The organism is Candidatus Poriferisodalis sp. (genome assembly GCF_965204195.1).
GTDB lineage: Bacteria > Actinomycetota > Acidimicrobiia > Acidimicrobiales > Poriferisodalaceae > Poriferisodalis.
This window is the reverse complement of record NZ_OZ241975.1, coordinates 1,378,625-1,493,967: the sequence shown is the minus strand read 5'-3', so window position 1 is coordinate 1,493,967 and position 115,343 is coordinate 1,378,625. Positions and strand designations below refer to the sequence as shown.

At 67.0% G+C, this 115,343-nt stretch carries 107 protein-coding genes (2 of these 107 running past the window's edge); 44 read left to right on the top strand and 63 right to left on the bottom strand.

Features of this window, described 5'->3' with window-relative positions; genetic code table 11:
- Both ACOGI8_RS06640 and ACOGI8_RS06635 read left to right on the top strand, forming a co-directional pair.
- Positions 1-1,309: the 3' portion of a glutamate synthase subunit beta gene (locus ACOGI8_RS06640; protein WP_419856088.1), read on the top strand. Its footprint begins 149 nt before the window's first position; 1,309 of the gene's 1,458 nt are visible here — the last part of the coding sequence; its start codon lies off the left edge, out of view; the stop codon is at positions 1,307-1,309.
- A gap of 18 nt (positions 1,310-1,327) precedes the next feature.
- On the top strand, positions 1,328-2,629 hold the full coding sequence (locus ACOGI8_RS06635) for a Zn-dependent hydrolase (RefSeq protein WP_419856087.1): 1,302 nt from the start codon (positions 1,328-1,330) through the stop codon (positions 2,627-2,629).
- Positions 2,630-2,659: 30 nt separating this feature from the next.
- On the opposite strand, the gene ACOGI8_RS06630 is transcribed toward ACOGI8_RS06635, so the two are convergent.
- Both ACOGI8_RS06630 and merB read right to left on the bottom strand, forming a co-directional pair.
- Positions 2,660-3,307, bottom strand: a complete 648-nt coding sequence (locus tag ACOGI8_RS06630) for a hypothetical protein (protein ID WP_419856086.1) — start codon at positions 3,305-3,307, stop codon at positions 2,660-2,662.
- A gap of 6 nt (positions 3,308-3,313) precedes the next feature.
- On the bottom strand, positions 3,314-3,805 hold the full coding sequence (gene merB / locus ACOGI8_RS06625) for an organomercurial lyase (RefSeq protein ID WP_419856085.1): 492 nt from the start codon (positions 3,803-3,805) through the stop codon (positions 3,314-3,316).
- 85 nt (positions 3,806-3,890) lie between these two features.
- On the opposite strand from merB, the gene ACOGI8_RS06620 reads away from it, so the two are divergent.
- A complete protein-coding gene (locus tag ACOGI8_RS06620) occupies positions 3,891-4,655 on the top strand; it encodes a nitroreductase family protein (protein ID WP_419856084.1) in 765 nt (254 codons plus the stop codon).
- Positions 4,656-4,699: 44 nt separating this feature from the next.
- On the opposite strand, the gene ACOGI8_RS06615 is transcribed toward ACOGI8_RS06620, so the two are convergent.
- Positions 4,700-5,356, bottom strand: coding sequence for a GOLPH3/VPS74 family protein (locus ACOGI8_RS06615; protein WP_419856083.1), 657 nt, complete (start codon positions 5,354-5,356; stop codon positions 4,700-4,702).
- A 125-nt stretch (positions 5,357-5,481) separates the two neighbouring features.
- Entirely contained in the window at positions 5,482-6,219 is a 738-nt protein-coding gene (locus tag ACOGI8_RS06610; protein ID WP_419856082.1) for a DUF192 domain-containing protein, read from the bottom strand.
- 82 nt (positions 6,220-6,301) lie between these two features.
- Here ACOGI8_RS06610 and ACOGI8_RS06605 point away from each other — a divergent pair, with 82 nt between their 5' ends.
- The 3 genes from ACOGI8_RS06605 to ACOGI8_RS06595 all read left to right on the top strand — a co-directional run bounded on the left by ACOGI8_RS06605 (position 6,302) and on the right by ACOGI8_RS06595 (position 11,285).
- Positions 6,302-9,367, top strand: coding sequence for a cytochrome P450 (locus ACOGI8_RS06605; RefSeq protein ID WP_419856081.1), 3,066 nt, complete (start codon positions 6,302-6,304; stop codon positions 9,365-9,367).
- A gap of 90 nt (positions 9,368-9,457) precedes the next feature.
- Positions 9,458-10,324, top strand: a complete 867-nt coding sequence (locus tag ACOGI8_RS06600; RefSeq protein ID WP_419856080.1) for an SDR family NAD(P)-dependent oxidoreductase — start codon at positions 9,458-9,460, stop codon at positions 10,322-10,324.
- A gap of 10 nt (positions 10,325-10,334) precedes the next feature.
- Positions 10,335-11,285, top strand: a complete 951-nt coding sequence (locus ACOGI8_RS06595) for a D-isomer specific 2-hydroxyacid dehydrogenase family protein (protein ID WP_419856079.1) — start codon at positions 10,335-10,337, stop codon at positions 11,283-11,285.
- A 48-nt stretch (positions 11,286-11,333) separates the two neighbouring features.
- Here the strand turns inward: ACOGI8_RS06595 and pheT are convergent, their stop codons facing one another.
- The 6 genes from pheT to infC form a co-directional block, all read right to left on the bottom strand.
- On the bottom strand, positions 11,334-13,787 hold the full coding sequence (gene pheT / locus ACOGI8_RS06590; protein WP_419856078.1) for a phenylalanine--tRNA ligase subunit beta: 2,454 nt from the start codon (positions 13,785-13,787) through the stop codon (positions 11,334-11,336).
- Positions 13,788-13,824: 37 nt separating this feature from the next.
- On the bottom strand, positions 13,825-14,877 hold the full coding sequence (pheS, locus tag ACOGI8_RS06585) for a phenylalanine--tRNA ligase subunit alpha (RefSeq protein WP_419856374.1): 1,053 nt from the start codon (positions 14,875-14,877) through the stop codon (positions 13,825-13,827).
- A gap of 106 nt (positions 14,878-14,983) precedes the next feature.
- On the bottom strand, positions 14,984-15,760 hold the full coding sequence (locus ACOGI8_RS06580; protein WP_419856077.1) for a TrmH family RNA methyltransferase: 777 nt from the start codon (positions 15,758-15,760) through the stop codon (positions 14,984-14,986).
- Positions 15,761-15,804: 44 nt separating this feature from the next.
- Complete coding sequence (rplT, locus tag ACOGI8_RS06575) at positions 15,805-16,173, bottom strand: 50S ribosomal protein L20 (protein WP_419856076.1); 369 nt, start codon at positions 16,171-16,173, stop codon at positions 15,805-15,807.
- Between the two features lie 78 nt (positions 16,174-16,251).
- Positions 16,252-16,446, bottom strand: coding sequence for a 50S ribosomal protein L35 (gene rpmI, locus ACOGI8_RS06570; protein WP_419856075.1), 195 nt, complete (start codon positions 16,444-16,446; stop codon positions 16,252-16,254).
- 152 nt (positions 16,447-16,598) lie between these two features.
- The gene (gene infC, locus ACOGI8_RS06565) at positions 16,599-17,207 is read right to left on the bottom strand and encodes a translation initiation factor IF-3 (RefSeq protein WP_419856074.1); all 609 of its coding nucleotides are present in this window, start codon (positions 17,205-17,207) and stop codon (positions 16,599-16,601) included.
- Positions 17,208-17,344: 137 nt separating this feature from the next.
- Between infC and ACOGI8_RS06560 the strand changes: the two genes are divergently transcribed.
- The 4 genes from ACOGI8_RS06560 (at position 17,345) to ACOGI8_RS06545 (ending at position 20,693) form a co-directional block, all read left to right on the top strand.
- Positions 17,345-17,824 (top strand): hypothetical protein, encoded by a 480-nt coding sequence (locus ACOGI8_RS06560; protein WP_419856073.1) that lies wholly within the window; start codon positions 17,345-17,347, stop codon positions 17,822-17,824.
- Positions 17,825-17,929: 105 nt separating this feature from the next.
- Positions 17,930-18,805, top strand: a complete 876-nt coding sequence (gene hisG, locus ACOGI8_RS06555; protein ID WP_419856072.1) for an ATP phosphoribosyltransferase — start codon at positions 17,930-17,932, stop codon at positions 18,803-18,805.
- Positions 18,806-18,944: 139 nt separating this feature from the next.
- Entirely contained in the window at positions 18,945-19,874 is a 930-nt protein-coding gene (locus tag ACOGI8_RS06550; RefSeq protein WP_419856071.1) for a tyrosine-type recombinase/integrase, read from the top strand.
- A 12-nt stretch (positions 19,875-19,886) separates the two neighbouring features.
- Positions 19,887-20,693 carry a class I SAM-dependent methyltransferase gene (locus tag ACOGI8_RS06545; protein ID WP_419856070.1) on the top strand — a complete coding sequence of 269 codons (807 nt, stop codon included), beginning with the start codon at positions 19,887-19,889 and terminating at the stop codon, positions 20,691-20,693.
- On the opposite strand, the gene ACOGI8_RS06540 is transcribed toward ACOGI8_RS06545, so the two are convergent.
- The 12 genes from ACOGI8_RS06540 to ACOGI8_RS06485 form a co-directional block, all read right to left on the bottom strand.
- The gene (locus tag ACOGI8_RS06540) at positions 20,654-21,442 is read right to left on the bottom strand and encodes a hypothetical protein (RefSeq protein ID WP_419856069.1); all 789 of its coding nucleotides are present in this window, start codon (positions 21,440-21,442) and stop codon (positions 20,654-20,656) included. The genes ACOGI8_RS06545 and ACOGI8_RS06540 overlap by 40 nt on opposite strands.
- 152 nt (positions 21,443-21,594) lie before the next feature.
- Positions 21,595-22,896: an ATP-binding protein gene (locus ACOGI8_RS06535; RefSeq protein WP_419856068.1), complete on the bottom strand. Its 1,302-nt coding sequence runs from the start codon at positions 22,894-22,896 to the stop codon at positions 21,595-21,597.
- Between the two features lie 206 nt (positions 22,897-23,102).
- Positions 23,103-23,414, bottom strand: coding sequence for a hypothetical protein (locus tag ACOGI8_RS06530; RefSeq protein WP_419856067.1), 312 nt, complete (start codon positions 23,412-23,414; stop codon positions 23,103-23,105).
- Between the two features lie 115 nt (positions 23,415-23,529).
- Positions 23,530-25,041: a hypothetical protein gene (locus ACOGI8_RS06525; protein WP_419856066.1), complete on the bottom strand. Its 1,512-nt coding sequence runs from the start codon at positions 25,039-25,041 to the stop codon at positions 23,530-23,532.
- A gap of 17 nt (positions 25,042-25,058) precedes the next feature.
- The gene (locus ACOGI8_RS06520; protein WP_419856065.1) at positions 25,059-28,370 is read right to left on the bottom strand and encodes a hypothetical protein; all 3,312 of its coding nucleotides are present in this window, start codon (positions 28,368-28,370) and stop codon (positions 25,059-25,061) included.
- Positions 28,367-29,656, bottom strand: coding sequence for an IS256 family transposase (locus ACOGI8_RS06515; protein WP_419855237.1), 1,290 nt, complete (start codon positions 29,654-29,656; stop codon positions 28,367-28,369). The genes ACOGI8_RS06520 and ACOGI8_RS06515 overlap by 4 nt, the downstream gene beginning before the upstream one ends.
- A gap of 36 nt (positions 29,657-29,692) precedes the next feature.
- Complete coding sequence (locus ACOGI8_RS06510) at positions 29,693-30,958, bottom strand: hypothetical protein (protein WP_419856064.1); 1,266 nt, start codon at positions 30,956-30,958, stop codon at positions 29,693-29,695.
- A 15-nt stretch (positions 30,959-30,973) separates the two neighbouring features.
- The gene (locus tag ACOGI8_RS06505) at positions 30,974-32,311 is read right to left on the bottom strand and encodes a hypothetical protein (RefSeq protein WP_419856063.1); all 1,338 of its coding nucleotides are present in this window, start codon (positions 32,309-32,311) and stop codon (positions 30,974-30,976) included.
- A 9-nt stretch (positions 32,312-32,320) separates the two neighbouring features.
- Positions 32,321-35,488 (bottom strand): hypothetical protein, encoded by a 3,168-nt coding sequence (locus tag ACOGI8_RS06500; RefSeq protein ID WP_419856062.1) that lies wholly within the window; start codon positions 35,486-35,488, stop codon positions 32,321-32,323.
- On the bottom strand, positions 35,485-36,774 hold the full coding sequence (locus tag ACOGI8_RS06495; protein WP_419855237.1) for an IS256 family transposase: 1,290 nt from the start codon (positions 36,772-36,774) through the stop codon (positions 35,485-35,487). Before ACOGI8_RS06495 ends, ACOGI8_RS06500 begins: the two co-directional genes overlap by 4 nt.
- A 145-nt stretch (positions 36,775-36,919) precedes the next feature.
- Positions 36,920-37,606, bottom strand: a complete 687-nt coding sequence (locus ACOGI8_RS06490) for a ubiquinone/menaquinone biosynthesis methyltransferase (RefSeq protein ID WP_419856061.1) — start codon at positions 37,604-37,606, stop codon at positions 36,920-36,922.
- The gene (locus ACOGI8_RS06485; RefSeq protein ID WP_419856060.1) at positions 37,603-38,049 is read right to left on the bottom strand and encodes a hypothetical protein; all 447 of its coding nucleotides are present in this window, start codon (positions 38,047-38,049) and stop codon (positions 37,603-37,605) included. Before ACOGI8_RS06485 ends, ACOGI8_RS06490 begins: the two co-directional genes overlap by 4 nt.
- Positions 38,050-38,143: 94 nt before the next feature.
- On the opposite strand from ACOGI8_RS06485, the gene mshD reads away from it, so the two are divergent.
- Genes mshD through ACOGI8_RS06465 form a run of 4 tightly spaced genes read left to right on the top strand, consistent with a single transcriptional unit; the run spans position 38,144 to position 41,736 of the window.
- Positions 38,144-38,902, top strand: a complete 759-nt coding sequence (mshD, locus tag ACOGI8_RS06480) for a mycothiol synthase (RefSeq protein ID WP_419856059.1) — start codon at positions 38,144-38,146, stop codon at positions 38,900-38,902.
- Between the two features lie 14 nt (positions 38,903-38,916).
- Positions 38,917-40,113: a radical SAM protein gene (locus ACOGI8_RS06475; RefSeq protein WP_419856058.1), complete on the top strand. Its 1,197-nt coding sequence runs from the start codon at positions 38,917-38,919 to the stop codon at positions 40,111-40,113.
- 9 nt (positions 40,114-40,122) lie between these two features.
- Positions 40,123-40,764, top strand: a complete 642-nt coding sequence (gene nth, locus ACOGI8_RS06470; protein ID WP_419856057.1) for an endonuclease III — start codon at positions 40,123-40,125, stop codon at positions 40,762-40,764.
- A gap of 54 nt (positions 40,765-40,818) precedes the next feature.
- Complete coding sequence (locus tag ACOGI8_RS06465) at positions 40,819-41,736, top strand: HpcH/HpaI aldolase/citrate lyase family protein (protein ID WP_419856056.1); 918 nt, start codon at positions 40,819-40,821, stop codon at positions 41,734-41,736.
- 42 nt (positions 41,737-41,778) lie between these two features.
- Here ACOGI8_RS06465 and ACOGI8_RS06460 read toward each other — a convergent pair whose 3' ends face one another.
- Positions 41,779-41,985 (bottom strand): hypothetical protein, encoded by a 207-nt coding sequence (locus tag ACOGI8_RS06460; protein ID WP_419856055.1) that lies wholly within the window; start codon positions 41,983-41,985, stop codon positions 41,779-41,781.
- 110 nt (positions 41,986-42,095) lie between these two features.
- Between ACOGI8_RS06460 and ACOGI8_RS06455 the strand changes: the two genes are divergently transcribed.
- The gene (locus tag ACOGI8_RS06455) at positions 42,096-42,497 is read left to right on the top strand and encodes a hypothetical protein (protein WP_419856054.1); all 402 of its coding nucleotides are present in this window, start codon (positions 42,096-42,098) and stop codon (positions 42,495-42,497) included.
- Positions 42,498-42,571: 74 nt separating this feature from the next.
- Here ACOGI8_RS06455 and ACOGI8_RS06450 read toward each other — a convergent pair whose 3' ends face one another.
- The 4 genes from ACOGI8_RS06450 to ACOGI8_RS06435 all read right to left on the bottom strand — a co-directional run bounded on the left by ACOGI8_RS06450 (position 42,572) and on the right by ACOGI8_RS06435 (position 45,493).
- Positions 42,572-42,937 carry a hypothetical protein gene (locus tag ACOGI8_RS06450; protein WP_419856053.1) on the bottom strand — a complete coding sequence of 122 codons (366 nt, stop codon included), beginning with the start codon at positions 42,935-42,937 and terminating at the stop codon, positions 42,572-42,574.
- A gap of 316 nt (positions 42,938-43,253) precedes the next feature.
- Positions 43,254-43,739, bottom strand: a complete 486-nt coding sequence (locus tag ACOGI8_RS06445) for a prepilin peptidase (RefSeq protein ID WP_419856052.1) — start codon at positions 43,737-43,739, stop codon at positions 43,254-43,256.
- On the bottom strand, positions 43,736-44,722 hold the full coding sequence (locus ACOGI8_RS06440; protein ID WP_419856051.1) for a hypothetical protein: 987 nt from the start codon (positions 44,720-44,722) through the stop codon (positions 43,736-43,738). The genes ACOGI8_RS06445 and ACOGI8_RS06440 overlap by 4 nt, the downstream gene beginning before the upstream one ends.
- A gap of 12 nt (positions 44,723-44,734) precedes the next feature.
- A complete protein-coding gene (locus ACOGI8_RS06435; RefSeq protein ID WP_419856050.1) occupies positions 44,735-45,493 on the bottom strand; it encodes a hypothetical protein in 759 nt (252 codons plus the stop codon).
- 60 nt (positions 45,494-45,553) lie between these two features.
- Here ACOGI8_RS06435 and ACOGI8_RS06430 point away from each other — a divergent pair, with 60 nt between their 5' ends.
- Positions 45,554-46,138 carry a hypothetical protein gene (locus tag ACOGI8_RS06430; RefSeq protein WP_419856049.1) on the top strand — a complete coding sequence of 195 codons (585 nt, stop codon included), beginning with the start codon at positions 45,554-45,556 and terminating at the stop codon, positions 46,136-46,138.
- 46 nt (positions 46,139-46,184) lie between these two features.
- Here ACOGI8_RS06430 and ACOGI8_RS06425 read toward each other — a convergent pair whose 3' ends face one another.
- From ACOGI8_RS06425 to ACOGI8_RS06400, 6 genes are all read right to left on the bottom strand, one after another.
- Positions 46,185-46,616: a hypothetical protein gene (locus ACOGI8_RS06425; protein WP_419856048.1), complete on the bottom strand. Its 432-nt coding sequence runs from the start codon at positions 46,614-46,616 to the stop codon at positions 46,185-46,187.
- 3 nt (positions 46,617-46,619) lie between these two features.
- Positions 46,620-47,435 (bottom strand): hypothetical protein, encoded by an 816-nt coding sequence (locus ACOGI8_RS06420; protein ID WP_419856047.1) that lies wholly within the window; start codon positions 47,433-47,435, stop codon positions 46,620-46,622.
- Entirely contained in the window at positions 47,432-48,109 is a 678-nt protein-coding gene (locus ACOGI8_RS06415) for a type II secretion system F family protein (RefSeq protein WP_419856046.1), read from the bottom strand. The genes ACOGI8_RS06420 and ACOGI8_RS06415 overlap by 4 nt, the downstream gene beginning before the upstream one ends.
- Before the next feature lie 222 nt (positions 48,110-48,331).
- Positions 48,332-49,609: a CpaF family protein gene (locus tag ACOGI8_RS06410; protein WP_419856045.1), complete on the bottom strand. Its 1,278-nt coding sequence runs from the start codon at positions 49,607-49,609 to the stop codon at positions 48,332-48,334.
- A 22-nt stretch (positions 49,610-49,631) separates the two neighbouring features.
- Positions 49,632-50,498: a hypothetical protein gene (locus ACOGI8_RS06405; protein ID WP_419856044.1), complete on the bottom strand. Its 867-nt coding sequence runs from the start codon at positions 50,496-50,498 to the stop codon at positions 49,632-49,634.
- A 7-nt stretch (positions 50,499-50,505) separates the two neighbouring features.
- Positions 50,506-51,636 carry an SAF domain-containing protein gene (locus ACOGI8_RS06400; protein ID WP_419856043.1) on the bottom strand — a complete coding sequence of 377 codons (1,131 nt, stop codon included), beginning with the start codon at positions 51,634-51,636 and terminating at the stop codon, positions 50,506-50,508.
- A gap of 96 nt (positions 51,637-51,732) precedes the next feature.
- On the opposite strand from ACOGI8_RS06400, the gene ACOGI8_RS06395 reads away from it, so the two are divergent.
- The 4 genes from ACOGI8_RS06395 to ACOGI8_RS06380 all read left to right on the top strand — a co-directional run bounded on the left by ACOGI8_RS06395 (position 51,733) and on the right by ACOGI8_RS06380 (position 57,731).
- The gene (locus ACOGI8_RS06395) at positions 51,733-53,022 is read left to right on the top strand and encodes an IS256 family transposase (RefSeq protein WP_419855237.1); all 1,290 of its coding nucleotides are present in this window, start codon (positions 51,733-51,735) and stop codon (positions 53,020-53,022) included.
- 422 nt (positions 53,023-53,444) lie between these two features.
- Entirely contained in the window at positions 53,445-54,434 is a 990-nt protein-coding gene (locus ACOGI8_RS06390) for a hypothetical protein (RefSeq protein ID WP_419856042.1), read from the top strand.
- Between the two features lie 403 nt (positions 54,435-54,837).
- Positions 54,838-55,926 carry a hypothetical protein gene (locus ACOGI8_RS06385; RefSeq protein ID WP_419856041.1) on the top strand — a complete coding sequence of 363 codons (1,089 nt, stop codon included), beginning with the start codon at positions 54,838-54,840 and terminating at the stop codon, positions 55,924-55,926.
- A 266-nt stretch (positions 55,927-56,192) separates the two neighbouring features.
- Positions 56,193-57,731, top strand: coding sequence for a hypothetical protein (locus ACOGI8_RS06380; protein WP_419856040.1), 1,539 nt, complete (start codon positions 56,193-56,195; stop codon positions 57,729-57,731).
- 12 nt (positions 57,732-57,743) lie between these two features.
- Here the strand turns inward: ACOGI8_RS06380 and ACOGI8_RS06375 are convergent, their stop codons facing one another.
- The 6 genes from ACOGI8_RS06375 to ACOGI8_RS06350 form a co-directional block, all read right to left on the bottom strand.
- A complete protein-coding gene (locus tag ACOGI8_RS06375; protein ID WP_419856039.1) occupies positions 57,744-58,247 on the bottom strand; it encodes a YbaK/EbsC family protein in 504 nt (167 codons plus the stop codon).
- Positions 58,248-58,307: 60 nt separating this feature from the next.
- A complete protein-coding gene (locus ACOGI8_RS06370; RefSeq protein WP_419856038.1) occupies positions 58,308-59,186 on the bottom strand; it encodes a 1,4-dihydroxy-2-naphthoate polyprenyltransferase in 879 nt (292 codons plus the stop codon).
- The gene (locus ACOGI8_RS06365; RefSeq protein ID WP_419856037.1) at positions 59,183-60,034 is read right to left on the bottom strand and encodes an acyl-CoA thioesterase; all 852 of its coding nucleotides are present in this window, start codon (positions 60,032-60,034) and stop codon (positions 59,183-59,185) included. Before ACOGI8_RS06365 ends, ACOGI8_RS06370 begins: the two co-directional genes overlap by 4 nt.
- A gap of 11 nt (positions 60,035-60,045) precedes the next feature.
- Positions 60,046-60,906, bottom strand: coding sequence for an acyl-CoA thioesterase (locus ACOGI8_RS06360; RefSeq protein WP_419856036.1), 861 nt, complete (start codon positions 60,904-60,906; stop codon positions 60,046-60,048).
- A gap of 63 nt (positions 60,907-60,969) precedes the next feature.
- A complete protein-coding gene (locus tag ACOGI8_RS06355; protein WP_419856035.1) occupies positions 60,970-61,293 on the bottom strand; it encodes a carboxymuconolactone decarboxylase family protein in 324 nt (107 codons plus the stop codon).
- 6 nt (positions 61,294-61,299) lie between these two features.
- A complete protein-coding gene (locus ACOGI8_RS06350; RefSeq protein WP_323673011.1) occupies positions 61,300-61,566 on the bottom strand; it encodes a hypothetical protein in 267 nt (88 codons plus the stop codon).
- A 179-nt stretch (positions 61,567-61,745) separates the two neighbouring features.
- Between ACOGI8_RS06350 and ACOGI8_RS06345 the strand changes: the two genes are divergently transcribed.
- The 3 genes from ACOGI8_RS06345 (at position 61,746) to ACOGI8_RS06335 (ending at position 67,143) form a co-directional block, all read left to right on the top strand.
- A complete protein-coding gene (locus ACOGI8_RS06345; RefSeq protein ID WP_419856034.1) occupies positions 61,746-62,837 on the top strand; it encodes a Zn-dependent alcohol dehydrogenase in 1,092 nt (363 codons plus the stop codon).
- Between the two features lie 527 nt (positions 62,838-63,364).
- Entirely contained in the window at positions 63,365-64,003 is a 639-nt protein-coding gene (locus ACOGI8_RS06340) for a DUF418 domain-containing protein (RefSeq protein WP_419856033.1), read from the top strand.
- A gap of 83 nt (positions 64,004-64,086) precedes the next feature.
- Positions 64,087-67,143, top strand: a complete 3,057-nt coding sequence (locus tag ACOGI8_RS06335; protein ID WP_419856032.1) for an N-6 DNA methylase — start codon at positions 64,087-64,089, stop codon at positions 67,141-67,143.
- A 10-nt stretch (positions 67,144-67,153) separates the two neighbouring features.
- Here the strand turns inward: ACOGI8_RS06335 and ACOGI8_RS06330 are convergent, their stop codons facing one another.
- The gene (locus tag ACOGI8_RS06330) at positions 67,154-68,065 is read right to left on the bottom strand and encodes an MBL fold metallo-hydrolase (protein WP_419856031.1); all 912 of its coding nucleotides are present in this window, start codon (positions 68,063-68,065) and stop codon (positions 67,154-67,156) included.
- A 10-nt stretch (positions 68,066-68,075) separates the two neighbouring features.
- Entirely contained in the window at positions 68,076-68,339 is a 264-nt protein-coding gene (locus tag ACOGI8_RS06325) for a hypothetical protein (protein WP_419856030.1), read from the bottom strand.
- 80 nt (positions 68,340-68,419) lie between these two features.
- Between ACOGI8_RS06325 and modA the strand changes: the two genes are divergently transcribed.
- From modA to ACOGI8_RS06310, 3 genes are read left to right on the top strand one after another with little or no spacing between them, the layout of a single operon-like run.
- Positions 68,420-69,274 (top strand): molybdate ABC transporter substrate-binding protein, encoded by an 855-nt coding sequence (modA, locus tag ACOGI8_RS06320; RefSeq protein ID WP_419856029.1) that lies wholly within the window; start codon positions 68,420-68,422, stop codon positions 69,272-69,274.
- The gene (modB, locus tag ACOGI8_RS06315) at positions 69,271-70,110 is read left to right on the top strand and encodes a molybdate ABC transporter permease subunit (protein ID WP_419856028.1); all 840 of its coding nucleotides are present in this window, start codon (positions 69,271-69,273) and stop codon (positions 70,108-70,110) included. The genes modA and modB overlap by 4 nt, the downstream gene beginning before the upstream one ends.
- On the top strand, positions 70,095-71,285 hold the full coding sequence (locus ACOGI8_RS06310) for a sulfate/molybdate ABC transporter ATP-binding protein (protein WP_419856027.1): 1,191 nt from the start codon (positions 70,095-70,097) through the stop codon (positions 71,283-71,285). Before modB ends, ACOGI8_RS06310 begins: the two co-directional genes overlap by 16 nt.
- A 60-nt stretch (positions 71,286-71,345) precedes the next feature.
- Here the strand turns inward: ACOGI8_RS06310 and ACOGI8_RS06305 are convergent, their stop codons facing one another.
- Entirely contained in the window at positions 71,346-72,500 is a 1,155-nt protein-coding gene (locus ACOGI8_RS06305) for an epimerase (RefSeq protein WP_419856026.1), read from the bottom strand.
- Positions 72,501-72,593: 93 nt separating this feature from the next.
- On the opposite strand from ACOGI8_RS06305, the gene ACOGI8_RS06300 reads away from it, so the two are divergent.
- Positions 72,594-73,310, top strand: coding sequence for a hypothetical protein (locus ACOGI8_RS06300; RefSeq protein WP_419856025.1), 717 nt, complete (start codon positions 72,594-72,596; stop codon positions 73,308-73,310).
- Positions 73,311-73,331: 21 nt separating this feature from the next.
- Here ACOGI8_RS06300 and ACOGI8_RS06295 read toward each other — a convergent pair whose 3' ends face one another.
- Both ACOGI8_RS06295 and ACOGI8_RS06290 read right to left on the bottom strand, forming a co-directional pair.
- On the bottom strand, positions 73,332-75,626 hold the full coding sequence (locus tag ACOGI8_RS06295) for a N,N-dimethylformamidase beta subunit family domain-containing protein (RefSeq protein WP_419856024.1): 2,295 nt from the start codon (positions 75,624-75,626) through the stop codon (positions 73,332-73,334).
- Positions 75,619-76,071, bottom strand: a complete 453-nt coding sequence (locus ACOGI8_RS06290; RefSeq protein ID WP_419856023.1) for a rhodanese-like domain-containing protein — start codon at positions 76,069-76,071, stop codon at positions 75,619-75,621. The genes ACOGI8_RS06295 and ACOGI8_RS06290 overlap by 8 nt, the downstream gene beginning before the upstream one ends.
- 164 nt (positions 76,072-76,235) lie before the next feature.
- On the opposite strand from ACOGI8_RS06290, the gene ACOGI8_RS06285 reads away from it, so the two are divergent.
- Positions 76,236-78,623, top strand: a complete 2,388-nt coding sequence (locus ACOGI8_RS06285) for a hydantoinase/oxoprolinase N-terminal domain-containing protein (protein WP_419856022.1) — start codon at positions 76,236-76,238, stop codon at positions 78,621-78,623.
- Between the two features lie 20 nt (positions 78,624-78,643).
- On the opposite strand, the gene ACOGI8_RS06280 is transcribed toward ACOGI8_RS06285, so the two are convergent.
- A complete protein-coding gene (locus ACOGI8_RS06280) occupies positions 78,644-80,167 on the bottom strand; it encodes an amidase (protein WP_419856021.1) in 1,524 nt (507 codons plus the stop codon).
- A 66-nt stretch (positions 80,168-80,233) separates the two neighbouring features.
- Here ACOGI8_RS06280 and ACOGI8_RS06275 point away from each other — a divergent pair, with 66 nt between their 5' ends.
- The 9 genes from ACOGI8_RS06275 to ACOGI8_RS06235 all read left to right on the top strand — a co-directional run bounded on the left by ACOGI8_RS06275 (position 80,234) and on the right by ACOGI8_RS06235 (position 88,313).
- On the top strand, positions 80,234-81,859 hold the full coding sequence (locus ACOGI8_RS06275; protein ID WP_419856020.1) for a flavin-containing monooxygenase: 1,626 nt from the start codon (positions 80,234-80,236) through the stop codon (positions 81,857-81,859).
- A gap of 28 nt (positions 81,860-81,887) precedes the next feature.
- Positions 81,888-83,039 carry an acyl-CoA dehydrogenase family protein gene (locus ACOGI8_RS06270; RefSeq protein ID WP_419856019.1) on the top strand — a complete coding sequence of 384 codons (1,152 nt, stop codon included), beginning with the start codon at positions 81,888-81,890 and terminating at the stop codon, positions 83,037-83,039.
- Positions 83,036-84,157 (top strand): acyl-CoA dehydrogenase family protein, encoded by a 1,122-nt coding sequence (locus ACOGI8_RS06265; RefSeq protein WP_419856018.1) that lies wholly within the window; start codon positions 83,036-83,038, stop codon positions 84,155-84,157. Before ACOGI8_RS06270 ends, ACOGI8_RS06265 begins: the two co-directional genes overlap by 4 nt.
- A gap of 79 nt (positions 84,158-84,236) precedes the next feature.
- Positions 84,237-84,572: a type II toxin-antitoxin system RelE/ParE family toxin gene (locus ACOGI8_RS06260; RefSeq protein ID WP_419856017.1), complete on the top strand. Its 336-nt coding sequence runs from the start codon at positions 84,237-84,239 to the stop codon at positions 84,570-84,572.
- A complete protein-coding gene (locus ACOGI8_RS06255; RefSeq protein ID WP_419856016.1) occupies positions 84,569-84,892 on the top strand; it encodes a helix-turn-helix domain-containing protein in 324 nt (107 codons plus the stop codon). The genes ACOGI8_RS06260 and ACOGI8_RS06255 overlap by 4 nt, the downstream gene beginning before the upstream one ends.
- Positions 84,893-84,937: 45 nt before the next feature.
- A complete protein-coding gene (locus tag ACOGI8_RS06250; RefSeq protein ID WP_419856015.1) occupies positions 84,938-85,207 on the top strand; it encodes a type II toxin-antitoxin system HicB family antitoxin in 270 nt (89 codons plus the stop codon).
- 139 nt (positions 85,208-85,346) lie between these two features.
- Positions 85,347-86,165, top strand: coding sequence for an enoyl-CoA hydratase-related protein (locus tag ACOGI8_RS06245; RefSeq protein ID WP_419856014.1), 819 nt, complete (start codon positions 85,347-85,349; stop codon positions 86,163-86,165).
- Positions 86,166-86,241: 76 nt separating this feature from the next.
- Positions 86,242-87,489: an acyl-CoA dehydrogenase family protein gene (locus ACOGI8_RS06240; RefSeq protein ID WP_419856013.1), complete on the top strand. Its 1,248-nt coding sequence runs from the start codon at positions 86,242-86,244 to the stop codon at positions 87,487-87,489.
- On the top strand, positions 87,486-88,313 hold the full coding sequence (locus ACOGI8_RS06235) for an acyl-CoA thioesterase (protein WP_419856012.1): 828 nt from the start codon (positions 87,486-87,488) through the stop codon (positions 88,311-88,313). Before ACOGI8_RS06240 ends, ACOGI8_RS06235 begins: the two co-directional genes overlap by 4 nt.
- Before the next feature lie 15 nt (positions 88,314-88,328).
- Here the strand turns inward: ACOGI8_RS06235 and ACOGI8_RS06230 are convergent, their stop codons facing one another.
- Positions 88,329-88,772 carry an ArsI/CadI family heavy metal resistance metalloenzyme gene (locus ACOGI8_RS06230; protein WP_419856011.1) on the bottom strand — a complete coding sequence of 148 codons (444 nt, stop codon included), beginning with the start codon at positions 88,770-88,772 and terminating at the stop codon, positions 88,329-88,331.
- 89 nt (positions 88,773-88,861) lie between these two features.
- On the opposite strand from ACOGI8_RS06230, the gene ACOGI8_RS06225 reads away from it, so the two are divergent.
- The 3 genes from ACOGI8_RS06225 (at position 88,862) to ACOGI8_RS06215 (ending at position 92,169) form a co-directional block, all read left to right on the top strand.
- Entirely contained in the window at positions 88,862-89,641 is a 780-nt protein-coding gene (locus tag ACOGI8_RS06225; protein ID WP_419856010.1) for a 2-keto-4-pentenoate hydratase, read from the top strand.
- Positions 89,638-90,663 (top strand): D-2-hydroxyacid dehydrogenase, encoded by a 1,026-nt coding sequence (locus ACOGI8_RS06220; protein WP_419856009.1) that lies wholly within the window; start codon positions 89,638-89,640, stop codon positions 90,661-90,663. Before ACOGI8_RS06225 ends, ACOGI8_RS06220 begins: the two co-directional genes overlap by 4 nt.
- Positions 90,664-90,834: 171 nt before the next feature.
- Positions 90,835-92,169, top strand: coding sequence for a bifunctional o-acetylhomoserine/o-acetylserine sulfhydrylase (locus ACOGI8_RS06215; protein ID WP_419856008.1), 1,335 nt, complete (start codon positions 90,835-90,837; stop codon positions 92,167-92,169).
- A 111-nt stretch (positions 92,170-92,280) separates the two neighbouring features.
- Here the strand turns inward: ACOGI8_RS06215 and ACOGI8_RS06210 are convergent, their stop codons facing one another.
- From ACOGI8_RS06210 to ACOGI8_RS06195, 4 genes are all read right to left on the bottom strand, one after another.
- A complete protein-coding gene (locus ACOGI8_RS06210; RefSeq protein ID WP_419856007.1) occupies positions 92,281-93,489 on the bottom strand; it encodes a CaiB/BaiF CoA transferase family protein in 1,209 nt (402 codons plus the stop codon).
- Positions 93,490-93,578: 89 nt separating this feature from the next.
- Positions 93,579-95,294, bottom strand: a complete 1,716-nt coding sequence (locus tag ACOGI8_RS06205; RefSeq protein ID WP_419856006.1) for an N-acyl-D-amino-acid deacylase family protein — start codon at positions 95,292-95,294, stop codon at positions 93,579-93,581.
- A gap of 72 nt (positions 95,295-95,366) precedes the next feature.
- On the bottom strand, positions 95,367-96,407 hold the full coding sequence (locus ACOGI8_RS06200; protein WP_419856005.1) for a glycosyltransferase family 2 protein: 1,041 nt from the start codon (positions 96,405-96,407) through the stop codon (positions 95,367-95,369).
- Positions 96,404-97,804 carry a sugar transferase gene (locus ACOGI8_RS06195; protein ID WP_419856004.1) on the bottom strand — a complete coding sequence of 467 codons (1,401 nt, stop codon included), beginning with the start codon at positions 97,802-97,804 and terminating at the stop codon, positions 96,404-96,406. The genes ACOGI8_RS06200 and ACOGI8_RS06195 overlap by 4 nt, the downstream gene beginning before the upstream one ends.
- A 94-nt stretch (positions 97,805-97,898) precedes the next feature.
- Here ACOGI8_RS06195 and ACOGI8_RS06190 point away from each other — a divergent pair, with 94 nt between their 5' ends.
- Complete coding sequence (locus tag ACOGI8_RS06190) at positions 97,899-99,491, top strand: hypothetical protein (protein WP_419856003.1); 1,593 nt, start codon at positions 97,899-97,901, stop codon at positions 99,489-99,491.
- Between the two features lie 28 nt (positions 99,492-99,519).
- Here ACOGI8_RS06190 and galE read toward each other — a convergent pair whose 3' ends face one another.
- Complete coding sequence (gene galE / locus ACOGI8_RS06185) at positions 99,520-100,527, bottom strand: UDP-glucose 4-epimerase GalE (protein WP_419856002.1); 1,008 nt, start codon at positions 100,525-100,527, stop codon at positions 99,520-99,522.
- A gap of 99 nt (positions 100,528-100,626) precedes the next feature.
- Here galE and ACOGI8_RS06180 point away from each other — a divergent pair, with 99 nt between their 5' ends.
- The gene (locus tag ACOGI8_RS06180; RefSeq protein ID WP_419856001.1) at positions 100,627-101,841 is read left to right on the top strand and encodes a DUF3048 domain-containing protein; all 1,215 of its coding nucleotides are present in this window, start codon (positions 100,627-100,629) and stop codon (positions 101,839-101,841) included.
- A gap of 22 nt (positions 101,842-101,863) precedes the next feature.
- Here ACOGI8_RS06180 and rsfS read toward each other — a convergent pair whose 3' ends face one another.
- Together rsfS and ACOGI8_RS06170 are read right to left on the bottom strand one after the other, a co-directional pair.
- Entirely contained in the window at positions 101,864-102,220 is a 357-nt protein-coding gene (rsfS, locus tag ACOGI8_RS06175) for a ribosome silencing factor (RefSeq protein WP_419856000.1), read from the bottom strand.
- Positions 102,221-102,285: 65 nt separating this feature from the next.
- Positions 102,286-102,879 carry a nicotinate-nicotinamide nucleotide adenylyltransferase gene (locus ACOGI8_RS06170; RefSeq protein WP_419855999.1) on the bottom strand — a complete coding sequence of 198 codons (594 nt, stop codon included), beginning with the start codon at positions 102,877-102,879 and terminating at the stop codon, positions 102,286-102,288.
- Between the two features lie 353 nt (positions 102,880-103,232).
- On the opposite strand from ACOGI8_RS06170, the gene ACOGI8_RS06165 reads away from it, so the two are divergent.
- Positions 103,233-104,099 carry a sigma-70 family RNA polymerase sigma factor gene (locus ACOGI8_RS06165; RefSeq protein WP_419855998.1) on the top strand — a complete coding sequence of 289 codons (867 nt, stop codon included), beginning with the start codon at positions 103,233-103,235 and terminating at the stop codon, positions 104,097-104,099.
- The gene (locus ACOGI8_RS06160; protein ID WP_419855997.1) at positions 104,077-105,498 is read left to right on the top strand and encodes a class II 3-deoxy-7-phosphoheptulonate synthase; all 1,422 of its coding nucleotides are present in this window, start codon (positions 104,077-104,079) and stop codon (positions 105,496-105,498) included. The genes ACOGI8_RS06165 and ACOGI8_RS06160 overlap by 23 nt, the downstream gene beginning before the upstream one ends.
- Positions 105,499-105,503: 5 nt before the next feature.
- Here the strand turns inward: ACOGI8_RS06160 and ACOGI8_RS06155 are convergent, their stop codons facing one another.
- From ACOGI8_RS06155 to ACOGI8_RS06110, 10 genes are all read right to left on the bottom strand, one after another.
- Positions 105,504-106,940 (bottom strand): vWA domain-containing protein, encoded by a 1,437-nt coding sequence (locus ACOGI8_RS06155; RefSeq protein WP_323673528.1) that lies wholly within the window; start codon positions 106,938-106,940, stop codon positions 105,504-105,506.
- A gap of 39 nt (positions 106,941-106,979) precedes the next feature.
- The gene (locus tag ACOGI8_RS06150) at positions 106,980-107,900 is read right to left on the bottom strand and encodes an AAA family ATPase (RefSeq protein ID WP_419856373.1); all 921 of its coding nucleotides are present in this window, start codon (positions 107,898-107,900) and stop codon (positions 106,980-106,982) included.
- A gap of 58 nt (positions 107,901-107,958) precedes the next feature.
- Positions 107,959-109,191 carry a glutamate-5-semialdehyde dehydrogenase gene (locus tag ACOGI8_RS06145; RefSeq protein WP_419856372.1) on the bottom strand — a complete coding sequence of 411 codons (1,233 nt, stop codon included), beginning with the start codon at positions 109,189-109,191 and terminating at the stop codon, positions 107,959-107,961.
- Positions 109,192-109,338: 147 nt separating this feature from the next.
- Positions 109,339-110,433: a glutamate 5-kinase gene (gene proB / locus ACOGI8_RS06140; protein WP_419855996.1), complete on the bottom strand. Its 1,095-nt coding sequence runs from the start codon at positions 110,431-110,433 to the stop codon at positions 109,339-109,341.
- Positions 110,434-110,479: 46 nt separating this feature from the next.
- Complete coding sequence (gene obgE, locus ACOGI8_RS06135) at positions 110,480-111,736, bottom strand: GTPase ObgE (protein WP_419855995.1); 1,257 nt, start codon at positions 111,734-111,736, stop codon at positions 110,480-110,482.
- 48 nt (positions 111,737-111,784) lie between these two features.
- Entirely contained in the window at positions 111,785-112,036 is a 252-nt protein-coding gene (rpmA, locus tag ACOGI8_RS06130; protein ID WP_419855994.1) for a 50S ribosomal protein L27, read from the bottom strand.
- Positions 112,037-112,081: 45 nt separating this feature from the next.
- Complete coding sequence (rplU, locus tag ACOGI8_RS06125) at positions 112,082-112,393, bottom strand: 50S ribosomal protein L21 (RefSeq protein ID WP_419855993.1); 312 nt, start codon at positions 112,391-112,393, stop codon at positions 112,082-112,084.
- A gap of 66 nt (positions 112,394-112,459) precedes the next feature.
- Positions 112,460-114,283, bottom strand: coding sequence for an Rne/Rng family ribonuclease (locus tag ACOGI8_RS06120; RefSeq protein WP_419855992.1), 1,824 nt, complete (start codon positions 114,281-114,283; stop codon positions 112,460-112,462).
- Entirely contained in the window at positions 114,276-115,100 is an 825-nt protein-coding gene (locus ACOGI8_RS06115) for a TIGR03936 family radical SAM-associated protein (protein WP_419855991.1), read from the bottom strand. Before ACOGI8_RS06115 ends, ACOGI8_RS06120 begins: the two co-directional genes overlap by 8 nt.
- A 61-nt stretch (positions 115,101-115,161) precedes the next feature.
- Positions 115,162-115,343, bottom strand: partial view of a TIGR03960 family B12-binding radical SAM protein gene (locus ACOGI8_RS06110; protein WP_419855990.1) — the final stretch only. The gene runs 1,837 nt beyond the window's last position; only the last 182 of its 2,019 coding nucleotides appear in the window; its start codon lies off the right edge, out of view; the stop codon is at positions 115,162-115,164.

Here is a 115,343-nt window from a genome sequence, read left to right as displayed (position 1 = left end):
CGTGCCGTTCTGCAATTCGGGCTGCCCGCTGGGCAACATCATCCCCGACTGGAACGATCTCGTGTACCGCGACCGCTGGCAGGACGCCATCGAGCGACTGCACGCCACCAACAATTTCCCTGAGTTCACCGGTCGGCTGTGCCCGGCGCCGTGCGAGGGTGCGTGCGTGCTGGGCATCAACGCCGACCCGGTCACGATCAAGCAGGTCGAGGTCGCGATCATCGACAAGGCCTTCGAGATGGGTTGGGTCCGCCCCGAACTGCCCGCCGTGCGCACGGGCCGCAGCGTGGCAGTGGTGGGTTCGGGGCCCGCTGGGCTGGCAGCGGCGCAGCAGCTGACCCGTGCCGGCCACGACGTCACGGTGTTCGAGCGGGCCGATCGGCTCGGCGGCCTGCTCCGGTACGGCATTCCCGAGTTCAAGATGGAAAAGCGCCACATCGAACGTCGGCTCGACCAAATGAGCGCCGAGGGCACGAAGTTCCGCACCGGCGTCGAGGTCGGTGTGGACATTCCGGTAGCGGATCTGCAGGCCGATTTCGACGCACTCGTGCTGGCCGGCGGCGCGACAGCATGGCGCGATCTGCCGATCCCCGGCCGAGAGCTCGACGGCATACACCAGGCGATGGAGTACCTGCCGTGGGCCAACAAGGCCCAGGAAGGAGACCTCGACCCGGCCGACGTGCCGATCAACGCCGCCGGCAAGCGCGTGGTGATCATCGGCGGCGGCGATACCGGCGCCGACTGCCTGGGCACCGCACACCGCCAGGGTGCCGCCTCAGTGCACCAATTCGAGATCCTGCCGCGGCCGCCCGACGAGCGGGATTCCGCCAACCCTTGGCCTACCTATCCGATGGTCTACCGGGTCTCCTCGGCACATGAGGAAGGCGGCGACCGCGTCTACTCGGTGAACACGCAAGAGTTCTTGAATGACGGCGCAGGTTCGGTGCGGGCATTGCGGGCGCACGAGGTCGTGTTCAGCGACGGCCGGTTCGCCAAGGTGGACGGCACCGAATTCGAACTCGAATGCGAGCTCGTGCTGCTGGCCATGGGATTCCTCGGGCCGCAGCAGGAGGGCTTGCTGGCTCAGCTCGGTGTGGAGATCGATGCGCGCTCCAACGTGGTGCGCGACGACGAGTACCGCACAAGCGTCGACGGTGTGTGGGTGTGCGGTGACATGGGTCGCGGGCAGAGCCTGATCGTGTGGGCCATTGCCGAAGGCCGGGCCTGTGCGGCTGCGGTTGACGAGGCCCTCATGGGCCATACGGCGCTCCCGTACCCGATACCTCCCTCCGCGCGCCCGCTCAACTGAAGGCGAGAGGTCACAGCGGTGAACACGAGCCCGTACCCGGTGGACGGCGAGCGTCTGTGGGCCACGCTCCACACCCTGGCGGAGATCGGCGCAACGCCTGCGGGCGGCGTGGCGCGGGTGGCGCTGACCGACGAGGACCGCGCAGGGCGAGATCAGTTCGTCGCGTGGGTGCAGGAGCTGGGCTGCACCGTCCATGTCGACCAGATGGGGAACATGTTCGCCCGCCGGGAGGGCACCGATCCGCAGCGGGCACCGGTGGTGGTCGGCAGCCATCTCGACAGCCAGCCCACCGGCGGCAAGTACGACGGCGCCTACGGCGTGATGGTGGGCCTCGAAGTGCTGCGGGTGCTTCACGACCAGGACATCAGCACCGCAGCACCCGTCGAGGTCGTGTCGTGGACCAACGAGGAAGGAGCGCGGTTCCCGCCGGCAATGATCGGCTCCGGCGTCTACGCCGGAGCGTTCAGCCTGGACGAGGGGCTCGCTGCGCCAGGAGTGGACGGCACAACCCTCGGCGACGAACTTGCCCGCATCGGGTATGCCGGGGCCGACCCTTGCGGCGCTCCTGACGGTGCCGGTCGCCGGCTGATCGGGCACTACATCGAGCCGCACATCGAGCAGGGCCCGATCCTGGAGGCCGCCGAAGTGACGCTCGGCACGGTGACCGGAGTGCAGGGCATCCGCTGGTACGACGTGTCGATCGAGGGGCAGTCGGCCCATGCCGGCAGCACACCGATGGAGCACCGCGCAGATGCCATGGTGGCCGCTGCGCACCTGGTGTGCGAGGCCGACGAGATCGCCGCTCGCCGCGCACCGGAGGGACGCGCCACCGTCGGCACGCTGTCAGTCGGCACCGGCTCACGAAACACCGTCGCCGGCTCAGTCTCGCTGACTGTCGACCTGCGCCATCCCGACGCCGCAGAGCTGGAAACCATGCATGAAGAACTGCTGGCCTTCGCCGACAGTCCCGCGTTCGGCCCCCAGCCCAGCGCCGCATCGAGCGGCGACAGCCAGCCCAGGGAGCGGTCGATCCCTCGTCCGCAGATCACCCCGATCTGGTACTCGCCACCGATCGTGTTCGACCCTGCAGTCGTCAGTGCGGTACGCAACGGCGCCTCCGCGGCGGGTTTCGAGCCCGTTGACATCACATCAGGGGCCGGCCACGACGCCTGCTACGTGTCCATGGTTGCGCCCACCGGGATGTTGTTCATTCCTTGCGCCGATGGGCTGTCACACAACGAGGCCGAGTCGATCCTGCCTGAGCACGCCATAGCTGGCGCGCAGGCCACGCTCAACGCCGTGCTCGCGCTTGCCGGCTGACGCTCACCGCTGCAGCTGCCGGTTCAGTCGCTAGGCCAGGTCTCGCAGCGCTTGGCACTTGAGGATCGCTCGGGCGGATTGTTCCATGGCCGTCCAGGCAGGCTGCTCGGCCGTATCTCCCTGCCAGCCCATCTGGCGCAGCCGCTCGGCCATGCGCGCGTCTCCGGCGGCGAGGTCTGCCCGAGCGAGCCAGCCGGTGGCGGCCTGCACATCGCGCACCGCCGACCTCCGGGTGTCAATCCACGCCTGCGGGTCGGCATCAGGCAACGGATCGGCGGGAATCGCCACGATCATCGCCTTCGCGGCGTCGCGCCAATGTCGAGCGATCCCGACGGGCACCGTGGCAGGCCATGCGCCCATGAGCTGCTGCTCGACGCTGCGGTCATGCGGCGAGGCGCCTTCGAGCACCGACAGGTCCACCCGCACCAGCGCGGCGACGGCAGCAGTGGTTGCCTGTACATCCGCTCGTGGCGGCGCCATCCGTTCGCGCAGCTCGGCGAAGGTGCCGGCGGCATCGGGGCCCGTGACCCATGAGATGAAGTCGCTCCGGCCACGCTCCCGGAACATCGGCGCTGAGAACGTGTCGGCCCACCATTCGACGGGTCGCACCAAGTGCGCCATGGCGGGGTCGTATTCCTCCCAGTTGCGGGCGTCCTCTTCCGACCGGAAGAGATTCATGCCCGCTCAGCGGAAGGGTCGGGTGGCGACATCGCCGCCGACCACGCTGCGGGTGTAGCCGACCATCTCGGGCGGGTCCATCGAGAGGATCTCTTCGTCTCGCATCTCGATGCGCAAGGGATCGCCGCCCAACAGGCACGGCGCATCCACCGTGACGGTCTGGCCCGGAACAAGCCAGCGGATCGCCAGCGCTTCGAAGGCGCACTGCGCGAACCAGCGCTGCTCGCCGTCGACGCTTACTCGGTACTGGGTGGGCTGATTGTTGAACGGCGGGAACGACGCGATGTAGTCGGTGCCCGGGTGCAGCCAGCCCGGAGTGAGATCGATGACCCGCCTCACGAGTGCCTTGGCACGCACCGGCTCGATGCCCAGCGTGCGAGCAAGTTCCGCATAGTGAGGCGCCACCCCAGTCGCCACTGTCTCGCGCATGATCGCCGCATATGCGGCGTCGAGCTCTTCGACCGGAAGCTGCTCCGGTTCAATCGGGTCTGCCGCCATATCGCGACTCTAGAAGGGGCACATCCACGCGCCGTTCACGGCCGGCAACGGCGGTGCGCATCGGGCCCGCAAGTAGGTTGCGGGCATGGCGGAGGATGTGCCGAGCAATGACGACCTGACGGCTCCGCGCTTCGATGCGCTCATGGAGGTCTTGCGGCTGCGCCGGTCGGTGCGCAGCTTCGAGCCGCCGCCTGAGCCGCTGCCCACCGAGGTCCTGCGTGGCATCTGCGAGGCCGGGCGCTGGGCGCCGTCGGGCGCGAATACGCAGCCGTGGCACTTCGTGGTCGCCGCGGATCGGGCCGACATGCTCGCTGTGTCTGACGTGTTCGTGCGACAGGCCGACCGGTTGGTCGCGCACTGCCGGGGATTCCCGCACGTGCACAAGAAGCACTGGCTGCACAACTCGCTGGCCATCGTGCTGCTGTTCTGCGATCCCCGCTGGGTCGACTCGTACCCGGTCAGCGACCACGACAGCTGGCGCGACGAGTACGCCGCCAACAACGAGAAGATCCTGCTGGCATCCGTGGGCGCCGCCGCGCAGAACATGCACTTGGCAGCTGCCGCGTACGGCTTGACGACAGCGTGGCTGAGCGGCGGCGGCGAGGACACCACTGCTCGGGAGTTGCGCGAGCTGCTCGGCGTGCCAGAGCCGCTGGTGCCGATCGCCACCATTCCCATCGGCTGGCCGCACCGGCGTGCAGAGTCTCGCTACCGCCACCCGCTCGAGCAGCTCATCCACTGGGGGCGCTGGGACCCGGAGCGCACGCCCGCGGACGATGCCGTGCAGACCTACATCAGCGGCGTCCGCCGGCAGGCCATGTACCGCGGCAGCGAAACCCTCGAGGACTGAGCGACCGATCTGGCTCCCGCATCAAGCGGGCGGCGCGGATCCGCTCAGAGCATGAAGCGGCTGACCGTGGAACTGGCCAGCCACATCTCGATGTCGCGGATGGCTTGCGTCATGGCTTGCCCGATCAGGTCCAGCTTGCGCACCTGCTCGATGCGGGGCGTGGCCTGCTCGAGCTCGGCCTTGGAGAGCAGTTCGCCGAAAATGCCGCACGCATCTACCAGCGCGATGATCACGATGTCACGCGGACTGGGGATCTCGTCGCTGAACAGCACGCCCATGATGCGCAGCTTCACTTCGCGCTCGGCCTTGCCGTCGACCATCGGGTAGCGGCGAGACCGGAATACCCACAGGTGGCGGTCGTCCTTGCGTTCAAGGATGCCCTTGTCGACGAGACGGGCGAATGCCTCTTCGCGGATGCCTTCGGCCCGCGAGGCCACGAACTCCACCCAGTAGCGCGAATCGCTCTCGGCCTGCTGAGCGGCGATCTGGGCCAGCGTGGGATCGAGCAGGCCGTCGCCGATCGGCGTGGAGTCGATCAGCATGAGCTTCTCGAGGTCGGTGTCGATCCGGTTCTCCATCGCCAGATCCATGAGCACTGAGCCGGCAATCACCCGGTCGAGCGTCCGCTCGGGCACATGGATCAGCTTGCCGTCGTCGTCTCGCAGCAGCAGGAGCAGAATTTCCTCGGCAAATCTCAGCATGGTCCTGGCTCAACTCCTGTTGTGACAGCGTCGCGGCGCCGCTTCGAGCGGCTGCGGCCCGAAGCGTAGTTGGCAGCGGTGCAATGCAGCTTCCTTGCTCTGCGCCGCCGGCACGCGCAGCGGCACTACTCGACGGTCACCTCGACGAATTCGGCGGCAGCGAGGCCGATGTCGAAGGCAATGCCGAGCGGGTGCTCAATCGCGATGCGGTACGGCCCGTCGGGGTGATAGCGCTCGCAGTCGCCCGAGGGCGTCGGCGGCAGGCACGGCACCATGTCGCTGGCCGAAACCACAGAACCGCTTGCGCCGACGAATGTGATTCGCAGCGGCAGCGGTGTGTCGCGCATCCAGAATGCACCCGAGGTGTCCCCTTCGAAGATGAACACCATTGCGGCATAGCCCCCGAGCGCTGCGAAGTCGGTCACGCCCATGAGCCCGCGCTGGCGGGATTGCGGGGTGTCCGCGATGATGACCGGCCATAGCTGCGTGCCTCCCGGACCGGTCACGCCCAGCAGGCCTTCGCCGAATCCCGCTGGCGGATCGGCCGAGGCGAGCACCTTTTGAGCGCCCGCAGCCGGATCGGGTTCAGTCGGCAAAACAAGCGTCTCGGGCGCGACGACGGCAGGGGCGCTGGTCTCAGTGCTCTGCTCAGCCGCTGGCTCGGCGGGCCCCGAGGCCGACACGGCGGGCTCGCCAGTCGGCTGGCCAGCCACTGTCGCGACCGTCGGCGCAGGCGACGCAGCGGTCACGGCGGGGCCGGTTGGAGCGATGAGACCGCCGCTGCGGGTGGATTCCTGCACCGAGCAACCCACCAAGACCACCGCAACGACGCTCAGCGCCATCAAGCGGCGGAATTGCTGCACGGCGTCAGTCTGTCGTGACGGCCGGCCAGCGCCGACGCAGTCCGCGGTGGAACGCGGCGGCGTGCGTGATGAGATAGGGGTTGTGAGCAGCACTGCGACAGCGCCCGGATCGCAGCGAGCATCGGCGCGCTCGGTCGACGACGAAGGAGCCGTTCCCTTCGCCGACTTCGCGATCGGCGAGTTTGCCGATCTGGTGGCAATGAGCCGGGAACTCAGCCGCACCGGCGACTGGGTCGTGCGCACTCCGTTCGGGTTGTTCGTCCATGGCTACGACGAGGCCCGAACGATCCTGCGCGATCCCGCGTGGATCTCGATGCTCGCGGGCGTCGCCATGCTCGACGGCACTGGGCTCGACGGCGGAGGATCCGACGGCATAGGGCGTGGCAGCGGCGGGGCGGACAGCGCGCGGCGCACGACGGTGAACTTCAACGCGCTGATGGCTCGCGCTCGCCGGGACGCGCCTGTGAGCACCGGCGGCGAGGCCATGCGCGCCCGGCCCAATGTGCTGTCGCTCGAAGGCGACGATCACCGCCGCCTGAGACGGCTCTTCGGTCGTGCCTTCACGCCTGCCGCTGCAGACCGGCTGCGACCCTTCATGGCCACGCACGCGACGAGACTGCTCGAACCGCTGTTGGCCGGCGGCGGGGGCGAGATCGTCTCGGAGCTGTGCGACCCCTATCCGGTGCCGGTCATCTGCCGCCTGCTGGGCGTGACCGACGACGACTGGGGCCGGTTCGGCCGATGGGCCGAGACCATCTTCGGGCTCTTCGACGGCGACGCCGAGGCCGTCGTGAGCAGGCTCGGCGACATCGCGACAGCCCAGGCCGAACTCGGCGCATACGTGGTCGACCTGATCGAGCGCCGGCGGGCCGAGCCGGCCGACGATCTGCTCACTGAGCTGATTGGCGTGTCTGACGAGGGCGACCGCCTGAGCGAAGACGAGCTCATCGGCATGGTCGAGGCATTGCTCATCGCTGGCACCGACACCACGCGCAACCAACTCGGTGCCACCTTGGCGGTGCTGACCGACCGGCCGGAGCAGTACGCAGCGCTGCGTGCCGATCCGGATCGGATCCCGGCCTACGTGGAGGAATCGCTGCGCTACATCGGGGCTGTGCGCACGGCGATGCGGATCGCCACCACCGATGTCGTCGTGAACGATCTGCTGTTCCCCGCGGGCACCGTCGTGATGATCGGCCTGCACGCCGCCAGCCTCAGCGGCGGTTGTCCGGCTCATGCGGCAACCGATGCCGCGGCGTCGTCGCGCAACGGTGAGGAAGTCGCACACGAAGGTCACCCAGACGGACACGGCTTCGACCCGTATGACTTCGATGCGACGCTCCCGCGAGAGCATCCGCATCTCGCATTCGGCAGCGGCGCACACCACTGCTTGGGAGCATTCCTGGCGCGGGCGGAGTTGCAGGAAGCGCTGCGCATCTTCGTCGAGCATGTCGAGAGCTTCGAGCTCAGCGAGCCCGTGCAGTGGAAGCCGCTCTCGTTGGGCATCTGGGGACCGTCTCGCATGCACCTGCGATTGAATGCGCCACCGCTGGCCGAACGCGTTCCGGCCGGGACGCTGCCGCCCGCCGATGCCCGGACAGATCTCGGAACATCCGCTGAGCGCGACCGCTATCTCGCATCGATTGCCCCGATTCGCCGGGCGATCCACGACAGCGTGCCCGAACTGATCGCGCGCCCGAAGTTCCCGCCTGTATTTCGCCTCGCAGTCACGGCGGCTCGTATCGGCTGGGCCGTCTACGCCGGACGACTGCTGGACCGGCGACTCGATTCCGACGAGCGACGGGAGCGGATCTACCGGCGGCTGCGGCTGGCGGCCACCAAGCTCGGCCCTGCGTACATCAAGCTGGCACAGCTGATCGCGGCCGGCGAGGGGGTCTTCCCCGATGCACTGGTGGCCGAGTGCCGCCTGTGCCGCGACCAAGTACCTGCCGAGCCATGGACCGCGATCCGCGACGTCGTCGGAGCGGAGCTCGGCGATATCGATTCGCGGTTCTCCGAATTCGACACCGAGGCGACGGCTGCCGCATCGATAGCGCAGGTGCACGCGGCGCGGCTGCCGGAAGGCACACCAGTCATGGTGAAGGTGCAGCGGCCTGGTATCCGACGGCGCGTCGAGCGCGACCTGGCAGTACTGGCGTGGATCGCGCCCAAGCTGGTGGGCCGCATCCCGATCGCTGCACTGGCCAACCCGCCGGCGCTCGTGGAGCTGTTCGCAGAGACCATCACCGAAGAGCTCGATTTCCGAGTCGAGGTGGCAAACCTCTTCGAAGTCGACAGGGCGCTGCGAGCCACCACCAGCGGCCGCTGGCAGGTGCCCGAGCCGGTGCTCGACGGTGTGACCGAGCGAGTGATCGTGATGAGCCCGGTAGCAGGCCGGCCGCTGAGCGAGTTGCGTTCGGATGACCTGGCCGACGGCGAAGCTGCTGCCATCTTCCGCCAGATGAACGATGCCCTGCTGCACGGTGCGTGCATGACCGGCGTTTTCCACGGCGACTTTCACGCCGGCAACGTGTTCATCGACACCGAAGGCACGCCGCCGGGCCAGCCGCCGGTGATCGGGCTGGTCGACTTCGGCATCACAGGCCGGCTCGAAGGACCCAAGCGGGTTGCATTCCTGCGCTATGTGGTCGGACTGCTGACGGGCGACCTGCAGTCGCAGATCGCCGGCATGATCGATCTGGGTGCCTTTGGACCTGGCAGCAACCCCGAGCGAGTCATCGAAGATCTGCGCCTCGACCGACCCGGTTTCGACCCCCTCGAGCTCACCGAGGACGAGTTCACCGCCGAGTTCCGGGCCCTCATCTCGGGACTGCTGGCGAACGGTGCGCGCATTCCCAAGGAACTGATGCTGTTCATCAAGAATTTCGCCTACCTGTGCTCGGTGACCGGCGAACTCGAGCCCGAGATGGAGGTGCTGGCCCAATTCGAGCGCATCGCGTCGTCGTTCTTTGCCCGCAACGGGGTCCGGATGGCCACCGAGATCGGATTCTCCCCGGCACCTGATGATGTCGACGAACGCATCATCCGCCAGGCCATGGGCATCTCGCCGAAGCATGAGCGGGTCACGTGGCGGCTCATCCGCGGGCGGCGCGAGAACCTGAAGGCCCGGGTCAGCAAACCGGGTTGATCAACAGCTTCAACCGACTCGAGCCGCACCTGTGGGGCATGATCTTGCACGGTCAGCGTTGCTGATCACTCGAGTGCACGCGGAGGGGCTATGACATCAGGAAGCACAGCACCGCATGGAGCGGCGTCAAGCGACACAGCGGGTCGGATGGCGGGCAAGGTGGCGGTGATCACCGGCGGGGCGTCGGGCATCGGGCGAGCCTGCGGGCTGCGCTTTGCGTCCGAGGGGGCGTCGATCGTGGTGGCCGATCTGAACCCCGACCGGGCGGCAAACGTCGTCGAGGAGATCAACGCGCTCGGCCGCGATGCCATCGCCGTGCGGGTGGACACTTCGCAGCAGGAGCAGAACGACGCGATGGCTGATGCGGCCGTCGATGCATTCGGACGCATCGACGCGTGCGTGGCAGCAGCAGGGATCTCTCACTCGGGCTATGTGAGCCGCGAGATCGAAGACCAGGCTGGACATGACCGCTTCGATCGCGGCGACATGTTCTTCATCGACAAGTCACTGGAATCATGGCAGCGCGTGCTCGATGTGAACCTGACCGGCGTGATGCTCACGAACCAGGCCGTGGCTCGCAAGATGCGCGACAACGGCGGGGGCGCCATCGTCAACATCTCGTCGATTGCCGGCACCAATGTGCTCAAGGGCAGTTCGGACTACTGCGTGTCAAAGGCTGGCGTCTGGATGCTCACTCGCTGCGCTGCCCTCGAGCTCAGTCGGTACAACATCCGCGTCAACGCCGTGGGTCCCGGATACATCCAGACATCCATGAGCGGCGCTGTGCTGGGCAACGAGCGGTGGGTGCAGGCGCGCGAGCGCGAGACGCCGCTCGGGCGGCTCGGCGAACCCGATGACATCGCCAACGCCTGCCTGTACCTGTGCAGCGACGACGCCAGCTTCGTGACCGGCGAGATCATCTTCCCCGACGGCGGCGTCATGGCCGCCGGCCGCTGAGCGCTCGCCGATGAGCGTGCTGGTAGCCGTCGAGCCCGACTGCTGGAGGCGCCCCGTGCTGGCCGAAGCGGTGGTGCGGGGCGGGGGCACGGTCAGCACACCGGACGGCGCATCGGCGCTCGTGTGGGCCGAGCCCACCCAGGCCCACCTGATCGGGGAACTGGTCGATGCCAATCCCGCCATTGAGTGGGTGCAGCTGCCCTACGCGGGCATCGAACCGGTCGTCGACATCGTGACCGCCCGGCCTGCCGTCGAGTGGTATTGCGGCAAGGGCGTGTACGCGGAGCCCGTCGCCGAGCACGCGCTGATGCTGGCACTGGCCGGCATACGGGGCATGGCCACCTACGCCCGCGCGACAGATTGGACAGCCCCCGAGGGCCGCAACCTGCTCGGCGCGTCGGTGACCGTGCTGGGCGGCGGCGGCATCACCGACTCGCTGCTGCGCCTGCTCGCACCGTTCGGCTGCGAGGTGACCGTGGTACGCAACCGCCCCATGCTCTCAGCGCCGCACGGAGCGGCGTCAAGCGACACAGCGGGAGCCGCACGCGTCGTCGGACCGGATGAGTTGACACAGGTACTGCCGGGAACCGATGTGCTGTTCCTCGCACTGGCGCTGACGCCCGACACTGCAGGCATCATCGGCGCGGCCGAGCTGGCGGCGCTGCCCGATCACGCCTGGATCGTGAACGTGGCCCGCGGCGGGCACATTGTCACGGAAGATCTCGTCGAAGCGCTGCGGGCCGGCCAGATCGGAGGCGCCGCTCTGGATGTCACCGACCCCGAACCACTCCCTGACGGCCACCCGCTGTGGAGCCTGCCGAACTGCCTCATCACGCCCCATATCGGCAACACGCCCGAGATGGGCCTCGTGCTGCTGGCCGAGCGGGTCACCGCCAACGTGGCACTGCGGGCTGCGGGCGAGCCACTGATCGGCCCCGTGTACCTCGACCTGGGCTATTGAGGCCGATCCGTCAACACTCGACGGGAGCGATCCGGTGCATTCGATGCCTCAGCGCAGCACTGCGCTGTGGGCGTGCTCCACGGCGTCGATGCAGCGCTGGCGGATGTCGGCTACCTGCTCGTCGGTGAGCGTGCGATCGTCGGCCTGCAGCCGCAGGCGATAGGCCAGCGAGCGCGTGCCTGGGTCCATCTGATCGCCTCGGTAGATGTCGAAGAGGTCGACCGAGCGCAGTTCGTCGCCGCCTGAAGCGAGCAGCGTGCTGCGCACCTGTGAGGCTTGGACGCCGTCCGGTACGGCGAATGCCAAATCGATGTCGCTGGACGGGTAGGTGGAGACCAGTCGGTAGGGCCGCTCGGCGGCGGCGGATGCCGCCGCGAGCAGGGGCTCCACGTTCACCTGGAGCCAGGCGCAGCGTTGCAAGAAACCGTGGCGTTCGCAGACCACCGGGTCGACCTCGCCTACAACGCCGACAGCCTGCCCGTCCAGCAACACCTGAGCGGCGCGCACAGGGTGCATGCCGTCAAGGTCGTTCGCGTTCGTGAGCGAGAGGCGGAGACCGAATGCCGTCGCGATGAGCTCGGTCAGATGCACTGCGTCGGCCGCTTCGCCGTCCGCCCAGATGGCGCCGAGGTGTTCTGTCTCGGTGGGCAGCACCGCTGCGGCAGACGTGTCTGCAGCGGCTGTGTCGGCGTCTCCCGCCGGCGGGGGGCCGAACACCACACCGATCTCGAACAGCGACACGGAGTCGTTGCGATGGGAGGAGTTGTACGCAGCTGCGGCAATCAGGCCCGGGAGCAGCGACGGTCGAAGGACGGATTCCTCGGTCGCGAGCGGGTTCAGGAGTCGTACTGGATCTGCGCCGTCGATCCCGGCCCGGCGCACGGCATCGGGAGCCAGGAACGGGTTAGGCATGGCTTCGGACAGGCCCGCCCCCACCAGCACACGCCGCAGGTCGCGACGCAATCGTTGGGCCGGCGTCAGTCGACCCGGCTCGGGTGAACGCGGGACGGTGCGGCCCAGTCGCTGGTACCCATAGTGGCGGGCAACCTCCTCGGCTACGTCAGTCTCAGTGACCACGTCCGGTCGGAAACTGGGAATGGTCACTTCCAGCGCCCCGTCATCGGGCTCAGCGCCGCGTGGAGCGGCGTCATCAGACTCAGTGCACTGCAGACCGATGGGATCGAGCAGGCCACGCAGCTCATCGGAGCTGAATCGCCGCCCCAGCAGGTGGCTCATGCGGGCCGGGCGCACACGGACGCGGGTGGTCGGGGGCAGATCGCCGCGGCCGTCAAGCCGGCCGCTGCACACCGACACGCCGCCGGGGGTCACCCGGTCCAGCAGTTCGCAGAACCGGTCCAATGCGATCGGTACGAGCTCATGGTCGGTGCCGCGCTCGAAGCGCATCGAGGCTTCTGAACGCAGGCCAAGCCGCTGGGAGGTGCGGCTGATGGACAGGCGATCCCACCATGCGAGCTCGAGCAGCACCGCCGTGGTGCTGTCGCCGATCTCGGTGTTCTCGCCGCCCATCACACCCGAGATGCCGATGGGCCGGTCGTCGCGGTCGACGATCAGGCCATCGCCCCGGAGCATCTCGCGTTCGCTGCCGTCGAGCGTGACGAGACGCTCTCCACCCGCCGAGCGCCTCGTCCCCAGGTGACCGCCGGGCACAAGCGCCAGGTCGTACGTGTGGTTCGGCGTGCCCAGCTCCAGCATCACGTAGTTCGAGACGTCCACCACGGAGTTGATCGGACGCATCCCGCACAGCGTCAGCCGGGCCTGCATCCACAGCGGCGACTGGCCGATCGACACGTCCCGGATGACGCGCACACCGAACCGACCGCAAAGATCAGCGTCGATGATCTCCACCGATGCCACTGTCGAGACGTCCTCGCCGGTCTCGCTGACGACCGGCACAGGAATCCGGAAGGGCACGTCGAGCCGCGCGGCCAGGTCACGGGCCACGCCGGCCACCGACATTGCGTCAGGACGGTTCGGGTTCACCTCCAGGTCGTACAGCACGTCACCGGCGAGGCCGAGCTGCGACATGAGCGGAGCGCCGAGTTCAAATTCGCTAGGCAGGATCATGATGCCCTCGGCATCGGCTCCCAGCTCAAGTTCCGCGGCGGAGCAGCACATGCCCTGAGAGAGCTGACCGCGCATGCGGCGCTCACCGATGACGAGGCCGCCCGGCATGGTCGTGCCGACGGTGGCGAACGGCACCAAGTCGCCGACCGACATGTTGAACGCGCCGCAGCACACCTGCAGCGCGCCGCCCGTTCCCTCACCCGCGGCACCGGGCAACTCGATGTCCACCAGCTGGATGCGGTCGGCCTCCGGGTGAGGCCGCAAGCCGGCCACGCGGGCAACGACGACACCGTCGAGCGACGGCAGCATGCGCATCTCCTCGACAGCCATGCCGAGGTCGCTCAAGTGATCGGCCAGCTCAGCGGGGTCGCCCTCGATGGGCGCGAACTCGCGCAGCCAGCTCAGCAGCACCTTCATCGGGGCTGTCCCCCTCGCCCAAGCAGGTCTGCGGGCATCAGAACTGGCTGAGGAAGCGGATGTCGTTGGTGTACATGTCGCGCAGGTCGTCGATGCCGTGGCGCATCAACGCGAGACGGTCGATGCCGAAGCCGAAGGCAAAGCCCGTCCATTCCTCGAAATCGATGCCGCAGTTCGCGAGCACATTGGGATGCACCATGCCGCAACCGCCCAGCTCGATCCAGCCCGTGCGCTGGCAGGTCTGGCAGCCGGCGCCCTCGCAGATCACGCAGGTGATGTCGAACTCCGCGGACGGCTCGGTGAACGGGAAGTACGAAGGGCGCAGCCGCGACGAGATCGCCTTGCCGAAATAGGCCGAGGTGAACTCTTCGAGCGTGCCCGCAAGGTCAGCGAACGCGATGCCTCGATCCACCACGAGACCCTCGATCTGGTGGAAGACCGGCATATGGCTGGCATCCGCGGTGTCGCGCCGGAACACGCGCCCTGGGCAGATCGTGTAGATCGGCGGCGGCTGCACTTCCATCACCCGGATCTGCACTGGCGAGGTGTGCGTGCGCAGCACCACGTTGGACGCTTCGCCGCCCTCGCCGTCGCCGAGCTCGGTGCGCTCGCCGAGGTCCAGGTAGAGCGTGTCCCACATGGAACGCGCAGGGTGCGCCGCAGGCAGGTTGAGCGCCTCGAAGTTGTACCAGTCGGTCTCGGCTTGGGGGCCTTCGGAAACCGTGAAGCCCATGCCGACGAACACGTCCTCGAGGCGTTCGGTGGTCTGGGTGACCAGGTGCAGGTGGCCGCGCTCAGGCCCCGGCGGCGTCTCGGTGAGGTCGAGCCACTCGCGCTGCAACTGCTCACGGCGTGCCGAGGCGGCCAGCTCATCGGCGGCCTCCGCGTGCGCCGCTCGCAGGTCCTGCTGCGCTTCGTTGAGCGCTCGCCCGACCGCGGCTCGCTGTTCCGGCGGCAGCGAACCCAAGCCTTGCTTGATCTGCCCGAGCGCAGCTTTGCGCCCGAACAGCGTTGATTCGACTTGTGCCAGCTCGTCGCTGGTTTCTGCGGCAGCGACCGCGGCCAATCCCTGGCCGCGCGCAGCGTCGATGCTGGCGAGCAGCGCTTCGGACGATACGTCGGCGGGGGTGCTGGCGGGGGTGTCGGTGGCCGGGCCGTTCACGGCAGGCAGGGTACGACGCAACCGGGCCGAATGGTCAGGAATTACCGGCCGCTTCTCTCATCGTGTACATCAGCACGGCAGCGGCCACGGCAACGTTGAGCGAGTCAACCGGGCGTTGCATGGGAATGGAGACAGCCACGTCGGTGCCGCCGACCGCCTCAGCCGACGGCCCATGTGCCTCGTTGCCCACCACGAGCGTCATCCGTTCAGCGCTCGGCAGCCGGTCCACACCGACGTCGCCGTCGGGCGTCGCTCGCACGCGCACGTGGCCGGCATCGGACAGCGCGCTGAGCACCTCGGCGGTCGAGTGCCCGCGGCACACCAGCGGCCCAAACGTGAGCCCCGCTGCACCGCGCAGCGCTTTCGGGCTCCACAGATCGGTCGAACCGTGCGTGGTGATGACCGCGCCGAACCCGGCAGCGACAGCGCTTCGCACGACGGCGCCAGCGTTGCCAGGGTCACGGACTGCTTCGAGCACAACTACCCGCTCTGCAGTCGCCGCCTCATCGAGAGGTGCGTCGGCGAAGCGCGCTATGGCAAGCACACCTTGGGGATTCATGGCATCGGCGAGCGGGTCGAGCACGTCTGCGGGCACCGAATGGATCGCTCCGATCCGCTGCCGGTAACCGGCGCCCAAGCGCAGGGCATCGGGATGATCATCGGGCGCACCTTCCGGCGCGTAGCGGCCGACGAACTCCGGGCGGACGAACACAGCTTCGAGCGTTGCCCCGCTGGCCAGCGCTCCGTCCACCGCCCGAGGCCCTTCCACGACAGCCAGGCCAGAGGCATCCCGCTGGCGCCGGTCGCGCACCAGCCGCGACAGCCGCGCCAGCGCTGCTTTTGAGGGCGGTGCGCTCAGGCTGCTGCTTCAGTCAGGGCGGCCTCGGCGCGCTCAGCGATCGCAGCGAATGCTGCGGGATCGCTCACGGCGAGATCTGCCAGGTTCTTGCGGTCGACGGCGACGCCCGCAACATCCAGCCCATGGATGAGGCGGCTGTAGGTGGTGCCGTTCTGGCGGGCAGCAGCGTTGATGCGCTGGATCCAGAGGCGCCGGAACTCGCCCTTGCGGGCCCTGCGGTCGCGGAACGCGTATTGCCCGCTGTGCATGACCTGCTCATTGGCGGCCCGAAATGACCTGCTCTTGTTGCCGTAGTAGCCCTTCGCCTTGCCGAGCGTCGCCTTGCGACGGGTGCGGCTGGCTACGGATCGCTTGACTCGTGCCACGTTGATCTGTCCTTGCTTGTCTGCGGATCGTGTGTCCGCGGATGATTCGTCTGCGAATCGGGTCTGCGAAGCTTCTGCTCAGCGGCCGAGCATCCGGTTGACCCGCTTGGCGTCTGCCGCCGACACTTCGCCTTCGAGTGCCAAGCGTCGCTTGCGCGCCGACGACTTCTTCTCCAACAGGTGATTCCGCATGCGCTTGCGGCGCACGAGCTTGCCCGAGCCGGTGGTCTTGAAGCGCTTCTTGGCACCGCTGTGGGATTTCATCTTGGGCATGGTGTTGCTGCCTTGCTAGTGGTGACTCGATCTGTGTGGCCCGACACATCTGAAATTGCCGGGTTGTCGGTGTGGTCTCGGGCGGCACGGCAGACGCAGCCCCTCGGGCCGCACGCGACGCCCGAATTGCCGCGTCCCCGTATTGCCGTGCGTTAGTCGTTGGGCGGATCTGCGGCTTTGCGACGCTGGCGTGAAACGCGGTCGGGGCTCAGCAACATGGTCATGTTGCGCCCGTCGAGGCGGGGAAACTGGTCGACCTTGCCGACATCGGCAACCGCCTCGGCAACCCGTTCGAGGATCTGGCCGCCGAGTTCGGGATGGAAGACCTCACGTCCCCGGAACATGACGGTGACCTTGACCTTGTGGCCGTCCTCGAGGAACTTGCAGACCTTGGCCGTCTTGGTGCCGAAGTCGCCGGTGCCGATCTTGGGCCGGTACTTCATCTCCTTCAGCCCGGCATGAGTCGCCTTGCGTCGCGATTCCTTCGCCCGCTGGGCCGCCTCGTACTTGTACTTGCCGTAATCCATGATCCGGCAGACCGGCGGGGCGGCGTTGGGCGCCACCTCGACGAGGTCCAAGTCCATGTTGCGGGCGATTTGCAGCGCTTCGGGAACCGACTTGATGCCGATCTGCTCGCCGTCGGGTGCGACCAAGCGGACCTCGCGGACCCTGATGTCCTCGTTGATCCGGGCGTCACCGTCACTTGCGCGTGCTATGGCCGTACTCGCTTGTCCAAAGGACGCTCCTCGTCCACGCGGCATCCTGTGCGAGCCCGGTACCAGAACGCGCCCTCGGGCGGTCCGGTGGGGGTCAGACCCCGCTTGTTCCTGTTGTAGGGGCCGTAGGGTAACAGCGCTGGGGAGAGCCAGCACAGCCGCACGAGCGGGGAAGTTTGCCGATGAGCACGTTGTGGACACCCGAGGGTGAGCACCGGGTACCTCGCGAGAGCGCCGAGGAGCCAATGAGCGCGCCCACTTCCCCGGCCGACGACGAAGGAGAGGGCGGAGCCTTTGCCGGCGAACTCGACATCGACCCCGAGACCGGGCTCCCGATCGATCCGCGCACTGGCGAGCCGTTCGATCCTGAAGAGCTGGCCGCGATGCAGGAGCAGCTGCGCGAGGCCCAGGAACAGCTCGTCTCGGTACCCGCGGCCGAGATCGTGCAGAACCACATGATGGGGCTGTTCGAGCTGGCGGCATTGCATCTGCGGCGTGACCCTCCTGATCTTGCCGAGGCACGGCTCCCAATCGACGCGCTGGGCCTGCTGGTGGACAACCTCGCCGACCAGCTGCCGGCCGGCGACACGCTGCAAGGCGCGCTGCAGCAGATCCGCCTCGCCTACGTCGAGATCCACAAGCGCCAGACCACAGCCGAATAGACGCGGCGCTTGGGGCACCGCGGCCTCGGGGCTCGGGCGGGTTGCCATCAGGCGCGAGAAAAATCAGCAGGGCGCAGTGAACCGCCGCGGGTACCGTTACCGCCCGTGCTCAAGCTCGTGCTCCCCAAAGGCTCGCTGGAGGCGGCGACCCTGCAGCTGTTTGAAGATGCGGACCTGCCGGTGCGGCGGGGCTCGACGGTGGACTACCGCGCCAGCATCGACGACCCGCGCATCGACGACGTGCGCATCCTGCGACCCCAGGAGATCCCGTCCTATGTCGCTGACGGGCTGTTCGACTTGGGCATCGCCGGGCGCGACTGGATCGAGGAAACAAACAGCGACGTGGTTTCGCTCGGCGAGCTGCGTTACTCGAAGGCCACTTCACGGCCGGTGCGCATCGTGGTGGCGGTGCCCGACGACAGCAAGTTTCAGGCGCTCACCGACCTGCCAGACGGGGTACGGGTGTCGAGCGAGTATCCCGAGTTGACCCGACGGTTCTTCGCTGAACGTGGTGTGGATGCGGACGTACGACTGAGCTATGGCGCTACCGAAGCAAAGGCTCCCGAGATCGTCGACGCCGTGGTCGACCTCACCGAGACCGGCCGGGCCCTGCACGCTGCGGGCCTGCGGATCATCGACGAGATCCTCACGAGTTACACCGAGATCTTCACCAACCAGGCTGCCTACGCCGACCCGGACAAGCGGCGAGCGATGACGCAGATCAAGACGCTGCTCGACGGTGTGCTGGATGCGCGCGGCAAGGTGCTGGTGAAACTGAACGTCGGCCGTGAGCACCTCGACGCTGTGGTGGATGTGCTGCCGTCGATGAAGGCCCCGACCGTGAACGAGCTGTGGGGCGGCGAGGCCTACGCGGTCGAGACGGTGGCCCCGAAGCAGACGATCAACGTGCTCATCCCCGAACTGATCGAACGCGGCGCAACCGACATCGTCGAGATGCCGATCTCCAAAATCGTCCCCTGAGCACGCTCCCTGCTCCCGCGGGGCGGCCTCAAGATGCGAGCTTGTCCAGCTTGCAGGCGGAAGAGCGCCCGACAGTCCCGCGTTTGATCTGGCCTCGCGTCGCTGCTGGAGTCCTGCGCCCGTTGACAGGAGGTACTCCATGCGGTTGCAAGATGCGATTCCCGGCTTCGCCGAGACGCTGCGCTCAGGCGACGACCTGTCGCCCCACAGCGTCCGGGCGTACGTGGCTGACGTGCGCGCCCTCGACCGATTTCTGGGTCCCGGCGCGTCGGCAACCGACCTCAACCCGGACGCGCTCAACCGCTTCGCGCAACACCTGCTGACATGCGGCATCAAGCGCAGCTCGGCTCGGCGACGCATCGCCGGGGTGCGCAAGCTGTGTTCATGGCTGGCCGCTGAAGGATGGCTCGGCACCAACCCGGCCGACGGCTGCAAGATCAAGCCCGCCCGAGAACGCACGCTGCCCAAGGCACTGTCACGACACGACACGTCCGTGCTGCTGAATCATCTCGAGGCCCAGAGCATGCGCTCCCGCCGACGGGCCGACGGTTGGCGCAGCCCCGCCGCCACCACTTATCTCGCAGCGGCGCTGATGGTGGCTACCGGCATGCGAGGAGGCGAACTCGTCTCGCTCACCATCGGCAGCGTCGATCCCGCGCTGGGATCGATCCGCGTGCTCGGCAAGGGGCGCCGCGAACGTGTGGTCTACCTGCCTCCGGGCCGCGTCCAGGCAAGTCTCGACAGCTATCTAACCGAGCGCGGTGCCCGCATCTGCGAACCGCTACTGGTCGACCGGGCCGGCCGCAGACTCACCACTGCCGCGCTGCGCGACCGAATCAGCCGCGCAGCCCGCAACGCAGGAATCGAGCGAACAGTCTCACCCCACATGCTGCGCCACACCTGCGCCACCCACCTGCTCGACGCCGGAGTTGACATACGCCTCGTCCAACGCCTCCTCGGCCACGCCAGCATCGCCACCACCGAGGTCTACACCCACGTCTCGGACGTATCCCTCCAACGTGCCGTCTGTCGAGCAGATGTCGTCGGAAGCATCCAAATGCCGCGATAACTGAGGATTATCGTGGCTTCCGATCGTGCATGGCGGAACAGCACGGGGCGACCCCTGAGCGATCCTCACTGGCTCAAGGTGCATCATCTCGCCAAGGAGCAAGAACGGGCAGCATTCGCGCGGCGACTGGCCGCATATCGCCCCAAGCGTGTTGTCGACCTCGGTTGCGGCGCCGGAGATTGGCTGTCGAGCCTCAACAAAGTGCTGCCTGAAGACTGTGAATTAGTCGGTGTGGACTCTGATAAAGACTCGCTGGCAAGGGTCCACGAGAGGTCGCTGAAATGGAATCGACAGACGCGCACAGTTCACTGTGACTTCGTGGCCCAGCTCGATTGCATTCCAGACGCAGACCTGATTCTCTTGTTCAACATGGCATCGTTTGTCGCCGGCCCGTTGGAGTTGTTGAGTAGTATCCGGCACCAAAGTCCGTCAGCCTTGCTGGCGATCCGGCAATACGATGGAGCGACCATAAGGTACGGGCCCATGGCGGAATCACAACGCTCTTCTCTGGAGAATGCCCTTCGGGCCTCACTAATGGCAAGCGGACAGTTCGATCATTACTCCATGGACCGTACGTTACGAGCCATCCACGAGAGTCCCTTTGCCAACAAGAGCGTCGAATTCGAACTGTATTGGCGGCTGGCCCCATTTTCGGATGCCGAGGCCGAGTACTACGAATTGAGTCTCGACTGGTTGCACGACCACATTTCAGAGGATCTACAGCGCGAACTCACCCTCTGGCGGCAGCGTGAGGCTGCTATCTCAGGGAACTCGCCTGCCTATATGTGCGAAGTTGAACTTGTCGCGCTGATGTCGTGATCTGGGCTCGCTTTGCGCCATAACAGCTCGAAGTGCATCGAAAACAGTTTGACAATAACTTCGTCACGAGAGAGCAATACCTTGGGGTCTTGACCAATGTCACGATAGTCCCAGTTAAACAGCAACTCAACATCACCGTTCTCGAAAGTCAGGATACTGAAGTTCATTTGAGGCAGATCGGACTTGATCACCCGATACCGATACTTGTGGCCGTGTCGCTTTCCCGCCTGCGCATCAGCAGTGGTCAGTATTCTGCGAAGGCGCTTCGCTGTGTCTGGGTCGCCGATATCGCGCCAGCGGAGTCCGCGCGCCGTAGCCGGCGCAATAGCAGATTCGAAGTCGGCGTATTGCGGCGAGTCATAGAGCCTGTCGTCGGCCGTCTCGCCCTCGCCCTCGTAATTGAGCATCGTGCCACGAACTTCCGACAGGCTCGGCAATCGGCTAGTTATGTACTCAAGAGCTTGCGTTGCGCTTCCGACACGCGTTACATGCAGGTAGTTCTTGATCGCCTCACTCAAGCGATCGGAGAGTCCCGTTGCAGCAGCTAGTTGAACTCTACTTGAAATCGTATGTCCAACTAGAAGGACGAAAATGGCAGTCAATGATGTCAGTACAACGCTATACAGCTTGTCCTCGGCGATACCGAAGAAATCGGTGAGGAGTCCCACCATCAGCAACGCTAGCGATGAGAACTCCGGAATGAACGGGAACTTATAGAGCCGACGTATGCCGCCGATTGCAAGATCCATCTGATAATCCTCAGTTATCGCGGTGTTGAGTTGCCATGAATCTGCACGCTATCGCCACGTAGCACTCATATCGGGTGGGATGTGGGTTTCCGACTGGCGTGGGTCTGATTCAGCGTTTGGTGTTTCCTGGGACGCTTGCGCAATCTGGGGGGCTAGGTGTCGCTGAGACGGTCGGTCGTCCACAGGCGCGAGACGGGCAGGGCGAGGATGCGGTCGTCGAGGCGGTAGGCGCGTGCGCCGGTGTGCAGCACCACGCCGCACACGAAGTCGTCGGGGGCCTTGTCCTGCAGCCAGAGGAGATGTCGGGCGTCGTGACGGTCTGCTTGGGGGGCGGACTTGACCTCGACAGCGACGAATCGGCCGTCGAGGGATTCGGCGACGATGTCCACTTCAGGGCCGCCGCGTTCGCGCAGGTGGTGCAGGCGCACTTCGTCGGTGAGCCAAGACGCCTGCCGATGCAATTCGTTGACGACGAACGACTCGAGGAGCTGTCCCCGCGCTGTGTCGGTGGGTCGGGCCAGTGAGCGGGGGTCGCGGCCGAGCAAGTGTGCGGCAAGCCCGCTGTCGGTGAGGTGCGCCTTGGGCCGGCGGATGATTTTGGCCGACAGGTTGCGCGACCAAGCGGGAACGAGCAGCACCAGGTAGGTCATCTGGAGGTAGCCCAGATAGGCCTCCATGGTGTCCCGGCTGCCCAGGTCGCTGGCGCGCAGCAGGCTCGCCGTGACCAGTTCGCCTGATGTGCGCGCAGCCAGCAGCGCGAGCAGCTTGGGCAGTTCGCGCACGCGGCGCGCGCCGGTCAGATCCTTGATGTCGCGCTGGGTGACGGTGCGCACATAGTCGCGAAACCACGCTCCGCGCATCCGCGGCGCCATCAGCGCCGGTTCGGGGAAGCCGCCCGCGCAGATGCGCTCGAGGTAGTCCGCTAGGCCCAGCGATGACGGCTCGGCATCGAGCAGCAGGTCCGGGTCGGCGAACGCCGCTTCGAGAAAGCCGTCCGGCGCCCCTCCAAGCTCGCCTTGGGTGAACGGCCACAGCTCCAACAGAGCCGCTCGCCCAGCCAGCGACTCCGAGATGCTCGGCACGGTCAGAAAATCGGCCGACCCGTTGAGCAGGAACTGCCCACGGCCGGCGTCGTCGTCGACGATGCTCTTGATCGCGCGTATCAGCGGCTCCCCCGCCCGCTGCACCTCGTCGATAGCCCGCGGGGTGTCCCCGAACGCCGCGAAGCCCGCCGGGTCTTCCAAGGCAGCCCGCAGGGTCGCCTCGTGGTCCAAGCGGGCGAACGTGCCCGCACCGTCGAGCGTCCGCCGCACCAGCGTGGTCTTGCCCGCCTGGCGCGCACCGCTGACCACCACCACCCGGAAGCTCGACAGCGCCTGCCGAATGACCGGCTCAAGGCGCCGCGGCAACTCGTCCATACCGGAGAACTCGCCTTCCCGGCCCCTTACTTGCATATTCGTCGAAACGTTATCAGTAATTTCGTCTTAGCATTACAACAATTTTTGTTGCTACTTTGTTAGCAGTTTTGTCCACTGCATCCCCATACATCCATCGAATCGTTCTCAATCGAACTGATCGAACAGGGCGCGACGGACATCGTCGAGATGCCGATCTCCAAAATCGTCCCCCTGAGCGCCTTCCCTGCTCCCGCGGGGCGGCCTCAAGATGCGAGCTTGTCCAGCTTGCTGGCGATTCCCTCCAAGAGCGCGCTGTGGCCGCTCAGCGTTTCGCTGACGCCACGCTGCGACCGCTCCAGCTCCCTCTGCGAGTCCTCAAGCCGGCCCAGACGCTCATTCGTCTCGCGCTGCGAGTCCTCAAGCCGGCCCAAACGCTCATTCGTCTCGCCCTGCGACCGCTCCAGCTCTTTCTGCGAGTCCTCGATGCGCTGCAGCGACCTTCGCTGAACCGCAAAGGTCTCGTCGAGCATCTCGCCCACCGAGGGCATTCCCTGCGGCGCCGGTTCATCGCTCATGACCCCAGCGTAACCACCACCGGCCATGCCTCTGCAAGCGATTTTCGGATCATCCGGTCGCGATGCGCCATACGGCGCGGTTCACGACCGATGCCGATGACGACTTGAGCGGCGCTCACTCAGCAGCCCGGGCCGGGTCTGCGGTGCCGATCCACAATATGAACCCGCCCTCGACCAAGCCATCCGCCTCGTGTCCGTCTCGTTCGTAGAAGTCGGCTCTGGTCCTGTAGGTGCCCTGCGCGCCTTCGGCGAACCTGGTGTCGGTCGCGACGTCGGCGTGCACATCGAAGCGCACAGACATCGTCGATGTCGTGAGGTCCTCCGAGCCCGACAGAGCACGTATGTCGGTGGGCGATACGTCAGGGAAGAACATTTCGTCGAAGGGGCCCCATGCGGGAGTGTCGAGGATCGCTGCTGGGCCTACCTCGATCACCCGGCCGAAACCGTCGTACACCACGCCGTAGGCACGCAGATCCGGCACTGCGAGGCGCTCGAGATCGTCGGCCAGGCTCCGGTGCGACCCGGGCGGCTCGATCGGCGCGACGGTCCACGACACCGTGCCCACCGACACCGAGCCGGGATCTGTGTCGGCGACAACGTGCCGATAGCGGTCGCGGACCGCGTCCGGCATCGCACGCCGCGCGAGCTCCCCAACCCACAGCTTCAATTGGCCGCCGGACATTTCGGCGAACGCCCGCGACGGGTCCGCGTGCCACGACATGTCCGCGGTGACGGCGATGTCGATCGCCTCCGGGTCCCCCGAACCGGCCCAGCCCGCGATCTCGAACGGGACAACCTCGCCGGGCTGGATCGACAGCGGCCATCTGAACTCCCGGCCGCCCGCGGCAATCGTCACCTCGTAGGCCCACAGCCGACGCGACCGGTTGCGCACCAGACCCCGCAGCACACCCTCACGCACCGCAACCGTCTCGGGCAGCACCTGCACCTCATCGGCCGGTAGGTGCGCAGGAGCAGACTCCAACCTCGGCCCCGGATAGCCGTGCAGCTCGCTGTCAACGAAGCCCATCACGTACGCGAACTCCGGCGGGCCGCCCTTGCGCCGCAGCGCCGCCTCACGCGTGCGCCGGTCCGCCACCCAAGACTCAGCAGCCGGCCGCTGCGCGAAGTACTCACGCGCTCTTTCTGTCCACGCTCCTCGCGCCACCGCCAAGAACCGACCCGCAGTGCAGCCTTGGTGCCATCGCCGCGCGGTGTCGTACCCGTACCAGTACGCCAACGACGAGAAATCAGCCCCGTCATGAAACGAAGCCTCGGTCCTCCCGCACATGTCGAACACCCGAAACAAACCCACCCCGCCGTGCGGCAAATCCAGCAGCGGCCCGGGCAAGTCGCCAGCGCCGAGACTTCGCTGCAAACCCGTCGGCAGCGGACCGGCGCCGATCCACAGATCCTCGTCGCCGAAGGGCCCGCCTGCGTTCGCCGTGCGCGATGGACCGGTGGGCGCAGAGCCGCCGTCCTCTCCGCTGCTCGACGCTGATCGGCGCGCGGAGCCAGCATCCGAGGTCGACGGTGAACTCGGCCCCGAAGAGGTCGCCGACGCATCGGCCTGCGGGTCGCCCGGCGCAGCACTGCACCCCGTTGCCAACGCCAGCAGCACTACGACCACGGCTCCGCAGACGCGCCTCACAGCACACCGCCGGGCTGGGGCACGCCGCTGAACCCCATCTGGCTCGCGAACCTCACCTCGTCCACACCCAACCACCGGCACGATCCACGGGCCCCGGTCGCGAGCACCCACTCCGGCTCGTCGCAAACCCGCACTTCCAGCACCCAATCGTCGCTGGCCTGTTCAGGAGTCATCGCCCGGTCGAGACCACCGGCGGACCACAATCCCGCCCCCGCCTTCTTCTCGTTGCGCACGTTGACGTCTTGGGGAACCTCCTTGATCCATGTCTCGAACGCCCCCGATGTCGAATGGCGCGCCGGCTTCAGCACCGTCATGACCGGACCGGGGAACACTGCGAACCGCTTCACGTCATGGGTGAACGCCACGAAAGGTGCCGCCAGCGGGGACCTGAGCTCGTCTTCGTCCGCGACAAGCTCCTCTCGGTTCGGGAGATACGACCACGGATTCGACAGGCCCGCGCCGCCCTGAGGCCGCGTCGTGTCATACCAGAAGCAACCGAACGTGCTGACTAGCCCATGCAGCGCCGTCGCCGAATTCGCCCAACGACAACTGTGCTCAGTGACACCGCCGTCGGTGCTGTACTGGCCGACGTTACGGGCGACCGTCACATGCAGGTCATCCGAACCATCGATGTAGAGGTTGTCATAGGTATCAGCGCACTCGCTCGGTCGGCAGGCGAACCACTTCTGCGACATGTAGCGCTTCGCCTTCGCGAGGTTCGACGGGCAGAACTCCGTCACGAACTTCTCCGCGATTACCTCGCCACCCGAGTCCTGGTCCTGGCTGTCATATTCTCCGTTGAGGCCCAAGCCGGTGTCGGCGCGTTGCCCGTGGTTGAGCCTCCTCCAGTCAAGATCTCCTTCGTCGTCGAGCTGCCACCAGCCCACGCCGGGGTGGAAGAAGGCGCGTCGAGGTTCCCCCAACACGGTGTCATTCACATAGTTGTACAGATTGTCATCGCGCAGCTTGAAGGTGTCCTTGCGCCCGAGGACCATCGGCGACGGAGCCGCTGTGCCTGCCCTGCCAGCACCAACCTCATGGAAGCCGATGGACAGCATGAACGCAGCCAGCTTGTTCGCCGACAAACCGCAGGACGGCCTGCGAGCCACCGCAGCTTCGGCGGTTGCGAGGATGCCGTTGAGTGTGCCCGGGGTTACTCGATAGGCGCTTCCGCTCTTGTCCTTCTGGGTGACGGTGTTGGGTAGGCACAGCACGTTGTTGTTGATGCTGGGCGTCTCTCCTGATGGGCATTGGGCGGTGAGGGTGACGGGCCCGAGGAGCTGTTCGGTGGCGGTGTTGTGGCGGACGCGGACCCAGAGGTCCTCGTGGGTGTGGACGAGCTTCGGTGTGAGGGTGATGGTGGCGGTGCCGTAGGTGCTGCCCGCTCTGGCGACGATGGCGGGTTGCAGTTCTTCGTTCGCGGCGGATTTGACGGCGATCTGCGCCCCGGGCGGCCAATAATGGAAGGTGATGGGCTTCGCCGTTCCGACGGTGGCGGTGTAGCTGTCTTGCAGTCCTGATACGACCGCTTCGACGTCGAGGTTGTAGCTGCCGGCGGTTCGGGGTGTTTTGGTGGTGGCTTCGATGGTGTAGCGGCCGGGCTGGAGGAAGATGCCAGTCAGGCGGGCGTTCTTGTCGCGTCTGGTGCGGTCGTCGTTGCGCTCGATCGGGGTGCCGGTGTTGTTGTCATCCTTGAGCAGCACGAGGTAGGTGTCGAGCGCCTCGGCGTTGGCGGGGGCGTTGCCGAGGCTGATGGTGACCCAGCCGGGCGTGTCGAGGGTGAAGGTGTGCCGTTTGGCCCAGTGGGGTGCTTGGCGGGCGTAGAACACGCTGGTGATGGACCGCTTGCGGGCCTTGGCGACGCAGCCGTCGTCCGCGATATTGCCGCTGCTTGTGATGGTGCCGGTGGCCAGTGTGCCGAGGTGGGTCGAGCACGGCCGGCGGGCGGTCAAGGCGACCTGGCGTACGGCGTCCGCGTAGCCGGTGGCTTTACAGGTGACGGTGACTTCCAGGGTGGCGGGCACCGCGACCCGGCCGCTGAGCGTGCGGGCGTCGCCGATGCCTTTGGTGACCCTGGCTGTGGCGGGGTCGGCGGTGCATTTGGCGGTCGACGGCGTAACGGTGAAGCCGCGGGTGACCGGGACGGTGCCGGTGCCTTCGGCCGAGGTGTCTTCGAGGCCGGTGATCTGGACGGCGTCGGCGCAGACCACGGTCAGCCGGGCGGTCTTCTTCGCGGTGGTGCCTGCCAGCGTGGCTTTGGCGGTGGCGGTGCCGTTGGCGGTGCAGGCCAGATCGACGGTTGCGGTGCGCTTCCATGCGGCGATGCTGTTGTCGGGCCCGAAGGTCGGCGTCGCAGCACCCAGCCGGTGGCCTGTGGCGGTGATGGCGCCGGTGGTGCCCCAGGCGACCTCGACGCCGGGACCGGTGGCGGTGGCGTCGGCGGCGATGGTGACGGTGTTGCCGCGCCCGATCCTGCACCGATAAGCGGCATCGATGCCGCGGCGGGTCCTTGCGGTCTCGCATTCGCCGCCGCTGGTGGCGGTGCGCGCCGTGATGGAGGTGAGCGCGCCGGCGTGGGTGAGGGTGGCCTGCTGGCGGGCGGGCCCGCGGCCCGCAGCGCTGCAGGTGACCGTCACCGCAACCGGCCCGGGGGCGTCGAGGGTCGCGGACACAGTGCGCCGCCTGCCGCTACCCGCCGCGACCGACGCCGCGTCGGGTGTCGCTGTGCAGGCGGCGGTCGACGGCGACACCGTGAACGGCTCGGACACCGTCACCGCGCCCGTTCCCGCCCCGGAGGCGTCGGTGAGGCCGCTGATGCGCACCGGGGAGCTGTACAGGGCGCGCACCCCCAGCCGGTAGCCGCCCACGGCCTCCGCTGCGGCGGTGGTGGCCTCGATCGTGTAGTCGCCCGCCCCCAGACGCAGGTTCCTCAGGCGGCTGTCGCTGCCGGGCCCTGAGTCGTCGTCGCTGTGCAGCACCGCGGCCGCTGCGGCGTCGTGGCCGCGGTACAGCACGACATAGGCATCCAGCGGCGCCGCGTCCGACGCAGCGGCAAGATCGACGCTGACCCGCGCCGCGGCGTCGAGCGTGAACGTGTGCCGACGCGCATAGAACGTGCCGCTCAGGCCGCGACCCGCCGACGTGCATCCCGCATCCGCGGCGACAGCGCCGTCGCGGGTGACGGTGACGCCGTGCACGAGACTGCCCAGCGAATCGTCGCAGTCCGCCGCCACGCCCGACAGCACCGCCGAGGCCGTCCCGTTGGGGACTGTCAGATTTTTTGTGTAACCGGCCGTGATGGTGTTCATCGGATGTGGTCGGCGATCCGGTCGCCGTAGTGGACGGTCAGGGTGTTCAGGATGGTCTTCCAGCCGTTGGTCTTTCCGGTCAGGTTGCTGCGGTTTTTGCGTCTGGCGTTGGCGACAAGGTAGAGGACCTTCATCGCGGCCTGCTCGTTGGGGAAGTGGCCTCGATGGCGCACGGCCCGTCGGAATCTGGCGTTGAGGCTCTCGATGGCGTTGGTGGTGTAGACGACTCTGCGCAGCTCAGCGGGGAACTCCAGGAACGGCACGAATTCGTCCCAGGCCTGCCGCCAGGAGCCGATCATGGCGGGGTAGGTGTGCTCCCAGTCCTCGGCGAAGCTCTCGAAGCGTGCCTCGGCGGCCTCGGCGGTGGGCGACGTGTAGATCTCCCGCATTGCCTTGGTGATCGGCCCCCAGTGCCGTTTGGAGGCGTAGCGGAGGCTGTTGCGGACCATGTGCACCACGCAGGTCTGCACCGTGGCCTGGGGCCAGGTCGCCCGGATCGACTCGGGCAGGCCCCGCAGCCCGTCGCAGCACACGATCAACGCGTCAGCGAGGCCTCGGTTTCTCAGCTCGGTCAGCATCGCTGCCCACTGCTTGGCGCCCTCGCCGCCTGCGGGGCCCAGCCACAGGCCCAGCACGTCGCGCTCGCCGGCGAGATCGACGCCGATGGCGACATAGACGGGCCGGTTGGCGACCTGGGAGTCGCGGACCTTGATGACGATCGCGTCGATCAGCAGCACGGCGTAGACCGGCTCAAGGGGCCGGTTCTGCCACACCGCCATGTCGGCGACGATCTCGTCGGTGATCTTCGAGATCGTCTCCCGGCTCACCGAGGTGTCGTAGATCTCTGCTAGATGGTCCTGGATCTCCCCGGTGGTGAGCCCCTTCGCATAGAGGCTGATCACGTTGCCCGACAGCCCGTCGAGACGGCGCCGGTGCTTGGGCACCGTGGTCGGCTCGAAGGTGCCCGCCCGGTCACGCGGCACCGCCAGGTCGACCTCGCCGATCTCGGTCGTCACCCGCTTGGGCGTCGACCCGTTGCGCGAGTTCGGGGTGCCGCGGCCCTCAGGAGCGTGACGCTCATAGCCCAGATGCTCGGTCATCTCGACCTCGAGACCGGTCTGGAGCACCTGGCGCACCAGCCCGGTCAACAGGCCACCGTCACCGGTCAGCTCCACGCCCTCAGCGCGGGCCTGGGCCACCAGCTGCTCGGCCCAGTCGGCCATCGCCGCCTCGCCGGCAGCCTCGCTCGCCGGCACAGCCGGCATGTCATGATCAGTCACAGACATGATCCTCTCCAGCCCACAGCCCCCGGCTGCGGACCCTCAGATCACGCCCGATACACAAAATTCCTGACAGGCCCTAGTCAACGCGATTGTGTGACGGTCTGGTGCCGTGATTGACGGCGCGAGCACCGACACTCCATTCGTTGCCCGAAACGCAAACGCGAGGTCTTCTGATCGTGCGTCGATTCTGGCGTTGGTGGGCCAGTAGGTGAAGTTGATGGTGGTTTGCTCGTCGACGGTGGCGTTGATGGTTTGGGGGAGGCCGTGGATGGGGATGGTGACGGTGAGGGTGTATGCCCCGGTGCTGGTGGTGCCGGTGGGTGTGGCGGCGGTGGTTTCGATGGTGTAGGTGCCGGCTTCGAGATACCGGCCTTGTATGTGTGCTGTGTTGCCGGTGCCGCTGTTGTCGTCTTGCTCGATGGTGGTGGGTGTGCCGTTGTCGGCGCCGATGAGCGCCAGGTAGGGGTCCAGGGGGCTGCCGGTTGTTTTGGCGAGGTCGATGTCGACCCAGGCGGGGGCGTCGAGGGTGAAGGTGTGCCAGCGCGCCCCGGGTCGGCCTGTGGGGGTGCCGCGGCGTGTGGACACGCAGGTGTCGGTGATGGTGCCGGTGCGTGTGTAGCGGCCCGCGGCCAGCGTGCCTAGGTCGTCGGTGCATGCCGCGGACGCGGCCGCTGTGGTGACCTGGAGCCGGTAGTTGCCGGTGCGGCGTTTGTTGGCGGTGGTGACCTCGATGGTGTAGTCGCCTGCGGGCAGCACCAGTGCGGCCAGGCGGGCGTCGCGGCGGGGCCCTGAGTTGTTGTCGCGGCCTGCCACGGTGCCGGTGCCGTCGCTGCTGTGGCCTTCCAGCAGCACCACATAGGCGTCGAGGCCGCGTCGTGTCGGCGAGCCGGCGTCGATGGTGATCTTCGTCGGGGCGGCCAGCGTGAAGGTGTGACGGCGCGCCCAGTACCGCTTGGCGTCGCCGCCGTCGCGCACACGCTGAGGCGAGGTGCACGCCGTATCGGCGGCGATCGTGCCGCTGCGCGTCACGCTGCCGACGCTCAGCGTTCCCAGCGGATCCCCGCAGCCGCCTGCTGCGGCGGCCGCGAACGTCGCTGTCGCCGTGGCGGGGTCGTGGCCGCTGTGGGTGCACGTGACCGTCACCACAGCAGACGCCCCCACACCGACACTCAACTGCACAGCGCGCACCCCGCCCACACCAGCCGACACGACCGGCGTGCCGCCTCCGGTGCGGCTCAGCGCGGCCACGCCAGCCCGGTGCTGTACGACAGCGTCGATCTGCCGACGCAAGTGCAGACTGCCCATCGACCTACCACAGACTCACTCGTGGATGCCGCCGATCCACAGCAGGTAGCCATCAAGGAAGGGGTCGCGTGGGTCCGCCGCAAACGCGAGGTTGACGGTGCCAGCATGGACGGCTCTGGAGTAGAGGTGGACCTCGAAGGGACGTATCCTCGAGTGGCCATCCGAATCGACGAAATCGTCGTATTCAGAGAGAATGAGCTGGTCGATATCAGCGATGCTGCCGTCGCTGCGAACCCAAGCGACATATGCCGCTACCGGAAACGTCTCCAAGTTCCTTGTTGGTTCCGCGAGGCTTGGGTGCGATGAGGCGACTACATCGTTCGCGGTCAGGAACGTGGCTACCTCGGTCTCGGCTGGGAACTCGGCGATCACGCTGCGCGGCAAGTAGGTCGCGAAATCCTGCCTCGCTATGACACCGCGCTGCCACATCTCGTGGAACTGGAATTGCCGCGACAGGTCCACGTCAGTCGACATCTCCGCAGAGACGACGAGTTCTGTCATCTGTGGAATCTCGTCGGATCTCCACCCCTGAATCTCGAAAGGTGCCAGTTCGCCAGGTTGCACCGACAACGGCCACTCCCACGCTAGGTCACCAACAGCAACCTCAACCCGATACGCGAAGTGGGTTGCCGACCGGTTGCGGACTAAGCCACGCAAGACTCCTGCGTTGGCGCTCACCGATCCGGGGATAACGCGCAGATCTTCTGCACCCGCCGTTACGCCGGTGCCGTAGCTTGCCGTTCCCATGGTTCCGCTGTGGAACCCCAACGGCGAGCCAATCGACGGATTCTCGTGCCAACCGACGCCTAGGCGGCGTTGAAGATCCTCGCCATAGATGACGGCCTGGTGCCGACTCTCGAAGAACTGAAGCTCCCCGCCGAACGGCGGGACATATGCGTAGCGGCCCTTCATCACGACCGGGCCAGAGCCACGGCAGCCCAAGGCGTATTGAGTCTCTGTGACGACTTGGACGATGTCGGACTCCGCAGGCATATCGCGGGCACCCGAGAAGGCCGCAACGGCATCTTCCGTGACGCACAGGTCGAGGATCTCGCCGATGGCCTCGCTGAGCACCGTGAAGGTCGTTGCCCTGAGGGGCCCGGTAGCGTCTGTCCATGCGATCCCTGCTCTCGTGCCGTCGATTTCTCCCGGTGCAAGCGAACCGGTACTTGGCGTCAGCCGCCACCGACTTCGGTCATCGAAGATCATTGAGGGCAGATCAGTCTTGATGGGAGCTGAATCTGGCGTCTCGACCGTCTTAGCACGAGGCACGACAAACCATAAGCACAGCCCGCCCGCCACGACCGTGGCCGCGGCAACGACGGACAGGAAGGAACGCCGACGAAAGAACATGTGGCAGCCTCAGCGGCCTCTTTGGGGAGCGATACGTGTGCCAAAACTGCCACCCACCGATCCTGAGTCGGCATTGACACTGACCCAATCGCACAACGGGAAATAGGAACGCGCACGACGGATACAGATCAGCATCTCCAGTTGGAGCCCGTCGAAATGATCGTTCTCGTGCCATGTCGTGTGCGTTATTCGGCGAACTTGGAACATCTTCTCCGTCGTAGCATCTCTGCCAGGACGAGGGTTCAGGGGAACCCGCTTGATCAGCGTTTTGGTTGAACCCGGCAGCAACGACTTCGGAAAAACGGCAAACCTACCCTTTTGGTAATTCAGAGAAACAAACGGTGCCGCATACGGACTGCTCTTGTCCATCCAGTCCTCACGGGCCGCTTTGGACTTATGCCCGTATGGCAAGCTGTTATGCACGGCTCCTTCCGGATGTGCCGTGTCGTAGAAGTAGCACGCAAGAGGGGCAGTAGGCGACCGACCGTCTTGGGTATTCCATCTGCAATTCCGGGCTAAGGCACCGCCGATGGTGCTGTCATCGTCCGCATTGGCGCTGACCCGCACGAACAGATCATCGTTGTGGAGCATCAGGTTCTTCTTCGTTATCCAGCAGAGGTTCTCCTCACCGAGGTGCCTACACGCGTGCCACTGTTTGGACATCAGATTGGTCAACTCCTTGAGCGAAGGCTCCGGGAGCGGCGCTGATGACGGCCCGCAATACGCGTTGAGTAACACTTGGGCGACCCGGAGAGCCCCGAACCGAGTGGATGCCCGCTGGCCGTGATTCAGGTCTGTCGAACTGAACTTATCGATCTGCCACATTCCCACACCGGGGTGCCAGAACGCCCGCGATGGGCCATCGGTAAGCGAGTCGTTCGAGTACAGCCGCGAATTGTCTTCACCTGCGCCGACAGGCGTCCATTTGTGGTCTTTGCGCGACAGCGTCATCAGCGATCTCGCGTCGTAACGGGCGTTCTCACGTTCGAACTCCTTGCCGTTGTCGTCGACCGGGCCGTCGTCATCGCCGTTCTCATTCGTGTCAACCCAGACCTTGTTGGGTATTTCCCGGAATCCGATACCCAAAAGAAGCGCCGTCAGCTCATGTACGGTGATGCCGCAAGTCGTGCCGTACGGATTGAGCGCCCGCGCAGATGCGTGGCTGATACCTCTAAGGGCACCCGGCGTCACTAGGTACGGACCCCGGTATTTGACACCGCTGCTTGGATCGGGCACCACCTCATGAAGCTTCGCTGGCAGCGGTTGAGTCCTAGGATTCACGCACAGGATCCCATTGACCTCACTCAGTACTTTGCCATCCGGACAGCCAGCGCCAAGTCCTGAAGGGAACACCCTGGTGGACGTCGCCGAAGGCGAGGAACTGCGCTGATAAAACCTAGAAGAAGTTTCGCCGTTCGCAGCCGAACTGGTGGTCAACAACACCGAGACCGAGTGCTGTTTCACGACCGTCGGCGTAGCGGTGACCGATCCCTTTCCATTTCGTCCCGCTGGTTCTGTCAGTAGTTCCGCCGACTGTGCGTCGATTCTTGCGTTGGTGGGCCAGTAGGTGAAGTTGATGGTGGTTTGCTCGTCGACGGTGGCGTCGTATGACTGGGCGAGGCCGTGGATGGGCACGGTGACGGTGAGGGTGTAGTCGCCGGCGGCGGTGGTGCCGGTCGCAGCTGTGCCGGTGGTTTCGATGGTGTAGGTGCCGGCTTCGAGATACCGGCCTTGTATGTGTGCTGTGTTGCCGGTGCCGCTGTTGTCGTCTTGTTCGATGGTGGTGGGTGTGCCGTTGTCGGTGCCGATGAGCGCCAGGTAGGGGTCCAGGGGGCTGCCGGTTGTTTTGGCGAGGTCGATGTCGACCCAGGCGGGGGCGTCGAGGGTGAAGGTGTGCCAGCGCGCCCCGGGTCGGCCTGTGGGGGTGCCGCGGCGTGTGGACACGCAGGTGTCGGTGATGGTGCCGGTGCGTGTGTAGCGGCCCGCGGCCAGCGTGCCTAGGTCGTCGGTGCATGCCGCGGACGCGGCCGCTGTGGTGACCTGGAGCCGGTAGTTGCCGGTGCGGCGTTTGTTGGCGGTGGTGACCTCGATGGTGTAGTCGCCTGCGGGCAGCACCAGTGCGGCCAGGCGGGCGTCGCGGCGGGGCCCTGAGTTGTTGTCGCGGCCTGCCACGGTGCCGGTGCCGTCGCTGCTGTGGCCTTCCAGCAGCACCACATAGGCGTCGAGGCCGCGTCGTGTCGGCGAGCCGGCGTCGATGGTGATCTTCGTCGGGGCGGCCAGCGTGAAGGTGTGACGGCGCGCCCAGTACCGCTTGGCGTCGCCGCCGTCGCGCACACGCTGAGGCGAGGTGCACGCCGTATCGGCGGCGATCGTGCCGCTGCGCGTCACGCTGCCGACGCTCAGCGTTCCCAGCGGATCCCCGCAGCCGCCTGCTGCGGCGGCCGCGAACGTCGCTGTCGCCGTGGCGGGGTCGTGGCCGCTGTGGGTGCACGTGACCGTCACCACAGCAGACGCCCCCACACCGACACTCAACTGCACAGCGCGCACCCCGCCCACACCAGCCGACACGACCGGCGTGCCCGCGGTGGCTGTCGCGGTGCACTGCGCGGCGGCGGGCGTGACCGCGAACGTGTCCGACACGGCCACCGTCGCAGTGCCCGCAGCAACCGTGTCGTCGAGACCGCCGATGCGCACCTGCTGCCCGCAGGCGACATCGAGACGGGTCACATAGTCGGCCGCGCCCGGCAGGGCTGTCGTGACCGTCGCAGCGCCGCCGGCGGTGCAGCTCAGCGTCGCGGTGCCGGTGCGCCGCCAGCCGTTCAGCGATCCTCCCGGCGCGATCAGCGGAACAGTACGCCGGGCTTGTGCGCTGTGCACAACGCGCACCGCGCCGCTGGCGTCCCATCCCAGCGACGGCCCGTTGACGTTTGCGTCCGCCGCGACCGACACCACCAGATCGGCGCCGCGCGTCGCCGTGCACCCGTACGCCGCGTCCGCGCCCGCAGGCAGCGGCGACGACGACACGGCACACGACCCGCCCGAGGTCGCGGTGACCGTCACCGAGGTCACCCGCGGCACCACCACGGCCAGATCGACTTCTTCGGTTCCGTCGGCGCGCCCGTCCGCGGTGCAGGGGACTGTCAGATTTTTTGTGTAACCGGCCGTGATGGTGTTCATCGGATGTGGTCGGCGATCCGGTCGCCGTAGTGGACGGTCAGGGTGTTCAGGATGGTCTTCCAGCCGTTGGTCTTTCCGGTCAGGTTGCTGCGGTTTTTGCGTCTGGCGTTGGCGACAAGGTAGAGGACCTTCATCGCGGCCTGCTCGTTGGGGAAGTGGCCTCGATGGCGCACGGCCCGTCGGAATCTGGCGTTGAGGCTCTCGATGGCGTTGGTGGTGTAGACGACTCTGCGCAGCTCAGCGGGGAACTCCAGGAACGGCACGAATTCGTCCCAGGCCTGCCGCCAGGAGCCGATCATGGCGGGGTAGGTGTGCTCCCAGTCCTCGGCGAAGCTCTCGAAGCGTGCCTCGGCGGCCTCGGCGGTGGGCGACGTGTAGATCTCCCGCATTGCCTTGGTGATCGGCCCCCAGTGCCGTTTGGAGGCGTAGCGGAGGCTGTTGCGGACCATGTGCACCACGCAGGTCTGCACCGTGGCCTGGGGCCAGGTCGCCCGGATCGACTCGGGCAGGCCCCGCAGCCCGTCGCAGCACACGATCAACGCGTCAGCGAGGCCTCGGTTTCTCAGCTCGGTCAGCATCGCTGCCCACTGCTTGGCGCCCTCGCCGCCTGCGGGGCCCAGCCACAGGCCCAGCACGTCGCGCTCGCCGGCGAGATCGACGCCGATGGCGACATAGACGGGCCGGTTGGCGACCTGGGAGTCGCGGACCTTGATGACGATCGCGTCGATCAGCAGCACGGCGTAGACCGGCTCAAGGGGCCGGTTCTGCCACACCGCCATGTCGGCGACGATCTCGTCGGTGATCTTCGAGATCGTCTCCCGGCTCACCGAGGTGTCGTAGATCTCTGCTAGATGGTCCTGGATCTCCCCGGTGGTGAGCCCCTTCGCATAGAGGCTGATCACGTTGCCCGACAGCCCGTCGAGACGGCGCCGGTGCTTGGGCACCGTGGTCGGCTCGAAGGTGCCCGCCCGGTCACGCGGCACCGCCAGGTCGACCTCGCCGATCTCGGTCGTCACCCGCTTGGGCGTCGACCCGTTGCGCGAGTTCGGGGTGCCGCGGCCCTCAGGAGCGTGACGCTCATAGCCCAGATGCTCGGTCATCTCGACCTCGAGACCGGTCTGGAGCACCTGGCGCACCAGCCCGGTCAACAGGCCACCGTCACCGGTCAGCTCCACGCCCTCAGCGCGGGCCTGGGCCACCAGCTGCTCGGCCCAGTCGGCCATCGCCGCCTCGCCGGCAGCCTCGCTCGCCGGCACAGCCGGCATGTCATGATCAGTCACAGACATGATCCTCTCCAGCCCACAGCCCCCGGCTGCGGACCCTCAGATCACGCCCGATACACAAAATTCCTGACAGGCCCCCCACCCGACGCCTGCCCAGCCGAAGCCGTCACCACGCCGACTGTCTTTGTTGTCGCGACGTGCCCTGCGATTAACCCGCTCGCGTGGCCGTGATCAGTTGGGCGATACCGCCGCTGAGCAGCGTCCGGTCGACGTCGCGGAATCCGGCGTCGGCGAGCTGGGTCAGCAGCACCGGCACCTCCGGCAGGTACGCCACCGACTCGGGCAGGTACCGGTAGGCAGATCGGCTGGAGAGCAGGCTGCCCACCGCCGGCACCACCTTGCCGAAGTACACCCGGTGACCGGCCCGCAGCAGCGGATTGGCCGGCTCGGCCACCTCGAGCAGTGCCACCCGGGCACCGGGCCGGAGCACCCGGGCCAGCTCAGCGAAGAATGGATCGAGGCTCGTGAAGTTCCGCAGTGCGAATCCGCACGTCGCGCCGTCGAGCGACGCGTCGCGCACGCCGAGCCTGAGCGCATCGGAGCGCAGCAGGGGAGCAGCCGTGCTGGCGGCCGCGAGCATTCCCGCGGAGAAGTCGACGCCCACGGGCCGCAGTCCGGCCGATGCGAGCTCATTGCACAGGTCGCCGGTTCCGCAGGCCACGTCGATCACGGTTTCGCCCGGCTGCAAGCCGAGTGCGGCAACCGTGCGGCGACGCCAGCGAGTATCGAGGCGGAAGGTCAGCAACCGGTTCAGCAGGTCGTAGCGAGGTGCGATCTCGTCGAACATCTCCTCGACGGCTTGGGCTTTGTTCTCGGGGCTGGGCAGCCGAGTCACGTGAACCAGGCGCGGCGGTGGCTGCGGCTCATCGGGTGAAACAGCAGCACCAGCAGCAGTGCGTCGAACATGAGACGCATGATCATGCCCAGCCCGAAGCTCACGCGGGCACCCCACCACAGCGTCGCTATGGCCGCGTAGATCGCGGCCGTGGAGCACAGCCAATGACCCCAACGACGCTCATTGGCAGTGCCGGCGCCGCCTGCGATGTACCCGCCGGCGAGCAGAACGGTGACAGCCGGCGGAACAATGCTGTCGCCGAGATCGGCTGCTGTGCGGTCGCTGGCAAACAGCGAGACGATGCCCTTGAAGATGTCGTACGCCAGTTGCGAGTCGACGCGGGTTCCGAACAGGAACAGCAGCCCCGCGGAGAAGTAGCAGAGCAGCACTGCGCTGAGCAGCGTTTGTGGCTGGCTGCGGTTGAGCCACCGCATCTGGTTCACCGGGCAAGTGTGGCACCTGGGCCTGCACGATCCCATCCGCGCGAGGGCAGGCCACTCGACAGGGGTGCAGCCAAGCAGCATTAGCCTGCCCCGAGTGAGTGGTGCAGCGAGTGCCGACCCGATCATTTCGATCGGTGCCGATCAGCACGGCGCCGTGGTGGAGGCCAATGCCGCACATTGGCCGCCGGGCGCGCTGCTCGCGGCACTGCGCCTGCAACTCCGCGACATCTCTGGGCCCGTGTCGGTCTGGATCGACCACCCGGACCACGGCGAAACAGACGGAGGCGACCTTGCGCCGAACGAGACCGAGTTCGGGCGAGGGCTCGCCGAGCTCGGCCTGACGTTCGAGCGCGACCTCTACCGCATGGAGCGATCGCTGCCGATGGATCAGCCCAGCGGCATCGACACCCGTTCGTTCGTGGTCGGCCAGGACGAGCAGGCGTGGGTGAAGGTCAACAACCGGGCATTCTCGTGGCACCGCGAGCAGGGCGGCTGGACGCTGGAACAGGTAGCCGAGCGCCAGGCGGAGCCATGGTTCGACGCCGACGGCTTCCGGGTGTACGACATCGACGGCGATATCGCCGCCTACTGCTGGACCAAGGTGCACGCCGATGAGGACCCGCCGATCGGCGAGGTGTACGTCATCGCGGTCGACCCGCAGTATCACGGCCGCGGCCTGGGCCGGGCTCTCACGCTGGCCGGCTATGAGCATCTCACCGATGCAGGTCTGACACGGGCGATGCTGTACGTCGACGCCGACAACACGCCCGCCGTCACGCTCTACCTCGACCTCGGCCTCGAGGTGGCCGTGGTGCGGCGTCTGTTCACCGGCACCGGCCCGCTGAACTCGTAGCAGGCTGAGCGGCCGTGACAGCCCCCGGCGCCGATCCTTCGCTCGGCGATCTGAGCCGGGCGGAACTCGGGGAACTGCTCGACGGCGAGCCCACATACCGGCTGGACCAGGTGTGGAACGGCCTGTACCGCCAGCGCCGTCCGCTGTCTGAGCTCACCAATGTGCCCAAGAGCCTGCGACAGGCCATCGGCGAGCTGCTGCCGCCTGCGCTGGCGCTCGTCCGCACCCAGTCCGCAGACCGGGGCACCACCACGAAGCACTTGTGGTCGCTGCGTGATGGTCACCTGGTGGAGTCGGTGTTGATGCGCTACCGGAACCGGACGACGCTGTGCATCAGCAGCCAGGCCGGCTGCGCGATGGCGTGCAGTTTCTGCGCCACCGGCCAAGTGGGATTCGACCGCAACCTGAGCGTGGGCGAGATCGTCGAGCAAGTGCTGAGCACGCTGCAGGAGGCAGGCCCAGACGAACGAGCCATCGACAGCGAAGCCGCCCCCGGCCGAGCCATCAACATCGAAGCCGCCCCCGGCCGAGCCATCAACATCGAAGCCGCCCCCGGCCGAGCCATCAACAGCGAAGCCGCCCCCGGCAGAGCCATCAATATCGTGTTCATGGGCATGGGCGAGCCGCTCGCCAACTATGACGCGGTGTGGGCAGCGGTGGAGCGGTTCCACGGCGACATGGGCATCGGTGCCAGGCACATCACGGTGTCGACCGTCGGAGTCATTCCCGGCATCACGCGCCTTGCAGCGGAGGCGCTGCCGGTCAACCTGGCAGTGTCGCTGCATGCCGCCAACGACCGACTGCGCAACCGGATTGCGCCCATCAATCGCACGTACCCGCTGCGCGACCTGGCGCGCTCGCTGGCCGACTATCGCCGCGCCAAGCGACGGCGCATCAGCCTCGAGTGGGCGATGATCGACGGCATCAACGACACCGACCGCGACGCTGCCGAGCTTGCTGCGTATGCGCGTCCGCTGGCGGCCCACGTCAACCTCATTCCGCTGAATCCCACACCGGGATACGGCCACCAGCCCTCGCCGGCCGGGCGGATCGAGCATTTCGCAGCCGAGCTGTCGTCCCTTGGCGTGAACGCCACCGTGCGCCAGAACCGCGGCACGTCGATCGACGCCGCGTGCGGCCAGTTGCGCGCCGACAAGCTCGTCTCGGTTCGCAGGGACGGTCGCGGCGCACGCGCTCGGGCGGAGCGCTAGACACTCGCCATGGCCAAGCCGCGATCGCCGAAGGGGCGCGCCCAGCGCACCCACGAGCGACTCAAGGACGAATACGAAGCCGTCTGCGAACTGGAGCATCGCAACCCGTTCGAGCTGCTGGTGGCCACGATCCTGTCTGCACAGTGCACCGATGCACGTGTCAATGCCACTGTTCCGGCGGTGTTCGCGAAGTATCCCGACGCCGAGGCTCTGGCTTCCGCCGATCTCGGCGATCTCGAGGAATTGGTGCATCCCACTGGCTTCTTCCGCAGCAAGGCGCGCAATCTGCAGGGGATGGCCCGCCGGCTGCTGGCCGACTATGGCGGCGAGGTGCCGACGAGCCTCAAAGACCTCGTGAAGCTGCCCGGCGTCGGCCGCAAGACCGCCAACGTCATCCGTTCGGTGGCGTTCGACCTGCCGGGGCTGCCAGTGGACACCCATGTCGGCCGCTTGGTGCGGCGCCTCGGCATCACCGCCGAGGAGGATCCGGTGAAGGTGGAGCTGGCCTTGAACCCGATGATCCCCCAGTACGAGCGAGGCGATTTCAGCCTGCGGCTGATCCTGCACGGCAGGCGCGTCTGCTCGGCTCGCAAGCCCGCGTGCGACGACTGCGTGCTCAACGACTTCTGCCCGAGCGCCTTCGCGGCCTGAACCGGCACCGACGCCGGCTTCGGCGCGAATGCGAGACACAGGAGGTTTGACTGAATGGACGAGTCACCGAGCCCCGCCGGCGGGACCGTGCGGAGGTCATCGCATTTCGTGCCCGGTGCGAACGAGCGCATGCTGGAGAAATCGATCGCAACCGATGCCGACAGCCTCGTGCTCGATCTCGAGGACGCCGTCACCCCCGACAACAAGGACAGCGCCCGCGCCACGGTTGCGGGCTGGCTGGCCGATGTCGACTTCGGCGCCAAGGAGCGGGTAGTGCGCATCAATCCGCTCGACACGCCGTGGTGCGCTGCCGATGTCGCCGAGACGATGGTCTCGCCGCCCGACGCCTACCTGGTGCCGAAGGTGAACAATGCAGCAGAGGTCGCCGAGCTGGACAGCATGATCACCCGCTGGGAGCTGGAGCACGGCCACTCGCCCGGCGGCGTGGTGATGCTGGTGCTGGGAACCGAGACCCCGCAGGGGCTGCTGAACATCGGCGAACTCGCCCGCCACGACCGGGTTGATGCGCTGAGCTGGGGTGCCGAGGACCTCTCTGCGGCCATGGGCTCGAAGGCCAACCGGGACGCCACAGGCGCCTATCTGCCCGTCTTCGAGTACGCCCGGGTGATGTGCCTGGTGGGTGCCACGGCATGGGGCAAGCAGCCGCTCGACACGGTGTTCGTGGATTTCCGCGACGACGAGGGGCTGGCTGCCGAGTGCGCCACGTCGGCCGCTATGGGCTTCACCGGCAAGATCACCATCCATCCTGCCCAGATCGACATCGTCAACGCAGCGTTCACGCCGAGCGATGCCGAGTTGGCCGACGCCCGTGAGCTGCTGGAAGCGTTCGCCGAGGCCGAGGCCGCTGGCCTCATGGCATTCGCCCACAAGGGTCAGATGGTGGATGTGCCGCACTTGACGCGGGCGCGCAAGATCGTCGCGACCGCAGAAGCCATCGCCGAGCGGCGCTGACCGTCTCCGCGCCGTAGCTGCTTCTGGAGCGGCTCGCAGGCCTCAGCGCAGCGCTTCGGTGGCCTGAGCCAAGCGGCGGCGCGCCATCCGCAACGAGCGCTCCACCTCATAGAGCTCCACGCCGACATCCTCATGCGGCGTGCCCATCAGCTCGTCGGCGGCTTGCGCGACGCGGTTGCCGAGTTCGCCCACCGCTGTCTCGATCGACGACAGCTCCGCCGCGCTGATCACCCGCGGCACGTTAGCCACGCCGCCCGGTGCTCCATGCTGTTCACGGTTGAGGTGCTGTGCTTGCGGCGGCCGGTACGGTGCGCTGCGTGGCCCATCTGTCGCTACGTCGTCGTAGATGCGAGGCTGGCATGACGACGCTGGAGTGGCTGCTGGTGACTGCAGCGGTCGCGGTGCTCGTGGGGTCGGCGGTGGTTGTCGTCCAAGCGACAGTTCGGGACATCGGCATCGACGCCGGCAGGCACCAAGCGCGGTATCGCACGGCCGAGATAGCGGCGGACGCGCTGACGCGTGAGTGGCGGGCGCAATCGCCCGAGACCGAGTTCGAGGTCGAGCAGATCAACCGGCGCTACGGCGAACGCTGCGCTCGATTGGGCATCACCTACGCCGACAGTGAGGCACGCCCGTATTGGAAAGACGGCTTGCTGGCATCGGGCGGTGGCTGGCGCGAGCGTCACAAGGTGCCGGTCTGCTATCTGCGTGATGTGCGGGGCGAGCGGGAGCGATTCGGCACATTCGAACCCGGCGAATAGGCGCGCCGGGGCGAGCCAGCATGGACACGAAAGCCTTCGTCAACCGCGTGGCAGGCGCAGAGGGCGCAAGGCAGCTAAGACGTAGGCGTCGCCCGCTGACAGCTTGCCTGGGGTTTAGTCGGCGTCGGAACGCCACTGTGGGCTGCGTTGAGTAGCTCAGCGGTAGGTTCGTCACCGTCGCCGTTCGCCCCACTGCTTATTCGACGGAAGTTCGCATCCACGTCGAGGTTGGTGTCGCTGTAGAGGATCTCAAGTCGTTCGCAGCGAGCGGTGAAGTACAGCTCCCACTTCTGCCATGTGTTGAAGCGAGCGTCGCTTGGTTGCGCTGTCTTCGCCTCGCGGACGACGGTGTCCGCGGCGACATTGGCGGCGGTCTCCGCGGGCGCTGGCGCCACCGAGCTGTTCAGCGGTGTCGTCCACGACGTTTTGGACGAGTACAACGGCCAACGCTGCCAAGCCCGCTACCGCTGCGACGATGAGCAGCCATTCCAGCGTCGTCAGCCCACGCTCATCCTCCCGCCTGCGCGCGATGCGCAGCGCCGATAGGCGCTCACGGCGTGCGCACGTGCTGGTGGTGTTCGCGTGTGTTCGCATGCTGGCGTTCCTGTCGTTCGGCGGGTCAAATGTGCGCTGCTCGATTGGCGTCCGAGACAGATCGTGAAGAAGTGTGCACGTGAAGTGTGCCGCGTGAATGCTCGCATTTCACACATGCTCAGCCACACTTCGCTTCGGCGGCCGATCTGCGTGCGCCGAATATCAGCCGAGCGGCCCAACAGCGGCGACGCGCCACGCCACCACAGCACCGGTTCCGATGGCGAGACCCGGTGCCCACTTCACCCGACCGTGTCGCCCCTCGCGTGCCGCCGAAAGCGCTGCGGCGGGCCAAGCTGCGACGGCACCGGCCAGCAGCGCCCACCACGGCCACGCCGGGCCCCACCACGCCGCAAGCAAGCTGTTGACGATGATCAGCCGTACGTCGCCGTAGCCCAGCTTGTCGGGCTGCCACCGGTAAACAACTTCGAGCAGCAGTGCCACGGCCGCGGCGCCCGCCAGAGTCCACAGCCACCTGAGCGGGTCGCCCAGCAGTGCGCCAGCGCTAGCGAGCAGCACTGCGATCGCAACACCAGCTGCCCAACATGTGCGTCGCGAGATCCTCGCCGCGCGCAGATCGGTGTAGCCGGCGTGCGCGCTGAGACACGCCCATGCCCCGATTGCGGTCCACACCAGTATCTCCGCCGTCATTGATCGGGCTGCACCGGGCAATCAGCTTGGTCGGTGATCGTGGCAATGGCGGTGAATCGGATGCCATCGACAGCATCCATCGACGGTGGCAGAGTCGGGCCGTTAGCGCTGACAATCAGGGCGAGCGTCTCATCGCCTTCGCAGACTTGGTCGTCTCGGGTTGTGATGCGCATCTCCGCGGTCGTCTCACCGGCCGGGATCGTCGCGAGAAGACCGAGGTCTTCGGGTATGGCATCGAAGTCCAGATCGGTCGGTTCCGGTGACTCGGCGTTGGATGTGGCTGTGCGGTCCTCTGTGAAATACGCCAACTCGATGTCGTCAGTCGTAGCTTCGTTGAGCTTGGCGACCAAGACAATCTCGTCTCCCTCCATGACTGTCACCGGCGCGATGGTGAGCCTGGGCCCATCGGCAAAGACCGTCAGTTCTGATGCGCGACCGCGCATCGTCACTGTGGGGAACAGGCCTCGCAACGGTGCGACAGCTCCGTCGGTTTCGCAGACGAAGTGCACCTCGATCACGCGTGCGCTGTGGGCAAACCCTGTCGGCGCGGGAGCACCGGCGAAGCTGGCATCGGTCTCGGTGACGAATCCGCGGTCGCCTTCAGGCCGTGGTCCGCCGAGGCACAGGTAGTCCAGGCCGGGACGGGAGGCCACTACTGCCTCGGCCATGTACTCGCGCTGCAAGGAGGCATCCGGGCTGCCGGCGCCTGCCGGCGGTCCGGCATCGTCGCAGCACAGTGCTGCGGCGATGGCGGCCTCCTCTGCTGCAAGGTCAGCGACGAGCCCCGCTCGGGCGCTGTTGCCGGTCCACAGCACGAAGAGCACCAGCAAGGCGAGCAGCGGCGTCAACGCGAGCAATTCGAGCGACGCCGTCGCTCCGGCCTCGTCACGCGCCCGGCTGCAGCGGCGCATCCGAGGCGGCTCGGCCATCGTCTGAGCGACGGGCAGCTCGGAAGAGGGGTCGGCGAGCGCGGTGGTGTTCATCGTGGCGCCAGATCATCCCGCAAAGGGGATTCGTGCCGGTACGGCCTCAGCGAGCTCTCGCGCGCCTGATTGGCCTTCCTGACCAGCCGAGCGAAGGCGATGGGGCACCAAGCTGAGCAGGGAGCCACATGGCGGCAGTGCCGTGTCGCCGCTGTCGGTGCGCACGACATGTCCGACGGCTTCGGCACCCATCGGGATCCCATCAGGCATTGCTTGTGCGGCAGCCCAGCCCGGACCTTCCCAGTGCGCGACGACGCCGGCGTGCACAGCGTTGGTGACCACGGTGCCATTGCCGGTACTGCAGGGCAGGCTCCAACCTGCGGGCGCACCGGTGGCGGTTGCGTACGAGCCGCTGTAGAAGCCCCGCAATGTGCTGGGGTCGAAGCCGTGCTCGCCCAGGTCGCGAAGCACTGCCTCGCTCATGGCTTCGCAGAGGTTTCTCAGCCTGCCGGTGAAATCCTCCGGAATGTCCGTGCGCTGGCTGACACCTGTCAGCGCCACATCGGCGCAGTCACCGGGGAAGGTATCGAGCGGTGCGTCATCGCGGCCTTGCGCATCACGCCAAGCCGCAGCCATCGTGGCCAAATCAGCGGCTGTGTCCTCCAGCGACGATTCGGCGGCTAGACGCTGCGGCACCGCCATCGCGACGACGGCCGCGAATGCCGCTACGGGCACCATCAGGATCACGACCAGGCTGACTGCCCCGCCCGCGTGGTCGGTCGAGCGAGCCGTCCGGTGCTCGGCGTGCCATGACAGCCGTGGGAACCTCACAGCTAGGGTTCGCGCTCGTGGGGACTGCGAGCGTGACTTGTGCCCCGTCATCGTGAGCCAGTGCTGAAATCGGCGTGCGGACGGGAGCGCGACGAGCGCGCGGAGGTGCTCCCCTTCTTGATCCTGTGGCCAGCGCTGATTGTCCTCATGTTGCTGCTGGTGGTGCACGCGTTCATCGTCACGGGCGCACGGTCCCAAGCCGAGGCCGCTGCTTCTGCTGGGCTGCGCGCTGCGTGGCACGCCATTGGCACCTCGGGTCTGGCGTATGCAGACGATGGCACCGAGCACACAGGTCTCGATCCACCGCCGCGCACGCAGCAGATGGTCGCCGCCGCGCACGATGCCGTCGCACGCAGCGCAGCCGCAGGCGACGGCTGGCGTTGGTGGACGCCAGGTGCAGCAACCGTGCGCAGCGACTGGTGCCACAGCGGCGCTTCGTCAGATCTGCGGCCAGCAGCGGGTGAGCACGGGTGGGTTCGCGTGGAGGTGACCGGGGAGGTCTTCGGGCCGTTCAGTGCCTTGTGGCCTGGGCGTCTCGACCGGGTCCACGCCGCTGCAGCGGGTCCGGCGGTACTCACACAACAAGCCGCGTCGGTCAGCAACGAGCCGGTTCCAGCCGTGCCAGTCGAGCTCCCGGAGTGCTGAACGCACACCGGACGACACGTGCCAGCGACACGACATGCCGGGTTCGTCATGCCGACCGGGCAGTCAGCCGACATGTCCATGCTGCTGTCGCGTCTGCCATCGGCACTTGAGTCCACTCTGCAGACCTGACTGCGCCTCCGTAGTCCGAGGCAATCTGCTCGCACTGGTTGCGAAGCCTGGTGAGCACCGTCCCGGCAGGATCTAGCTCGCCGTCACGCGCCGCAGCAGCGGCTTCGCTGGAGAGTTCTGCGGCCAGCACAGTGGCTTCGAGCAGGCGCACCGACTGATCAGGATTGACTTCGGCAGCATCATCCAAGAGCCGCTGCACCGCCACCACCATGACGGCTGCGAGGCCGCCGACAGCAGCGATGATCAGGAGCCACTCCAGCGACGCGAGCCCGCTGCTGGAACGACACTGCCGCGGCGCGGCGCACGGCCGAACTCGTCGTCGGGCGGGCCGCGGCGAGCTGGGGGCCATGCCTCAGGGCCCGCCGGCGATGATGCCGCCGGTGAGCGATACGAACGGCGGGTACACCAGGATCGCCGCGAGCGCCAGCGCGACGCCAGTCGCGGGCAGCACGATGATCTGGTTGCGCCGCTCGGCCGCTTCGCGTTCGCGCTGAAGGTTGTCGCGCCACAGCGTCTCGGCCGCGACCAACACGGCATCGGAGATGCGAGTACCCCGCTCGGCCGCCAGCCCGAACGCGGCCACAGCCGGCGCGTGGTTGTGAAGCCCGTAGCGCTCGACGAGGTCGACGAGCCCTTCCCAGGCCGGACGTCGTTCGTTCTGGGCCGTCAGCAGGTGGCGGTGCAGCAGGCGCCAGGTGGGCCGTGTGCCGGCTTCAGCGGCAGTGAGCATCGCAGACGCGGGCTCGACGCCGGCGCTGACCTGCTGGGCGACCAGCACGATCCAGAGGCGAATGACATGATCGAGCTCGGATCGCACCTTGCGGGCCGTATCGCGAGCTCCCTGCCGGGGCAGTTGCCAGCCTGCGAAGCCCAGCAGTGCTGCGAGTCCGAGCGTGGCAGCGAGGTCGTCGAGCCACAGCGCAGCTATTGCCGTGCCGGCAACAATGCCCACGAATAGGCCCGCGAGTCTTTGCACGGCATAGTGCTGGGCCACTGTGCCTGCGAGACGCAGGTCTGCGATGTCGCTGTCCTTGACGCCCGGCAGTCTCGTGGCGGACAGCCTCGCACCCGTTCCTGTCTGCCGTCTCAAGCGCGGCCCAACAGCGGCAACGACCAGCAGAGCGATTCCGCTGAAGAAGAGCAGTCCCGCAGCAATGACGGCGCTCATAGCGGGTCCTTCCCGCGCCGACGCTTCGGCGACGGTGCGAGCACCGAGGGCTGCGCTCGCACCACCGAGTGGTACACCAAGAACACCGTCGAACCGAGCAGCACCATCGCAATCAGCGTCAGCACGAGTTGGCCGGTGGGTGTGCGGTAGGGCTCGAAGTACGCCGGGTTGTTGCGGTACATCAGCAGTACGACCCCGCCGGCGAGGCTCAGCAGTGCAATGGTTTGCGTCCACAGTTGCACCACTGCCTCTGTGCGGGCGCGGTGCAGGCTGACAACATCGCCGATGCGGTTGCACAGCTCCAGCAGCGGGCCGGTCAATGGCCCACCCGAGTTCGCGGCAATGCGCAGCCCGACGGCAACTTCAGGTTCCCAGACGACGCCGGCAGCAGCGAGCTCGTCGAGTGCAGGCCCGATGCCGCGCAGTTCGGCCGTGGAGGCGACTCGCTTGATGATTTCCTGAAGCCGTTCTGGGGCATGTTCGGTGCTGCTTTTGAGCGCGTCTGTCAAGCCTGCGCCGGAGCGGGTGAGTTCGGCAAGCTGCCGAGTCCACAGTTGCCATGCCAATGCCTCACGGGTCTGCTGGCGCCGTCGGCGGGGCGCTGCCACGAAGGGCGGCAGCAGCGCACCCAGCCCGCCAAGCAACAGCGCCAGACCCCACAGCCCCGTCGCCACGAAACCCAGTGCGGCACCCCCGCCGCCAGCTACGGTTTGGATGAGCAGCTGTGTGTCGGTTGCGGGTCCTCGGGATCGGGCAGGCCGACGTTCCGACTGCGCCGGGCGCGCCCGCCGACGCCGCGAGCGGCCCTGTGCTGGCGCCCGTATCGCCGACGCTGTGATCAGAGCCAACCCGAGAGCGAACGTCGTCCCGAACGAAATCAGCCCGAACATCGCCGCTCAAGCTCCCGCAGGCCAGCCGGAGACGTCCAAGCCACCCTCGGCGAGCCGCTCTATGACATCGGGGTTGCGCGGCCGGCCGAGCAGCGTCAATGGCTGGCCTCGCTGGCGACGACCGAAGATGTCATGCACCTCGAACCGATCGCCGGGCGAGCCCAGCACCTCCGAAATCGTGCGCACACCACGGAACCCGGTTCGTGGGTCGCTGTGCATGTGCACGACGAGGTGAATGACCTCCGCGGCCTCTTGGATGAGCGCAGACTGCGCACCGGCAAGCCCGGAGGCCAAGCAATACCTCACGAGCCGGCTCAGTGCCTGACGCGGTGACGATGCGTGAATCGTGGCCATCGATCCGTCCGAGCCCGTGCCGCATGCGGACAGAAACGTGGCAGCCTCGGGCCCGCGCAGCTCGCCGACGATGACTCGATCCGCGCCCGACCGCAGCGAACGCTTGGCGAGCTCTTCCATGGTGATCTCGCCTTCGCCGTCGCTGTTGGCCTCGCGGGTCTCCACAGCAAACGTGTGGGGATGCGATTCGTCCAGGAACAGCTCGAAGGTCTGTTCGAGCGTGCAGACGATCTCCTGCTCGCCGACCTCGGTGAGCAGCGCCCGCAGCAAGGTGGTCTTGCCCGAGCCCAGCGCTCCGCACACCAGCACATTGGCCGGCGCCGGCGGCCGCACTGCAGCACGCAGCAGGTCGCCCGCCTGCTCCGACAGCGAACCGTTGGCGATGAGATCCTCCATGCGGATCAGACGATGACGGTGGCAGCGCACGGTCAGGTACGGCGTGCCGCACACGGCCATCGCAGCGAAGATGCGTTCGCCGGTGCGCAGACGCAGGTCCAGCAGCGGCGCCGAGTGATCGAAGCGGCGGCCGGTCTGCCCGTGCGTCGTCGCCAGGTGCGACACGTAGCGGATCATCTCGTCCTCGTTGGCAAACAGCGGCTCTTCGATGTGCTCTTGGCGGCCTCCGGTCAACCCCAGCACGGCACGATGCGGCCCGAACACGTAGATGTTCTCGACATCGGGGCGCCTCAGGTAGCGCTCGACCGGGCCGGCACCCAACAGTGCATCAAGCTGCTCGTCGATCCACTCCAGATCGGCGTCGGACAACCCGAGACCAACAGAATCGAGCGACTCGGCCTCGCGGGTCCCGGTGACCTCGCGTGCAATCTGACGGCACCGCTCCACCACGATGTGCGGCTCGTCGGTGGCTCCCAGCCGGTAGTCCTGCACCTGCGGCAGCACCGCGTCCCAGATCTCCTCACGCAGCGTCATCGGCCGGCCGCACTCAATGTCCTCATGCCGCCCGGCCTTGCCCTTCGCAGGTGCCCTCTCTCGCCAGAAACGCGATGCGAGCAGCCAATTCTTCGACGAGTCGTGCAGTCTTGCCGTCTCGCCGCCGTCGCCGGTTCCGCAGCAGCACTCGCTCGGGCACTGCCTCGAGTTGGCCGGCCACATGCACGCCAGATGCGGTGCGGATTTCTTCGTAGCCGCGGTCGGCCGGCCCGTCGATCACCAAGCAGGGAGTGCAGCGCTCGGCCGCCGCGGTCAATGTGCCTCCGAGTGCACACAGCATCTCGAATCGTTCGTCGGTATCGGCCGGCGCCACGAGCACGACGGCCGAAGCCGCCCGGAGGAAGGCCTCTTGGCCGCGTGCAAGCGGATCTGACATCGACATGACCATGGTGCGGTCCGCAGTCGCGCCCAAGAGGCTGACGGCGCCGTCCGCCAGCCAGACCGCAGACAATGACGCGCCCGAATCGCTGGTCGGCCCGAGCAGCAATGAGACGGTTCCCTTCCCGGAGACATTGAGCCGCCAGCAGTGCTCGCTCAGGAGCCGGGCCGTGAGCGGCCGGCGTGCTGCCATGAGCGACGGCAGACCGCGCGTCGCGGGCGAGAAGTTCGCTCGGTTCGCCTGCTCGAGGCGGCGAGCGAGTGCCGATCCGGAAGCGTCCGCATCGACGAGCAGGACGTCGCGACCGTGCATTGCCCAGTTGCGAGCGATGGCCACCGCGACCGACCCGCTGTCGAGAGCGGCCTCATCGGATGCCACCACGACAACCAGGCGAGCCAAAGGGTCGTCCGCGTACAGGTCGGCGATGCCGTCCTTGTCGAGACGAGCGACGTTCCTCTTGTTGCGACGACGGCGCGCGCGCAGAGGCATTCTGCGCCTACTCCGCCGCACTGTTCGCACCGGCTTGCCGCCACTGCGACAGCCACTGCTCGTTCAGCCGTTCGGCGACATCACTTACGTCAGTCCCTGATGCCACGCGCAGCACCATCGGCGCCGCCCCGAGGCGCGCCGGCAGCGCATCCCACCACGCCCATTCCTCGGGCTCTGCCCAGATCCCCAGCACGCCCGGCTCGTAGTGCTCGAGCACCACGGCTCGCAGCACCGACCGAGGTCGCCCGCCAGTCGCGCCGGTGGCAGCGGCTCCTGGGTCCACCAACAGCACCAGATCGCCTCGGGCAACTCCCGAGGGCGCCAAGCTAGTGTCGATCGGCACCAGCACCTCGAGCTCGCCGGGTGTGCCCTCGTCCAGCCAGTCCTCGCCGAAGGGGTGCAGCGCAGCGGTTGCCTCGGCATGCTCGACAGCCCATAGCGCGTCGAGACGAGCCGTCAAATCGGCGGCATCGCCCCCCAAGGGCACGGGCAATGCCATCGGCGTCGCCCCCAGCGTGGCCGGCAGTGCACGCCACCACACCCACTCTTCAGGAGGCACGAACAGGCGCACGCTTGTGCCGTCGAAGCCCCGCAACTCCAGCAGTCGAATCACCGAACGAGGTCTGCCCTGCCCGTCGCCCGAAGGTGCCACGCCGGGGTCGATGAGCAGAGCGAGGTCGCCCTCGAATGCACCCGAAGGCGCAAGCGTCGTGTCGAGAGGTACTACCACTTCGAGTTCATCGCCGATCGGCTCGGACGACGCCGGCACCAGCATGTGCGGCCCGACGAGTCCTCCGGCCGGAATGTGGTCTGACACTGCGAAGCCCGAGAGCGCCGCGGGTGCATCGGCAGTCCACTCGATGTATGGGATTCCCCCCAGATGGGCTTCAGCGGATGTGAGATCTCTTGCCGACAGGATGTGGCCTTGGGCGATGGGCTCAGCCGCGACGACGACCCGTATGCGCTCGTCGAAAGCATCCGCCGTGAAGTAGAAGCCGGCAGTGCTTCCGGCCAGCAGCACAACGCCGAGCAGCGCTAGCAGCACCCTGCGAACAGTGGGTGACAGCCTGCGGCGTGAACGTCTCGGCTCGGCCGCCAGCGTCTCTGCTGGCGACGTCGGTGGGTCGATCGCGTCCACGTGGCGGGACTCCCTCAAGGTTGGGCCTGTCAGGAATTTTGTGTATCGGGCGTGATCTGAGGGTCCGCAGCCGGGGGCTGTGGGCTGGAGAGGATCATGTCTGTGACTGATCATGACATGCCGGCTGTGCCGGCGAGCGAGGCTGCCGGCGAGGCGGCGATGGCCGACTGGGCCGAGCAGCTGGTGGCCCAGGCCCGCGCTGAGGGCGTGGAGCTGACCGGTGACGGTGGCCTGTTGACCGGGCTGGTGCGCCAGGTGCTCCAGACCGGTCTCGAGGTCGAGATGACCGAGCATCTGGGCTATGAGCGTCACGCTCCTGAGGGCCGCGGCACCCCGAACTCGCGCAACGGGTCGACGCCCAAGCGGGTGACGACCGAGATCGGCGAGGTCGACCTGGCGGTGCCGCGTGACCGGGCGGGCACCTTCGAGCCGACCACGGTGCCCAAGCACCGGCGCCGTCTCGACGGGCTGTCGGGCAACGTGATCAGCCTCTATGCGAAGGGGCTCACCACCGGGGAGATCCAGGACCATCTAGCAGAGATCTACGACACCTCGGTGAGCCGGGAGACGATCTCGAAGATCACCGACGAGATCGTCGCCGACATGGCGGTGTGGCAGAACCGGCCCCTTGAGCCGGTCTACGCCGTGCTGCTGATCGACGCGATCGTCATCAAGGTCCGCGACTCCCAGGTCGCCAACCGGCCCGTCTATGTCGCCATCGGCGTCGATCTCGCCGGCGAGCGCGACGTGCTGGGCCTGTGGCTGGGCCCCGCAGGCGGCGAGGGCGCCAAGCAGTGGGCAGCGATGCTGACCGAGCTGAGAAACCGAGGCCTCGCTGACGCGTTGATCGTGTGCTGCGACGGGCTGCGGGGCCTGCCCGAGTCGATCCGGGCGACCTGGCCCCAGGCCACGGTGCAGACCTGCGTGGTGCACATGGTCCGCAACAGCCTCCGCTACGCCTCCAAACGGCACTGGGGGCCGATCACCAAGGCAATGCGGGAGATCTACACGTCGCCCACCGCCGAGGCCGCCGAGGCACGCTTCGAGAGCTTCGCCGAGGACTGGGAGCACACCTACCCCGCCATGATCGGCTCCTGGCGGCAGGCCTGGGACGAATTCGTGCCGTTCCTGGAGTTCCCCGCTGAGCTGCGCAGAGTCGTCTACACCACCAACGCCATCGAGAGCCTCAACGCCAGATTCCGACGGGCCGTGCGCCATCGAGGCCACTTCCCCAACGAGCAGGCCGCGATGAAGGTCCTCTACCTTGTCGCCAACGCCAGACGCAAAAACCGCAGCAACCTGACCGGAAAGACCAACGGCTGGAAGACCATCCTGAACACCCTGACCGTCCACTACGGCGACCGGATCGCCGACCACATCCGATGAACACCATCACGGCCGGTTACACAAAAAATCTGACAGTCCCGTTGACTATTGGCGTGGCATCTTCGCCGGCTCAAAGCGCGACTCACAGCGCGCGCCAATCCACCGGCAGTACCGGCACGCTAAGGAGCATCACATTAGGCGTTTATGCACGCTGCCCAGAGGGGCAAGTGAAGAGCCCAATCAATGGACTCTTGTGCGTGAAGCCATCGTCCCTGTCGCTCCCCGCCAAACTGGATGAGCTACCGATGTACGGAGTCCCATACCGGGGTCCGTATCGAGTGACACGGGGAGCTCTACTAGGCACTCGTGATGCTGCGGTCGAAGCTCTCTTGCCGTATGGGAACCGGTGCGGGATGTCAGTTCACCGCTTAACCGCGCTACTTCTAGCGATTGGATTCTGGGAGACCCAGAAACAACGGTACGTGGAGGAAAATGGCAACGGTCGTGATGACGGCCCGCTCGACGCTCATGGAGACTTGTTCGAGCGAGAGAATGGTCGAGTTCCCGCGCGTTCTCTAATGTCGCTTTCGCGGGCAGATCACCGTTGGACCAAGGTCGAAGCTGGCGATGTCAACTCTCGCCTCTATTCGTCCGACGACCACAACAGCGCTCCGCACCGCGCTTTCTGGCATCCCGGTGTTGGCATGTGGCAGATTGACAAACTTGATGGAGGAAAATTCAACCATGCCGAACGGGCCAGCACGGAAATTGGTGGGAAGTTCGTCGCTTCGAAATTGCTCGACGAGTACTGTGGTACTCCTCAGAACTTGAAAGCAGGCGTGGACCAAAAGGCACTGCGGGGCTATTTGGCTAGGAAATGGAATGCGTGCTTGGGCGACAGCGGCAAAGAGAATTGCTGGATCACGTTGGGGAACATGTATCTTGCTGAGCGCGACGATCTGTTCGTGGTCGCGAGTTACAACATCTCAGACCGCAGCACTTCAGGCGGAGTCATACGCATGAAGTGCCTTTGGTTCGGCAAAATGATCAGCGGGCAATTTGACTGCCACTTGTTCGATACCGAGCGGCCCGAGGGCTATGTGGTTGATGAGACGCCAAACGGCCAGATTATCGGCCAAGGCAGCAGTCGGAACATCAGTCCATATGCATCTCCATTCATATCGACAACCTACGGCGGGAATCGATTTGCCGCTTTTCCAGGCTCACTGCTTCCGGACTCCTTGCTCACCCCAATCAAGGCCGTGCCTATCGGAGCATTGGTCCGCAGCTATTCTGGTTCCACGTGGCACTCCGGCACGTTCAATGGCAACGAGCTTCGGGTTGTGAGATGCCATGTGGCAATGGTCCGAGGAAGACCCAATTGTGTCTCCAAGAATGTCGCGGATGTTGCTGGCGACATTGGTGGCAGTTTTGCAGACTGGATCTCTCCACAGCGTTCAAGCGGCGACTGAGATTGCTCTTCCGATGCGTTAGTATCGAGTTACGAGACTGATCAAGGACATTATGTCACCTAGTAGCAAAGACTACCTGCTTCTGTTGGTACTACTGCTCACGCTCGGGTATTCGTGCTCGACGACTGAACAAACTGAACAAGATGTCGCAACAACCGCCCAGAAAACAAGAACTGGCATACTCTCCCTTGACAGAACAGGTAACAACACGACACACGAAATGCAGGTCGTACAGGATCAACATCCAGTGAGTGACTTACCACGCGAGCGCGCCAAATCTATTGTAACGACTAGTTCAATGTGGCAGCCACTAGAGGCGTACGAGCCACTGGGTACCGCAGCGATTAGGGGCACGCGCATCGGCCTCGGGGAGAATGACAAGGTAGGAGCACTACGCTACGAGTTGGAACCGCCTCGTGATGGGGAACTGGTCGGCACGATTCTCGATACTTGCGAATTCGAAAATGCCTTAGCGGCCCTGTTCGGCCGCCATGGAACTCATGCAGATGAAAACACTGTCCGCCACATCGAGGAAATGTGGTCGGCGGCAGGATGTGACGGGGGGATCGCACATGACCTCAGTAGCAGGTACGCATATATAGGTCAACATCAAACGTACTATTTCGCGACACTGGAGCGGGCGCAAGCTTATCGCGATAGCGTCGAACTTGAATCAAGATTACGACACCCGACAGGGCTTCCTGCAGGATCAATCACTCTTGGCTTTCTCTCGATCAATGCTCCGTATGGGGTCGAGTTCTTACCTGCAGACTCCTCATTTGATACAGTTCATGTACTGCCTTCTTCCTTGAGCAGGCGCGGCAATGTGCTTCGAGGCCTCGTGAGAAACTGGTCTCGAGATAAGTTTGCATATGGACTTACAGTCGAGGCAAATGGGCTACACTGGTCATGGCCGCTGTCGGTACAGCCCGGCGAGGTCGCGCCCTTCGAGTTGCATGGCTGGAACGATGCCCTCCAGATTGAGGAAGCCGACTTCTTGGTTCGTGCCGAACTGTCTTCCGATGCGGATCTATCGAGAAGCTTCGCAATCGAGTCAACTTGGCAAGGTGAACCACTAGTCAGATCGAGATTCGGCGAGATGCTGCCGCCAGCAGTCATCGATCAATTCCCCGAGGGCGTCTCGCACGTAAATTGGATGTCGGCAGTGCTTAAGCGACCCTGGTCTGCGCAGCCTACGGCTGCCGAAGGTTGGAGGAGCGTGGCCGAGTTTGAAGTGCGGGCATTTGTGGCCTGGATTCTGAGCGACGGTAGCATTTCCCACGTTATGCCGATTATCCCGAGTCTTGCATACTATTTCGATGAAAACGAGCAACGGTTGCATGATCCGTTTGTTGTCACCCACCTTCCGGATCCGAGAGTACACAACGATTTTTCTCTGGCGTACACACCCCTGTTTGATCAGGCGCACATCGTCGGTCAACTCCTTTGGATCGGCGGTGCCCATGAACCATACGGCGCTGGCGGCAATTGATCTATCTTGAACAGTGTTGGTCCAAAGGAAACCGGGGAGTGAAGAAAGCCGTTTCAGAAGGATTCCCCAGTAGAGAGACGACGCCCGGGTCTCAAGCTCCATGTGAAGGCGTGCGGGACTCAGAAGCACCGGCCATTCAACTACCGGCGCGCATCGCCGTGGCCCAGCGTCAACAGCAGTCGGTTTCTCAGTGCGATCGACACGCTCCGATGGACCGGCCGCACCAAGGAGTTTCCGAACAATCCGCAGCCGCCGCCGGGCGAGCAATGAGGCGCACGCCCTGCTGCGTTGTGGGCTGGGTGATGTGTGCCGGCCTGCTGCTCGCGCAGGGATGCAGCGGCGCGGCCTTGCATGAGCTGCCAGCAGCGGACAGCGCGGCGCCGGCGATTCGGCCGGCGGCGACAGCGGCGGCGGCGGCATCAGCCACACCGACGACCGTCGACGGGCTGCTCGCTGCCGAGACGACACAGCCAAGCGTTGCGAGTGACCGCCCCGCTGCGGCTGATGCGACGGTCAGGTTGAGCCTCGCAGAGGGCGACCCGTTCTGGTTCACTGACATGTACGTGACGTTCGACTCCGATCGGTTGGCCGATCTTGAGGACATGCGGGTGCTTCCCGCTGAAGGTGAGCCGCTCGGCCCGCTGCGCGATGGTCCTTCCCGAGTCGGCCAGCATGCCCGTCAGCCGGTGCTGAACCGGGTATTCGACATGTGCGACCCGGACGATCTGCTCGCCGAGGCCCGTCTCGAAGGGCCGCGGTCGATGCCGACGCTGCTGTTCCGCGAGCGGATCCCGAGAATGATCCAGCAGCGGGGACTGATGGGATGCGACGATCCCGACGCGCAGCCCGGCGACTACGACCCGCGCTATGCGCTGTGGTCTGTGTACAACATCAGCTGGTACCACACGCCCGAACAGGCACGCGAAGCGATCGCGAGCAGAGAAGCAGCCGCCGAGGAACGCCTTGCTCATTCCCTGCCCGACGGTGAACTTCCGCTGGGCATCTACAGCCCGTTCCACAGCGATGTGGTGCTGCCCGTTGCCGAGCAGGCTGTGGAGGAGTTGCGGGTGGAGCCCGGCTCGGTGTCGGTCATCGACGGGGTGGTGCGCGGCCTGGTCCGCAACTGGTCACGCACCATGTGGGCGTACAGCGTCAGCGTCAGCGTCAGCGTCGGAACGTGGCACTGGCCGCTGTCGATCCAGCCCGGCGAGATCGCGCCTTTCGAGATCGAAGGCTGGACCGGCGAACCGCCAGAACCCGCCCAGTTCATCGTCGAGGCGGAGTTCTCACCCGAGATCGACGTCTCGCGCGCTTGGTTCGTCATAGCATCTCCGGGGTTGCGGTGGCACTGGCCCCACGGGCTTCGCAATAGCGGCTTCCCGGCCGAGATGTACGAGTCGTTCCCTCCCGAAGAGCAGGTCCTCATCCTGCACGGATACGCGCGTGCCCACTACAGCTTGCCGAACAAAGTGGCCCAAAGACTGAGCCATCCCAGCCTCGCCGATGTAGCACACCTCGTCGCCATCCCCGACCTGCGCGGCTACGCCGCGCTCGGCTCCTCAGACGAACCCGGCGCCATTGTCGACGTGATTCGTATCCCCCTGTACGGGGTCTACTACTTCCCCGACGGCACGCCCGACGTCGACCAGGTGCGCCGCATCGAAACAACCCGCTATCCCATTCCCGCTGTCGAGAACGCGACCCATTTCGGGGGTATCTTCCAAGTCGATTGGGCTGTCCACCGGCCCGAGGGCACAGGCGTACGCGGTGTTTGGGCCGGCGGCGCACATCCGCCATCGCCGTGAACTCAGCACCGTTTAGGCCGGCGGGATCGTCTTGGCCAGATCGGTGACGACCTCGGCCGTGGGAAGCTCGGCGAGCGAAGCCGGTGGACAGAGGATCTTGCAATCGCGGGAGCCGCCGCCCACGATGACTTCGGTGCAGTCCATCACCCGGCTGTCGATCCAGACCGGGATGGCCGGGGGAAGCCCGAACGGCGTCACGCCGCCGATCATCATCCCGGTGCGTGCGATGGTCTCGTCGGCATCGGCAAAGGACGCCTTGCGGGTGCCCAACCGCCGCCGCACCACGCCGTTCACATCGAGCCGCGTTGACGCCAGCACCAAGCAGCACGCCATCGGTCGCTCGGCCGACTTGCCCACCACGCAGATGGCGTTCGCCGACGCATCCATCGAATAGCCGTAGCGCTCGCAGAATTGCGCCGTGTCGGCGAAGTCGGGGTCGCACTCCACGACCTCGTAGGCCACGCCCAGCGCGGCGAGATGCTCCAGCACTGCCCCCGAACTTGCTTCTGTGCTCATCGGGACATCATTGCGGATCGCATGGGCACAGCCACGGGTGGCAGCAGGGTGTTGCCGATGTCATGGTCCGAGGGCGAGGCCGACGGTCAGCAGGGCGCCCACGACGATCTGCAGGCGACCGGTTGCTGCGAGCACCGTCACCAGCGCAGCACCGCTGGCGCCGCGGACCACCGCGCGAACGGGCGCAACAGCGAACGCGATGGCGGCGAGCCCCAGCATCGTCCACGGTCGCAGCAGCGACAGGTACATCGGCGAGAACACCATCAACACCACGACCACTGCGTACATGGCACGGGTCGGCCCGTCGCCCATCCGCACCGCCAGCGTGCGCTTGCCGGCCTGTGCGTCGGTCGGCAGGTCGCGCAGATTGTTCGATATGAGCAGGGCCACCGAGCCCAAGCCCACCGGGACCGAGGCAGCAATGCCCAGCATCGTGAGGCGGGCGTCCTGGACGAACGCCGATCCCGCCGTCGCCACCAGCCCGAAGAAGATGAACACGAACAGCTCGCCGAGGCCCCGGTAGCCGTATGGACGCCGACCGCCGGTGTAGTACCACGCTGCGAGCATCGACGCTCCGCCGGCCACGACGAGCCACCACGACACCGCGGCGGCCACCACGATGCCGAACACGGCAGCCACGCCGAAGGCTGCGAACGCCGCATTCCGCACCGCAGCCGGCGACGCCGCTCCCGAGGCCACCAAACGCTGCGGACCTACCCGGGCCACGTCGGTGCCTCTCACCCCATCGCTGTAGTCGTTGGCGTAGTTGACAGCAATCTGGATGCACAACGACACGAAGAGCGCGAAGGCGGCTCGCCACCACACGATGCCGCCGTCTGCCACGGCGTCGGACGCTGCAGTGCCCACGAACGGCGGCACCAGCGACGCCGGCCAGGTACGTGGCCGTGCTCCGGCCAGCCACGTGCGTGCGCCCGTCATTGCTGCGGCGAGCCCAGGGGACCAGTGATGCGGGTGATCGCGAACGACTGGGTGCCGGTCGCCAGCAGCCCCCCGTCGGAGGCATAGATGCGAACGATGCCGTTGCCGATGGCGTTGTGGACGGCGTCGGATTCGATGTCGAGGAGCACCCATTCGCTCTCGGCTTCGCCGGAGATCCGCACCGTGTTGTCGAGGCTGGATCCCCTGAATCCGGCATCGAGGCTGACGCGCATGCCGCTCGGCAGCAGGTCGGCCAGCGCCGTCAGGCCCGGCCCGGTCGATGCCAGCGTGTCGTCGAGGCGCGCCCAGTACCGGACGTGGCGCTCGCCCGGCTGCTGCCCGGCGAGCCTGATGTCTGCGTGGTCGGTGAACGAGCGGCCCTCGATCGACGTCGAGCCGCGGGGCTCGCACGAGTCCGGCGGCGGCACGTCGGGTGCGGTCGTCCACGTCTGGTCGATGCCTAGCTGCCGACCGCCGAGGGACACGAGCGCACGCAGAATGACCCGGCCGTCGGCGGCATCGGTGATCTCAGCGGAGGCTTGGGTCATCCGGTTGCCGCTGGCGCCGATGTCGAGAGCGACGGCCGCACAGCCGCCCACCGGCAGCCGCGCCAGGTATTGCGCCGATGCAGCGGCCATGGGCCGGCCGGTGACGCTCTCGAGAGCCGCCACGGCGGCCGCGAGCGCACACCCGCCATGCAACGTGCCGGTGGCACCAGCCACGTCGTAGGTCACCGGCAGCAGCCAACGCAGCTCTTCGGCCGTCGACTGGAGGCCGAACCACTCGATCACCTCGCCGACGTGCGGGTCCTGCGGCGCAGCGTCGCTTGTGGCAGCTTCGGCGCTCACGGAGCCGAAAGCTAGTGCTGACTACAGCCGGAAGCCCTCGAGGGGCCGGCCACCCGCGCCACGGCGAATGACTGATTCCCTGTCGCCAGCAAAGCGCCATGGGGGGCGAAGATCCGCACGACGCCGTGACCGACAGCGTTGTGGAAGCCGTCGGTCTCGATGTCGAGTAGCACCCATTCGCAGTCGGCGTCGCCTGCGATGCGCACAGTGTTGTCGAGGCTCGCGCCACGCCACTTGCGGCCGAGGCTCAGGTGCATCCCCGTTGCGAGCGTGTCCGCCAACGCAATCAGACCCTGGCGGGTGGACGCCAGCGTGCCAGCGAGTCGCGCCCAGCAGAGGATCCTGCGATCGCCGGCGCTGTAGGGCGCAAACCGGATGTCGGCCTCTGTGCTGAACGATGGAACGGCGTTGTCCGGCACAGAACGGCGCGCCAACTCCTCCGGCGCCGGAACATCCGGCGGCTGCACCCAGTCCTGGTCGATGCCGAGCCGCCGACCGCCCAGCGACAGCAGCGCTAGCATCAGCACGCTGCCGTCGGCTGCATCGACGACCCGCGCGAGCACCTGGGTCATCCGCTTGCCGGCCGACCCGATGTCAAACGTGATCTCTGCGCTGCCACCGAGAGGGACACGGGACATGAACTGCGCCGAAGCCGATGCAACCGGCCGTTCGCTCCATGTCTCGGCAGCGGCAGTGACCGACGCGAGCGCGCAGCCGCCGTGCATCACACCGAGATAGTTGGCAACGTTCGGCGAGATGGGCAGAAGCCAGCGCAACTCGTCGTCGGTGGCCTGCACGCCGAAGAACTCGACGACCTCTGCGAGCCGGCTGCCCGGCGACAGCGGTTCGGTGTCGGGTGCCTCTGGGGTCACCGCGCCGAAGCTAGACGAGTGCTGTCAAGCCTGATCTCGCGACGCGCCCCAGCGGGCCCGCGCTCAACCCGCTGCTGCGGCCCAAGGGGCAGATTGTTGGGCCTGGTAGTGGTCGGGCCGGATGCCGAATGCCTCGATCATGCGATGCCACCCGCTCGCAGACGCGAGCAATGCGCCCAAGCGCAGTATCTGCTGCTCGTTGAAGTGATCCCCCAGCCGTTCGTACAGCTCAGGTGGGATCACGCCCTTGTGCTCGTATCCCGAGAGCCGATCGCACAGCGCGAGGGCTGCCTTCCACGACTCGGGCAGGTCCGAAGCCTCGTAGTCGACGAGCTGGGCCACGACTTCGTCGGTCAGTCCGGTGCGCACCAACGATGCGCTGCGCACGAGGCTTCAGTGGAAGCACTCGTTCCGGTTGGCCATACGGATGCGGCACAGCTCGATCATGTGCCGGTCGAGTGCACCGGGATCCTCGTCGGGATGGCCGCCGTACACAGCACCGACCCAACCGAGGAACAGGTCGATGGTGGTCTCGTCGGCAGCCAGCGTCCGGAAGAGGTTGTCGTCGGTGTAGGCCTTCGCATACCAAGTGTCCAAGCGGCGTTGCTGCTTGTCGTCCAGCTCGGTCACCTTCGGCAAGTAGCCGTGCTCATTCGCCATGACTCCCCCTCGACGGCCGTGGCTCGCTGGGAACGACGCTACCGCACCCTCCACCTGGGCGGCCGATGGCAGCCCGGACGCGAAGGGCGTCGGCGGGCACGCACTTTCCGCTGCGCGCCTAATCTCGGCAATGTCAAGCGAAGCCACTGTCGTGGCCGTACAACGCGAGGGGGCGTCACATGAAGGCAGCTGTGCTCTGCGAACAGCCGGGCGATCTGGAGATCGAGGACCTGCGCATCGACGCGCCCGGACCGCAGGAAGTGCTCATCCAGACCGTGGGCGCTGGTCTGTGCCACAGCGACTTGCACTTCATGGAAGGCCTGTTCCGCACGCCTCTGCCCATGGTGATGGGCCACGAGTCGGCCGGCGTGGTGGAGGCCGTGGGCAGCGACGTGAGCTACGTGAAGCCCGGTGACCATGTGGTGGCGTGCCTGTCGATTTTCTGCGGCCAATGCCACCGCTGCCTGTCGGGCAACCCGCACCGCTGCACCAACATCCGGGCCACCTCGCGGGCCAAGGGCGCCGCAGCCCGACTGGAGCGTGACGACAGCACTGAGGTGGGCCAGATGGCTCGGCTCGGTGGCTTCGCCGAGCAGATGCTGGTGCATCAGAACGCCGTCGTGAAGGTGCGGCCCGACATGCCGCTCGACCGGGCATGCCTGATCGGTTGCGGCGTCACGACGGGCTTCGGTGCGGCGGTGAATACCGCAGGCGTCGGCGTGGGCAGCGTGGTGTGCGTGATCGGCTGCGGGGGCATCGGCCTGTCGGCCGTGCAAGGCGCCCGCGTGGCCGGCGCCGGTCGGATCATTGCAGTGGACATGACCGAGACGAAGCTTGAGACCGCCCGCCAGATGGGCGCCACCGACACCGTCAATGCCGCCGAGGTGGACGACGTGGTGACCGCCGTGAAGGACATGACCAAGGGCGGCGTGGAGTACAGCTTCGAAGCCATCGGCTTGGCCGAGACGGTGCAGCAGGCGTTCAACATGCTCGACATCGGCGGCACCGCCACCGTGATCGGCATGGTGCCCTCGAAAACCAAGGTCGAGCTGCGCGGCATCGACTTCCTGTCTGAGAAGAAGCTGCAGGGCTCGATGATGGGCTCGAACCAGTTCCGCAGCGACATCCCGATGATGATCGACCTGTACCTCGATGGCCGTCTCATGCTCGATGAGATGATCTCGGCACGCATCGACCTCGAACAGATCAACGAGGGCTACGGCTGGATGAAGGCCGGCGAATCCAACCGCACCGTCATCACCTTCGACTGAGGTCGCTGCCGGCCCGCGAGCCTGCAGTCCTCGCCCGACTGCCATGACGTCGGGTCCGCTGGCAACGCGGGCCGCTGAACGCATCACGACGCTCGACGCCGTGCGCGGCGTGGCCGTGCTCGGCATCTTGACGATGAATGCCGTGGCATTCGGCCTGCCCGCCGCCGCCTACGCCAACCTCGATGCCGGCGGCTCGCGGACGGCGCTGGACTGGGTTGTCGGCGGCGCCGGAGAGATCTTCGCCGACCAGAAGTTCATGGGCCTGTTCTCGATGCTGTTCGGCGCAGGCGTAGTGCTGTTCGCCGAGCGGGCCGCGGCGAAGGGCAGGCGCAGCGTGCTGCTGAGCCTGTGGCGCAACGCGCTGCTGCTGGGCATCGGCATCGTGCACCTGTCGTTCTGGGACGGCGACGTGCTGTTCGCCTACGCCTTGTGCGCGCCGGTCGTGCTCGCACTGCGACGCCTGCCCGCCAAGGTGCTCCTTGCGCTGGGCGGCACGTGCTACGTCGCAGTGGCAGTTATCGTGGGTCGTGCAGTCGTCGCTGCGCAGCTTCTCCAGCGTGCTGATCGACTTCTGGCACTACGGCGACTACTACGGCGTCATCGAGACGTGGTTCCTGGCCGACTACTTCGGTCGAGCCTTGGGCGCCATGCTCATCGGGGCGGCGCTCTACCGGACAGGTGTCATCAGCGGCAACCAGACGCCGTCGTTCTACTGCCGCATGGCCGCATGGGGCCTCGGCGTCGGCTTGCCGCTGTCGACTGCCGGGTTCGCACTGATGGCCGCCACGGGCTTCGATATCGACTGGGCCGTGGCGGGCACCATCCCCAACACGCTGGCGACTGTGCCGCTGTGCCTGGGCTACCTCAGCCTGATCGCCCTGTGGAACTCGGCGAGGGAGGGGGGCCTGCGACAGCGCATCCGCGCCGCGGGACGCATGGCGCTCACCAACTACCTCACCCAGACAGCATTCGGCCTGCTGGTGCTGGGCGTTCTGCTCGACGATCTGGATCTGAGCCGCAGCGGGATCGCCATGTTCGTGGTGGCCGTGTGGGCGGTGCAGCTGTGGTGGTCGAAGGCCTGGCTGGACCGATTCGCCTTCGGTCCCGTCGAATGGCTGTGGCGCTGCGCCACCTACCGCCGCTGGCAGCCAATACATGCTCGCTAGCGAACCGCTGAGCTACTGACGGGGACCCGTTAGTCGGCCGAATTGCAAGAGGGTCGCCGCAGTGCGCCGTTACAGTCGAACGAGTGAATCCAGAGGCCGCGGTCGACTTGGGGGCCGTCGTCGGCCGGCTCTGCGACCGCAGCGCTCCAGGCCGGACCGAGGCCACCGTCCAGTCGGACATCCGCCTCCTGCTGATCGCCTCGGGACTCAACATTTCCGACGACGACATCATCGATGTGACCTTGGAAGCCCCCCTCGGCGACCGCCGCAGGATTGACATCGAGATCGGTCGAACCGTTATCGAGGTCAAGAGATCGCTCGCCAGCGGTGCGTCGCTCGAAGATGCGACTGCGCAGTTGAGCGGCTACGTCGCCGAACGCGAGCGCCAACTCAGCCAGCGCTACGTCGGAATCGTGACGGACGGCCGCGACTGGCACCTCTTCCACCGCGTCGAAGACGGCCTCGGGCCGGTGGCCGTGCACGAGGTGGATCCCACATCCCCGGAACCCGAGCCACTGATCACGTGGCTCGCCGCCGTACTGGCCACGCAGCACGAGGTCATTCCGACCCGTGAGGCGCTCTCAAGTCGGCTCGGTGCCGACAGCCCCGGGCATGAACTCGAACGCGCTGCACTGCGCGGGATGTACGAAGCGAACCGAGACAATCCAGAAATCCAGATCAAGCGAGAACTTTGGGCAAAGCTCCTGACGACGGCGCTCGGTACGCAATTCGGCGACAACGAAGACGATCTCTTCGTCGAGCACACCCTGCTCGTTGCCACCGCCGAGTGCGTGGCACACGCAGTGCTCGGCTATCCGATCACCCAGCTCACGCCGGCCAGCCTGCTGCGGGGCGAGCTGTTCGGACAGCAGTCACAGATACACGGAGTCGTGGATCACGATTTCTTCGACTGGCCCCTCAACTGTGGCGAGCCTGGAACCGTGTGGGTCGCAGCTCTCGCGAGACGCCTGCAACAGTTCGATTGGTCGAACGTAACGCATGACGTCATGAAGACGATCTACGAGTCGGTCATCGGCGTTGACACCCGAAAGCGGCTCGGTGAGTACTACACGCCTGACTTTCTGGCCGAAGCGATGATCCAAGAAGTCGTCACCGACCCCATCCAGATGACGGTCTTGGATCCCAGCTGCGGGTCTGGCACGTTCCTCTTTCACGCAGTGCGCGGCTACCTGGCCGCTGCCGAGCGCGCGGGCATCGCGAACGGTGATGCTGTGGCAGGAGTTGCTCGGCGGGTCTTCGGCGTTGACGTGCATCCGGTGGCGGTGACTCTGGCCCGCGTCACCTATCTGCTCGCAATCGGCGCCGAGCGGCTGTCAGCGTCCGACAGAGGGCCGTTGAGAATTCCCGTGTTTCTCGGCGACGCGCTCCAATGGGGCCAACGCGGCGACATCTTTGCGTCAGAGACGCTCAACGTGACCACGAGTGACGGTGCACACCTGTTTGCCGACCAGCTTCGATTCCCTCAGGCCCTCCTGGCCGATGCCGATCGGTTCGACGCGCTCGTTTCTGACCTTGCGGAGACGGCCACGACACGCGAACCCAGCTCTCGTCCGACGGTCTTTGCTTCGATTGCGAATCGACATGGCCTCTCTGAAGCCGATGCCGTCACCGTGCGCGCCACCTTCGAGGCCATGTGCCGCCTTCACGATGAGCGCCGCGACCACATCTGGGGCTACTACGTCCGCAATCTGGCCCGCCCCGCTTGGCTGGCGCTGCCGGACAATCGTTGCGATGTCTTGATTGGCAATCCGCCGTGGCTGGCGTACCGGCACATGACAGAGTCCATGAAGATGATTTTTCGCGAAATGTCGACCACACGTGGTCTGTGGTCGGGCAGGCATGTCGCGACGCATCAGGACCTCGCCGACTTGTTCGTCGTCAGGGCTGTGGAGCAATACCTGCGAGTCGACGGGCACCTGGCGTTTGTCATGCCGGCCGGAGTGCGAACGAGGGCACAGTCCGACGGGCTTCGCGCAGGTCGGTACGCGGTCGGGAAGAGTGACAACGTGTGCATCAACTGGCGGATGCCTTGGGAGCTGTCGGACATCAGTCATACCTTTTTTCCTCGCACAGCGTGTGTCGTGTTCGGCACCAGATCTCGCGAAGCCCAGACGCTCACTCCCCAGTTCGAGCGGTGGACAGGCAAGCTGCACAACCCGAACGCCGATTGGGATTCCGTTCGCGCCGCGCTCTCGCGCACTGTTCAGGTTGACGAACCTGTCGAAGCAACCCAGCCGTCGTCGCCCTACAAGCCGATATTTCGAAACGGGGCCAACATTTACCCACGTCTCTTGACGACCGTCAAACCAGACGTGGCACCGCCGCTCGGCGTCGGGTCCGGCCGACGGGCCGTGCGTTCGGACCGTGGGATATATGCCAAGTATGCATGGAAGAAGCTGCCTGATCTACGCGGAGTAGTGGAGCAGGAGTTTGTGTTTCCTCTCCTGATGGGCGAGTCGGTCCTTCCATTCATGCAACGGCAGCCGATGGAAGCGCTGCTCCCATTCGACGGAAGAAAGATGCTGGACGACGCGGATATCGACGCTCATGAAGGCCTCGCACGATGGTGGCAGGCAGCGACATCTCTCTGGGATGAGCACGCCGTCTCATCACTGAGCTTGCAAGAGTCGTTGGACCATTACGGCAAGCTCTCGTCGCAATACCCCCTCTCGGGAACACGAGTCGTATGCGCTGTCTCGGGCATGCACGTCACAGCGTGCAGGGTGACTGCCCCATATGCGCTGGTCGAGCATCAACTCGACTGGGCACCGATGCGTTCAGTCGAAGAAGCCCAGTATCTGTGCGCTGTCCTGAACTGCGCGGCTGTCACCAAGGCCGTTGAGCCGTACATGGTTTCGGGAAAAGGAGGCGGCCGCCACATCGGGTCGCACCTCTGGAAGCTGCCGATACCGCTCTACGACAGTCTCGACCGCCTGCATCGCAATCTGGCATCTCTCGGCGCCGAAGCAGAGCGATTCGTGGCAGAACTCGAGATTCCGGAGATGAAGGCCCACGGCAGAATGCGCTCCCGGGTCAGAGAGAGCCTCGCGTCGAGCGATCTCGGCCCCAAGATCGAGCACGCCGTCGCGGAACTCTTGAAGATGCCGCTTCCTGCGTGAGCAGGCCGCTCTACGGGAGGATGGGCGTGGCTTCCATGTAGCCGGGTTCGAGGAACTCGACGTTCGGCGTGACCCGTGCCAGCTCGGCCGCTATGGACGTCGTGTCGGTCGGCACCGAGAAGCCCGGCAGCCAGTTGTCGTGGTGTCCGAGGATGACCTTGCGGGGCCGCAGCAGGTCGGCCTGGCGGCCGATGAACTGTGCCAGCGAGCCTTGGATGGGCTCGCCGTCGATGTTGCCGCGACCCGCCGCCGCGAGGATCGCCACGTCGGGGCGCAGGTCGCGCATCACGCCCGACCAGTGACCCGAGGTGTCCTGGAACAGCACCGAGCCGTCCGGCGCCTCGATCAGGAACAGCAGCGCTCCCCCGTCGCCCCGGTCGCTGTGGCCGGCGGCCGACGCAGCGATGTGCGCGCTGGTGTCGGCATCGACTTCCGTCGCCAAGTACTTCATCAGCTCGGCGAACTTCTGCTGCTGCTCCTGCCAGGTCACGCCGAGGTCGCCCAGGCAGACGTGGTCGGGCTGGTCCATCTGGGTGTGCGACCAGACGCAGGAGTGCTGGCTCGGATACACCGACACCCGCACGCCAGCTCCGCGGTCTCCCCGAGCGAGATCCACCGTCTCGCCGCCGGCCACGCAGATCATCCGCTCTTCGGGCACTCCGGCCTCGGCCATCACCCGCACCGACTCGTACGACGCGATCAGGGTGGCGTCGGTGTTGGCCACGATGCGCTCGGCCCCGTAGAGGTGGTCGAAGTGCGAATGGCCCACCAGCACCCAGTCCGCTTCGGTGACATCGTCAGCGGTCAGGCCCGGACCCACCGCGTTGTCAGCCCGGTCGATGTAGGCGTCGAGAAAGACCGTGAGGCCGGCCGTGCGCAGCCGGAACGTTGCGCACCCGTACCAGTCGAGCGTCGTAGCCATGCCGGGGACCCTATTCGTCCGCTGGTGGCGACTCCGTTGCTGGCCCCGATGAGTCACCGAGACGGGCGAAGAGGGCCTCCAAGCGCGCGACGCGTTCGCGCACCAGCACGATCTCCTCGGACTGATGGTCGATGCGACCGGCGAGATGGAACGTGATCGTCAAGCCCGTACCCAAGACCGTGACAAGCACGGTGACGACGATGCTTGCAGCTGCCACCAGCAGCACCCACGCGTCAACCACGATCGGAGTGGCGGCGAGGACGCCAGCGATCATGACTTCACCATAGAACGCTTGCTGCTGGACATCGCGCCGGATTTTCGACAACCACGAGCGTCGGGCACACTGGCGAAGCTATGGGCGGCATCCGCGCGGCGACGCACGACACGGAAGTCGCGCACCGTGCGGCGTGGACACGCCGCTGTGCGGCACTGACGCTGCTGGCAATGGCGCCGCTTGCAGCAGGCTGCGCGGCGTCTGAAGGAGACGCCGATGCGGCCGACCGCTCCAGCGCATCCGTCAGCGGCGCGACGCTCGAAGGCAGCCTGCATGTCCTGGTCGCCGCATCCTTGTTGCCGGTCACCGAAGCAATCGCCGCGAGCTTCGAGCGGCAGCATCCCGCAGTCGAGGTGCAGATCTCGGGCGCCGGCAGTTCGGCACTGCGCGAGCAGGTACTCGCCGGTGCGCCAGCAGATGTCTTCATCCCGGCGGACCCGAGTCATGTACGCACGATCCGCAACGGAGTCGGCATCGACGGCCAACCCGTCGTTGTGGCACGCAACTCGCTCGTGCTCGCCGTGCCCGTCGGCAACAATGCCGGCGTCGATTCGCTCGCCGACCTGTCCCGGCCCGATCTGTTGATCGGGCTGTGCGCGTCAGAGGTGCCGTGTGGTGCACATGCTCGAGCCGGGTTGTCGGGCATGCAGATTGAGCCTGCCCCAGACACCGAAGAGCCCAATGTCCGCGCGCTGGCCACCAAGCTGGGTGCAGGAGAACTCGACGCTGCAGTTGTGTACGCCAGCGATGTGATCGCCGAATCCGATCGCATCACGAGCCTGGGCTGGCCCAGCGGGCAACAGCCGGAGGTGACATATGAAGCGGCTGTTCTGGCAGATGCCCCCAACGGCGCGGCAGCCGGTGCGTTTATCGCTTACCTGCAGACGGACACAGCACGCGGCGCATTCGCCGATTTCGGATTCGCAACGCCATGACCGACGCATCGACCGCAACTCCTAGGAGCGACGACAGCGGCGCGCGGCGGACGGCGCGTGACCTGCCGCCTTGGCCGGTCGCGCTGCTCGCCTGTATCGGCGTCGTGCTGTTCGCACTGCCACTCGTGGGCCTTGTTGCGCGTGCGCCCTGGACAGGGCTGTGGACGCACCTGTCGAGCCGGTTCGTGGTGGATGCTGCCGTGCTCTCTGTGGTGTCCTCGATCGCGGCTGCTGCGGTGGCCGCGCTGGTCGGCGTGCCGCTGGCATGGGTGCTGGCGCGGGTGTCATTCCCGGGCCGCTCGGCGATACGGGCGCTGGTGACGCTGCCGATGGTGCTGCCGCCTGTCGTGGGCGGCGCCGCGCTGCTGTTCGCGCTCGGGCGTCGGGGCGTGGTCGGCGGGCCGCTGCATGACGCCACCGGCCTGCTGCTGCCGTACTCGATCGGGGGCGTCATCCTGGCGAACGCCTTTGTGGCCACCCCGCTTGTGATCCTGACGGTCGAGGGTGCCCTGAGGAATCTCGACCGTCGCTACGAGCACGCAGCCGCCACGCTGGGTGCCTCGCGGCTGCGGGTGCTGTGGCGGGTGACGCTGCCGATGATCGGGCCCGCGCTGGGCGTCGCGGTGGTGGTGGCGTGGGCGCGAGCGCTCGGCGAGTTCGGCGCGACCGTCACGTTTGCAGGCAGTCTCGGCGGGCGGACCCAGACGCTGCCGCTGGCGGTGTTTGTGGCGCTGGAGTCGAACCGGGATGCGGCGGTGGCTATCAGCCTGGTGCTTGTCGCACTGTCGCTGGGTTTGTTGATCGCCCTGCGGGACCGCTGGTGGCCGAGCCGATGAGCTTCGACGACACCGGCGCGGCAGTCAGCGGATTGCAGGCCGACATCCGGCTGCGGCGCGGCGAGTTCGAGCTGGACGTGTCGCTGAGCGTCGAAGCGGGCGAGACCGCTGCCCTGCTCGGACCCAACGGCGCCGGCAAGTCCACGATCGTGGCTGCGATTGCCGGGTTGTTGCCGCTGGACGGCGGCAGCGTCCGACTGGCAGGCAGCGTCCTCGACGATCCCGCCGCCGGTGTCTTCGTTCCGCCTGAAGGGCGCCGCATCGGCGTCGTGTTCCAAGACCAAGTGCTGTTCCGGCATCTCAACGCGCTCGACAACGTGGCGTTCGGGCTGACATCTCGCGGCATGCGTCGAGCCCTCGCTCGCGAGCGGGCACAGGACTGGCTGGATGCCATGGATCTCGGCGATCTGGGCCATCGACGGCCTCGTGCGCTGTCAGGCGGCCAGCGCCAACGGGTGGCGCTCGCCCGCGCTCTCGCCTGCGAGCCGGACCTGCTGGTTGCCGATGAGCCGCTGGGCTCGTTGGACGTCACCGCTCGCAACCGTCTGCGGCGCAACCTGGCCGCCCATCTCAGCAGCGGGCGCAACGGCGGCAGTGCGTCGCCCGCGGCGCCGCGCCACGGCGCGGGCGGTGTGCCGCGCCTGCTGATCACCCACGATCCCACCGACGCCTTCGTGCTGGCCGATCACGTGCACATCCTCGAGAACGGTCGCCTCACCCAATCGGGAACGCCGGACGAGCTGCGACGCGCGCCGGCTACCGCGTACGCCGCCGATCTGTCGGGCATCAACCTGGTGCGCGGCACCGCCCGCGACGGTGAGATCACCGTGGCGGACGACGACCCGACGCCGTCGCCGACCGGCCGTCGCCCGGCTGTGGTGCTGCACGCTGCGGACACATCGATGTTCGGGGCGGTCTTGGCCACGATCCACCCGCGGGCGATCGCCCTGCACCGGGAGCGACCCAGCGGCAGCCCCCGCAACGTCTGGCGCACCACCGCCGAAGCCGTCGAGCCGCTGGGCGACATCACCCGTGTGCTGCTCGGCTCTCCCCTGCCGCTCACGGCCGACATCACGCCGGGTGCTGCTCACGAGCTTCTGATCCGGCCCGGCACCACCTTGTGGGTCTCCGTCAAAGCCACCGAGGTCGATCTCGCCCCCGACAGCCGCGACTGATCAGCCGGAACGGCTGACTGTGCCCATCGCTCAGCCGGAGCGGCTGACTGTGCCCATCGCTCAGCCGGAGCGGCTGACGGAAGTCCACCCCTTGCCGGCGCCGGGCCGGTCGTCGAATTCGGCGGCGTAGCGATCGAAGAAACCCGGGTCGGCCGCAGCCGCAGCAGCGGCGATGTCGTCGCGGGCGATGGCGGCCTGCCAAGCGTCCATCAGCCGATCCTCGGCCTCGTAGTCGAAGCGATCCACGATCGAACGCTCCATGGCACCCCCGGGCTCTGGGTGGTTCTCTTCACGAGCGAGCCAACGTGCGGTGTCCGTCAACCCCTCCACCGGATCCACGACATCGCGATACCCGAGCTGGTAGATCGCCTTGTCGCAGTTGATGACGCGGTGGTGGGGCGTGCTGCGCTGCGTGAGATGGTGCGACACGGCTGCGTGCTCCCACGGGATCGACACGATCTCGAAGCTGTGGTCGAGCGCCGCAGCAATGATCTCCACCCACTGCAGCAGCGTGGGAGTCCACTCGTCAGACACGTTGTATGCCTCACCGGACGACCGTGCGCCGGCATCGACCGCGGCCAGCACCATCGCTGCGGCATTGCGGGCGTCCGCAGACGCCTGCAATGTCACGCCACCGTCGGGCAGCACGATGCGAGTACGGCCATCGAGCACGCGGCGCACGATCTTCCACTCGCGCGGGCTGATCTGCCCGGGGCCGTAGATCCACGGGTAGCGCAGGTGCGATGCCGTGGGGTGCTCGCGGAACACGACGAGCTCCGTGTTGGCGATCTGGCGAACCTTGTTGTTGACGCGGAACTCAGGCGGCTCATCGGAAACCAGACGATCGTGCTCGCGCGTCGGCACCCGCATGCCAGCGGGCCACAGTGCATCGGCGTCGCCCCAGCCGCTGTAGACGGGAAAGCCACCGATGCTCACGAACTTGGACACGCGGCCGGCCATTACTCGCGCGATCTCGCGCAGCCGGCCGTACATGACCACTGACAGGTCATACGTGGCCGATCCGATGGCAGCGGTGAACCGGTCGGCATCGAACGGGTCCGTGTGGATGTGCTCGACCAGATCGGTGATCTCGTCGACCTCATGGCGTCCCGTGTGCAGGATCGTCACCCGGTAGCCGCGCTCCAGCAAGCCCTTCACCACGTGGGGCCCAGTCGGACCGGTGCCGCCCACCACCAAGGCTGTCTGCTCGCTCACGCCCTCTGAATCTACGACGGGTGCCGGTGAAGCTGGCCTCATTCGCCGGTACGCTCCCGCAACGATGAGCGCGAGCGTCAGCGGAACCGGGTCATGAGCGAGTACAAGCGCGGCACCCGGGTAGTAGTCAACGAGGACCTCCCCGGCGTCCCCGAAGGCACGCCAGGCAAATGCGGCCGGGGCCTCGGCTTCGCCATCAAGCGTTACCGCGTGCGCTTCGACAACGACATCGAAGTCATCTCGGTGGCCCACAGCAAGCTGGTGCCCGAGGACGAGTGGCCGCAGTTTCTGGCCCGCAGAGCGCGAGAAGAGATCGAGGCCGCGCAGGAACGAGCGCGCATCGCCGAAGCCCGCGCTGCGGCTGCAGAGTCGCGCGGGCTGCCGGCAGCGAGCACCGACGAACCGGCGGCGGAACCCGCCGAGGCCGCGGCAGCCGATGCACCCGCGCCCGAGGCACCGGCCGCCGATGACGGCGGAGCGGATCCCCGACTTGCAGCGATACTCGCCCGTTCCAAGTCCGCACGCGAGGCAACCGGTGTCCCGGCCCCCGAGAGCAGTCCGGCCCCAGCGGCGGAGAGTTCGACAGACGCGGCAGAGAGCTCAGCTGCCGAGCCGACGCCGGCACCCGCGGCCGAGCCCGCTGCACCCCCACCGGCACCTGCAGCCGCGCCGGAGCGTTCAGCGCCGCCGTCTGGTCCCGAGCGCGTCGAGATACCGGAGTTCGTGCCGGGCCCCGAGGTCGATCCCGACTACGCCCCGGCGGCGAATCGGGTGAGCGAGCTCATCTCCGAGGCACGCAAAGACGGCTGACCGCCCGCCTCGTGCAGCCGTCTACGCAGCTGGCGGCGGGAAGGGCTCAGGATCGGCGAAGCGTCGCACCACGTTGGCCGTGATGCGCGCGATGTCGTTGTCGTAGCCGTCGCGGGCCAGCGCGCCGAACCACGAGATCGAGCCCACCGAGAACACCGCCCCGCCGTTGGGCGTCTCGTAGAACACCATGTCAGCACGCACCATGGGGTCGGGCGTCGGGAAGTGCACCGAGCTCTCGAACTCTTCCTTGGTGCGCAGCATGTCGGGACCGAACGTTGTCGCCGAGGCCAGCAGCACGGCGTGGAGCGGCGATCCCAGCCGCACGTCGTAGCGGTCCAGCTCCTGGCCGGCGGCGCCGCCGCCCAGCCCGGAAGTGCCGATGCGCTCGTCGGGCACCCCATCGAGGATCCACGCGGCGCGTGACTCGTCCACGCCGGGATCGCGCACGAAGTAGGTGGCCTTGTCGAACCCCTGCGCGGCAAACCCGATGCCGCAGATCTCGTTGGGCGCCCGCCCTTGGCGCCGCCACATCCCGCCGTACTCGCCTCCCCAGGCGTGGTAGCTCTCCCCCGGCCCGGTCTGCCAGTTGCGCACACCGTCTTCAGCCCGGCGCAGCTCCATAGCGCCCGGCCAGTCATCGCTGAACGCGACCCTCCAGTAGAAGCCGTTGCCGCCCAGGTACATGAGCCGCCCGCCCTTGCGCTGCCAGTCGGCCAGCGCGTCCAGCATGGCGGTGGACCAGTACTCGGGGTGGCTACCGGTCACCAGCACCCGGTAGGGCGCGATGGCCTCGAGGCCCTCGAAGTGCAGATCCTCGTCGGTGACGATGTCATGGCCGACTTCGAGGTGCTCGAGGAAGGCGTTGATGTCGGTGTCGGGCGTGAAGTTCCAGCCGTCGGCGCCGGGGCGCAGGTTCAGCACGGGCCGGCGGCGTGAGCTGAACATGACGCCGCTGCGATCAGGGTGCTTCTCGTAATGGCTGAGGCCGATCTCTCGGTGGTCCCGAACGTAGGCATGCTCTGGCCGGAGCTTGGCGCGCGTGGGCATGAAATCTGCGCCGTCGATGAGCGTCCGGTGATTGGCATAGGCCATATAGGTGGCGGTCGGCATCAGCAGCGCGACATCAGCCGTGCGCGCACCGAGCGCTGGCCGCACGAAGAACGGCACCCGGTCCTCGCCCGCCTCGCTTCGCACCCGGAAGGCGTAGATCCCGCTCGGCAGATCATCGGGCAACGTCGCCTCGACCGTGGTCTCCCACCCAGCGTCGTACATGTCGTCGTGATGGAAATGAACGGCGTCATAGTGGGACGGATTGTCGGCCCACCGGTGTGCCGCTCCGTCCCACGCAGGCCCCGTGATCGCTCGCGTCGGCAGTTGATGCAGAACGATCGGCCCGCAGACAGGGTCATCAGCAGGCACTGAGCATCCGGCCATGTCGGCGGAAAGATCCCACGACACGGTGGCGTCACCGCTCCGCAGCGTCGGTCGCGCCAGCCGTCCGTCGAACCGTTCGGCCGCAGGTCCTGCTGCAAGCCACAGCTCGATCGGGGCGAGGTCAGCCGCGTCTGCCGGCGTCGTCCCGCTCGCCGCGCCGCCGGTGCCGTGCCGGAGCGCATCGCCGTATGGCGCCCCGGCCGGCTCGGCCGCTAACTGCGAGACCGTCAGGTCGCTGAGCCGGCTTCCCTCCACCGCATCGCGCCCCGGAGAATCGGAGGCCGCGGTCGTCACCGCTGCGCTCAGGGTTCCCGCGTCGAGATCCAGTTCGGCATCGAGCAGGTACCACCGGTTGCGCGTGAGCGGCAGCTCGTCCACGACAACCCGGACATCGTCGCCGAGCGCAGACGTCGACGCGACCGCGCATCCCCCGGAGAGATCGAGACACAAGGCCTCGATCGCTGCTGTGTCCGTCGACGCGCCTGCGGTGCGCGCGCACAGGGTCGCGATGCGCGCTGACCGATCCGGCAACGTCGGCATCACCCACACTCGGAATCCGAGGCGACGCGCACCCTGCACGCCGTGCAACGCGGCGACTCCGTACGAGCCCGGTGTGAGCGGCTGCTCGTCGAGGGTCACGGACCAACTGCCGGCTGCGGGAGCTGGGCGTTCGTCGTAGCCGGGTCCGTAGCGAGTCGGGTCGCCGCAGACGATCCGCGTGATGTCGATCTCGGAGGGGCCGGGCAGGTGCGATGACGCAATCAGCCGGATCGACTCGCCTGCTCGCAGGGTCCACGGCTCGCAGTACCCGGTGACCTGCTTGGGCGGATCGGCATCGGAACGGTCGGACGCGGGCGTATCAGGCGCGGCTGACTCAGTCATGAGGTTGCTTGCTCAGCAGGCTTGGCTGCGTGCGGTGCTCAGCCCGTGACCTGAACGTGTCGTAGTCGGTCACCGGCATGCCGTCTGCCCGCCAGCCGCCGAAGCCGGTCTCGACATGACTGACTCTCTGAACGCCCATGTCCTGCATGGTGTCGGCAGACAGGGCCGAGCGGGCGCCGCCGGCGCAGCACAGGATGAACTCCCGGTCCTCTAGGAACTCCTGCTTCGTATAGGGCGAGTCGGGTGAGACCCAGAACTCGAGCATCCCCCGCGGTGTATGCATCGAGCCCGGGATGGCGCCGTCTCGCTGCAGCTCGCGCACATCTCGAATGTCCACGATCAGCGCGCCCTCTTCGGTGGCACGACGGTGAGCCTCCGCCGGCGAGATGTTGTCGATACGGGTCTTGGCCTCGGCGACCATCTCGTTCACTGACTTGACGCCCATCGGTTCCTCCTAGTGGCGCTGCATTCCCTGGCCGGTCGGCCGTCGCACTGCCCGAAGCGGTGCGGCCGGTCGCCGTGCCCGCAGTCTCACCGACGCGAGCGTTCGAGTCCACTCGACCGGCAGATCTACGCGCCCACGCGGCTCCCGCTGGCACACTTTCAGCGGTGACGACACCGTTCCGGCCGGCGTCAGGCCGCTTCTGTCTAGGCATTGACACCGGCGGCACGTTCACCGACGCCGTCGTGTACGACCACGGCACCGACCGGGTCATCGCGGCCGCCAAGACGCCGACACGGCACGAAGATCTCTACGGCTGCGTGGTGGAGGCGATGACGAGTGTGCTGAACGGCGGTCGCGGCGCTTCGGCCGACGCGATCGGCGCGGCCGACGTCGGGCTCGTGGCGGTCTCCACGACGCTGGCAACCAACGCGCTCGTCGAGGGCGCTGGGCGTCCTGCTGCGCTCGTGGCCATCGGCTTCGAACCCGAGACCCTGGCCCGCGTCGGGCTGCGTGCCGGCGCTGGCGAGGTGACGAGTGAGCGAGCCGGCATGCCCCCCGCCGGCAATGGGCGTGATCGGCTGACCGGCAGTCTCGCGTCGGCGCCGGTCGTGGTCGTCGGCGGTGGCCACGGCGCCCACGGCGACGAGCGAGGCCCGCTCGACGTCGACGAGCTGGAGCGCGCGCTCGACCGCGTCGATGCCTCAGTCGAGGCGTACGCCGTTGCGGCTCAGTTCAGCGTTCGCAATGCTGCCCACGAACTGCAGGCACGAGATGCCGTCCGCGAACGCACCGGCAAGCCCGTGACCTGCAGCCACGAGCTGTCTCCTCGACTCGGCGGTCCTCGCCGGGCGGTGACAACGCTGCTCAACGCACAGCTCATCTCGGTGACCGCCCGCTTCACCGAGGCGATCCGAACAGCAATGGAATCCCTCCAGCTCGACGCCCGTCTCATGGTGGTGAGGGGAGACGGCTCGCTGGTCTCGGCGGATTTTATGACTCAGCGCCCCATCGAGACCGTGTTGTCGGGTCCCGCGGCCAGCGTCCTCGGCGCCCGCCACCTCGCAAGATCTACGGCTGCGGATCAGGAGATGCTCGACGCCGATCTCTTGGTGGTCGACATCGGCGGCACGACCACGGACATTGCGGCGATTCGCAACGGCGCAGTCGTCGCTGCTGACGGCAACGAAGATGCCGACACGGCCACGGTGGGCGGTCACGCCACGATGGTCACTGCCCTGCCGACCGTGACCGTGGGTCTGGGCGGCGACAGCGAGATCCGCGTCCCGGTTGACGGAAGTCGAGGCGAACTCGCCGTCGGGCCGCGCAGGGTGGTGCCGCTGTGCGTCGCGGCCCTGCAACATCCCGACGTGGTCCTGCCGATGCTGCGACGCCAGCTCGAAGCCGAGCGGCCACTTGCCGAGTTCGGGCAGGTGCTGCTGGAGGCAACCGGGGTATTCACCGGGCACCTCAGCGGCCGCGCAGGCCAGAACAGCCTCGACAGCGAGATCATGCGACTCGTCGACGGCGCCGGCGGTGCACTTCCGCTGGAGGACCTCAAGCGATCGGCTCGCTGGCGCGGCGCCCTCGAGCGACTCGAACGCAGTGGCCGCGTGCGGCGCGGCGCACTGACACCGACCGACGCCTGCGTTGTGCTCGGCTTGATCGATGCCGGGGCCGGGGCCCGAGCGGCCCGTGAGCCCGACTCCCTTAGGCATGGGAAACAAGAGCAGAGCGCACCGTGGGATGCGGCAGCCGCCCGGACCGGTGCCGAGCTGTTCAGCCGACAGCGCGATCGCTATGGCGTTGACGTCGGCACCGGCGCGGTCGATCTCTGCCGACGGGTCATAAACGTCGCGCTGCGCAGCGCTACCGAAGCATTGCTCAGCGTCGCGCTCGGTGCAGATGGGATAGCCCCTGGCGAAACCCGGCGGCAGCTCGCACAGACCGCCCTTGACCGCAGGCATCGGGAGCTGGAGAGAACCGTCGCTGATGTGCCCAGCGACGCCACTGACGAGCGCCCCGCAAACCCGCTGTGGGGCTTGCTCGATTCCAGCGAGTCGGCCAGTGTCCCGCTCGCGACCGATGCCGCCGAAACCCGGGCCGATCGCGCTCCGCTCGCTCGGGTCGATGCCGGCGTCGGGGTTCCCATCGTTGCCATCGGCGCCCCGGCCCCCACGTACGCCCCGCTCGTCGCTGCACTGCTCGGCACTGCGGCGATCGTTCCGGACCACGCCGAGGTGGCGAACGCCGTCGGCGCCGCGGTCGCCGGGGTCAGGATCACCAAGCAGATCACGGTGACAGCGCCGCGCCGCGGCAGCTACCGGGCCCACTGGGGCGACGACCCGCCGATCTGGCACAGCCTCGACGAAGCCCGCGAGTGGGCGACAGCGCAGGCAACCGAGGCCGTCCGCGCCGAAGCCGACGCTGCGGGTGCCAGCGACGCCGCCATCACCGTCGACTTCCAAACACGCACTGCGCCGAGCAACGGCCGCGAGCTCTTCGTGGAAGCAACGCTGCGCGTCACCGCCACCGGCCGCCCGCTACAGCAGTAACCGGCTTCGCAGCCAACGGCTCACGATTGGGGCGGCGCGGAGGCGTGAACCAACCTGCCTTCGGTGCGACAGGCGGTCTCGAGCGTGCTGAGCAGCTCTACATCCGGCACGGGGCGGGCCGTGACCGGGTCGTCGGCGAAGGCTGCTTCGAGTGCCGCGGCGATGCCCAGCAGCCGCCGGTCGCTGTAGCTCGGCCCGACGAGCTGCAGGCCGAAGGGCGTGCCCTGGCCGTCGAGGCCGCACGGCAGCGCGGTGGTGGGGTGGCCCACGACCGTGAGCGCGGCCGACAGCCCGAGCCAAGCCATGTAGTTGCGCACGGGCTGACCGTCGATCTCGGCGGGGTACAGCTCGTGCCAGTCGAAGGGCGGCACGCTCACCCCCGGGCAGATCAGCACGTCGTAGGTGTCGAACAGTGCGTCGGTGGCGCGGAACAGCTCCACCTGGCGCCGCCGGGCCTTGGCGATGTCGAGCACGGTGGTGCTCAGCGCCTCGTCGTAGGTGGCGCGGATGTTCGGGTTGAACCCCCCGTCGGGCCCGGCGGTGTCGGGGTCGAACTTGTGGATGCTGCGGTGGTAGTTGGTGGCGAAGATGTCCGACCGGAGTTGCCAGTCCACGTCCAGCGCATCGCTGAGATCGATGTCGGCCTCGTCGATTGAGCCCACGACCGCGGCGAGCCGTTCGACGCGGTCAGCAAACACAGTCCGTACGACCTCGGAGACCAGCAGCCCGCCGAGGTCGGCGCTCACGCCGACCCGCAGCGAGGCCGCATCGGCCGCCGGGAGTTCGGCGAACGCAGCGGCATCGAGCGGGAACGCCATGGGATCGCGCCGGGCATCGCGATCACGGCCCGCCACCACTGACAGCAGCAGTGCCGCGTCGGCGACTGTGCGGGCCATCGGTCCCGACACGCTGTAGTTGGTGCGACCGATCGTGCGCTCGTCGTGAGCCACGGTCCCAGGCGTGGAACGGTGCGCGACCACACCGCAGTACGAGGCCGGGATGCGCAGGCTGCCGCCGTGGTCGGACCCGGTGGCCAGCGGCGCCATCCCGCAGGACAGCGCCACCGCTGAGCCCCCGGAGCTGCCGCCGCACGTCAGCGACGGATCGAACGGGTTGCCGGTGGCGCCGAAGAGCCGGTTGACGGTGTTGGCGCCGATGCTCAGCTCGGGCGTGTTGGTCTTGCCGATGATGACCGCATCTGCCGCTCTGACTCGGGCCACGATGCCGTCGTCGGCAGTTGGCACGTTGCTTGCGAATGGCACGGCGCCGTAGGTAGTGGTGAGCCCGGCCGTGGCCTGGATGTCCTTGATCGCCACCGGCAGGCCCGCCAGCGGACCCAGAGGCTCGCCCCGGGCTCGGGCATCATCGATGGCTTGAGCCGTCGACATCGCGCTGTCGTCGTCGCGAACGACGAGCGCGTTCACGGCACCGTCGGTCGCATCGGCCCGCAGCAGGCACGACCCCAGCAGTTCCATCGCCGACAGCTCGCCGGCCGCCATCAGCTGTCGTGCCCCTGTCGCGGTGAGTTCGCACGGCTCGGCCATCCCCGGAGCGTGGCACATCGCCGCACCTCAGACTGCGCTGGACCGGCATCAGTAGTCTCTGCGGCGATGAGCAGCACCGACGGGGTCAGTTCGAACGGCAACGTGCCGAAGGTCCATGACGTCGTCGTCGTGGGTGCCGGCTTCGCCGGGATGTACTCGCTGCACAAGCTGCGCGGGCTCGGCTTCGACGTGGTGGTGGTCGAGCGAGCCGACGGCGTGGGCGGCACCTGGTACTGGAACCGCTACCCGGGCGCCCGATGCGATGTCGAGTCGATGCAGTACTCCTACTCGTTCGATCCCGAGCTCGAACAGGAATGGGAATGGTCCGAGCGATACTCCGGCCAGCCCGAGATCCTGCGCTACGCAAACCACGTCGCCGACCGCTACGACCTGCGGCGTGACATCCGCTTCGAGACCACCGTCGAGCGCGTCGACTGGGACGACGATGCCCGCCATTGGCGGCTGCAGACCGATCGAGGCCTCTACCGGGCCCGCTTCGTGGTGATGGCCACCGGCTGCCTGTCGACCACGAACATGCCCAACTTCGACGGCGCAGATACTTTCGCCGGGCCCACGTACCACACCGGCAATTGGCCGCACGAAGGCGTCGACTTCAGCGGCCTGTCGGTCGGCGTCATCGGCACCGGCTCGTCGGCCGTGCAGGCCATCCCGGTCATCGCCGCGGAGTGCCGGGAGCTGACAGTGTTCCAGCGCACGCCGAACTACTCGGTTCCGGCGCGCAACGAGCCGCTCGACCCTGGCGAGCAGGCTCGCTGGAAGTCCAACTATCGCGACTTGCGGGCCAAGATGCTCGAACAGAACGCCGCAATGGTGCAGCGGCTGCCAGACGGTGAAGACCTCGCAAAGGAAGCGGACGCGGAGGAGTTCCACGAGCGCATGCAGCAACGGTGGGATGTGGGCGGCTTCACCTTCTACCGGGCCTACGGCGATATCGCCTTGGACGCCGAGTCGAACGACCGGGTAGCAGAGTTCGTGCGCGGCAAAATTGCCGAGGTTGTCGACGATCCAGAGACTGCGGCCAAGCTCACCCCGCACAACACGATCGCCTGCAAGCGCCCGTGTCTCGACACCAACTACTACGAGACGTTCAACCAGCCGCACGTGCAGCTAGTGGACGTGTCCGAGACGCCGATCGAGCGCATCTCGGCAGCTGGGGTGGTGGTCGACGGCCGGGAGTACCCGGTCGATGCGATCGTGTACGCCACCGGCTTCGATGCGATGACCGGAACGCTGCTGCGCATGAACATCACCGGTCGCGGCGGCGTGCGGCTGGCCGATCACTGGGACGCCGGCCCGCGCACTTACCTCGGCTTGGGTGTAGCGGGCTTCCCGAACATGTTCACCGTGTCTGGGCCCGGCAGCCCGTCGGTGCTGACCAACATGATCCCGTCCATCGAGCAGCACGTCGATTGGATCTCGCGATGCTTGGTCGAACTTCGCGAGCGCGGCACCGCCACCATCGAGCCCGAAGCCGATGCCGAGGCCTACTGGGTCGACTACGTCAATGCCGTGGCCGACCTGACGCTGTATCCCACATGCAACTCGTGGTACCTCGGGGCGAACATTCCCGGCAAAACCCGGGTGTTCATGCCGCTGCCGGGCTTCCCGCCCTATGTCGAGGTGTGCGAGGACGTGGCGTCCGACAACTACCGCGGCTTCGCCCTGGCTTAATCACGCGAACTCCTGCGGAGGCCTGCCGATGAGATTCACGCCCACCGAACTGACCGGTCCCGAGCTTGACCTCCAGACCGAGGTTCGCGAGTTCCTGGCAAGGGAGCTGCCGCCCGGCACCCACGAGCCGTGCCTGGGCATGGCCGCCGACCACGACCGGGAGTTCTCGGCCAAAATGGCCGCCCGTGGCTGGGTGGGCATGGCGCTGCCGTCACGTTGGGGCGGCTCGGACCGGACCGCCGTGCAGCGCTTCATCGTGGTGGAGGAGATGCTGCGCTGGGGTGCACCGGTAGGGCACCACTGGGTTGCCGACCGCCAGACCGGCAACGTGATCCTCAAGTTCGGCACCGACGAGCAGCGGGAGCGGTTCCTGCCGCCGATCTGCCGGGGCGAGCTGGGCTTCTCGATCGGCATGAGCGAGCCCGACAGCGGCTCGGATCTGGCCTCGGTGTCGACCCGGGCCGAGCGATGCGATGACGGGTGGGTCGTGAACGGCACCAAGATCTGGACGTCGAACGCGCACATGAACGACTGGTTCATCTGCCTGCTGCGCACGGCGCCGATGGAAGACGGCAACAAGCACGCTGGCCTGTCGCAGTTCCTCATCGATCTGCGTTCGCCGGGTCTCGAAATCAGCCCGATCCCGTTTCTGGACGGCAGCCACCACTTCAACGAGGTGACGTTCCACGACGTGTTCGTGCCCGACATCAACGTGGTGGGCCAGCCGGGGATGGGCTGGCACCAGAATACCACCGAGATGGCCTACGAACGGGGCGGCCCCGACCGCTGGCTGTCGCCCTTCTCGACGGTGGAGCAGCTGTTGCGCGAGGCCGCCGGCACGCCGATGGAAGATGCCGTGTCTGACCTGTTCGGCGAGCTGGCAGCTCGCTGGTGGGGCATCCGGAACCTGTCGCTGTCGGTGGCGCGGCTGATCGACGAGGGCGAGGCGCCGTCGGTGGAGTCGGCGCTGGTGAAGGAAATGGGGACTCGCTACGAGCAAGAGGTCGTGGAGAAGCTGGTGCAGCTCATCGACGAGGAGTACTCGCCGGAATCCGAATCGCTGTTCGAGCGGCTGCTGGCGCAGTGTGTGGTGACGTTCCCGGGCAACACAATCCGGGGCGGCACCATCGAGATCCTGCGCTCTGTCGCCTCAAAGGGTCTCGAGGGGTTGCCGGCATGACCGCCACGACGGTACCCGAGCCAGTCGTGGTCGACGAGTTGATCACCGAGACGGCCGACCGGCTGTTCGGCGAGTTGTGCACGCACGAAGCGGTGCAGGCCGCCGAGGACAGCGGCGGCGCACCCGACATCTGGGAGGCATTCTGCGAGACCGGCTTCGACCTCATCGCAGTGCCCGAGGATGCTGGCGGATCGGGCGGCACGCTCGCAGAGGCCATCGAGGTGCTGCGGCTCGTCGGCTACCACTCGGCGCCGATCCCCGCTGCCGAGAACGGCATCCTCGGCGGCTGGCTGCTGGCCGAAGCCGGCCTCGAACGCCCCGATGGCCTCGTCACGGTCGTCCCGCCCCGAGCAACCGACGGCGGCTGGTCGGGTGGCGGAACGTGCTCGGCGAGCCTCAACGGCGACGGCACTGCGGTGCTGAGCGGCGAAACCCACCGCGTGCCGTGGGCACGCAGTGCCGAGGCGATCGTGTGCGTCTGTGAATGCGACGGCACGTCGATGGTCGTGTCGGTTCCAGCATCGGTGTGCACGATCACACCGCTGCCGAACATGGCGGGCGAGCCCCGCGACACCGTCAGTTTCGATGGAGCGACCGGACGAGCAGCGCCTGCGCCCGAAGGCGTCGACGCCAGCGCGCTGGCGCAGCGCGGCGCGCTGTCGAGGGTGGCGCTGATGGCCGGCGCAATCGAGAAGATGTGCCAGCTCACCGTCAGCTACACCAACGAGCGGGTCCAATTCGGCCGACCGGTGGCGCGCTTCCAGGCAGTCCAGCAGCATCTGGTCTGGGCAGCGCAGGACGCGGCGCTGGTGCGCATGGCCGCCGAGGTCGCCGCCCGCGAAGCCACCCGGGGCGACGCGCCGTTCGAGATCGCCGCTGCCAAGCTCGTCGCCAACCAGGCGGCGGCCCGGGCCACCAAGGCCTGCCACCAGGCACACGGCGCCATGGGCATGACCCAGGAATACCCGCTGCACCACTTCAGCCGCCGGCTGTGGAGCTGGCGCAAGGAATACGGCTCTGACGCGCACTGGTCGGCCGTGCTCGGCGAGATGGCCACCGGCGTCGGCGCCGACGGCCTCTACCCCCTCATCACCAGCGGCACCGCCGCCCTGGGCTGAACCCCCTCCCCCGGTTGGCACCGTCGCCTCGTCGCGTGGCCCGGCGGCGGACGATCCTGCTGATACCATCTTTGGTGTCATGTGGGTGGTGGAGGTCGAGGATGAGGCCGAGTCCTGGCTTGACTCATTACAACCGCGAGAGTTCGCCACCGCCCTAGCCCATATTCAGCGATTGGAGGCGCAAGGCAACAAGCTGCGACCGCCTGCGACAAGATCGCTGGGCGAGGGTCTCTTCGAACTTCGATTCGACCTTCGAAGCGTCTCATGGCGCATCACGTTCCGATTCGCGTCTCGCGAACAAATCGTGCTGATGACGGTGTTTCGCAAGCAGCGGCGGCGCGAGCAGCCCGAGATCCGCAGGGCGCGAAAGGCGATGCAGCGGAGCATTGCCTCCGAAGAAGAGGAGTCATTATGAGCAGATCGACCATTGACCAGATTGCCGAGCGTCGTCTCAACGAGATGAGCGCTGAAGAGAGAGCCGAGTTCGAGGAGGGCCGTCAGGCCGTCGAACTCGCCTTCCAGATCGGCAATTCCATCCGGGAACTCCGAGAGGCTGCAGGCCTGAGCCAGCGTGCGCTGGCGCGGCGGATGAGAACGAGCCAAGCACAGGTGGCACGTGTCGAGGCCGGCATGGTCGCCGCGACGCTGTCCACGCTGCAACGCGCCGCTCAAGCTCTCGATGTCGTGCTCACCGTCGACTTCGCCGAGCGACGCGGCGTGCGCACCCCCGCCTGAAGTACTCGACCGTGACTGGCAACAGGCGCCAGAAGGGAGGTGGTTGTGTCGCCCACGAACTCCGAGATCAACTTCGAGGTCAGCAATGACGACGTCGATGGCGGCTACTCCGCCAGCGCTCTCGACTTCGGCATCCACACCCAAGCGGAGACCATCGAGGAGATCCGCGACAACATCCGCGAAGCGGTCGAGTGCTACTTCGACGACGCGTCGCCCCGTCCCAGCGTCGCCCTGCTGCGGGACTGGGAGGCCGAGTCAGGTCCGGTCGACGAGGACATGGTCGCCGAGATGCAACAGCGCTACTACAACCGATAATTCTCATTCTGATGTGTGTGACTTTGAGTTGCTTCGCGCTGCGGCGGGGCCGAGCCTCGCCGTCTCCTGCCGAGGTGCGCGCCGTAGGCACCCTGGCCTGAGCGGAGCGCTCTGGGGGCGGCGCATCTACGCTCGCCGCATGGATGAGAGCACCTTTGACGAATTCGGCGAGTACGGGGATGTCTCGGTCAAGCTGAGCGATGACCACGTGGCGGTCGTGGAAATTCACCGACCGCCGAACAACTTCTTCGATCTGGAGCTGATCGACGGGCTCGTTGCCGCATTCGGCGACCTCGACGAAGAGGACGGCTGCCGGGCCAGCGTGCTGTGCTCGGAGGGCAAGAACTTCTGCGCGGGCGCCCAGTTCGGCAGCGACGGGCGGCGGGGCGGCGAGATCACCGCTACCAACGCCGACGGCAGTCCCCGTCACCTCTACGACGCAGCCTTCGACCTGTTCTCCAAGCGCAAGCCGGTGGTCGGCGCGATCCAGGGAGCGGCAGTCGGCGGCGGCTTGGGCGTGGCCTGCTTCCCGGACTTTCGCATCGCGGCACCGGAGGCCCGATTCACCGCCAACTTCGCCCGGCTCGGCTTCCACCACGGATTCGGGCTGACCGTGACGCTCCCCCGGCTCGTCGGCAACCAGCAGGCGCTGGATCTGCTCTACACCGGCCGGCGCGTCAAGGGCGACGAAGCCGTCGACATCGGGCTGGCCGACAAGCTGGTGCCGCTCGACGACCTGCGCCAAGTCGCCTACGACTTCGCCTGCGAGATCGCCGGTTCGGCGCCGCTGGCTGTCGAGTCGATCCGCTACACCATGCGCGGCCACCTGACCGATGCCATCAAGGTGGCCACCGACAACGAGAAGGCCGAGCAGGATCGCCTGCGCACCACCAACGACTGGCGCGAGGGAGTCAACGCCATGAACGAGCGCCGGACGCCCAACTTCACCCGCAGCTGATGCCAAACCTCGCTGCCGCCGCACGCACGCTGGACGCGGCACTCTCGGCACGGACGGCTTCCAGCGCAGACACGTGATGCCAACTTCATCGGAGACGCCAGCAGCGACGGTCGGCACCGACGGCGCCGCAACGAAGCTCACCGCAAACAACATCCGGGCGGCTCTCGACGGGCTGCTCGAACGTCGCACTGACCAGACGCGCCTGACGTCGATGGGGGCGGGAAGCGACGACCTCGACGAGGGCCGGGCTTACCTAGCAGCGACCGTGGACGGCGGCTGGCATGTGCCGACCTGGCCCGCCACCCATGGCGGCCGAGATGCTTCGGTGGCCGAGAACCAGCTCATCGGCTCGGTGCTGCGTGAGTACGTGGTGCCCGACCTCTACCCGTTCGCGATCGGTCTCGGCATGGTGGGCCCTGCCCTGCTGGCGCACGGAACGGCAGAGCAGCAGGATCGCTGGCTGCGGCCGATTGCATCGGGCGCCGAGATCTGGTGCCAGATGTTCTCCGAGCCCGAGGCCGGATCGGACCTTGCCAACGTGGCCCTGAGCGCTGCACAGGACGGCGAGGTATGGCGGCTCGGCGGCCAGAAGACCTGGACCAGTCGGGCGATGTGGTCTGAGTGGGCCATCTGCCTGGCCCGTACCGACCCGGAACAGCCCAAGCACAAGGGACTCACGATGTTCGTGATCGCCATGGACGCACCCGGCGTCGACGTGCGGCCATTGCGGCAGATGAACAACGACGCCCATTTCAGCGAGGTGTTCGTGGACGGCGCTGTTGTTCCGGATGCCTGGCGGGTTGGCGATGTGGGTGAGGGTTGGCGGGTTGCGATGACGATCCTCTCGCACGAGCGTGCCGGCGCCGGCAGCCGCGGCGGGGGCGACGGTGCGAAGCGTGGCGCCCGCGTTCCCACATGGATCACCGATCTGGCCGCGCTCGGGGCACTCGACGACAAGGTGAGACGCGACGAAGCCATGTCGATCTACGCCGCCGACATGGCATCGCGCTGGACCGCCCAGCGGGCGGCGGACGAGGCGCGGTCGGGCGGCAGTCCGGGACCGGCAGGCAGCGGTGCAAAGCTGAGGACGGTGTCGTCGTACAAGCGGCGCGCCTATCTGGCGAATCGCTCCGCGGGAGCCGCAGGCATGCTCGAAGACGGTCACGGCTACATCGAGACGGTGACGGCACCGTCGATGTCGATACGGGGCGGCACCGACGAGATCCAGCGCAACATCCTGGGCGAGCGAGTGCTCGGCCTCCCTGGCGAACCCCGCCTCGACCGTGATGTGCCTTGGCGGCAGTCGCGCAAGGGATTGCTGTGACCAGCGGCATCTCGGCGCCGACCACGTACGGCGAGGTCATGTTCCTCGAGCAGCACGGCCCCGACACCTATGTCGGCGTCAGCCCCGAGTACATGTGGGGCCGGATCTACGGCGGGCAGGTCATTGCCCAGGGCCTGTGGGCGGCGTTCCAGACCGTCGACGAGGCGTTCGTGCCGCACTCGGTGCACGCCTACTTCATCCGCGGGGGCACGCTCGACGAGCCGGTCCGCTACGAGGTGGACCGCCTGCGCAACGGCCGCTCGTTCTGCACCCGGGCCGTCGTGGCCCGCCAGAGCGGCGGCGCCATCTTGAACCTGTCGTGCTCGTTCCATGTGGCCGAGCAGGACGCCGAGGTGCAGACGGCACGCATCCCCCTCGCCCCCGACCCGCAGGACTGTCGCAACATCGACGAGGAGCGTTGGCCGTGGATCATGGAGCGCCGCCCGCTGCCGAGCCATCCGGGGGCGGGCCAGTCGATGGGCTGGGTGCGCATCATCGATCCCATCGACGATGACCCCCGGCTGCACATCTGCGGGCTGGCGTTCACCTCCGATGCCATCCAGTTCAACGCCGCCCGCTCGCTGCACCCGCTGCAAGTGCCCCGCGAGCAGTACCAGGAGTCGTTCATGGGCGCGTCACTGGATCACGCAATGTGGTTCCACCGCCCGATGCGCGCCGATGAGTGGCACCTGTACCAGTTCGACTGCCACGGTCTCACGAGCGCTCGCGGCATGACCGTGGGCAACCTGTTCGCTCCCGACGGCAGCCACGTCGCAACGATCGCCCAGGAAGTGCTGCTGCGCGAGCGCCGACCTCAGAAATAGCGACTGCGGGCGCCGCTACGCGCAGCAGGCGTCTTCAGTGTCGCTGGGCCGTTCGACGCCGTCACCGCGTCGTGACAGCACCACGTTGTTCATCACTTCGACGTCACCCTGCTTCACGTACCACTCCCAGTCGATGCCGTGCGGATCGGTGGCCCAGGTCTCCACCTTCTCGGCGTAGCAGCACATCGTCTCGTCGATGGTGGAGGCGGTGAGGCCGGCCTCGACCATGCGGGCATGAGCCTGCTCCACCTCGCTGGCGGACTCGGTCTCGACCCCGAGATGGTTGATGGTGCCCCCGTCGCCGGACGACTCGAACAGCACCAGCTTGAGAGGCGGCTCGTCGATAGCGAAATTGGCATAGCCCTCGCGCCGCTTGGCAGGCTCGGCGCCGAAGAGCCGCGAGTAGAAGTCGACCGCATCGTCGATGTCGTCCACGTTGAGTGCCAGTTGCAACCTCATGAGCTCACACTACGGCGAGCACCCTCTGCCGCAAAGGACGATCCCGGACATGTGACCCGGGTGCTGCGCTGCCTCTAAGGTGCGCCGCTGTGACTCCGCCACGACCGCTCAACCCCGACCAGCTTGCGGCTGCAGACGCCCTGACCGCCTACTTCGCCGATGGAGGCGAGGCGCCGGTCGAGGCGTTCGCCGACTTGGGCTTCGAGGATGGGCTTGCCATCCAGTGCGAGATGCAGCGACGAGCTGTCGCAGCCGGCGCAGTGCACGCCGGCTGGAAGGTGGGGCTCACCTCGGACCGGGCTCGCACGACCGTAGGCATCGACGACCGGCCGTTCGGGCATGTCAACCGGGTGCTCACATCGCCCGCTGATCTGCCATCGGCAGAGATCCGAAAAGTGAGCATCGAACCCGAGATGTGCTTCGTGATCGGTGAGCGCATCGCCGGCGACGATGTCGATCCGGCCTCGGTGCCCGCCCGGATCGCGCAGGTCTGCGCCGGCTACGAGGTGAACGAGGCGCGGGTGGCCGTTGCGGGCAATCTCGCGATGCTCGTCGCCGACAACCTGACGAACTGGGCCATCGTGCGGGGCTCGGGTGTTGACGCACCTCCTGCGCCCGAGCTCGACCGCTGCGTGGTGACGGTGTCATGCGACGGCGAGGAACAGTTCAGCTGCACCGCCGCCGCCGAGGTCGACAACCCCTACCTGTCGATCGCCCGGCTCGCGGCCACGCTGCACCGGCACGGCATGGCACTGGAACCGGGCCAGAGCGTGATCACCGGCGCGTATGCCCGCTTCCGGGCCGAACCCGGTCAACGCTGGGTGACCAGCTACAGCGGCATTGGAGACGTGGAGGCGACGATCTCGTGAGTACTACACCACCCGGCCCGACCGTCCTCGACGTGCCCGACGGGCCGCTCAACGTGCTGGTCACCAAAACGCTCACGCTGCCCGATGTCAGCCCCGCCGACGAAGCTGCCATCCGCAACGCAGCAGGGTCGGGCGCCGTCGTGAACATCGTGGACCGTGTGCGAGACGGCGTTCCGCTGGCCGCCGATGCGCAGGTGATCCTTGGCATCGTGCCCGAGTGGCTGTTCGACGCAGCCCCGAGCCTGCGCTGGATCCATGCGACGGCCTCGGGTGTGGACATGTTCATGTACCCGAAGTTCCTCGCCAGCGATGTGGTGCTCACCGGCGAGAAGGGACTGGTCGGCAGCCACCTGGCCGACCACGCGTTCGGCCTGCTGCTCGCACTGGTCAGGCGCATCGCAACCGCCGTGAAGCTGGGTCCCGAGGGCTGGGACAACGATCTCCGCGAGCAGATGCGCTACAGCGAGCTGGAGCTGGAAGGCCTCACGATGGGCATCTTGGGGTTCGGCGGCACGGGCCGGCACATCGCCCGCCGCGCAGCCGCGTTCGGCATGGAAGTGCAGGCCATGGACCTGTACCCGGTGCCACCCGGCGAGGGCGTCGAAACGGTCGGCGGCCCCGAATCGCTGCGGGACGTCGTGGCCAGCAGCGACGTGCTGGCGGTGGGGCTGCCGCTCACTGCCGACACCCGATCGATGTTCGACGACGAGATGTTTGCCCTCATGCCCGACGGCGCCATCCTGCTCAACGTGACCCGCGGCGAGATCATCGACGGCCCGTCGCTAGAGCGGGCGCTGGCCGAGGGCCGGATCGGCGGGGCCGCCCTCGACGTCGCACCGATCGAGCCGCTGCCTGCTGACAGCCCGCTGTGGAGGTTCGACAACTGCGTCATGACACCCCACACGGCGGGGGCGAGCCAGCACCGCGCACGGCGCAACCTGGAACGCTTCTGCCGCAACCTCGTCGCCCTACGCGAAGGCCGCCCGCTAGAAGGCGTCGTCGACAAGCAAACCGGCTTCTGACGACCCGAAGCGCAAGAAGCAGAGCCGATAACTGCGGCCTGCACTGCAATAGATCTGTCACAGAAAATCCGACTGGACAGGTCGGGTTTTGCCGGTACAGTGCGGCGCGCTCGGCAATCCCGCCGGGTCAGGCACAGCCCGCCTTATGGGGCGTAAGAAATGGAGCTCAACATGAGCGAAACACCCACAGACCCACTCGCCGAGCTGGGATTCGAAACACGAATGATCCACGCGGGCCAAGCGCCTGACAGCGCCACCAACGCCCGCGCGGTGCCCATCTACCAGACCACGTCGTTCACCTTCGACAGCTCCGAGCATGCTCAGAACCTGTTCGGGCTGGCGGAGATCGGCAACATCTACACCCGGATCATGAACCCGACCCAGCACGTGCTCGAAGAGCGCATCAGCGCGCTCGAGGGCGGCGTGCGCACAGCGGTCGGGCTTCCGGGCGCGTTGGCAGTGGCCTCGGGCCAAGCGGCCGAGACCTTGGCGGTGCTCAACCTGGCAGAGGCAGGCGACCACATCGTGGCCAGCCCGTCGCTGTACGGGGGCACCTACAACCTGTTCCATTACACGCTGCCGAAGATGGGCATCGAGGTCTCCTTCGTGGAGGACCCTGACGACATCGATTCGTGGCGCGGCGCGGTGCGTGACAACACCAAGGCGTTCTACGGCGAGACCATCGGCAACCCCAAGAACGACATCTTGGACTTCGAAGCGGTCGCCGAAGCGGCGCACAGCGTGAACGTCCCGCTGATCGTGGACAACACGGTGCCCTCGCCATACCTGTGCCAGCCGCTGGCGCACGGTGCGGACATCGTGGTTCACTCGGCCACCAAGTTCATCGGCGGCCATGGCACGTCGATCGGCGGCCTCATCGTGGATGGCGGCACGTTCGACTTCGGCGCTTCGGGACGGCACCCGATGTTCACCGAGCCCGATCCCAGCTACCACGGGCTGGCCTACTGGCCCGCGCTCGGCGCAGGATCGTTCATCCTCAAGGCTCGGGTGCAGCTGCTGCGTGACATCGGCGCTGCCGTGTCCCCGATGAATGCGTTCCTGTTCCTGCAGGGCATCGAGACGCTGTCGCTGCGCATGGAGCGGCACGTGGCCAACGCCGTGGCGGTGGCCGACTACCTCGAAGGCCACCCGCAGGTCGACTGGGTGCTGTACGCAGGGCTGGAGTCGAGTCCGTACAACGAGCGGGCACGCAAGTACCTGCCCAAGGGGGCCGGCTCGGTGCTGGCCTTCGGGATCGACGGCGGCACCAAGGCCGGCCAGAAGTTCGTGGAGAGCCTGCGGCTGCACAGCCACGTCGCCAACATCGGCGATGTGCGCAGCCTGGCGATCCACCCGGCCAGCACCACGCACAGCCAGCTCACGCCGCAGGAGCAATCCGACACCGGCGTCGAGCCGAACCTGGTGCGCCTGTCGGTCGGCATCGAGACGATCGACGACATCATCGCCGACCTCGACATCGGCTTCGAGGCCGCAGCCAGCATCTGACGCTTGACATCAATGGCCGGCGGGCTGGCGGCTCAAGGTTGCCGGCCCGCCGCCTGATGCAATTCATGCGGGAAATCGCCGGGTAATTCCTGCCGGTTTTCGCGGGTTGCCTCAGCAAACGGCGCCTGCGTTGCGCAGGGCGGCAATCTCGTCGGGGTCCAAGCCGAACTGGGTGAGGATCTCGTCGGTGTGCTCGCCCTGCACCGGGCTGGGCCGTCGGATGTCACCGGGCACCCCGTCGATCTGGGTGGCATTGCGCACGATGCGGATGTCGCCCATCACCGGGTGATGCACCGGCGCGGCCATGCCCAGGTGCTGAACCTGCGGATCGGCAAATGCCTCGGCCACGGTGTTGACGCGCCCGCACGGGATGCCGACGGCGTTGAGCCGCTCCACCCATTCGTCGCAGCCCGCGGTGGCGAGCTGCTCGCTGATGAGCTTGTTCAGCTCGGTCCGGTTGGCTGAGCGCAGCTTGGTCGACGAGAATCGCTCGTCGTCGACTAGATCGGCGCGGCCGATCTCGGCACAGAACGCCCGCCACAGCCGCCCGCCGGGTGCTGCGATGTTGATGCGCCCGTCCGCCGCCTCGTAGGTGCCCATGGGGATCATCGTGGGATGGTCGTTGCCGGCCTGTGGCGGGTCCTCCCCCGCCACCGTCCAGCGGGCCGCCTGGAAATCGAGCATGCCGATCATCGACTCGAGCAGCGAGGTGTGCACCCAGCGACCCTCGCCGGTGCGGGACCGCTCGATGAGCGCCACGAGCACACCGATGGCGAGCTGCAGGCCGGCGGTCACATCGCTGATCGCCACGCCGGCCCGCACGGGACCGTGGCCGGGCAGCCCGGTGACCGCCATCATCCCGCCGAGGCCCTGGGCGATCTGATCGACACCGCCGCGTGTCGCGTACGGGCCGTCCTGACCGAAGCCCGAGATCGACCCCATCACGAGCGCAGGATTCACGGCGTGCAGCGTGTCCCAGTCGAAGCCCAGCCGGTACTTGACGGTCGGTCGCAGGTTCTCGATCAGCACATCGGCAGAGCGCACGAGGCGGTGAAGCAGTTCACGGCCCGACGGGTGCTTCAGGTCGATGACCAGCGAGCGCTTGTTGCGATGGATGTTGAGGTGGTCGGGCGATGCCTCCCGGCCTTCCTCGAAGCCGTCGGTGGGGGCATCCACCCGGATGACGTCGGCGCCCCAGTCCGCGAGCTGCCGCACCGCCGTGGGGCCGGCACGCGCAATGGTCAGATCGAGCACCGTGATGCCGGCGAGCGGCAGCTCATGTTCCGCAGGATCGGCGCTCGGCGCCGACACCGGGCTCATTGGTCGAGCCTCATGGGACGGGCGCCATCTGCCCAGCACAACTGGCCCAGCCTCATCGGCACAGCCTCATCTGCCCGGCACCCACTGGATCAGTGGCGCGCGAGTTCGGCCTGTGCGCCGCGCACGAGCCTGCCGGGGCGGGCACCGGTGAACTCGCCGTCAGCGGAGACCTCGGCTCCGGCCACGAACGTGTGCCGGTAGCCGGTCGACCGCTGGATCAGGCGCTTGCCGCCGCTCGGCAGGTCGTACACCAGCTCCGGGCGTCCCACGCCCAGCGCGTCGAAGTCGACGATGTTGATGTCGGCTCGATAGCCCGGCGCCAGCAGGCCGCGGTCGGCCAGCCCGTACGCGAGCGCGTTGCCACGAGTCTGCTTGTGCACCAGGAATTCCAGCGGCAAGCCCTCGCCACGGCTGCGGTCACGGGCCCAGTGGGTCAGCAGGTACGTCGGGTAGGACGCGTCGCAGATGGTGCCCACGTGCGCTCCCGCATCGCCGATCCCACAGATCGTGTACGGATCGGCCAGCATCTCGCGGATCACGTCCAGGCTGCCGGCGGTGTAGTTCTCGAAGGGGTAGAGCAACAGGGCGTCACCGTCGCCGTCCGACAGCAGGTCCAGTGCCAGTTCCCACGGGCTGACGCCCAGATCTGCAGCCCGCGCCGCTACCGAGGCACGAGGATCGGGCTCGTAGTCGGGCACGTCGCCAAGCTCGAAGGCGCGGGTGAGCGCGTAGTCCATCCACTTGCTGAAGCCGTCCACCGGCCGATCCTCCACCAGTGCCCGCCGCAGCGTCTCATCGCTGCGCATGCGGGCCGCGCGCTGCGCCGTCGGCAGGTGCGCGATGTCGCGGTAGGCCGGGTGGTTGCCGAAGGGATTGACCGACACGTCCAGACCGAGCAACACGCTGATCGGGCGGCAGCCCACCTGCCCGTTCGCCGAGACCCCGTCGGCGTTCGCTGCGTGGATCTCATCCAGGGTTTCCCGCCACAGCTCCGGCGCATTGTCCACCTGCAGCAGCAGCACCGACAGCGGTCGGCCCGACAGCTCGGCTGCGGCCCGCAGGGTTTCGAACTCGCCCGGTCCGAAGTCGGAGTTCACTTGCAGCACCCCGGCACCGGCGCGCTTCATCGCACTGGCGACTGCGGCGAGCTCAGGATCGCCCGCTGACAGCGACGGGGTGAGACGGCCGTCTGCTGCCTTGTGCTTGGTGGTTCGACTCGTGGTGAATCCGAGTGCGCCGGCCTCCAGCGCCTCGGTCACGAGATCGGTGATGCGGTCGAGCTCAGGCACCGTCGGCACCTCGGCGTGATCGGCGCCGCGCTCGCCCATCACGAAGAACCGCAGCGCGCCGTGGGGCAGCTGGCTGCCGACGTCCATGACCCTGGGCGTCGCATCGAGCGCGTCGAGGTACTCGGGATAGCTGGTCCAGCAGAAGTCGATGCCATCAGCGAGGACCGTGCCGGGAATGTCCTCGACGCCTTCCATCAGGTTGATGAGGTAGCCCTCGGTGCCCGGATGCACGGGAGCGAAGCCGACGCCGCAATTGCCGAAGATCGCCGTGGTGACGCCGTGCCACGACGAAGGCGTCATCTCGGGGTCCCAGGTGGCCTGCCCGTCGTAGTGGGTGTGAATGTCCACCCAGCCCGGCAGAACGAGATGGCCCTCAGCGTCGATCTCGCGCCGACCTCGGCCGCTCACCTTGCCGACCTCGGCGACCGTCCCGTTGTCAATGGCGATGTCTGCTGTGCGGGGCGGGCCGCCGCTCCCGTCAACGACAGTCCCGTTGCGGATCACGACCTCAGCCATGTGTGCGAGCGTATCGAGTGGCACCGAACCCGAACCGAGGTTGTCCAGCAGACCGGAATGGCCGGTGCTGCATCACAGCTCGCCGTCGGCCGCCCGATCTGCCGGCGGCATGCGCTCGTCACGGCGGCGGCCGATCAGAAAGCCCGTTCCCCACGACAGGTGCATGACAGCAAAGGCCGCGACCGCCCGCAGGCGATCGCCGACCGAGGGAAGGCGCCGGCGCAGCCGGGTTGCGGCCAGCATGCACGCACCGAGATAGGCGGCCGGCACGACTCCGCCGCGCAGGCGACCGCGCGCCAGCTCGAACGCAGATACCGCCAAACCGACGATCAGCGCAGGCGCTGCGAGTTGCCTTGATCGCAGCGAGCGCGGGTGGCGGCCGATCACCACTCGCTTCCAAGCGCCGTACTCGAAGTACTGGCGCGCCAAGCTCGCCCAGCTCGATCGGGGCTGGTACTCCACAACCAAGCTCGGGTCGAGCCACACCAGGTGACCCTGCTCTCGCAAGCGCCAATTCAGCTCGTAGTCCTGGTTGCGCTTCAGCGATTCGTCGAAGCCGCCCACAGAAGCGAGCGCGGCAGCGTCGAACACGCCCAGGTACACGGTGTCGACGGGTCCTTCATCGCAACCGCGCCGGAAAGCGGCCGGACCGCCCCCGAACGGCGACGACAGCGCCGCGGCGATGACCCGGTTCAGTGCACCCTGGCCCACCGGCCGCTGCACACCGCCCACATTCGCCGCGCCCGTGCGCTGCAACGTTGCGACGGCTCGCTCCACGTAGTCGGCTGGGAGTCTGGCCTGGGCGTCGACTCGCACCATGATCTCGCCGGCAGCGGCGCTGATCGCCAGATTGAGACCCGACGATGTGGTGCCCGCCAGGTTCGGGATCACTCGGATGGGCCGCGCCGGCCGAGCGTCCGAGCCTGCCGTGCACGTCCGGCGCCGCGCCACAGCCTCGGTGTCATCCGTGCTGGGGGCGGTCGCCACGATCACCTCCATCTGCCCGGAATACGTCTGCGCGCTCACCGCGTCTAGGCATCCGGGCAGCTCAGCGGCGCAGTTGCGCGCCGGAATCACCACCGAGACGAGAGGCTGGTCGCCTTTGCTGCTCACCGGGCGTTGCGGCGAGCCATGACCACGAGGCTCTTCGCCATGATTTCCCAGTCGAGCACCGGCGACCAGTTGACGACGTACTGCAGGTCGTGACCGAGCTTGTAGCCGGGATCGGTCTGGTAATGGCCTTGGGTCTGAGCTAGCCCGGTGATGCCGGGCGGCACGTCGTGGCGCCTGCCGTACCCGGCGATCTCACGCTCGAGCCGGGCGACGAATTGTGGTCGTTCGGGCCGCGGCCCCACCAGCGACATCGTACCGGACAGCACATTCCACAGCTGCGGCAGCTCGTCGAGACGGGTGCGCCGCAGCCAACCCATGCCGCTCATCACCCGGGGATCGTTCGAGGCAGCCAGCACCGGACCATTCGTTTCGGCATCACGCTTCATGGTGCGGAACTTCAGCAGCACGAACGGCGCGCCGCCGCGTCCCACACGTTCCTGCCGGTACAGCACACCGCGGCCGCCCACGATCCTGACGTAGATGGCGACGGCGGCGGTGAGCGGCAGCGCCAGCGGGGCGAGCAGCGCCAGGTAGGCCAGGTCCAAGAGCCGCTTGAAGCGCAGGCGGCACACCGGCAGCGCATGGGTTCGAAGCGCCACGAACGGCATTCCTCCGATCTGGCGACTTCGCTGCAGGCCGAGCAATGTGTCGGCGGGCGTGATCCGCCGGAAGACGCCGACATTGCGCAGCTCGAGTTCGCCGAGCGGCTCGGGATAGATCGCCTCGAGCGGTTGGCCTGACAGGAGCAGCAGCTCGGTGACATCGAGGCGATCTGCTTCACCGATGACCAGCGCAGGATCCGTCAGGCTGCCCGCAACTACCGCGTCGGCCTCGGCATCAGCGAGGTGCTCGGTAGCCGACTCGATGTCAGCAGCCGCACCCACCAGCAGCATCCGGGGCTTGCCGAACCGAAGTAGGCGCACGCGACGTGCACCCCAGCGATTGAACGAGATCAGCACGGCACCCGCTACGGCGAGCACCACCAGGTTCCCCCTGGGCATCAGGTAGCGGCCCGTCAGCAACGTGACCGTGGCGTCGCCGCCCACCGCCATGAACGTCAGAAGCATGGCGCGCGGCAGCCACGGCCGATGCCCCAGACGCTGCTCAAATTCGTAGAGCCCGCCGAAGTAGTAGACGGCCATGTGCAAGAAGGTGGCCACCCCGAAGCCAATCAGGTAGTGCGTCCGCGGGTACGTCGGCCAGTCGAGCCCGAAGCGCACCACGGTGATGGCCACCATCAAGGCGAACAACGTCACGGCGTCGACGACGTAGAGGAACCGGAATCCCCGCCCGCCCGACGGCACCGCGGATGAGTTCCCGGCTTCGCCGGCCGGGTCAGCCTCCAAGGCGATGTCCGGTGTGGCGTCCGGCAGTCGATGCCGCTCCTGGACCACCATCGGGCCGATACTACGCTGCGTCCCTCCCGACGATGGGTGCGACGATCGACATCGCAGCGATCAGAATCGGACGATCGGAAACGACGGATCCTTCATGCTCACTCCAGGACGTCTCGCTCGGCTGCGTTCGGGCTGGACCGCCGTGGCCCTCATTTGCATCGGCGTGCTGCTGTTGTGGGCGCCCGACCTCAACCTGCCGCTGGGCAACAGCGACGACGGCCGGATCTTCGCCCGGGCGGGAATCCAGGCACGCAACTTCTGGGACCTCGGGCCGCTCGAATCCAGCCTGGGCGCCAGGACCGACCCGTTCATCAGGGCTGAATTCGAGGTGCCGCCCAGGACCGAGCCGCCCCCAGAAGCAGTCACCTACGCGCATCACCCGCCCCTGAAACAGTTCCTCACCATCGTCTCGGTGGGCGCACTGGGCGACAGCCCGCAGGCAGTGCGCATCACCGATTTCTTGCTCGGGGCAGCCACCGTGGCATTCATGGCCGCGCTGCTGCGCGCCGTCGGCATGCAGTGGGGGCCGACGCTGCTCGCATTGCTCGTGATGGTGAGCACGGGATTCTTCTATGTGTACGCCCGCATGGGCATCAGCTTCTCGATGCTGCTGGCGCTCACCGCGGCAATCGCGTGGCTGCGTCAGGCCGAACGACCATCCCGCTGGGCGCTCGTGGGCGTTGGAGCGCTGGCTGCGCTCACGGCAATGCACTCCTGGATCGCCATTGCGTCACTGGCTCTGCTGCTGCCGTGGTTGTTCTTAGGCACGCTGAAACGGCGACGTTCCGTCGCCGACGCTCGCTCCCTCACCCTGCCAACCACAGGCGTCGCCGGTTGGCTGCGCCGGGGATGGTCACCGGCCCTGACCGCGGTGACGGTTGGTGCCCTGCTGGGGGGTTTGCTGACCGCCGGTTGGCTGCTGAACGCAACCGACATCTCCGAGCTCAGCGAGAGGGTTGCCTTCCGAACCGGCAACGACGTCTCCACGGCAGCCGAGCAGGTCCAGTTCACCTTCGGCGAATTCCTCCAGCGCCAGTGGACGTTCGCAGGTCACGAGCTGCTGACATCGTGGTGGCTGCGCCTGCTGTTCCTCCCGGCGCTCGCCGCCGGCCTCATCGACCGGCGAACCCGGGGACCGGTGGTGGTGACGCTCGCCGTGGCCATGTCGCTCACGTTCGCGCTGCAACAGGGTGCGTGGATCCATCGCCTGTGGAACTTCCCGTGGGTGGCCCCCACATCCATCGGCATCGCGGCTCTTGCCGACGCGATCCGTCGACTGTTCCGGGGCCGCGCCGTCAGGCTCCGAGCGCCGCTGGGAGCAGCCGCGGCGGCGGTGATGCTGGTGACACTGGCCTTCGTCGTGACGGGATCGACGCGGGACTTCTATCTCGAACGCCCTGCCGATGCCGGGGCTGTTCTGGAACAGGCACAGGATGATCCACGAGTCGCCGAAGCGGAACTCGTGTGGTTCACGTCGGGCATCTGGACGCCGCGCTGGATCTCGTACTACCTCGACCTGCCGGTGTGGATGCTCGACGAGTCCAACCTCGGCCACATCGCCGCCACCGACGTGATCCTCGTGCGCAACGACCGGGTGCCCTCCTTTGTGCCTCCCGAATCGATGGCCGCGCCTCTGGCCGCCGGCGAGGAGTACACGCTGATCTCCGCAGCAGCATTGGCAGAGTGACGCGGGCCGCTCGGGCCACGGCTTCGCCTTATGGCGAAGCGTCTGCGCGGCAGCTCACAAATCGCCAGTGATCGGCGAGCATCTCACCTAGGTTTCGCTGCGCACGCCAGCCGAGTTCATCTGCAGCGCGGCTGCAATCGGCCCACGATTCGGCAATGTCGCCAGGCCGGCGGCCCATGATCTCGCAGGGGATCTGCCGACCGGTGACGGCCTCGCTTGCCGCCACCAACTCAAGAACCGTGGTGCCCGCCCCGGTACCAAGATTGAACACACGACTGCGGTGGGTGCCGAGCTCGGCCTCGAGCGCCGCCACATGCCCTTCAGCCAAGTCCATCACGTGGACAAAGTCGCGCACGGCTGTGCCGTCGCGGGTGTCGTAGTCATTGCCGAAAATCTGCAACCGGCTGATCTCCCCCAGCGCCACTCGCATGACCGCTGGTACGAGATTCTGGCCAGCGGTGATCGGCTGCTCCCCGATGCGTGCCGAGGGGTGCGCGCCGACCGGGTTGAAGTAGCGCAAGATGACGGCCTGCATGGCGGAGGATGCCGCTGTGTCGGCGAGGATGCGCTCGCACATCAGCTTGGTGGTGCCGTAAGGGCTCTGGGGTACAGGGGGTGTTTCCTCGCTGACCGGCAGCTGCTCGGGCGTTCCGTACACCACTGCCGACGAGCTGAAAACGAAGCGATCTATGCCGCGCTCGACCGCTATCTCAGCCAGGCTCAGCGTCGAGAGAAGATTGTTCCGGTAGTACCGCAGCGGATCGGCGAACGACTCCGGAACGCTCTTGTGCGCCGCAAAGTGCACGATCGAATCGAAGTCGTGTTCGTCGCAGAGCTGGTGGACTGCGCTGCGATCCGCTGCATCGCCTTCGATCACGGCCAAGTTCGGTGTCGTCAGCAGTCGAAGCTCACCAACCGCGTCGCGCCGGGCGTTGGAGAAATCATCTAGCACGACGACATCGCGCCCCGCCGCATGCAGAGCAGCCACCGTGTGGCTACCGACATATCCGGCGCCACCGGAGACGAGTGTCGTCATGTGGGCAGTGTGCCACCCTCCCGCGACAGGCGACCGGTATGGTGAATATTCGGTCGGATGGCCGCGGTGGCCCTGCTGCACATGTCAAGGAGCAGACCTTTGGAGCACGTCCGCGAACCGTTCGACGAAGGCCGCCGGGGCGCGGTCGGGTGGTGCCGCCGTGCCGGGGTCTCTGCGGGCAGAAGGCGTCGACCGCTGAGCTGGGCGACTTGGCTGGCTGCACTGATGCTGCTGGCGGCGTGCTCGCCCATCACAGTGCCGCCGGAGACGACCGAGGTCGAACCTGCACAGACCGCCACGTCGGCGCAGACCGTCACGCCGTCCAGCACTGCTCCAGAGCCCGCCGGGACCGTGCCCCCGACCACCGCAGCGCCGGTCACCTCGGTGGCCGCCACCGAGCCCGCTACGTCCACCACGGCCGCCGCGCCACAGTTCACAGCGCCCTTCACCGGCTTGCCGACACCCACCGAGATACTGCGGCCCGCCGCAGTTGTGAAGATCGACAATCACCCCCGAGCCTTGCCGCAGTGGGGCCTCAACCATGCCGACGTTGTCTACGAGGAACTTGTCGAGGCCCGGCTCACGCGATTCGCAGCGATCTTCCATTCCACCAATGCCGATGTGGTCGGCCCTGTCCGATCGGCTCGCACCGGCGACTTTGCACTGCTGTCGAACCTCAACCGGCCCATCTTTGTGAACTCGGGAGCCAACGATTACACCGCGCGAGCCCTCCGCAGGGTCGACGCCATCGCCATCATCGACGGGGCCACCATCGCCAAGGGCGTGTTCGAACGCTCGCCAGAGAAGAACGCCCCCCACAATCTCATTACCGACACCGCTCGTATCTATGCAGCAGGTGCAGCCGAGGGCAGGACACCCCCGAAGTACTTCCGGTTCCGTGCCGAGGGTGAGCCGCTGCCGCGGGGCACGGCGGTCAGCGGTGTAGATGTGGACTACGGGCAGATCAAGGCGTCATACCGCTGGGACGCAGCCGCGGCCGGCTGGGCTCGCACGCAGAACGGCAACGACCACACCGACTTCGACGGCGTGCGAATTGCACCCGAGAACGTCATCGTGCAATTCGTGCGGTATCGCCAGAGCCCAGCCGACGCTGCCACCCCAGAACCTGTGCTGACGGGCAGCGGAGAGGCTTGGATCTTCAGCGACGGCAAGCTGGTGCGAGGCACTTGGGAACGCTTGTCGGAGCTCGATGTCACGGTGTTCCGCTCCGACAACGCCCTCATCGTGCCGCTGACACCCGGGCGCACGTGGATCGCGCTCGCCCGAGCGGGAACGGCGGAAATCGTCCCCTGATCCGGTCGGCTCAGCGCGTCGATCAGTCGAACTCGTGGCGAGGCACGTCCGACCACAGTCGTTCGAGGTCGTAGTACTCGCGGCTGGGCTCGTGAAAGATGTGCGCCACGAACGCGCCGAAGTCGAGCAGCACCCATTGCGCCTCGTCGAGCCCCTCGGTGCGGATCGGCCCGGGACCGCCGGCCGCTTTCACGTGCGCTTCCATCAGCTCAGCGATGCGTCGCACGCGTCGCGCGTTGGGGGCGCTCGCGATGATGAACCAGTCAGTGATCGCGAGCACGTCGCCCACGTCGAGTGCCACGATGCGCTCAGCAGACATCTCCGCAGCGCCGTCCACTGCGGCTTGCACCAGCGGCGGCACTGCGGCGCCTGTGTTCATCGGGTTCCGCTCGATGGCGTGAACCCCGGAAGAGGCCGGGGACGCCTGCGGAACCGATGCCACGTTCACGGAGAATAGAGCCTGTTCTCGACGATGTAGCTCATGACGGCGGGCGGCACGAGCTGGACTGCCTGCGGTGGGATGTCCTGGTGGGCACGATGGGTCAATAGCGCGCGCACGAAAGTGGCTGACGCCTCGACCGGTTCCATCAGCACGGTCTCGGTACGCCAGCCTTCGAGATGGACTGGCAGCTCGCCTCGTGGTTGCACTACCGCGAGCCTCACGCGCTCAGCGAGCTCAACGGCCCGGTGCCACGTCGAGACACCGTTCGCTGCGGCGGGGCCCATCACCAGCAACGTTTCGATGCCTGGCTGCTCGAGCTCCGCGACGGTGTCAATGGTGTACGTCGGTCCGCCTCGCCGGATCTCCAGATCACTCACGATCATGCCGTCGAAGTCACGAAAGGCCAGCTGGGCCATGGCGAATCGATGATGCGCAGGCGTGACGAGCCGCTGGGCCGACTTCTGCCACGGATCGTTCGCCACGACGATGTGGAGCAGGTCGATGTCGAGCTGCTCTCGAGCGCAGACCGCGACGGCGACGTGACCAGCGTGGGGAGGGTCAAACGTGCCCCCGAAGATCGCTTGTCGCGGCGGCACCGCAGCAGTGTAGAGTCACGCCACACATCAATTCTGCAGCGCGCACCGGGGAACCACTGCATTGATCGGCAAGCCCCCGTGGCGGCAGTTTGCGCGCGTCATGCGCCATGTGCTACTTTTGACTGTCCGCCCAAAGCAGTGCTGCGCGAAGCCCGGGTTCTCGGGCTTGGCATCGCATGCGGGCGTACAAGCAAGATCGGCTCCGCCACTACGGCGGTGTCACGCCTGAGTTTGGGCTGCCGCAGCCCTGCGAAGGCGAAACATACCCGGTGCCCCCCACCGGGTGGCATGCCAGGGCGGCATGCAAGCGAATACGAAGAACCGGCTGCCCCCTGTCGGTTGGAGCGATTGTCATGGATTCAGTTGGCCAGTACCTGAACGAGATCGGTGCGGTGGCGCTGCTCACCGCAGAAGACGAGCGGATGCTCTCCCAGCAGATCGAAGCAGGACGCGATGCCAGGACGCGCCTCGACAGTGACGAGGAGCTGTCCGTGGCTGAGCGGCGCGAACTGCGCAAGGCAGTGCAGACCGCTGCCGCCGCACGTGACCGCTTCATCCGGGCGAACCTCCGCCTCGTCGTGTCCATCGCGCGCCGGTACCCGCTGCCTCCGACGCTGGAACTGCTCGACCTGATCCAGGAAGGCAACCTCGGCCTCGAGCATGCGGTCGAGAAGTTCGACTGGCGGCGTGGCTTCAAGTTCTCCACCTACGCCACGTTCTGGATCCGGCAGTCGATCGGTCGCGCGCTCGATCAGAAGGGCAGTCTCATCCGCCTGCCTTCGGACCGTTCTGCCACGTTGAGGGCAGCGCTGCGGCACAACGGCGGCGACAGCGACTCGCTCGACGACGAGAACGCATGGCTGCAGCGGATCAGCACGCCCACCTCGCTCGACAAGACCGTCGGCGACGACGGCGACAGCGCTCTCATCGACCTCATCGGCGACGATGCGCCCGGCCCGGAGCACTACGCCATCGAGTCGGCTCGCAAGACCATGGTGCACTCCATGCTCGGCCGCCTCGACGAGCGGGCTCAATATGCCGTCAAGCGGCGCAACGGCCTCATCGACGGCGAGCAGCGCAGCTACCGCGAGATCGGCGAAGAGCTGGGTGTGACGGCCGAGGCGGCACGCCGCCTGGTCAAGCGCGCTGTCGATGAGCTGCAGAGCCTCGCCGCCGACGGCGAGTTCGTAGACATCGATGCCGACGCAGACGCTGTCTGACGACGCAGCCTCGCCATCCGGCGCGCCCAGTCCCGCCGGATCTCAGGAGCACGTTCCAGGTTGGCATCCCGGCTCATGGGCCGACCGGCCCGCCGGCCAGCAACCCGAATGGCCAGACGCTGACGCGCTGGCAGCATCGCTGACCGAGTTGCGCCGACGTCCGCCGCTGGTGTTTGCCGGTGAAGCCAGGCGGCTGACCGAGCTGCTCGGAAACGTCTGCGCCGGCAAGGCTTTTGTACTGCAGGCCGGCGACTGCGCCGAGTCGTTCGAGCTGTCGACCGCCGACCAGATCCGTGACCGTCTCAAGGTGATCTTGCAGATGGCCGTGGTGATGCAGTATTCCGCCGGGCTGCCGATCGTGAAGGTGGGCCGGATCGCCGGTCAGTTCGCCAAGCCGCGCAGCTCGGCCACCGAGACCCGCGACGGCCAGACGCTGCCGGTCTTCCGCGGCCACATCGTCAACGACATCGCCTTCGAGCCTGGGGCCCGCACACCCGACCCGTCCCGCCTGCTGGAGGCATACAGCACGTCGGCGGCAACGCTCAACTTGTTGCGGGCGTTCACACGGGGCGGCTACGCAGACCTGCGACAGGTACACGACTGGAATCAGGAGTTCGTGGCGTCGAGCCCGGCCGGCCAGCGCTACGAGGTGCTGGCCAGCGGCATCGACGCGGCCTTGCGGTTCATGAACGCCTGCGGGCTCGACACCGACGACAGCGCCATGCGCCAGGTGGAGCTCTACACCAGCCACGAAGCGCTGCTGCTGGGCTACGAGGAAGCGCTCACCCGTACCGACAGCATCACCGGCGACTGGTACGACTGCTCAGCACACATGCTGTGGGTCGGCGAACGCACCCGCGAACTCGACGGTGCTCACGTGGAGTTCCTGCGGGGAGTGCACAACCCGGTCGGTGCGAAGCTGGGCCCCACCGCTACGCCCGACGAGGCGCTGGCGCTGTGCGAAGCGCTGAACCCGAACCGGATCCCGGGGCGGCTGACCCTGATCAGCCGGACGGGTGCCGGCAACGTCGGGGAGTGCTTCGAACCGATCTTGCGGGCGGTCACCGAAGCCGGCCACCCGGTGGTGTGGCAGTGCGACCCCATGCATGGCAACACCTTCAGCACCCCCGACGGGGTCAAGACCCGCCACTTCGACGCCATCCTGGCCGAGATCCGCCAGTACTTTGCCGCTCACGCCACTGCGGGCACCTGGCCCGGAGGCATTCATCTCGAGATCACCGGCGATGCGGTCACCGAGTGCATCGGCGGCAGCGATGAGCTGGCTCAGCACCAGCTCGGCGACCGCTACGAAACCATGTGTGACCCGCGCCTCAACGGCCGCCAATCACTCGATTTGGCCTTCCTGGCCTCCGACCTGCTCGCGTCGGCCAGAGGCTGAGCCGGCTAGGCCAAGTTGTCGACGAAGCCTTCGAGCTGGCGCAGGTTGCGACACTCGAACACGCCGTCGGTATAGGTCGAGTACTCGGTGATCACCGAGTCGCCCGTATCCCAGTACGACCGGGGCTCTGGGTTCAGCCAGAACACCGAACGAGCCCGCTTCTGGCACTCCTTGAGCACCCACGCATTCGTCGAGTGGTAGTTGTTGCGGGCGTCGCCTAGGAACATCATGGTCGACTTGGCGTTGACGTCCTTGCCGAAGTTCTCCCAGAACACGCCGAAGGCATGGCCGTAATCGGAATGGCCGTCGACCCAGACGACATCGGCTTCGGTGTTCACCCGGTGCACCGCGTTGGTGATGTCCTCCTCGTTCTGGAACATGTGGGTGACTTCGTCGATGCCGTCGATGAAGACGAACGAGCGCACCTTGGAGAACTGGTTCTGCAGCGCATACACCAGGTGCAGCGTGAACCGGGCGAATGCTGCCACCGAGCCCGAGATATCTGCGACCACGATGAGCTCGGGCTTGTTCGGCCGGGGATGGCGGAAGCGCGGCTCCGCGGGTACGCCGCCGTAGCTGAGCGAACGCCGCACCGTGGCCCGGAAGTCGAGGGGGCCGCGCCGCTTGTGCTTGCGCTTGCGCGCCAGGCGAGCTGCCAGCTTGCGGGTCAGCGGTTGGATGGCCTTGCGGATGTTCGCCATCTCTTCACGGCTGGCGTGCATGAAGTCGACGTCTTCGGGAAGCGGCTTGCGCAGCGTCTTGGCCATGGCCTCGACGCCGCGGTCAGCCACGAGCCGGCGCCGGATCTCGGCTTCGATCTCGCGCTTGAGCTGCTCGATGCGGTTCTCGAATTCCTCGCGTTCGAGCCGTTCCGCGAGCGGCGTCATCTCGCCGTCGTAGCGCTGCGAGGACTCCTCGATCAGCCGATCCAGCATGCCGTCGAGATCGAGGTTGCGCAGCGTGCGGTACAGGTAGTAGGTGCCGCCGACGGGCCGACCCGGTTCCATGCCCGCAAACTGCGTCACCGCAGCTCGGGCCATGGCCGCCATCATCGCCTCGTCGGCGTTCAGCAACGCCCGGAAGAGCATCTCCGCAATCTCTTCGGGCGACATGTCCTGCCCGCCCCCGCGGCCGCCCATGCCCTGCATTTGCTGGGACATCCACTCTTCGAGATTGTCGGGATCGAACTCCCCGTTGCCTTCCTCGTCGCCGACGTTGTATTCCGGCCCGCGCAACGAGAAGTACACCTCGAAGACCGTCTCGAACGCTCGCCAGTGCTGCTCGTTCTTGACGAGCGTGGCTGCGAGCGCGTACTTGAAGGCATCGCGGTCTTCGATGGGAATGTGCTTGACGGCCTCCATGGCATCGAGGTTCTCCGTCAACGAGACCGGCAGACCGGCGTTGCGCAGCTCTCCGACGAAGCCGCTGAGCAGATCCAACATGGCTGACCCCTGTCCCCCGTCTCCTGCCTGCCTGCGCGGCTAGGCCTCGACCGTCAGCTCTTTGGCGGCCTTCTCGATATCAGACTGGTACTTGAGCAGGATGTGGAGCGTTTCCTTTGCCTGCTCGACATCGATGTTCTCGATTCCCAGCAGCACCAATGTGCGTGCCCAGTCCAGGGTCTCCGACACCGACGGCGCCTTCTTCAGCTCGAGCTGGCGGATGGAACGCACCACGCGTGCGATCTGCTCGGCCAAGTTCTCGCTGATGCCGGCAACCTTGGTGAGAACGATCTGCTTCTCGCGTTCGAGGTCGGGATAGTCAATGTGCAGGAACAGGCAGCGCCGCTTGAGCGCTTCGGACAGCTCGCGAGTGTTGTTGGACGTCAGGAACACCAGCGGGATCTGGCTGGCCATGATCGTGCCGAGCTCGGGAATCGAAACCTGGTAGTCCGACAGGATCTCAAGCAGGAGCGCCTCGGTCTCGATCTCAACCCGGTCCACCTCGTCGATGAGCAGCACCACCTTGTCCTGCGCGCTGATGGCTTCGAGCAGCGGACGGGTGAGCAGGAATTCGTCCTGGAAGATGTCGTCCTGCAGTTCCACCCAGTCCTCGTGCTCGGCATCGACACCCCGGTCGGCCTGGATGCGCAAGAGCTGCTTCTTGTAGTTCCACTCGTACAGCGCCTTGGCCTCATCGAGCCCCTCGTAGCACTGGAGGCGAATCAGGCGGGCGCCGCTCATCGCGGCCACCGACTTGGCCAGCTCGGTCTTGCCGGTGCCCGCCGGTCCTTCGATGAGGACTGGCTTGCCGAGACGCTCGGCCAAGAACACCACGCTGGCGATGCCGTCGTCGGCGAGGTATTCGACTTTCGCCAAGCCTTCACGGACACCCGAGAGGTCTCCGAACATTGTCTCGTTCATTCTGGGTGTCTCCCCTGTGGGTGTAAGCGTGGGCGCCAGGCCGTCGGCAATGGGACCGGTCAGACAGTGTGGCAGCCGCGGCCACCTTTCGGCACGGCTACCCCCGTGTGTGACCCGTTCCGGTCACCACGAACTTGGTGGTCGTGAGCTGTTCAAGGCCCATGGGGCCACGGGCGTGCAGCTTTTGGGTGCTAATGCCGATCTCTGCGCCGAAGCCGAATTCCTCCCCGTCCACGAAGCGCGTCGAGGCGTTGACGAGTACGGCAGCGGCATCCACCCGGCGGGTGAATTCCTGTGCAGCGGCCAGATCTCCGGTCACGATGGCCTCGCTGTGGCCCGTGCCGTGCTGGTTGACGTGGTCGATGGCAGAGTCGAGGTCATCGACGATCGCAACGCTCATCTTGAGCGAGAGGAACTCTGTCGAGAAGTCACTGGGGCTGGCCGGACCGATCTCGGGCGAGATTGCCTGCGCTGCGGCGTCGCCCACGAGCTCCACGCCGTCCAAGTCGCCGACGATGCGCGGCAGGAACGCGTCAGCCACGTCGCGGTGGACCAGGAGTGACTCTGCTGCGTTGCACACCGAGGGGCGGCTGAGCTTCGCGTTGGCGACGATGTTGGCTGCCATGTCCAGATCTGCCGCCGTGTCAACGTACACGTGGCAGTTGCCGTCGCCGTCGATGACATAGGGCACGGTGGCATTGGCGAGCACCGAGGCGATGAGCGCTGGGCCGCCCCGGGGAATGAGACAGTCGATGTGGTCGCGCAGCTGCATGAACTCGGCAGCGGCGCTGTGGCGCGTATCGGTGACCAGCACCAGCGCGTCTGCGGGCAAGCCCGCCTTGACCAAGCCTTCCCGCAGCGCTTCGGCGATCGCCATGTTGGAGTTCAGCGCGGCCCCCGAGCCCCGCAGAAGCGCAGCGTTGCCCGACTTCAGGCACAACCCGAAAGCGTCTGAAGTGACGTTGGGCCGGCTCTCATAGATGATCGCCACTACGCCGAGCGGCACCCGGACCCGTTCCACTGCCAAGCCGTTGGGCCGCACCCACCCGTCGACCACCTGGCCGACTGGGTCAGCAAGGGCTGCCACGTTGCGTAGTCCTGCCGCCATGGCCGAGATGCGGCCAGAGTCGAGCCGCAGCCGGTCGATGAGCGTCGCTGAAATGCCGGCAGCCTCAGCATTGGCCACATCGTCGCGGTTGGCTGCGAGCACGCGGTCGGTCGCCTCACCCAGCAGATCTGCGGCCGACAGCAGGGCATCGTCTCGTACAGCGCCGGATGCTTGCGCCAAGACGGTCGCCGCGGCCTTCGCGCGCTGGCCGAGGGCGATCATCTCCACGTCAGGCACCTACGAGGATGCGCGGATTGACGGAGCTTCCCCTTGCGTCACCCATTGTTTCCCGCTCTTGTTCGCTGCGCTCACGGGCCGCTCGGGCCACGGCTTCGCCATTCGGCTCAGCCTCTGAGCAGGCTAGTGGCGTCACCCCAAAACGACGAGATCATCGCGGTGCACGACCAGTGGGTGCAATCCCTCGGGCAGTTGGTCGCTGCGCAGGCCTGCGGTGGCCCGCAGGCCGTCGGCGTCAATAGCCGCGAGGCCCTTCGCGAAGGTCTCCCCCTGCCGGTCGACGATGTCCACGGCTTCGCCGGCGGCAAAGGAACCCTCGTGCCCGACGACGCCGGCCGCAAGCAGCGACTTTCCGCCAGCCGACACGGCGCGACGGGCGCCGTCGTCAACGGTCACCGATCCTCTCGCCGCGACGGCAAAGCCGATCCAGAGCTTGCGAGCGGAGACTCGTGCATCTCGTGCCGGCACGGTGGTGCCGACACCCGGCCGGCCCGCAGCGGCGTCGGCGACCACGTCGGGACGGCGGGCGGAGGCGATCACCGTGCGCACACCGCTCCACGAAGCCATCCGGGCTGCTGCCAGCTTGGAGGCCATGCCGCCGCTGCCCACCGCATTCGCAGAGCCGGCTGCGGCCTGCAGAGACGGGCTCACCTCCAAGATCTCCGAGATGAGCGAGGCTTCCGGGTCGATGTTCGGGTCCGCCGTGAGCACACCGGGCATGTCGGTCAGCAGGATCAGCGCATCAGCGCGCACCAGGTTGGCGACGAGGGCGGCGATCCGATCGTTGTCGCCGTAGCGGATGGCATCGTCGGCGATCGCGTCGTTCTCGTTGACGACCGGCACGACGCCGAGATCGAGCAGATGATGGAACGTGGCTCGGGCGTGCAAGTACTGGTCGCGATCGCGGAAGTCGTGCGGGGCGATGAGTACCTGGCCGACAACCATGCCTTCGGCAGCGAAGAGCTCCCGATAGGAGGCCATGAGGTCGATCTGGCCGACGGCTGACAGCGCTTGGAGCCGTTCCGGCTCGGTGGGTCGCTCGACGTTCAGCCGCTGCACACCTGCGGTGATCGCTCCGGAGGTGACCACGATCACTTCGTGACCGGCTGCGCGCACGACGGCGACATCCGATGCCAGCTTCGCGACGGCATCGAGATCGACGCGCCCATCCGATGTGGTGATGGACGACGTCCCGATCTTGGCAATCAGCCGCAGTGAGGCAGGCATCAGCGCCAATCCTGCCGTCTCGCACTTCTGAACACAGCCACCTGAGTCATGTATCCGGCTCGTACGTGAATTCGAAATCGCCGATGCGCACCAAGTCGCCCGACTGGGCGCCGTTGCGGGCCAAGGCCCGTGACACGCCAAGCTTCTCCAAGCGCCGCTGCGCCCATGCCAGCGCAGCGGGATCGGTGAGATCCGACAGGGCGACGGCGCGGCGGGCTTGACGGCCCTCGATCTCGAAGACCCCGTCCGCAAGGCGCAGCACCGTCACGCCGGTGGGTTCGGGGCGGTGCACGACGTATTGGGCAGGAGCCTCGTCGATCTGCCTGGCTTCGGACACCAGATCGCGTAGCTGACCCAGCACCGGTGCCACGCCTTCGCCGGTCACCGCGCTGAGCCGCGGTCCGTCCCAGGAGAGGTGGGCCACGTCGGCCTTGGTGCCCACGACCAGCCGTCGCCGCGCTGCGAGCGCGGGGTCGTGAAGCTCGAGTTCGCCAAGCAGCACATCCACCTGTTCATGGGGATCGCGATCTGCGACTTCGGCCAAATCGGCCATGATCATCAGCACCCGTGCTCGCTCCACATGCCGCAGGAACTGGTGCCCGAGGCCCCTGCCCTGCGCGGCACCTTCGATCAGCCCAGGCACATCGGCGATCACCATCTCGAAACTGTCCGCGTCGATTCCGGAGCCGTCGTCGAGCCGGACCACTCCGAGACTGGGCGTGAGCGTGGTGAACGGGTAGGAAGCGACCTTCGGTCGCGCCGCCGACACGGCGCTGATGAAGGTGCTCTTGCCTGCGTTCGGGAATCCCACCAGTGCGACATCGGCCATGAGCTTCAGCTCCAGGCCGAGCCAGCGCTCCTCACCTGGTTCGGACTGCTCGGCAAAATGAGGCGCGCGCATCCGATTCGAAGCGAAGCGGACATTGCCCCGGCCGCCGCGCCCGCCCTGCGCCGCCAGCCAGCGATCGCCGGCATGTACGAGGTCGGCCAGCACAGCACCGTCACGGTCGCGGACGATGGTGCCCTCGGGCACATGTACCAGCTCATCGGCACCGTTGCGGCCATGCCGTTTGCGTCCCTGGCCGTGGCCGCCATCGGTGGCGCGCCGGAACGGGAAGTCGCGGAACGCCAGCAGCGATGCCACGTTGCGGTCCGCGACGACCCACACATCGCCGCCGTGACCGCCGTCGCCGCCATCGGGGCCACCGCGCGGCACGTGGGACTCGCGGCGGAACGACACGCAGCCCGCCCCGCCGTCACCGCCCTTCGCGTGCAGCTGGCACTCGTCGACAAAGTCGCTCATCAGCGTCCTCGCAGACGCTTTCAGGTCTCGGGATGAAGTATGGGAGAACTACGACGGCACGACGTCGACGAGCCGGCGTCCGCGGCGATAGCCGAAGCGCACGACACCGGGAGCTGTCGCGAACAGCGTGTCGTCCTTGCCGCGGCCCACGTTCCGCCCCGCATGGAACTTGGTGCCCCGCTGGCGCACGATGATGCCGCCGGCATCGATGACCTGCCCCGAATAGACCTTGACGCCAAGGCGCTTGGCTACAGAGTCGCGCCCGTTGCGAGTGGAGCCTCCGCCCTTGGTCTTCGACATGGTGTGTCCTTTGGTGTCCGGTCTCGCGCGCCCGCCGGGATGCCCCTAGGGGGTGGCGATGTGGGTGATCTCGACCGTGCTGTAGCGCTGCCGGTGTCCCCACCTGCGCCGGTTGGTCGTGGCGTTCTTGTAGGTGAAGCCGTCGATCTTGGGCCCCTTGACCTCGCCGACCACCCGGCCGGTCACCGAGGCTCCGACCAGCTCGTCGGGCGTCGCCAACACTGCGCCGTCATTCACCACCAGCACCGGCGTGAAGGTGACCTCTTCGCCGGGCGGCACCGCGAGCAGCTCAATGTCGAGCCGCTGGCCGGCCTCGACGCGGCGCTGCTTGCCGCCGGTAGCGATGACTGCGTACATCGGTTGGAGAGGATACCGATGAGGCCACTGGATCGGCGAGTGGTTTTTCGGCCCAGCGTCGAGTGATCAGGCAAACAGCGACTCGCGCAGCACGATGCCGCGTCCGTCGCACGCTTCGCACGGGTCCGACATCGACTCCAGCAACCCCTCACCGGTTCGCATCCGGGTCATCTGCACAATGCCCATGTCCGAAATCGGCTCGGTGGCCGTGCGGGTCTTGTCGCGGGCCAGCGCCTCGTTCAGCGTCGACATGAGCTTGTCCCGCTGTTGCTTGTCGTCCATGTCCACGAAGTCGATGATGATGATCCCGCCGATGTCCCGCAGCCGCAGCTGCTTCGCAATCTCGGTAGCGGCCTCCAGATTGTTCTGGAACAGCGTCTCGTTCAGGCTGGACTTGCCCACGTTGCGCCCCGTGTTCACGTCGATCACCGTCAACGCTTCGGTGTGCTCGATGATGAGCGACCCGCCCGACGGCAGCCAGACCTTGCGGTCGGTGGCCTTGCGCACCTGCTCAGCCACGTGCACCCGCTCGAACAGCGGCAAACGTTCAGCGACCGGGTCGTAATACCGGATGCGGTCCACCAAGGGTGCCGCCACCGCCTCCATGTAGCCCTTGACCTGTTCGAACAGCGCCGGATCATCGATCACCACTTCACGGAAGTCAGCGGTGAACTGCTCGCGGATGATGCGCACCGCCAACTCGGGCTCCCGGAACAGCAGCACAGGCGCATCGGAGCGCTCCGCCAGCTCGGAGATCTTGGTCCACTGCTGCGTGAGCCGTTCGATGTCGCGGCGGATCTCGGCCGCAGTGACGTTCTCGGCAGCCGTCCGCAGGATGACACCGAAGCCATCGGGGATCTCCTTGGCCAGCAGGCTGCGCAGACGGCGCCGCTCGCGGCTGGGCAGCCGACGCGAGATGCCCATCACGCTGCTGTTCGGAATGAGCACCACGAAACGGCCCGGCAGCGACACCTCCGTGGTCAGGCGGGCACCCTTGTGGCCGATCGGGTTCTTGATGACCTGGCACATGATCGTCTGGCCGTTCTTGATCAGCTCGCCGATCGCGGGCCCTGACACTGAACGCCCTCGCCGCCCGCCGGCCCGCTTGCGTTCCGATCCGCCGTCGTCATCGCTCTCGTCGGAGGCAACGGTCAGATCGCCCCGGTAGAGCACCGCCTGCTTGGGCGTGCCGATGTCGACGAACGCCGCTTCCATGCCCGGAAGCACACGCCGCACCCGACCGAGGTAGAGGTTGCCGTAGATCTCGGAGATGTCGTCGGAAGGACGGCTGACGTAGTACTCGATCAGCGATCGGCCTTCGAGCACGGAGATGTGCGTTGCTCCCTCAGAGACATGCACGCACATCCGGTACCGGCCCAGCGGCTTGCCGTTGCGGTACTTGCCGCGGCGCTCGGTGAGCTGCTCATCGTCGAGCTCTAGCGGCCGCTGGTCGGCCAGGATGGCCTCGACCGGCGCATGGGAGCCATTGCGAGCCTCCGTAGTCGAGGCGGCCTCGCCGGATCGGCCCCGTCCGCCGCGTCCGCGGCCGCCCCGCCTGCGACGGCGGCGCCCGCCGGTGCCCTCACCTTCGGGTGACTGCTGAGCCGGCGCCGGGCGGCTGTCGCCGATCTGGGGCTTGCGAGCCGGCGGCGGCACCGGCGGTACCGGTGGTTTGGTGGACTCGGGCTCGGCCTGAGGGGAGTCGGCCTTCGACTTCGGCTTGGGTCCGGATCCTGCTTTGGGCTTGGCCTTGGGTTCCGACTTGGCCTTGGGTTTGGGTTTTGCCTTGGACTCTGGTTTGTCCTCGGTGTGTTCGTTCTGTGTAGGGGGCACAACCAGCCGTCGCTTGCGTACGGCGGGTGTGGGGTCGTTCAGTGTTGATTCATCCACTGATGGGTTCCTTGTTCTTCTGGGCGCACACGGCAGGCACGGCCGGTTCGGCTCGTCCCGCGGCGCCGCTCGTCCATTGATGTGTTCTCCGGGCTATGCCCATCTCGTGTGCCGGCGCGAGCGCTGGCACCAGTTCGCTAGGGCGCACCACCCGGGGCGTAGCTGACAGCTCGGCGCTCAGCACCGCCCCTCGATCCGAGCATCCGACCACCTGCAGCACCTCAACGCTGGGTCGAATATCCGAACTCACGGTCTCGCCTTTGTGCACCCGTTCCGTCACGACGGTACCGGCGGCAAGGAAGTCTGCAACCGCTTTCGCTGCTGCGGCCGTATCCAGGCCCACGATGTCGAACTCCCAGCCGCACGAATGAACCGCCGCCTGCAGCGAGGGACCGCGGCCGTCGGTCAGCACCGCAGCGGACACCTCCATGCCCACCGGCAGCGCCTCGCTGAGCGCCTCGGCAACGGTGCAGTAGCTCGGGGCAGCCGATGTCGGCCCGTGCTCGCAGGGTGCGTGATCGCCGCTCCGGCAGGCAATCACAGGACCGGCTGCATGCCTGGCACCCGGCTCTGCAGCACCCCCGTCACGCACCGCATCGGCAACGAGCGGCAGCTCCACGAACTCGGCCTCCGACTCATACCCGGTGGGCAGCGCCAGTCCGAAGCTCAGCTTCATCCGAGGCGAGAAGCCCTGGCTGTAGATCACCGGCAACCCCACCTTGCGCACGGCGCGCTCGGTGACGCGAGCCACGTCGCGATGCCCGATGAAGCGGATCTTGCCGACCTTGGAAAAGCGGACGCGCAGCCTCAATGACATCTCCCACCCACGAGGGTGGGAGCGGCACTGCAGCTCGGCACCGGTGCGGTGGCCCAGCGCATCATGCGCTACCTCCGCTCGGTGCGCCTGCGCCCGCCAACTGGCGGGGGCGCAGCTCAACCGGCACGAGATGGCCGGTCGCGAGATCCTGTCCCGTCCCCTGACTGCCGCCATTGGGGGCGACGGGGGACGCAACCATGTGCTCGATCCCATATTCAGTACAGGCCCCGCAGTCGTAGCACG

Coding starts and splice junctions, on each gene's coding strand:
- ACOGI8_RS06630 (WP_419856086.1), bottom strand. CDS start 3,307: ATGAATCTCTTCCGGTCGGAAGAGGACGCCCGCAACTGGGAGGAATAC.
- merB (WP_419856085.1), bottom strand. CDS start 3,805: ATGGCGGCAGACCCGATTGAACCGGAGCAGCTTCCGGTCGAAGAGCTC.
- ACOGI8_RS06620 (WP_419856084.1), top strand. CDS start 3,891: ATGGCGGAGGATGTGCCGAGCAATGACGACCTGACGGCTCCGCGCTTC.
- ACOGI8_RS06615 (WP_419856083.1), bottom strand. CDS start 5,356: ATGCTGAGATTTGCCGAGGAAATTCTGCTCCTGCTGCTGCGAGACGAC.
- ACOGI8_RS06600 (WP_419856080.1), top strand. CDS start 9,458: ATGACATCAGGAAGCACAGCACCGCATGGAGCGGCGTCAAGCGACACA.
- ACOGI8_RS06595 (WP_419856079.1), top strand. CDS start 10,335: ATGAGCGTGCTGGTAGCCGTCGAGCCCGACTGCTGGAGGCGCCCCGTG.
- pheT (WP_419856078.1), bottom strand. CDS start 13,787: ATGAAGGTGCTGCTGAGCTGGCTGCGCGAGTTCGCGCCCATCGAGGGC.
- rpmI (WP_419856075.1), bottom strand. CDS start 16,446: ATGCCCAAGATGAAATCCCACAGCGGTGCCAAGAAGCGCTTCAAGACC.
- infC (WP_419856074.1), bottom strand. CDS start 17,207: ATGCCGCGTGGACGAGGAGCGTCCTTTGGACAAGCGAGTACGGCCATA.
- ACOGI8_RS06560 (WP_419856073.1), top strand. CDS start 17,345: ATGAGCACGTTGTGGACACCCGAGGGTGAGCACCGGGTACCTCGCGAG.
- ACOGI8_RS06550 (WP_419856071.1), top strand. CDS start 18,945: ATGCGGTTGCAAGATGCGATTCCCGGCTTCGCCGAGACGCTGCGCTCA.
- ACOGI8_RS06540 (WP_419856069.1), bottom strand. CDS start 21,442: ATGGATCTTGCAATCGGCGGCATACGTCGGCTCTATAAGTTCCCGTTC.
- ACOGI8_RS06535 (WP_419856068.1), bottom strand. CDS start 22,896: ATGCAAGTAAGGGGCCGGGAAGGCGAGTTCTCCGGTATGGACGAGTTG.
- ACOGI8_RS06530 (WP_419856067.1), bottom strand. CDS start 23,414: ATGAGCGATGAACCGGCGCCGCAGGGAATGCCCTCGGTGGGCGAGATG.
- ACOGI8_RS06520 (WP_419856065.1), bottom strand. CDS start 28,370: ATGAACACCATCACGGCCGGTTACACAAAAAATCTGACAGTCCCCAAC.
- ACOGI8_RS06515 (WP_419855237.1), bottom strand. CDS start 29,656: ATGTCTGTGACTGATCATGACATGCCGGCTGTGCCGGCGAGCGAGGCT.
- ACOGI8_RS06510 (WP_419856064.1), bottom strand. CDS start 30,958: ATGGGCAGTCTGCACTTGCGTCGGCAGATCGACGCTGTCGTACAGCAC.
- ACOGI8_RS06505 (WP_419856063.1), bottom strand. CDS start 32,311: ATGTTCTTTCGTCGGCGTTCCTTCCTGTCCGTCGTTGCCGCGGCCACG.
- ACOGI8_RS06500 (WP_419856062.1), bottom strand. CDS start 35,488: ATGAACACCATCACGGCCGGTTACACAAAAAATCTGACAGTCCCCTGC.
- ACOGI8_RS06495 (WP_419855237.1), bottom strand. CDS start 36,774: ATGTCTGTGACTGATCATGACATGCCGGCTGTGCCGGCGAGCGAGGCT.
- nth (WP_419856057.1), top strand. CDS start 40,123: ATGGCCAAGCCGCGATCGCCGAAGGGGCGCGCCCAGCGCACCCACGAG.
- ACOGI8_RS06465 (WP_419856056.1), top strand. CDS start 40,819: ATGGACGAGTCACCGAGCCCCGCCGGCGGGACCGTGCGGAGGTCATCG.
- ACOGI8_RS06455 (WP_419856054.1), top strand. CDS start 42,096: ATGACGACGCTGGAGTGGCTGCTGGTGACTGCAGCGGTCGCGGTGCTC.
- ACOGI8_RS06445 (WP_419856052.1), bottom strand. CDS start 43,739: ATGACGGCGGAGATACTGGTGTGGACCGCAATCGGGGCATGGGCGTGT.
- ACOGI8_RS06440 (WP_419856051.1), bottom strand. CDS start 44,722: ATGAACACCACCGCGCTCGCCGACCCCTCTTCCGAGCTGCCCGTCGCT.
- ACOGI8_RS06425 (WP_419856048.1), bottom strand. CDS start 46,616: ATGGCCCCCAGCTCGCCGCGGCCCGCCCGACGACGAGTTCGGCCGTGC.
- ACOGI8_RS06420 (WP_419856047.1), bottom strand. CDS start 47,435: ATGAGCGCCGTCATTGCTGCGGGACTGCTCTTCTTCAGCGGAATCGCT.
- ACOGI8_RS06410 (WP_419856045.1), bottom strand. CDS start 49,609: ATGACGCTGCGTGAGGAGATCTGGGACGCGGTGCTGCCGCAGGTGCAG.
- ACOGI8_RS06405 (WP_419856044.1), bottom strand. CDS start 50,498: ATGCCTCTGCGCGCGCGCCGTCGTCGCAACAAGAGGAACGTCGCTCGT.
- ACOGI8_RS06395 (WP_419855237.1), top strand. CDS start 51,733: ATGTCTGTGACTGATCATGACATGCCGGCTGTGCCGGCGAGCGAGGCT.
- ACOGI8_RS06380 (WP_419856040.1), top strand. CDS start 56,193: ATGAGGCGCACGCCCTGCTGCGTTGTGGGCTGGGTGATGTGTGCCGGC.
- ACOGI8_RS06375 (WP_419856039.1), bottom strand. CDS start 58,247: ATGAGCACAGAAGCAAGTTCGGGGGCAGTGCTGGAGCATCTCGCCGCG.
- ACOGI8_RS06370 (WP_419856038.1), bottom strand. CDS start 59,186: ATGACGGGCGCACGCACGTGGCTGGCCGGAGCACGGCCACGTACCTGG.
- ACOGI8_RS06350 (WP_323673011.1), bottom strand. CDS start 61,566: ATGGCGAATGAGCACGGCTACTTGCCGAAGGTGACCGAGCTGGACGAC.
- ACOGI8_RS06345 (WP_419856034.1), top strand. CDS start 61,746: ATGAAGGCAGCTGTGCTCTGCGAACAGCCGGGCGATCTGGAGATCGAG.
- ACOGI8_RS06330 (WP_419856031.1), bottom strand. CDS start 68,065: ATGGCTACGACGCTCGACTGGTACGGGTGCGCAACGTTCCGGCTGCGC.
- ACOGI8_RS06325 (WP_419856030.1), bottom strand. CDS start 68,339: ATGATCGCTGGCGTCCTCGCCGCCACTCCGATCGTGGTTGACGCGTGG.
- modA (WP_419856029.1), top strand. CDS start 68,420: ATGGGCGGCATCCGCGCGGCGACGCACGACACGGAAGTCGCGCACCGT.
- modB (WP_419856028.1), top strand. CDS start 69,271: ATGACCGACGCATCGACCGCAACTCCTAGGAGCGACGACAGCGGCGCG.
- ACOGI8_RS06300 (WP_419856025.1), top strand. CDS start 72,594: ATGAGCGAGTACAAGCGCGGCACCCGGGTAGTAGTCAACGAGGACCTC.
- ACOGI8_RS06295 (WP_419856024.1), bottom strand. CDS start 75,626: ATGACTGAGTCAGCCGCGCCTGATACGCCCGCGTCCGACCGTTCCGAT.
- ACOGI8_RS06290 (WP_419856023.1), bottom strand. CDS start 76,071: ATGGGCGTCAAGTCAGTGAACGAGATGGTCGCCGAGGCCAAGACCCGT.
- ACOGI8_RS06280 (WP_419856021.1), bottom strand. CDS start 80,167: ATGGCCGAGCCGTGCGAACTCACCGCGACAGGGGCACGACAGCTGATG.
- ACOGI8_RS06275 (WP_419856020.1), top strand. CDS start 80,234: ATGAGCAGCACCGACGGGGTCAGTTCGAACGGCAACGTGCCGAAGGTC.
- ACOGI8_RS06270 (WP_419856019.1), top strand. CDS start 81,888: ATGAGATTCACGCCCACCGAACTGACCGGTCCCGAGCTTGACCTCCAG.
- ACOGI8_RS06265 (WP_419856018.1), top strand. CDS start 83,036: ATGACCGCCACGACGGTACCCGAGCCAGTCGTGGTCGACGAGTTGATC.
- ACOGI8_RS06260 (WP_419856017.1), top strand. CDS start 84,237: ATGTGGGTGGTGGAGGTCGAGGATGAGGCCGAGTCCTGGCTTGACTCA.
- ACOGI8_RS06255 (WP_419856016.1), top strand. CDS start 84,569: ATGAGCAGATCGACCATTGACCAGATTGCCGAGCGTCGTCTCAACGAG.
- ACOGI8_RS06245 (WP_419856014.1), top strand. CDS start 85,347: ATGGATGAGAGCACCTTTGACGAATTCGGCGAGTACGGGGATGTCTCG.
- ACOGI8_RS06240 (WP_419856013.1), top strand. CDS start 86,242: ATGCCAACTTCATCGGAGACGCCAGCAGCGACGGTCGGCACCGACGGC.
- ACOGI8_RS06230 (WP_419856011.1), bottom strand. CDS start 88,772: ATGAGGTTGCAACTGGCACTCAACGTGGACGACATCGACGATGCGGTC.
- ACOGI8_RS06215 (WP_419856008.1), top strand. CDS start 90,835: ATGAGCGAAACACCCACAGACCCACTCGCCGAGCTGGGATTCGAAACA.
- ACOGI8_RS06210 (WP_419856007.1), bottom strand. CDS start 93,489: ATGAGCCCGGTGTCGGCGCCGAGCGCCGATCCTGCGGAACATGAGCTG.
- ACOGI8_RS06205 (WP_419856006.1), bottom strand. CDS start 95,294: ATGGCTGAGGTCGTGATCCGCAACGGGACTGTCGTTGACGGGAGCGGC.
- ACOGI8_RS06195 (WP_419856004.1), bottom strand. CDS start 97,804: ATGGTGGTCCAGGAGCGGCATCGACTGCCGGACGCCACACCGGACATC.
- ACOGI8_RS06190 (WP_419856003.1), top strand. CDS start 97,899: ATGCTCACTCCAGGACGTCTCGCTCGGCTGCGTTCGGGCTGGACCGCC.
- galE (WP_419856002.1), bottom strand. CDS start 100,527: ATGACGACACTCGTCTCCGGTGGCGCCGGATATGTCGGTAGCCACACG.
- rsfS (WP_419856000.1), bottom strand. CDS start 102,220: ATGAACACAGGCGCCGCAGTGCCGCCGCTGGTGCAAGCCGCAGTGGAC.
- ACOGI8_RS06165 (WP_419855998.1), top strand. CDS start 103,233: ATGGATTCAGTTGGCCAGTACCTGAACGAGATCGGTGCGGTGGCGCTG.
- ACOGI8_RS06160 (WP_419855997.1), top strand. CDS start 104,077: ATGCCGACGCAGACGCTGTCTGACGACGCAGCCTCGCCATCCGGCGCG.
- ACOGI8_RS06155 (WP_323673528.1), bottom strand. CDS start 106,940: ATGTTGGATCTGCTCAGCGGCTTCGTCGGAGAGCTGCGCAACGCCGGT.
- ACOGI8_RS06145 (WP_419856372.1), bottom strand. CDS start 109,191: ATGATCGCCCTCGGCCAGCGCGCGAAGGCCGCGGCGACCGTCTTGGCG.
- proB (WP_419855996.1), bottom strand. CDS start 110,433: ATGCCTGCCTCACTGCGGCTGATTGCCAAGATCGGGACGTCGTCCATC.
- obgE (WP_419855995.1), bottom strand. CDS start 111,736: ATGAGCGACTTTGTCGACGAGTGCCAGCTGCACGCGAAGGGCGGTGAC.
- rpmA (WP_419855994.1), bottom strand. CDS start 112,036: ATGTCGAAGACCAAGGGCGGAGGCTCCACTCGCAACGGGCGCGACTCT.
- rplU (WP_419855993.1), bottom strand. CDS start 112,393: ATGTACGCAGTCATCGCTACCGGCGGCAAGCAGCGCCGCGTCGAGGCC.
- ACOGI8_RS06115 (WP_419855991.1), bottom strand. CDS start 115,100: ATGTCATTGAGGCTGCGCGTCCGCTTTTCCAAGGTCGGCAAGATCCGC.